The following is a 115,343-nucleotide window of genomic DNA, read 5'->3' as shown; positions in this document are numbered from 1 at the left end:
TCAAGCGAATCGGACAGTTTTAACAAGGTATTCTCGTTATGAACAGCATTTCCGTACACCGACAAGTTTAAACCACCTTTATTGCGAATAATATCATAGCGTAATGCCAGTTCATAACCTTCATTACGAGCCTCTCCCAGGTTTTCTTTGTATTGTGAAAAACCAAGTGAAGGCGCCAAGTCAATATCTACCAATAGGTTTTTTGAAATATCATTATAGTAGTTAAGTGTTCCAGACAAACGGCTATTGAACATGACCAGGTCAAGCCCTAGGTTGCGTTTAAGTGTTTGCTGCCACGACAGATTTTCGTTACCCATAGCCATTAATGTGGCTCCTGCTTCAAATCGATGAATCAAATCGGTACGATAATTATACATCATCATTGCCTGGTAAGGATTAAAATCAACACTACCTGTTGAACCATAAGATCCTCTTAGTTTAAGTTCATTGATTAATTCCGAATCTTTAAACAGATTCTCATTATGCAAATTCCAACCAGTACCTACCGCCCAGAAAGGTGCCCAGCGCTTTTCCGCACCAAAGGCTGATGAGCCGTCCATACGATATGACAGATCCATTAGGAAACGGTTATCATAGCTATAGTTAATGTTTCCTGATATTCCGACTAACCTTGACGTAAACTCGCTACCACCTGGCGATCCATCTTCTTGGTACTGAATAGCAAAGTCAATATTATCCATGTCCTCATTCGGAAAACCCTGTGCCAAAACTGTCATGTTTTCAACATGCTCTTCACTGGCATTAAATATTCCGTTGGCATTGATAACATGTTTATTAATCTGTTTGAAATAGTTTAGAACAATATTGAACTCCCACCGGGTTACTTCACCTCTTTCTGTATAGTATTCTCCTTTTTTATTAACATCTGATTGGTTGGCATAATTGGTATGTATACCCGGCTTAAAATTATCCACCGAATTGATTCTCTTATTGATTGACAACGCCCCCTTTAACCTGAAGTCATTTGTCATTCGCCAATCAATGTCAAAATTATTGATCAGGTCATCATATTTATTTTCATCAATCGTATTAAGCGTGCTATTAAATAAAGGATTATACACATTGCTATACCCAATTCTTTCAAGTACATACTCATACTCGCCAATATCGTTTTTGTACCTGTAGTATGGATTTAATCGGGCATAAGTACTAAAGCTTCCATAGGGTGAATTAACAGCTTTTACATTGTCATAGGTTAGCTTATTTCTTAAAATCAAATTTTTATAAGTATACTGAAGCTTTAAACCAATCCCCATTCGGTCACGACCAGATTCTTTCATAATACCATTCTGGTCATTATAATTGAGGTCGATACCATAGCGGATTTCATCGTTACCACCTTCAAGCAATAAGGAATGTTTATGGCTTACAGAAGTCGTTTCAACAGGTTTATTCAACCAGTAAGTATTATACCCCTGTGTTACCAATTTTAGTTTTTCATTATAACGCTCCTGGGCATCTTCAAAATGCGTAACCATACCAGCAGCTTCATATAAGCCAGCTGCCACTTCCAGGTCTAATTTCTCTGTTGCATTAAGCAGGTCGTAATCGGATAAATCAGCGCCTGAGAAGGTAAAATCACCTTTGTAACTAACTGCCATCTTGCCTCCCTCTGGAGCCAGTGTTTCGATAACCACCACGCCATTAGCTGCACGAGAACCATAAATAGCAGTTGCTGCAGCATCCTTAAGAATTGTTACTGAACGAACTCTGTATGGATCAAGGTCATAAATCTTCTCAACAGTCACTTCAAAACCATCAAGGATGAAAGTCGGCATATTGGGTTTACCTTCATACTCATCGCGCATATCCACACTAGCAGAACCTCTAATTTGGAAATCAGGCATCGCATTTGGGTTAGAACCTTCCAGGGTGTTTTCCAACTGCATAAAAGAAGGATCAACCAATTGAATTGATTGAAGAATATTCTGGTTACTGGCCTGAATTAACTTATCGGCTGAAATGGTAACCGCGGAACCTGTAAAACTCTCCTTTGTCTGGTTAAAATAACCTGTTACAACCACATCACCAATCTCGCTCACTTCGGTCTGAAGCTGCACATTAAGTTCTGCTTGTCCTTCAAGTGCGATGGTTTGTTTTTCAAAACCAATAAAGGTAAAAGACAAATTGACATTTGCTTCAGGTACATGTAACTCATAATAACCATCTGCATCGGTGATGGTACCATTGTTGTATTCCACTATAACAATGTTAACACCGGGTATAGGCAGGCCTTTATCATCTGTTACTCTACCTTTTACAATCATATCGTCCTGCTGAAGGTATTTATTATCGGGCTTAATAATGATCACTTCATCTATCACTTGCCAAGTTAATCCTGAGTTTCTTAGACAGAGACTTAGAACAGATTCTATGGACTCATTATCAACCGTCAACGATACATCCTCAACCTGTGATATATCCTCTTCATTAAAGATAAATGTAAACTCACTCTGTGACTTGATGGCCTTAAAAACTTCTTTCACAGAAGCATTCCAAAGGTCAAGCTTCACTTTTGTTTCCTGGCTATATGAATTAGCCGAAATCTGCCAGAGAACAACGAACATCATGATAAGGGTTAGTTTCATAATCCTTAAAATTTTGGGTGTACCTCTCCCGTCCGGGTACAATAATTCCCGATTTTTTTTCATAGATTTGTAATTGAATGATTAAACATTTAGCCTAATTCTTAAGCTTTTAGGCTCAAACAGGAGGTGTTGCACCACTTCCTGTTTTTTTATTTATGTTTTGATACTAAAATATTGGATCCGTTGATCTCAAAGTAGACTTTTTCAGTTATTTGGAGCATCGATAGAATTTCATTTAGGTCACTATAACGCCTTACATCCACACTAAAGTGTAAGTCTTTAATAACTTCTTCCTGATAGTCAACCTCAACACCATACCAGCGACATAAAGACTGCATAATATTTTCCAGAGTTTCACCTTCATATACAAAATAACCTTCTTTCCAGGCAATATGAGGATACACATCAACTGTATTAACATTGATCTGATTAGTAGAATTGTCAGCCTGTAATAACTGACCCGGTTCAATTATTCGTTCCTTGCCATTATTTGACCTCCACAAAATACTTCCTTCAACTAAAACTGTTTGTTGAATATTTTCATCAGGGTATGCTTTAATATTGAACTGTGTTCCCAAAACCTCAATGGCATTGGAAGTGGGTAAAGTAACTAAGAATGGACGCAGCTTATCTTTTTCTACATCAAGAAATACTTCACCTTCGGCATATATTTCTCTTTTATCACCATTAAAGGGATGCATAAAATTCACCTTACTACCTGCATTCATCCATACCTTTGTTCCATCAGATAACACAAACTGAAACTCTGAACGCAAAGGCACCTCTACTGTCATTTGAACAGGGTCAACATTATCACCATACGATAATTGACCGGCCTCTACTTTGGCAATTAGTCCTTTGTTATTCTTAACTTCTGTTGTAACTGAATCTGTCAATTCAATGACATCTTGATCATCGACATGTAATATAGCACCTGATACACCTGGTGTAATAGAATGAGAAAGCTTAGGATTCGTCACAGAAACATCTGTTAATATATATACTGCCAGTCCAATTGATATAAATAATATTGCAACAGCTGCTACTTTCAGTAATGGCAGAAGTAAATTTCTTTTCTTTACTTCCAACTTACTGTTGCCTTCAAACCGATTCCATGCTCTCGAAACATCATATCGATTGTACTCAATTAAGTCGCGAATAAGGCTACTTTCATCTTTTAACCCCTTAAGAAATTCCTGTTTTTTGGAATCATCCTGAACCCATTTCTTTAAAACCGACTCCTCATCATCAGAAGCTTGGCTTCTTAGATGTTTCGTAATTATTTGTGATAGTTTAAACAGATTCATTCGGTGCATTTTTTAGTATGACAACCGTAAAATCAAATTAGGTGAAACGATAATGAAAAAAATTGTTCTTTTTTCTACAATTTTAAAATCAACAATAATCCGAACAAGTGTTTCAACTCATTCTTTAAGATTGAACGTGCCCGTTTTTTATGAGTTTTAACCGAGTTGACCGATATATTTAATCGCTCAGCTATTTCATGTTCTCTTAATTGTGTCAGATAGCTTAATTTGAAAACTTCACGTGCCCGTTCTGGTAAGTTCTCAATATTAGCCATTATTTCACGGTATACTTCAGATTTAATCAATCGCAACGATTCATCATCTTCCCAAGTTTCATAATTTATCTCGTGCTGCTGATACTTTTGAAGGTGATCATTGGTTCTTAGAACGTTTAAACTTTTGTTTCGAACCATTGCATATAAATAGCCCTGAAGTTTAGATTCATGCTCAAGTTTTGGTGGCTTCTCCCAAATTTGCGAGAAAACATCCTGTACTATATCCTCAACATGATTATCATCTTTCAAATACTCCCGGGCAAAAAAGCACAAGCTCCTATAATAATGATGGTACATCATTTTAAAGGAATCAAGATCATGTCTTAATAGAAAGTTTTTTACTGCTTTTATAATTTCCTCACTTTCCAACTCAGAATATGGTATTTTATCCCAAATTATTATTGAGATCAGGTTATGATGCGCCTAAAATAGAAACAATTTTAGGTGAAACAAAATCCTGAATTTCTGATGAGTGAGAATTTACCAACAAAAAAGGGAACCTAAAGGCTCCCTTCTCATATATCTGTTTGTTATGATTCTTACATCATACCAGGCATGCCGCCGCCCATTCCTGGAGCGCCACCCATTGGAGGCATTGCTGGAGCCTCTTCTTTTTCTTCTACCAAAACACACTCAGTAGTTAAGAACATACCAGCAATTGAAGCAGCATTTTCAAGAGCAATACGAGTTACTTTAGCTGGATCGATTACTCCGCTTTCCAATAAGTTTTCGTAACGGTCGAAACGAGCATTGTATCCAAAGTCAGCTTCTCCTTCAGTTACTTTCTGAACTACAACTGCACCTTCTTTACCTGCATTAAGTACAATCTGACGCAATGGCTCTTCAATAGCGCGCTTGATGATTTCAACACCAGTTTGCTCATCCTCTGTCTCACCATTTACATTTGCAAGAGCATCAATAGAACGGATATAAGCTACACCACCACCAGGAACGATACCTTCTTCTACTGCAGCACGTGTTGCACTTAATGCATCATCAACACGGTCTTTCTTCTCTTTCATTTCAACTTCTGAGGCAGCACCTACATAAAGTACGGCCACACCACCTGCAATCTTAGCTAAACGCTCTTGTAATTTCTCACGATCGTAATCAGAAGTTGTATTAGCAATCTGTGATTTAATCTGGTTAGCTCGAGCTTCGATAGCTTCTTTCTCACCAGAACCATTTACAACAGTTGTATTTTCTTTGTCGATGGTTACTTTCTCAGCCTGACCAAGCATTTCGATAGTTGCGCTTTCCAGCTTTAAACCTGTTTCTTCTGAAATTACAGTTCCACCAGTTAATACAGCAATATCCTGCAACATTTCTTTACGACGATCACCAAAACCAGGTGCTTTAACAGCAGCTACTTTTAAACGACCTTGTAAACGGTTAACAACTAATGTTGCCAATGCTTCACCATCTACATCTTCGGCAATAATCATCAATGGACGACCACTCTGAGCTGTTTGCTCAAGTACAGGAAGAAGATCTTTCATTGTTGAAATCTTCTTATCGTGAATTAAAATGAAAGGATTTTCAAGATCAGCTTCCATCTTTTCTGTGTTGGTCACAAAATAAGGTGAAATATAACCACGATCGAACTGCATACCTTCAACAACCTCTACAGTTGTTTCAGTTCCTTTTGCTTCTTCTACAGTAATAACACCTTCTTTGCTTACGCGTTCCATTGCTTCAGCAATCAGCTTACCAATCTCGCTATCATTGTTAGCTGAGATAGTTGCTACCTGCTCAATTTTTTCACTGTGCTCACCAACAACCTGAGCCTGAGATTCGATATTAGCAACAATTGCAGCAACAGCCTTGTCGATACCCTTTTTTAATTCCATTGGGTTAGCACCAGCAGTTACGTTTTTCAAACCAACATTGATAATTGACTGAGCCAATACGGTTGCAGTAGTTGTTCCGTCACCAGCATCATCACCAGTTTTAGAAGCTACTTCCTTCACCATTTGGGCACCCATGTTTGCATATGGATCAGATAACTCAACTTCTTTAGCAACTGAAACACCGTCTTTTGTAATTGATGGTGCACCAAATTTACGATCAATCACCACGTTACGACCTTTTGGTCCTAATGTTACTTTTACAGCATCAGCCAACGCGTCAACACCTTCTTTTAATAAGTCACGCGCTTCAATATTGAATTTTATTTCTTTAGCCATTTTATGTCTATTTTATTATTCAGGATTAATAATTAAAGGATATAAAGAACGTCAGACTGTGAAATCAACAAATAGTCCTCGCCTTCAATTGATAATTCAGTACCTCCGTACTTTCCGTATAATACTACATCACCAACTTTAACTTCCATTGCTTCGTCTTTTTTGGCTTCACCAACTAGTACGACTTCACCTTGCAATGGCTTTTCTTTGGCTGAATCAGGAATGATAATTCCGCTTGCTGTTGTTGTTTCAGCTGCCTGAGGCTTAACCAAGATTTTTCCGGCTAAGATTCTTCCTTTTAATTCTGACATATCTATTACTTTTTTAAGATGTTTTTATTTTAACGATTGCTTTTTTCTCACAAAGTATGCCAAAGCAATTTATGACATATTTTTATAAGATTCACTGACTTTTTTGCAGATAACTGACAAGCTCACGGTGTCACAAAGTCAAAATTGCAGATAAAAAAAGTGTCAGACCAAACAGCCTGACACTTTTTATATTTTCTGAATTATTTATTAATTCCCATCTTCAGCAGGAACTTCATCTGTTGTTGCTGCCTCATCACCTTGAGCAGGTGTTGGGAAAGCAGGAACTTCTTGCTGCTGCGAAGGTAATGTATTAATTTTCTCATCAATTTCAGCACCACCCATTTGTCCCTTAGGAAGTACCATTACTGCTACAAATGAAAGAACCAATAAGGCTATAGCCAATGTCCAGGTAGCTTTTTCAAGGAAATCGGTTGTCTTGCGCACACCCATCACCTGGTTTTGAGATGAGAAGTTTGACGCCAAACCACCACCCTTAGAGTTTTGTACCAAAACAATAAGGATTAAAAGAATACTTACTAAGATTACAAGTATAGAAACAAAAGAATACATATCTCGCTCAATTATTTAATTTGTTAATTTTTCTAAGTCGCTAATTCGACGTGCAAAGTAAACATTTTTTTCGGGATATTTCAAACGCAGCTTTTCATATATCCCTATTGCTTTGTCATAGTGCTTTTGCCTTATATATATATTAGCTAAGGTTTCTGACATTAAATCATCACCATCTTCGATCTCATGCTGCTCAGACACCGGTTTTGGTTCTGTTAATTTTATTTCCGGCTTAAACGAAGGAGCAATTTTAGGTGATTCAATCTGAAGAAAGTTATCTATGATTTGCTGTGATTTTTTCTTAACAGGTTCCTCTTCTGCTTTAACTGGTGCATGGCGTAACATAGTAAGCCAGTCTGAAAAAGAATGACTTTCGTCTACTTTTTCTTCTGGATTTACGCTTTCTTTCAGCTCATAGCCAACAATTTCTGATGATTCGTAGCCAAGAAAATCGGCACTTGGCATCACCATTGAAGCTTTTTCATCAACCGTTTTTTTGTTGGAAAGTACTGAAAAATCTATCTGACTGCCATCATCCGTCTCAAATGTATCGTCTGTTTGAAAGTAATCTGTAATAGAAGAAACTTTGGTCGTAATTCCAACAGTTGGTTTCTTGCGATCTTGTTTTTGATCCTCAGTTCGTTGCTCAGTAACAACTTTTTCCTTCTCAACTTCCTGTTCAGCCTTTTCAACAGGTTGAACATTGTTTTGATGAATTAAATCATAAAGGCGTTTTCGATCGGCAATATAAGCTGCTGATTGTTTCAGTTCGCCATTAAATCGCATATGCTCGATGGCGTGAAGATTTTTAACCAGTAGCATACGCGCCGTCTGAAACCATGGAAATTCTGCCACAATTTCGTTGAGTGCGGGCAATGATTCTTCACTCAACAATTCCGGTTGCGCCACTAAATCAAAAAACTCCGTTTTCTTCATAAAGTTGATACACTTACAATTTTACCAATCAGCAAAAGTTTTGTTGAAGATATTCTCAGTTAATTCTTCAATCATTTCGTTGGTCAAATCCGTTTCAACGGCATTAATATTCTGATCCGAAGGAAAATCACGAAATGCTGAAAAACTACTCTCCCAATTTAATTTGGGATCTTTGTAGTTCTTATAACGCACTTTAATGGTCATTGAAAGACGGGTTTCAGCCGATACAGCATCTGACTGAATAGCCATCGGACGCACGCTATAGCCTGTTATCTCACCTGAGAAATCCACATCGCCGGTTCCGTTTACAAGATTCAAACGTGATTCGTTAGATATTCTGTCTTTTAATCCTTCTGTAAAGTTCTGACTTAGTACAGGGTTAATTAGAGGTGCCCTGTTATCAAAGTACTGTACTGAAAAAGTGTTTAGATTCTCTGGTATAGATGCTCCACTCATTGTCATCCTCACCGAACAAGCGCTTACTACAAGTGTAAGTAATACGATCGCTATAATATTTATTGTCTTCATCTTTCTATCTGGTATTCTTTAATTTTACGGTATAATGTGCGCTCTGATATACCCAGCTCTGTTGCAGCCTGTTTACGTCGGCCATTATATTTATCAAGAGCCTTCTTAATTAGTTCAATCTCCTTATCAGCAAGTGATAACGATTCCTCAACAAACTCCTCTGTATCCTGAATCGTATTATGATGTTCTTCTTTTATAGGCGCAGAATACGTCATTGGCTGAACATTGTTATCAGGAGCTACAAAATCTCCATCCTCACTTTGATACAGTTTTTGTATGATCTGTGCATGCTCACCTTGTTCATTCACCCGACCATTCTCCATCATATCCAATACGAGCTTTTTTAAATCATTCATGTCATTCTTCATATCGAATAACACTTTGTAAAGAATCTCCCTCTCATTGCTGAAGTCAGATTCTTTTTTACTTTGATCAGTTATTATTGCAGGCAGATTATCTCCCGAATGATAAGGCAGGTATTTTGATATGGCTTCCCCATTAATCTCACGTTGTTGTTCAATTACTGATATCTGTTCAGTAATATTCTTTAACTGACGAATATTTCCCGGCCAACGGTATCGAAGCAATAAATCCTTAGCATCCTCAGATAATCGAATGGCTGGCATCCTGTAGCGCGTTGCAAAATCATTGGCAAACTTTCTGAAAAGTAAATAAATATCATCCGAGCGATCGCGCAACGGTGGAATATTTATAGGCACGCTATTTAAGCGATAATACAAATCCTCACGGAATTTACCTTCTTTAATGGCATTTTCCATATTGACATTGGTTGCCGCAACAACGCGCACATCAGTTTTTAAAACTTTTGACGAACCTACTTTAATAAATTCACCCGCTTCAAGCACACGTAACAAACGAACTTGCGTATTCAATGGCAATTCTCCTATTTCATCCAAAAAAATGGTTCCTCCATTCGCTTCTTCAAAGTATCCCTTTCGATCAGATAATGCGCCAGTAAAAGCACCTTTCTCATGCCCAAACAATTCCGAATCAATTGTTCCTTCTGGAATAGCTCCGCAGTTAACTGCAATATATGAACCATGCTTGCGAGCACTTGACTGGTGAATTATTTGCGGAAATACTTCCTTACCTGTTCCACTCTCTCCGGTTATCAACACTGATAAATCGGTTGGAGCAACCTGAACCGCCACATCAATGGCTCTGTTAAGTCCAAACGAATTACCGATAATACCAAAACGTTGCTTAATCTGCTGTATATCCATTCTGACTAATCTAATCTTATTGTTTGCTACCAATATGTAATAGTCAATCTAATACATCAATTGGAATAAAAAACCTGCAATTATTGCAGGATTACCTGACAAAGTTACAATTCATACGCGATTTTAAATGTTTATTAAATAAGTTTTATCCAAAAATTATTTAATATTTGCCATATATAGTAAATGACCAATAACAATGAATAGTATTTTAGGAATTATTCCAGCCCGATATGGCTCTACTCGCTTTCCAGGAAAACCTTTAGCCAATATTGGAGGTATGTCAATGATTCAACGTGTATACGAACAGGCAAAAAAAGAGCTTGAATATGTGTATGTGGCAACAGATGATGAACGAATAGAAGAAGCGGTTAAATCATTTGGAGGATGTGTGGTTATGACTTCAGTCGACCATAAGAGTGGTACGGATCGCTGCGCAGAAGCTTTCACCAAAATTCGCTCAATCAAGAAAATAGATTTTGACGCCGTAATTAACATACAGGGAGATGAACCATTCATCAGCCCAAAGCAAATTTCATCAGTCGCCAAATGTTTTATAGATTCTTCAACACAACTGGCAACACTCATTAAACCCATCACAGCTACAGAAGATTTATTCAATCCTAACAAGCCCAAAGTTGTAGTAAGTGAAGATCAACATGCTCTGTACTTTAGCCGCTCTCCAATCCCCTATTTCAGAGGTGAGGATGAAGAACAATGGGTAAAAAAACATTGCTATTATAACCACATCGGGCTTTATGGTTATCGATCTGATATCTTATTTGAAATCACAAAACTTGCTATAGGAAAGCTGGAACAAGCAGAGTCGCTGGAACAGTTGCGCTGGCTTGAAAATGGTTATTCGATACGTGTTGAAGAAACGTTTGAAGAATCACATGGTATAGATACACCTGAAGATCTGGAACGATTAACGGATTTGGGCTTACTTTAATTCCCAACAACTTCTTAAAATAAAAAATGGTCACTCAATCAAGCGACCATTTTCTTTATGCGTTATTGGATTCTACAGTTTTCGACTTACCTCTACTTCTTCGTAAGCTTCAACAATATCTCCAACTTTAATATCATTATACTTGTCGATGTTCAATCCACACTCGTAACCTGATGCTACCTCTTTCACATCATCTTTAAATCGTTTCAACGATCCAAGCTCTCCGGTATAAACCACAATTCCTTCACGGATTAATCGAACCTTATTGGCACGCTTGATCTTACCTTCTTTTACCATACAACCGGCAATTGTACCAACTTTTGATATCTTAAATGTTTCGCGAATTTCGATTGTGGCTGTAATTTCTTCCTTAATCTCAGGTGATAACATACCTTCCATCGCTGCTTTCAATTCTTCGATCGCATCGTAAATAATTGAATAAAGACGAACGTCAATCTCTTCTTTTTCAGCTAAGCGACGCGCCGCCATCGATGGACGAACCTGGAATCCGATTACAATTGCATTCGAAGCAGTTGCTAACATGATATCTGATTCGGAAATCTGACCAACAGCTTTGTGAATCACATTTACCTGAATTTCTTCAGTTGAAAGCTTAATTAACGAGTCAGATAATGCTTCGATAGAACCATCCACATCACCTTTCACGATAACATTCAACTCCTGGAAGTTTCCAATTGCGATACGACGGCCAATCTCATCAAGTGTGATGTGCTTTTTGGTACGCATCCCCTGCTCACGCTGCAATTGCTCACGTTTAGTAGCAATATCTTTTGCTTCGCGCTCATCTTCCATAATATTGAAACGCTCACCTGCCTGCGGTGCACCATTCAAACCTAATACCAATGCCGGTTCAGATGGACCAACTTCTTCAACCTTCTGGTTACGCTCATTGAACATCGCTTTTACGTGACCGTAGTGAGAACCTGATAAAATCATGTCACCAACTCGCATAGTACCACTTTGTACCAAAAGAGTAGTTACATACCCACGACCTTTATCAAGTGATGATTCAATAACTGAACCAACGGCACGTTTGTCAGGATTAGCTTTCAACTCAAGCAGATCTGCTTCGAGTAATACTTTCTCCAACAACTCATCGATGTTAACACCGTTCTTAGCAGAAATCTCCTGGCACTGATACTTACCACCCCAATCTTCAACCAAGTAGTTCATATTGGCCAGTTCTTCTTTTATCTTATCAGGATTTGCTCCCGGTTTATCAATTTTGTTAATGGCAAATACCATTGGAACACCGGCTGCCGCAGCGTGGTTGATGGCTTCGATTGTTTGCGGCATCACATTATCATCAGCCGCCACAATAATAATGGCTATATCAGTTACCTGAGCACCCCTTGCACGCATCGCTGTAAAGGCCTCGTGACCTGGTGTATCCAGAAATGTTATCTGACGACCATCTTCACGCGTTACATTGTAAGCTCCAATATGCTGAGTAATTCCTCCCGCTTCACCGGCAATTACGTTTGCTTTACGAATGTGGTCAAGTAAGGATGTTTTACCATGGTCAACGTGTCCCATTACAGTAACAATCGGTGGACGATCTTGCATATCTTCCTCTTTGTCCTCCTCTTCCTGAATAGACTCAACCACTTCAGCACTCACAAACTCGATGGTATATCCAAATTCTTCAGCAACAAGTGCTAATGTTTCAGCATCCAATCGCTGGTTAATCGAAACGAACATACCAAGACTCATACAGGTGGCAATAATCTGATTCACCTGTACTTCCATCATGTTTGCCAATTCGTTAGCAGTTACGAATTCTGTAACTTTCAATATTGACTTTTCCTGATCTGCCTTTTCCATCTCAGCCTGTTGACGCTGAGACTGCATTTCACGTTTTTCACGACGGTGTTTAGCTCCTTTACTCTTGCCTTTCGAGGTTAAGCGAGCTAAAGTATCTTTAATTTGCTTTTGTACATCTTCCTCATTAACCTCTGCTTTAACAGGACGCTTTTTTGCTTTTGCAGGACGCTGACGCTGGCGATTATCTTTTCTGTCACCACCTTGTCCTTGCTGACCTCCTTGTCCGCCTTGTTGCTGCTTCTGGTTAATATCAACCTTCTCTTTATCCTTCTTAATACGCTTACGCTTACGTTTTTTATTGGCGTTCTTGTTAGCGTCTTTGTTTTCTGTTGATTTTGTAGGTGTTTTAGGTAGTTCTATTTTACCTACAACCGTTGGTCCAGATAATTTCTTTACCTGCGTTGGACGGAATGCATCTTCCTGTGCTTCTGTCTTAGCTTCATTTTGAGCTTTTACAGGAGCTTCTTCAACAGGTTTGGTAGCCTTAGGTTGTGCTTTTTCAGTCTTTTCTACCTTTTCAACCTTCTCTACTTTTTTAACTTTTTCCTGTTTTGGTGCTTCTGATTTCTTTGGCTTTGATGTTGGCTTGCTATCCAAATCAATTTTACCTACAACCTTTGTCTCATCCACCTTATCAATTTTGGTTGGAATATGCTCAGGTTTCTTTACAGGCTTTTTAGCAACCGGCTTTTCTTCCGTCTTAACTGTTTTTTCAACAGGCTTAGCTGGTGTAGGCTCCTTAGGCTCTTCTTTCTTTGGTTCCTTTTTTTCAACAGGCTTAGGTGCTTCTTCCTTTTTCTTAGGTTTAAAAGCTTTTAAATCAACCTTACCAACAACTTTCGGTCCTGAGTCTTTTGGGGCAGCTGGTTCTTCGGCTGTTTTTTCGATTTCTTTAACCGGCTCAACATCTCCACGGATATCTGATAGTGAAATCGATTCTTTTTTCGACTTCTCCTTCATTTTAGCCAGCTTCTCCGATTCCTTTTTTACATGTGAATCGCCACGATATTCCTGTGCCAGAAGCGAATACATTTCCTCAGAAATCTTTGTATTCGGGTTAGTTTCAACTTTGAAACCTTTTTTCTGCAAGAACTCCACAATGGTGTGGTGTCCAACATTGAACTCTCGTGCTACTTTACTAAGTCTTTTTCCAACTGCCATATAACAGGACTCTTCTTATCGTTTTATTTTGTTCGGATTCAATTCTTTGCGGGCAAATATAGCGATTTATTCAAATTCGGCGCTTAATATACCTCTTACTTCCTTAATTGTTTCCTCTTCTAAATCTGTTCTCTTAACCAGGTCTTCAACTGAAAGGTCTAACACTGATTTGGCTGTATCACATCCAACTGCTTTCAATTCATCCAATACCCAGCTTTCAATTTCATCTGAGAATTCATCCAAATTCACATCTTCATCATCCTCGTCTGTCTCGCGATAAACATCTAACTCATAACCAGTCAACTGACCAGCTAAGCGAATATTTAAACCACCTTTACCAATAGCAAGCGACACCTCTTCAGGACGTAAATAAACCTCTGCTCTTCCCTGATCTTCAAGAATTTTAATATTGGTGATCTTCGCAGGATTTAGTGCGCGCTGAATAAATAATTGTGTATTCGCTGTATAATTGATAACATCAATATTCTCATTACGTAATTCCCTTACGATACCATGAATACGTGATCCCTTCATACCTACACAAGCCCCTACAGGATCAATACGCTCATCATATGATTCTACAGCTACTTTTGCTCTTTCTCCCGGAACACGTACTATTTTCTTAATGGTAATTAATCCATCAAAGATCTCTGGTACTTCCAATTCGAATAATCTTTCAAGGAAAACCGGTGATGTACGTGATAAGATAATAAGTGGATTGTTATTACGAATTTCAACCTTTACCACCACTGCACGAACATTATCTCCTTTACGGAAAAAATCTGAAGGAATCTGTTCTGCTTTCGGTAAAATTAACTCGTTGCCTTCATCGTCAATGATAAGAATCTCACGCTTCCAAATCTGGTAAACTTCTCCAGTAACGATATCACCAACGCGATCTTTATAACTGTGGTAAATGTTATCTTTTTCCAATTCAAGAATACGAGCCGATAAGTTTTGACGCAAACTCAAAATAGCGCGTCGTCCAAAATCAAGGAATTTCACCTCATCAGTTACTTCCTCGCCTAACTCATAATCTTCATCAATTTTTTTGGCTTCCGACAGAGAAATTTGAAGGTTTTCATCTTCTAAGTCTTCATCTTTCACCACTTCCCGGTTACGCCAGATTTCAAAGTCTCCTTTATCATCGTTAATGATAACATCAAAGTTCTCATCCGTTCCAAATCGTTTAATAAGGACACTGCGGAATGAGTCTTCTAATACACTGATCATGGTTGCACGATCAATATTTTTGAGTTCTTTAAACTCCGAAAACGTATCTATCAGATTAATATTTTCCATACTCAAAAGGAATATTTAAAAAGATATAATGTCTTTTACCTGTTTTACTTCGTCAAATTTACAATTTACCTGATTCACCTGCAATTGCTTGCGTTTCTTGCCTTCGACCTTAACCATTTCTTCAACTTCGATACTAAAGTCACTCTCTCCAACTTCAAGCAATTTACCCGTGATTTTTTTTCCATCAGCCTTCAACACTTCCACTTCCCGGCCAATGTTTTTCTGATATTGTCGCTTCACTTTAAATGGCTGACCTATTCCCGCCGATGCTACTTCTAACTCAAAGTCTTCTTCATCGCGATTAAGACCTGCTTCAATCATCTTACTCAATTCGATACAATAACTGATGGGCACACCATCATCGTGATCAATCATCACATATATTTTATTACCCGGTTTAACGACAAGTTCAACAAGAAACATTTCGTCTTCCTGTAACTTATCATTAATAATTCCTTGTATCTGAGACTCCTTAATCATCTTTTTAATTAATAAAATAGGGGACTTTCTTGTCCCCTAAGTCATCCACTCGGTAAATCAAGCGCAAAGATAGTAATAAGGGGTCATTTATCCAAATACTTAAAATTTAAGTTAAAAAGAGACGTGATGAATTCTTTTTAACTACGGTTTTCGCTCTTTAATGATCGTTTTTTCATGTTTCGAAAGTATGTACAGCTATGAATAAACCGTTTTTCGTATCTTGTTCGCTTATCGATAATTTGTGAATGAATAAACGAAAAATAATTAATGATCCGGTTCATGGCTTCATAAAGGTACCTTATGACCTATTATATGACTTAACCGAACACCGATACTTTCAACGACTAAGACGGATTAAGCAACTTGGTTTAACCCATTTGGTATATCCTGGTGCCATGCATACCCGATTTCAACACGCTTTAGGTGCCATGCACCTGATGAGTTCTGCAGTTGAAACACTCCTTTCTAAAGGCATGGATATTACTGAAGAGGAAGCAGTATCCGTTCATGCTGCCATTTTGTTACATGATATAGGTCACGGACCTTTTAGTCATGTACTGGAACACTCTCTTGTTGAGGTGTCGCATGAGGCTATATCGCAAATTATCATGCAAAAGCTAAATGAAGAGTTTAATGGCCGCCTAACAACGGCAATTGCGATATTCAATGACAGTTACCACAAAAAGTTTTTACATCAGTTGGTATCGAGTCAGCTTGATATGGATCGCTTAGATTACCTGAAAAGAGATAGTTTTTTCTCTGGTGTTTCTGAAGGTGTTATTGGCTCTGACCGTATTATAAAAATGCTCAATGTCGTTGATGATAAACTGGTGATTGAGTCAAAAGGAATTTATTCAATTGAGAAATTTCTTGTGGCCCGTCGATTGATGTATTGGCAAGTTTATCTGCATAAGACTGCCCTGGCAGCAGAGCAAATGTTAGTTCATTTACTCCAACGCGCCAAATCTATCATTAAGAAAGGTGGTGAACTTTTTACACCATCACATCTGTGTTACTTTATGGGACAAAAGCGAACTATTGAAGATTTCTACCTTGATGACGAGGTGCTTGAAAAATTCGCTTTGTTGGATGATGATGACATTATGTGTTCAATAAAAGTATGGACAAAGCATCCGGATACTATTCTTTCAACTTTAGCGAAAGGGTTCGTAAACCGCCAATTATGGAGTATTAAAATCAGCAATCAGCCATTTAAGCCTGAAATTATTAAAACTATTAGAGAGGAAGTACGTAAAGAGTTTAATTTAAAATCATTAAAAGAGACAAACTACTTTGTGTATGCTGATACTATAACTAACAATGCCTATAGTATTAAAGATGATAAAATTGAGATATTATACAATAATAATGAATTAAAAGATATAGCCTCTGCATCAGATATGCTTAACCTTTCGGTATTAGGAAAAACAGTTAGGAAACATTACGTCTGTTTTCCTAAGGCTATTAAACAAAAATTACAAACCAATGGTGTACTTTTCTAAAGTAAATATATTTACTAGATTTGCACCAAATTTTTTGACGTATAGCTCGTTAAATATCTATTTTCGCGACAATTTACTAGTTCGCAAAGTTGTTAATAAGGAGCTGACTAACAAAGTATTGTTATAAATGAAATTTACAGCCGGTCAAATTGCCGAACTATTAAACGGCAAAGTAGAAGGAAACGAGGATGCTATCGTTAGAAATGTATCAAAGATTGAAGAAGGAAAGCCTGAAACATTAACATTTTTAGCTAACCCCAAATACAGCCAATACATTTACACTACCAATGCTGAGGTGGTTATAGTTAATGACTCATTTGAAGCTGAACAAGAAATTAAAGCGACATTAATCAGAGTACCTAATGCATATGAAGCGTTAGCGCAGCTCTTACAGATGTACGAAGAGAGTCAACCGAAAAAGACAGGCATAGAACAACCTTCGTTTATAGATGATTCAGCAAAAGTTGGTGATTTCGCTTATATTGGTGCATTTGCATACATTGGCGAAAACGTGCAGATTGGAAACAATGTAAAAATTTACCCCCACTCGTATATCGGAGATAATGTTAAGATAGGTGATAACACAACTATCTATGCGGGTGTAAAAGTTTATAAGAATTGTAGCATTGGTAAAGAATGTACTATTCATGCCGGAGCGGTTATAGGAAGCGACGGTTTTGGATTTGCTCCAAATTCAGAAAACGAGTATAAAAAAGTGGCGCAAATTGGTAATGTGATACTTAACGATCATGTTGAAATTGGCGCTAACACAACTATTGACCGTGCTACAATGGGCTCAACTGTAATACAAAAAGGAGTTAAGCTCGATAATCTGATTCAGATTGCACACAATGTTGAAGTAGGTGAGAATACTGTAATTGCTGCTCAAACTGGTATAGCAGGTTCTTCCAAAATAGGTAGAGATTGTATGTTTGGAGGCCAGGTTGGAATTGGTGGCCATATTAATATTGCCAAAAATACCAAAATAGGAGCGCAGGCCGGAGCTGCCGGGAATATTAAAAAAGAAGGTGAGATACTGATGGGATCACCTGTAATGGATGTTAAGCAATTTTACAAGAGTTCCGCCGTATTTAGAAGATTACCAGAAATAAAAATGCAACTCGACAAACTACAGAGAAAAGTTGATGAATTGGATAATTAAAGCTGTATAATCAACTGCATTAATTTTAGACAGAATATGACTGAAAAGCAAAGAACCATAAAAGCGCCTGTAACATTGAAAGGTACAGGCTTACATACGGGAGTTGATGTCAATTTCACACTAATGCCAGCCCCTGTTAACCATGGATATAAGTTTAAAAGAATTGACCTTGAAGATCAGCCTGTAATTGATGCTCTTGCTGACAATGTAGCATTTACCCAAAGAGGCACTGTACTTCAGAAAGGCGATGCAAAAGTAAGTACTATTGAGCATTGTTTAGCAGCACTTACAGCTTTAAAAATTGACAACTGTCTGATTGAAGTAGATGGTCCTGAAGCACCAATTCTTGACGGAAGCTCAAAGTTTTTTGTTGAAGCGATCAAAAGCGTTGGCATAGAAGAGCAGGAAGAAGAACGACAATACTTTGTCGTTAAAGAAAAAATGGTGTTCGAAGATAAAGAACGCGGGATTAAAATCATGGCTTTGCCTGATGACGAGTTTAGTGCCGACGTGAAAATATCATTCGACCAGTCATTACTTCTTTCTAATCAGTTTGCTACGCTTGACAACCTTGATGATTTTGAAAACGAGATTTCAGCTTGTCGCACTTTTGTATTCTTGCATGAACTGGAACCTTTATTAAAGAACAATCTCATTAAAGGTGGTGATTTAGATAATGCCATCATCATTATCGATAAAGAAATCAGTCAGGAAGAGTTAAATAAGCTGGCCGATTTATTTAATAAACCTCATGTGGAAGTGCAGCCAACAGGTATATTGAATAATGTAGAATTAGTGTATCCGAATGAACCGGCTCGTCATAAGCTATTAGATGTCATTGGTGATTTAGCCCTTTGCGGTATGCCAATTAAGGGGCGGATTATGGCAACACGTCCCGGTCATATGGCAAATGTTGAGTTCGCCAAGCTTATTCGTAAGGAAATTAAAAAGAGAGCACTTAAGCCTGAGGTTCCTCAATACGATCCAAACAAAGAGCCTGTTTGTGATATCAACGAAATTAAGAAGATGTTACCTCATCGACCTCCTTTCCTTTTAATTGATAAAATCATTGAATTAAAAGAAAAGTCGATTGTCGGTATCAAGAATGTAACAATGAATGAACCATTCTTCGTTGGTCACTTTCCTGATGAGCCAGTTATGCCGGCTGTTCTTCAGATCGAAGCCATGGCACAGGCAGGTGGAATATTCATTTTAAGTCAACTGGATGATCCAGGCGCTTACAGCACCTACTTTTTGAAGATTGATAATGTGAAATTGCGCAAAAAAGTAGTCCCTGGCGATACTATCATCTTCAAACTGGAACTCGTAACTGAATTCAGAAGAGGAATGGCCAATATGAAAGGAACTGCTTTTGTTGGCGATAGCATTGTTTCGGAAGGAGAATTCATGGCCCAAGTAGTTAAAAGCAAATAAAAAAACACACCATTAAGTATATTCTAATTTGTTAGCGCAGGGAGGAGTATAGAACTAAAACAACTGTAAAAATGAAACAACCATTGGCATATATCCATCCGGAGGCGAAGATTGCTCCCAATGTTGTTATTGAACCTTTTGTAACCATTGACAAAAACGTTGTTATCGAAGAGGGAACCCGAATTGGTTCGAACGTAACAATACTAGAAGGAACACGCATTGGTAAAAACTGTAACATCTTTCCGGGTGCTGTAATCGGTGCCATTCCGCAGGATTTAAAATTCGTAGGCGAAGAAACAACGGTTGAGATTGGGAATAACACTACAATACGTGAATTTGTAACCGTTAACAGGGGAACCAAGGCGAAAGGCAAAACCATTATTGGTGATAATTGCTTGCTAATGGCATATGTGCATGTCGCACATGATGCTATTATTGGTAATAATGTAATCCTTGTAAACACTGTTCAGGTTGCCGGTGAAGTTGTGATTGATGACTATGCTATTATCGGCGGTATGTCAGCTATCCACCAGTTTGTACACATTGGTGCTCATGTGATGGTAGCCGGTGGAACCTTAATTGGTAAAGATGTGCCGCCTTATGTAAAAGCAGGTCGTGAACGTATCTCTTATGTAGGTGTTAACTCAATTGGTTTACGCCGCCGCAACTTCAGCAATGACCAGATTCGTGATATTCAAAATATCTATCGTTACCTATTCCAGATGGGGCTGAATAACTCAGAAGCTATTGAGCGTATCGAAGCTGAAATGCCGGCATCGAAGGAACGAGATGAGATTATCTTGTTTGTTCGCAATTCACAACGCGGAATTATCAAAGGATACTATCCTGATAAAGCATAACACGAAATATTCAGATTTTATAAAGAACCGGCTTCGTGCCGGTTTTTTATTTTTTACTCTGCCAAATTGACGTTTTGTGCTCTTCGGTGGCCTTTTTATAGCTCTCGGAAGCCTTTTTGTGCTTCCCGGAGGCCCTTTTATAGCTCCTGGAATGTCTTTTGCCACGTTCGGTGATCTAAAACCTTGCCATTCTGTCGCTTTGCTGCACTAAGAATTGCTCTTATATGTTTCGGAAAGCCTTTTGCCCTCGCAGGAAGTCTTTTTGTGACTCCGGGAACACCTTTTGCTATTTCCGGAGGCGAAAAAAACTACCATTCTGCTGTTTTGAGACATTAAGAAGTGCTTTTATATGTTTCGGAAGTGCTAATGCGTGGTTAGGAATGGCATTTAATTGATTAAAAACGGCTTTTGAGGCAAATTGCATGGCTTTGATTATACTCAGGGCGCTTTTGCAAGCTTGGGAAATGCTTTTGAACCTTTGGGCAACGCCTTTAGCTGTTTGGGAATTGTTTTTACAGCAAATGGATTGGCTTTGTGAGGAACAGGAGGTACTCTTGAGAGATTGTTAAAAGAGAATTCTACCTTAGAAAATTGAGATTACGCTTCAAACCTGCGTACTTCGTTCGTTTAACGGCTGACTTTCGGAATAACTCTCTGAATCGCTCTTCATCCATCTGATGCCATTCGTCTTCTGATAGGTTTAGCAGTTCAGGATGTGGGGAAAATTCTTCTTCTTGGGTTGGCCTTGCCTTCCAGTTCCACGGACAGGCTTCCTGACAGATATCGCAACCAAAAGCCCAGTTCTCAAATTGTCCTTTAAACTTCTCTGGTATCTCGTTGCGATGCTCAATGGTGAGATAGGAAATACATTTATTGGCGTCAAGTTGATAAGGGCCAACCAATGCTCCTGTGGGGCAGGCATCTATACAGCGCTGACAACCACCACATGCTTCTTTAATAGGTTCACCGGGCTCAACCTGAAGGTTGGTAATCATCTCTCCTATCAAGGTATAACTACCCAGCTTTTTATGAATCAAGTTGGTATTTTTACCAATCCATCCTAAACCGGCTTTAGCAGCCCATGCCCGATCCAAAACCGGTGCTGAATCTGTAAACATTCGGCCTTCGAGCGATGGGTATATTTCAGATTTGATAAAATCAAAAAGCAGTTGCAGCTTGTCTTTAATCACAAAATGGTAATCCTTACCATAGGCATAACGTGCCAATTTAGGTGCAGAATTATCTCTTTGCAGTTCTTTTGGTGTGTAGTTGAGCAATACAGAAATAACACTTTGTGCTCCTTCAACCAGTAAAGCCGGATCAGTACGTTTATCGAAGTGGTTATTCATGTAGTTCATCTCAGCCTGGTAGCCTTTTTGAAGCCATTGCTCAAGACGTTTTCTATCTTCATCCAATGGTTCAACTTTGGCAAAACCAACATCGGAGAATCCAAATTCAAGGGCTTTCTCTTTTATCCGCTGTTGATATGCCTGGCTGATGATGCTCATTAACCAACTTTTACATCGAGACTTTTAGCTGTTAGTGCCAATCTTGTTTTTAATTCATGAACGGTATCGGTATCCAGCATCTGGTATTCGAATTCAAAGCTGGATTTATCCTTCAACTTAACCCGGATGGCTGTGATGTTGATCTGTAATTCATCCACATTGCTCCAGGGAGTTTCTATCACTTTAGCGTAAACGGATTTTTTAACAGCAATACCTTGTCTATCCACCTTAATAAATGCTTTTCCAAATGATTTAAGCGGATTAATACCAGCTCCTAAAATGGCATAATAAACACCAGCCATAAAAAAGAGTATCAGGTGAAATAGTTTAAATCGCTGTTGATCGGAGAAAAATCCAAGATAAATGGTTGCTCCGATCATAATCAGTCCTGCAAATAAACGCAGGTAGTTGATCGGTTGTTTCTTAACCAGGTTGATATAAAGTCCTTCCATATCATTCATTAAAAAAAGCCCTCAAACGAGAGCTTCTGATTTCTTATTTTGATTGTGTCTATAACAGGCCAAGCTCTAAAAGTGCTTCCTCCGACAACATATCCTTTGTCCATGGCGGATCAAAGGTTAGATTCAGATCAACACTTTTAATACCATCGATAGCTGCTACTTTATCATGTACCTCTTCTGGTAATGATTCGGCTACAGGACAGTTGGGTGATGTCAATGTCATCACAATGCGAGCCTTCCCTTCTTCATCAACATCAATCTCATAGATCAATCCAAGGTCATAAACATTAACCGGAATTTCCGGATCAAAAATAGTTTTGATCACCTTGATTATCTCTCCTTCTAATTGTAAAAACTCGTTTCCCATTTTTGTTAAGTATTAGCTATCAGCTTTTAGCTGCCAGCTATTTAAATGATGTTTATTTTCAACGTGCCTACCGTAATTCACCTCACTATTGCAATTCTCCCTTCGGACTACGGCCTTTATACTTCGTTCTCTGTTTACCCCATCTTTGCTTTAAAAGCAACAGCGTATAAGCGCATTTGTTTCATCATGGCTAACAGCCCATTTGAGCGCGTTGGTGATAAGTGATCTTTCAATCCGATCTCCTCAACAAAATTCAATTCAGTATTCAAAATTTCATCCGGCGTGCGCTCTGATAAAACACGTATTAACAGGGCGATAATTCCCTTTGTAATGATCGCATCACTGTCGGCCGAATAAATAATTTTACCATCCTGTATCTCGGCATGTACCCACACCTTCGACTGGCAGCCTTCTATCAGGTTTTGTTCCAGACGCCATTCGTCTTTAAAACCATCCAGATCGTTACCAATCTCAATCAGGTAAGAATATTTATCCATCCACTCATCAAAGGCTGCAAATTCTTCAATGATTTCTTCTTGTATTTCGTTTATTGTCATTATCATTTATTCTAATAAATCCGTATAGCAAAATTGATAATTAATAGTGAATCAACCAAACAACTGAGCTACTCGTTCGGTGCTTTCAACCAGTTTATCAATCTCCTCTTTCTTATTATAAAAGGCAAATGAAGCCCTCATTGTTCCGGGAATGTTGAAATACTGCATCACGGGTTGTGCACAATGGTGTCCGGTTCGAATAGCAATGCCCATTTTATCGAGCATAGTACCAATATCAAATGGATGAATATCTCCAATCAGGAAAGAGATAACACTGGATTTTTCTTTGGCTGTTCCAAAAAAGCGAATATCCTGAATGTTGGCTAAACCTTCGCTCGCATAGTCGAGCAATTCTTGTTCGTATTTCGCAATTGCTTCAATGCCTATTGTATTGACATAATCGATAGCTGCACCCAAACCAACCGAACCACTGAAATCAGGTGTTCCGGCTTCAAATTTAAATGGCAATTCGTTATATGTGGTGCCTTCAAACGAAACGGTTTTTATCATTTCGCCGCCTCCCTGGTACGGATCCATTTGATTCAACCACTCTTCTTTTCCATAAATCGCTCCGATACCAGTAGGTCCGTATAGTTTATGTCCGCTAAAAACATAAAAGTCACAGTCCAGTTCCTGCACATCCACCTTAACATGTTGCACGGCTTGTGCTCCGTCAATCATAACCGGAATATTAAGGCTATGTGCTTTATCAATGATCGTCTTAACCGGATTAACTGTTCCAAGCGCATTAGAGATATGAGCTATCGACACCAACTTAGTTTTGCCATTGATTAACTGGTCAATATTGTCAAGTATCAGTTCTCCTGCTTCATTAATGGGAATGTACTTTACAACAACTCCCTTTCTTTTCTCAAGTAATTGCCAGGGTACAATATTGGAATGATGCTCCATTTGAGTAATCAGTACTTCATCACCGGCCTTCAAAAAGGTATCGGCAAATGACGAAGCCAGTAGGTTGATGGATTCTGTTGTTCCCCTCGTAAAAATAACTTCGTGCGAATGTTTGGCGTTGATAAACTTCTGTACTTTAATTCGGGCATCTTCATGCGCCTTTGTACACACATTGCTCAGGTGGTGAACTCCACGGTGAATATTACTATTGTATTTCTGGTATACTTCAGAAACTGCATCAATCACTTGTTGTGGTTTGTGTGTGGTAGCTGCATTGTCAAAGTAAACCAAAGGTTTTCCATAAACCTCTTCGTTCAAAATAGGAAAATCACTTCGTATTTTGTCAATATTAATATTCATCAGGGATATCTTTTTTATTAGCACAAAAGACACGAAGGTTACCGGCAATATTGTCCGGCTCCTCAGTGCCTCTGTTTCTATCATTAATTATGATTTATCTCTAAACCATAGAACGTTTTATTTTATAAACAACTCACGGTGGTACCTTGCTGACCGCAAACTACGCAAGAATCGCACTTATCAAATTCGCCTCTGAAACGCTTTTCAACCAGGTCGCGAATATTTTCTTTCAGCGGTTCAACTCTTATTTTTTCAATCACCTCATAAGCAAAAGCAAACATCAGCAAGATACGTCCCTCACTTTCATTGATGCCCCTGGCACGCAGGTAAAACATCGCGTCATCATCCAGCTGACCTACTGTAGCACCGTGACTACATTTTACGTCATCAGCATAAATCTCCAACTGTGGTTTACTGTTGATCTTTGCATTTTCAGTAAGCAAGAGATTATTATTGCTTTGATAAGCATTGGTTTGTTGCGCATCAGGTCGAACCAGCACCCTACCTGTAAATGCTCCTGAAGCGGAATCGTCCATCACCCCTTTGAATAATTCAAAGCTCTGGCAATTAGGTCGAGCATGATCAATAAACGAATAGTTATCCACATGCTGGTTCTTATCATTAAGGTATAAACCATAAACGTGACTTTCACAGTTCTCATCGTCCATGGTTACACGGATATTATTTCTTGTTACACCAGAATGAAGCGTCAGGCTGTTAGTTAAAACATTAGAGTGTTTCTTCTGATTGATATACATACCGGACACCTGCGTCGTCAGGTTATGCTGATTTTGCACATTGTAAATATCAAATACACTGTTTTCATCGACAAAGATCTCTGTCAGATTGTTGATCACAAACTTTTGCGGAGAAATAGTGTGATCGCATAACATTACTTTGGCTTGGGCATTTTCTTCCACCACAATCAGGTTGCGCTGAAATACCAATCGATCCTGATCACCTGTCATGATGTTTACCAACTGAATTGGTTTCTCAACTACAACTCCTTTTGGTACATAGATAAAAGCTCCATCCTGTGCAAAAGCGGTATTCATTGACGCCATGGCATCTGAACTGCCAATGGTGTGCTCACCGTAGTATTTTTCAAATACCTCTGGATATTCCGCTGCCTTTTCTTTTAAGCTGCCAACAACAACACCTTTGGGCAAATTATTGGCTTCATCCTGATTTGCGAACCATCCGTTAATCAAAAACAGGTTGTGCGTATCCAGATTGGGCACTCCGCAGTTAAATGTTGTTGCAGATCCATTAATTGCTGCCTCGGCTGATAAGGCAATATCCAGAGTTCCTTTAAAATAAGGCTGAAGATTGGTGTACTTATATTCTTCCACTTTATTGGAAGGAATCCCCTTATCCATAAACGTTTCAAAAGCTCTGTCCCTTAAAGCGTTCATTTTATGAGGGGCACCATCTTTCAAAAGAGAAATGTTCTCTTTGTATATCTGGCTATATTCTTCTTGCAGATTAACTATTCGGCAAGTTTTATTCATAATTCTATCATTTAGTATTGAGTATCAAGTACAAAGTATAAAGATGATTTGCATCGAGTCAGTATGATTGAGTACCACTTACTTTTGTACTCATTACTCTGTACTCACTACTAAAAATTAATCCTCAAACTCCTTTTTAATCCAGTCGTAACCTTTCTCTTCCAATTCATGCGCCAACTCTTTACCTGCTGACTTCACAATACGACCTCTGTAAAGCACATGCACATAATCCGGCACAATGTAATCAAGCAGGCGTTGATAGTGTGTAATAAGAATCGTTGCTCTTTCCGGTGATTTTAGTTTGTTAACTCCATTGGCTACGACACGCAAAGCATCAATGTCCAGGCCTGAATCAGTCTCATCCAGAATGGCTAATTTTGGCTCCAGCATGGCCATCTGGAATATCTCATTTTTCTTTTTCTCACCTCCTGAGAATCCTTCATTAACAGAGCGATTTGTCAGATTGGAGTCAATCTCCACCAACTTTTTCTTTTCCCTCATCAACTTCAGAAACTCACTTGCTGAATATGGGTCCTCTTCCCTGTATTTACGGTGCTCATTAACAGCTGTGCGCATAAAGTTAACCATGCTCACACCTGGTATTTCCACCGGATACTGAAAGCTCAGGAACAATCCCTCACGCGCTCTGTCTTCCGGAGCAAGGTCCAATAAATCTTTATCATTAAAGGTAACGTTACCTTCATTCACTTCGAATTTTTCGTTACCGGCCAAAACCGATGATAAGGTACTTTTACCTGAACCGTTTGGTCCCATGATGGCATGAACTTCGCCTGGTTTAACCTCCAGGTTGATACCTCTCAATATCTCTTTGTCATCTATCTTGGCGTGTAAATCTTTAATGACTAACATATGTTGTTATTGTATTATTTGTTTCGACTTGTTTTAATTAATTAGTGGATTAACCCACGCTGCCTTCAAGGCTGATTTGTAATAACTTTTGCGCTTCAACAGCAAATTCCATTGGTAATTGATTGATCACTTCCTTGACATATCCGTTAACAATCAATCCAACCGCATCTTCGGTACTCATACCACGCTGGTTACAGTAGAATATCTGATCTTCACCAATTTTTGATGTTGTAGCTTCGTGCTCTACTTTGGCTGAGTTATTGGCTATCTCCAAATATGGGAAGGTGTGCGCACCACATTTATCACCCAATAATAATGAATCACACTGACTGAAGTTACGCGCATTCTCTGCTCTTTTCGATACTTTCACCAAACCACGGTAGCTGTTCTGACTTTTTCCGGCAGAAACACCTTTTGAAACGATCAGGCTTCGTGTATTTTTTCCCAGGTGAACCATCTTCGTCCCTGTATCCGCCTGTTGGAAATTGTTAGTAACCGCCACACTGTAGAATTCACCCACTGAATGGTCGCCTTGTAATACACAGCTTGGATATTTCCATGTGATGGCCGAACCGGTTTCAACCTGAGTCCATGAAATCTTAGAGTAATCACCTTTACAAATTCCCCGCTTCGTCACAAAGTTGTAAATACCACCTTTACCTTCTTTGTCACCAGGATACCAGTTTTGTACAGTTGAATATTTAACTTCTGCCCTTTCCATCGCAACAATCTCCACAATGGCAGCATGCAGTTGATTCTCATCTCGCTGCGGAGCTGTACAACCTTCCAGGTAACTTACGTAGCTATCATCATCAGCTACAATAAGTGTACGCTCAAACTGGCCGGTATTCATGGCGTTAATTCGGAAGTAGGTTGATAATTCCATTGGGCAACGCACGCCTTTTGGAATATATACAAACGATCCATCACTAAACACGGCGGCATTTAAAGCTCCGAAATAGTTATCCTGATGTGGAACAACTGAACCAAGGTACTTCTTAACCAAGTCAGGATACTCCTGAATAGCTTCGCTGATGGAGCAAAAAATAATTCCCTTCTCAGCCAATGTTTCTTTAAATGTGGTTTTAACCGATACACTGTCAATAACCGCATCCACAGCTACTCCTGCTAAAACTTTTTGCTCATCTAACGGTATACCCAGCTTATCAAATGTTGCTTTCAATTCAGGATCAACATCATCCATGCTTTCCAGTTCCGGTTTCTTTTTGGGAACAGCATAATATATAATGTCCTGGAAGTCTATTGCCGGAATGTCCAGATGAGCCCAATTGGGTTGCTTCATCGTTTGCCAATGACGAAAAGCCTTTAAACGAAATTCAAGCATAAATTCCGGCTCATTCTTCTTTGCCGAAATCATACGAATGATATCTTCGTTTAAGCCCTTAGGAAATTCCTCCATTTCAATATCGGTATAGAACCCATATTTATATTCCCCGCCGGTTACTTCTTCTAATATTTTGTCTTGATCTTCAGCCATACTATACTTTAACTCATGTTCGTCAACCTAACAATGAAGCATATTTTAAGTTCATTGCAGAATTTCATTCAGTAAAATGCGATTTCTTTGGTTATTGGAGCGCAAAAATAAGTAATTATTAAGATTAAATAAAAATTTGAAATCGCGAAATATGTGCTTTATAACATACAGCAAATATTTAGTATTCATGTATGTTGAGCGCGTTTAAATAAACATTTTCAGACACTCGATGAATGCTGACATTAATCTGGTGTTTGTATAAACAAGTACTTCTATTGCTTAATTAGCAGTTATCCAAACTTTATTCCTGAGGCATCTCCGGGAAGTATAAATCCTCCCGGACGCTGATCTAAAACCTTTTTATACATACCTTTTGCCATATTCTGTGCTCTCATTTTTGCCTTTTCAGCCATTTCACCTTCAAACATACTATCAATTGTTTCATGCCATAAACCAACCCACCGATCAAAGTGTGCCGTAGTAATAGCCTGCTTAAACGCCTTATCAATACGATGGTGCGCTTTTGCCGGATTACCGTTAAACCCTTTTACTTCCATCAGGTTCAATTCCCAGAATGCTGTCAATAACTGATAATGTTTTTCCCATTCCTCATCCGTTTTTATTGCGTAATTAAAAAACGGCCCTAAAACTTCATCCTTTTGTACCTTACCATAAAATGAGCGTACCAATTTCTCTATATCGTCTCGTGTTTGTAAATTTGACTTTATCATTTGAGTATTATTATTACTTACTTTGAAAACAGAGCCAACCAGAATTTGTTTATGCCAATTCAATAAACAAAGGTGCTATATGAGTAATTATTTCGAAAACAGGAAAAAGCAATGACAAACGACAAGTATCCGTTTGATAAACTTGAAGAAAAAATAAAGGGTAAACTGCAACTGGACGATGCGTCCAAAATCATTTATAGCACCGATGCTTCTGCTTATTATGAAAAACCTCTTGGCATTGTTACCCCCAGAGATAATATTGATATTTTAGAAATAATCCTGTTTGCCAATCAGCACAAGATATCGCTGATCCCGCGCGCTGCGGGCACATCACTGGCCGGTCAAGTAGTAGGTGCCGGTCTCATTGTTGACATTGGCCGGTATATGAATAAAATACTGGAAGTAAATCCTAAAGAACGCTGGGTAAGAGTTCAGCCCGGAGTGGTGCTTGATGAACTTAACCAATACCTGGAGCCATACGGTCTGTTTTTTGGTCCTGAAACATCTACTTCCAACAGGTGCATGATGGGTGGAATGGTTGGTAATAATTCATGTGGTGCTCATTCATTGATATATGGAAGTACCCGCGATCACACACTGGAATTAAAAGGTTATTTGAGCAATGGCGATGAAGTTGCATTCAAAGGCTTGCAAAAATGGGAGTTTGATAAAAAGTGCCGGAAAGAATCTTTTGAAGGGGAAATATATTCAGCAATTCGTGATCTTCTGACCAACAAAGAAAATCGTAAAAACATTCTTAAGGAGTTTCCGCATCCTGATATTCACAGAAGAAATACCGGATATGCTTTAGACTATTTAATTAACAGCTATCCATTTGATGAAGAAGGAGGCACATTTAATATGTGTCAGTTAATGGCAGGTTCTGAGGGAACATTAATGTTTACAACAGAAATCAAACTAAACCTGATTGGCTTACCTCCACGCGAAAAAGGATTAGTTTGTGTACATCTTAATTCTTTAGAAGCCGCTTTAGAAGCTAATTTAATAGCTCTGAAATACCAACCGGGAGCCGTTGAACTAATGGATAAAGCGATAATGGATCTAACTAAAGACAATGTCCTTCAGAATAAGAATCGCTTTTTTGTAGAAGGAGATCCTGCTGCATTGTTGTTGGTTGAATTTGCCCGTGATAGCCTGGAGGAAGTCGAGAAGCTTTCTTTGGACATGATTGAAGAGATGAAAGCTAACAATTACGGTTACGCTTATCCTATTTTATATGGTGCTGACATTAATAAGGTATGGAATCTGAGAAAAGCAGGATTGGGTGTTTTGGCCAATATGCCGGGTGATGAACGTCCTGTTCCCGTTATTGAAGATACTGCCGTAAGGCCTGAAGATTTACCGGCTTTCATTGCTGACATAAAGGCCATGCTTAAAAGCTATGGTAAAGATTGCATCTATTATGCCCATATCGGAACAGGTGAGTTACATCTCAGACCAGTTCTCAATATGAAGAAGGAAGAGGATGTAGAAGCCTTTTACCAGATTGCTAAAGAAACAGCATTTTTTGTAAAAAAATATAAAGGCTCATTAAGTGGTGAGCATGGCGATGGTCGACTCCGAGGCCAGTTTATTCCGCTAATGGTTGGCGATTACAATTATCAACTAATCAAAGACGTTAAGAACCTTTTTGATCCGGAGGGGATATTTAATGTCAATAAAATTACTGATACACCTCCTATGAACACCTCGATGCGGTATAAACAGACACGCGAAGGGGTCGAAAATAATTTAATTTTCAATTGGTCATCTACCCTGGGCATAGCTAGAGCTGCAGAAAAATGTACCGGATCCGGTGATTGTCGCAAAAGCCATTTGATCGGTGGAACCATGTGTCCCAGCTATATGGGCTCACGTAACGAACAACAAACAACTCGTGCCCGAGCCAACATGCTTCGTGAATTTTTTGCCGGTACAATTCCTGCTACAAAACTCGGCTTTGATGAAGTAAAGGGCATTTTAGATTTATGCTTATCCTGTAAAGCATGTAAAACCGAATGTCCGAGTAACGTTGACCTGACCAAGCTGAAAGCTGAATTTCTTAATATATATCATCAACAATTTGGCATACCTTATCGCACCAGATTAGTGGCTGCATTGCCAAAACTCAATCAAATATTAATGCCGTTTTCATACCTATATAATAAAGGTATTAATACGCGTTTAGTAAAAAACTTTAACGAGAAGTACTTAGGTTTTTCAAGTAAAAGGAAACTTCCAAAACTTTCGCCGCAATCTCTTAGCAGGTGGGATAAAAAACGAAAACATCCTATCAAATCATCGAGAACTATCTACGTATTTGCCGATGAGTTCAGTAATTACAGTGAATCTGAAATTGGAATTGCAGCAGTACTCCTTTTGGAGAAACTTGGTTATAAAGTAATATTGCTCAAACAATTGATCAGTGGACGTACATATTTATCCAAGGGCTTATTGAATGAAGCGTCTAAATTAGCCAGGCAAAATGTTAACAAGATTTCAAAATTAGTGAGTGAACAGAAACCACTTGTTGGTATTGAACCGTCTGCTATCTTAACAATCAGGGATGAATACCCTGAGTTGGTGCCGGAAGAATTAAAAGAAAAGGCCGAACTATTGGCTACAAACACCTATACTTTTGAAGAATTTCTTGCAAATGAAACAGAACAGGGGCATATTACATCTGACCAGTTTATTGAAGACAAAAAGCAACTCAAATTTCATGCGCATTGTTACCAAAAGGTACTTTCAGATACGAGCCTTACAAAAAAGGTTCTTGAAATTCCAAAGAATTATGTAGCAGATGAAATTCCTTCGGGGTGTTGCGGCATGGCTGGTTCTTTTGGCTACGAAAAAGAGCACTATGATTTATCAATGAAGATCGGTGAATTGGTTTTGTTCCCTGAAGTCAGGAAAAGTAAGGACAGTTCTTTGATTGTAGCAGCAGGCACCTCATGTCGTCATCAGATTAAAGATGGAACTGATGTAACAGCACTGCATCCGGCACAAGTGTTATACCAAGCATTAAAATAAGGATGAAACTTAGCTACGGTCATACTTATCTTCAAACATTTCTTAAATAATATCACCAGATAGTAAGTAGGTGTTTAAGTCTAAAATAAAGGACTTATAAAGAGTGTAAAAACATGACAAATAACAATTGCTTACAATTTTTGACCATTAGACGACTTCCGTTTAGGTGATATATGTCATGAAGTGCTAAAAAACATGTTTGATCAAATCGCAAAATACTGTATTCGTGATACTTGAGTATTTTTTCAAAATATTCAAATTTCCTTACAAATTATAATGCGGTTATTTAAAAATATCTATTTTTGGAACCATAATTTTACAATTAACAAGATCCAACATTTAATACCTTTTCAATATGGACGCTAAGATGAAGGAATTCATGGATAGCGTTAGGGTTAAGAACCCTGGCGAAGACGAATTTTTGCAAGCAGTGCAAGAAGTAGTAGAAACAGTTTGGGATTTCTATCAGGAAAACCCACATTATAAAAAAGCAAAGATACTGGAACGTATGTGTGAGCCTGAAAGGGTAATTATGTTCCGTGTACCATGGGTTGACGACAGTGGTGAAGTACAGGTTAACCGTGGTTTCCGTGTTGAGTTTAACTCAGCTATCGGACCCTATAAAGGAGGTTTACGTTTCCACCCAAGTGTAACATTAAGTGGTCTTAAATTTTTAGGTTTTGAGCAGACTTTCAAAAACAGCTTAACTACCCTTCCAATGGGTGGTGGTAAAGGAGGTTCTGATTTCAATCCTAAAGGTAAGTCTGATAATGAAATCATGCGTTTCTGCCAGGCTTTCATGAGCGAATTATTCCGTCACATCGGTCCTAACACTGACGTACCTGCTGGTGATATTGGTGTTGGTGGTCGTGAAATCGGTTACTTATTCGGTCAATACAAAAAGCTTCGTAACGAATTTACAGGTGTACTAACAGGTAAAGGTGCTGAGTACGGAGGTTCGTTAATTCGTCCGGAAGCAACAGGTTTTGGGGCTATTTATTTCGTACGCGAAATGTTAGCAACAAAAGGAGAAAACATGGAAGGTAAAACAGTTTCTTTATCAGGCTTTGGTAATGTAGCATGGGGTGCTGCTTTAAAAGCTGTTGAGTACGGAGCTAAAGTAGTTACCATCTCTGGTCCTGATGGGTATATTTATGATCCTGAAGGTATCTCTGGTGATAAGATTGAGTACATGTTAGAGCTTCGTGCTTCTAACCAGGATATCGTTGCACCTTATGCAGAAAGATACCCTGAAGCAACATTCTTCGCTGGTAAGAAGCCATGGGAACAAAAAGCAGACATTGCAGTTCCTTGTGCTATTCAGAACGAGTTGAACGAAGAAGATTGCAAAACACTAATTGACAACGGATGTCACATAATTGCTGAAGCATCTAACATGGGATGTACTGCTGAGGCTGCTTTTATGGCAACTGAGAAAATCATGTTTGCTCCAGGTAAAGCAGTAAATGCAGGTGGTGTTGCAGTTTCTGGTTTGGAAATGACTCAGAACAGCATGCGCTTAAACTGGATTGAAAAAGAAGTGGATGAGCGCTTAGATCAGATTATGACCAGCATCCATAATGCATGTGTAAAATATGGAACAGAGCCGAATGGCAAAGTAAATTACATCAAAGGAGCTAACATTGGCGGTTTTGTGAAAGTGGCCGACGCAATGATTGCTCAAGGTGTTGTTTAAATTTTTCTGAATGCAACAAATACAGGCCGTCTCCTCCCCGGGACGGCCTTCTTGTAACTTTATCAAAAGAAGAAAATCCTTTGACCTGAAGCTGAAAACTTGATAAACATTGGTATTTTTGCTGCTCACTAAAATTGTTTATTGTGATTGATACACATTCTCACATATACCTTCCGGAATTTAACGAGGACAGAGATGACGTGATCGAACGGGCAAAAAATGCCGGACTTGAAGCTATACTTATGCCCAATGTTGATGGTGAAACCATCGAAGACATGCATCAGCTGGAAGCCAGCAATAAAGGATTTTGTCATGCGATGATGGGCGTTCACCCAACCTCTGTTAAAGCGGATTATATGAATGCACTGAGGGAGGTAAAGAAACATCTGGATGCACGTTCCTATATTGCAGTTGGTGAAATTGGAATTGATTTATATTGGGATAAAACATTTCGCCGGGAGCAGATGCTGGCTTTTGAGCAGCAGATTATTTGGGCAAAAGAATTGGGCTTGCCAATTGTTATTCATTGCAGAGATGCCTTCCCTGAAGTGTTCGAAGTTGTTGACAAATTAATAGATGAGAACCTGACAGGTGTTTTCCATAGTTTTAGCGGCGGGTTGGATGAAGCCAAACGAATTTTAGACTATAAAACGTTTATGCTTGGAATTAATGGGGTGGTCACTTTTAAAAATACTGATCTGAGGGAAACACTTAAGGAAGTGCCGCTGGAAAAGGTGATTCTTGAAACCGATGCGCCTTATTTAGCTCCTGTTCCCAAAAGAGGAAGAAGAAATGAGCCTGCCTATCTCGAACGAATAGCAGAAACAATAGCAAAAGTTCACGAAGTGTCGATTGATGATATTAAAAAGCAAACAACTATTAATGCCAGACAGTTATTTGCCTTATAGTTAAAAACAAGATGAGATGGAAGAAAGAAAGATATTAATAATATATACTGGTGGTACAATTGGAATGGTTATCGATCCTGAAACCAACTCACTAGTACCTTTTGATTTTGAAAGTATCTCCAAACAAGTACCCGAGTTGCGTAAGTTTGACTTTCAGGTTAAAAGTATTTCTTTTGAACCCCTCATCGACTCTTCTGACATGCACCCTGAGGTGTGGATCAAGCTGGTAAGCCTTATTGAGGAAAACTATTCGATGTATGATGGCTTTGTGATTTTGCATGGTACTGATACCATGGCTTATACATCCAGTGCATTGAGCTTCATGCTTCAAAATCTGAAAAAACCCGTTGTACTAACAGGAAGTCAGTTGCCACTGGGTACAATTCGCACAGATGGAAAAGAAAATCTGATTACTGCCCTGGAAATTGCTGCTGCACAAAAAAACAGGCAGGCATTAGTACCAGAAGTTTGCATCTATTTTAAAGATAAACTATTTAGAGGCAACCGAACCACAAAATATAATGCAGAGCATTTCCATGCCTTCCGCTCTGATAACTATCCTCCGTTAGCCGAGGCTGGAATCCACCTGAAGTACAACTATCCCTATATACGTTATACCACTTTGAATGGAACATTTCGGGTGGCTAAAAAAATGGACACCAATGTAGCCTTACTTAGAATATTTCCCGGCATTAATAAAGATGTGGTGAAAGCCGTCCTTAATGCTCCGAATATCAAAGCAGTGGTTTTGGAAACCTATGGATCAGGTAATGCGCCTACCAAGCAATGGTTTTTGGATGCTATTAAAGAGGCATTGGATCGTGATTTAATTATCCTGAATGTGACACAATGTTTAGCAGGTAGTGTTGAAATGTGGCGTTACGAAACCGGTGTTCACCTTCTGGAGCTGGGTGTTGTCAGTGGCTACGACATGACAACCGAAGCTGCTGTAACCAAACTCATGTATCTGCTAGCTAACTGTTCTTCCGTTGATGAGGTAAAAGCAAGTTTGAACAAATCGCTACAGGGTGAGATTCACATTTAAATAGATGCCCGTCGTGTTGATAAAGTTATATTTCATCTATTCTTCTTTTTAATTCTATTTTAGAAACTTAAGCCGAATAGATTTAATAAATTCATGACAGGTGTCATTGATTTATTGACCAGAGTTATACAATGTGTTGCCAATAACGAAAATTAACAGTTCAAAGTTTGTAATTGACTTTTTTTTTGTAATTTGCAACCCTGAAAAATTAAAGGGTTTGAACCTTTTTTGAAACTTTCATTAAGGAAAGAAAGGGGACAACATTAAACTATTTTGAGTATTAACAATACTAATACAAATCAAAATTTTTAGCAGACTATGAAAAAGCTATTTGCGTTTTTAGCAGTAATTGGAATGCTGAGCACTGGTGCCAATGCCGTTTATGCTCAGAACGACGAAAATGTAGCTGGCGAAGCTACAGAACAGGTGACAGAATCACCTAGTGAAGGAACTATGGCCGTTGAAGAAGCAGGTGCCGAAGCGCCAAAGGGAATTCACAAGCAGATTAAAGCAAAATTCATCGAAGGTGGTGCAATGTTTATGAGCTTTGTACTTTTAGCCTTGATTTTTGGTTTAGCAATCTGTATTGAAAGAATCATTTACTTGAATCTTGCTTCTACAAACACTAAGAAGTTGTTACAAAACATCGAGAATGCGTTGAATGACGGCGGTGTTGAAGCAGCTAAAGAAGTGTGTCGTAACACAAGAGGTCCTGTTGCTTCTATTTTCTACCAGGGTCTTGACCGTTTCGATGAAGGTATTGAAGTAGTTGAGAAATCAGTTATTTCTTACGGTTCAGTTCAAATGGGTCTTTTAGAAAAAGGTTTAACCTGGATTTCATTGTTTATCTCGCTTGCTCCTATGCTTGGTTTCATGGGTACTGTAATCGGTATGATCGAAGCTTTCGATAACATTCAGGCAATGGGTACTATTTCTGCAACAGCTGTAGCAGGTGGTATTAAGGTGGCGTTGATTACCACTGTATCTGGTTTGATCGTAGCTATCATCCTTCAGGTATTCTACAACTACATCGTATCTAAAATCGATGGTATTGTAAATACAATGGAAGATGCTTCAATCTCTCTACTAGATATTTTGGTAAAATATAACATGAAAAAATAATTGTCATTATGACTAAGCTTTCAAAAATTTTAAATATTGTATTATACCTGTTGTTAGCGATCACAGCGGTATTTGCCGGAATGTTCTATTTCGGTGGTGAAATACCAGGTGAGACCTACAAAACACCAGTTTATACAGAGTCATTCTTGAACTGGGGTAAATTATTAATTTACATTACAGCAGGTATTTCACTATTATTTGAAGTGTTCCACTTAGTGATGAATCCTAAAAATGCTATTCGTTCTTTGATCTCAATAGCAATTTTGGGGGTAATCGTTTTAGTGGCATATAGCTTGTCAGATGACACGCCGCTTCAACTAATAGGTTATCAAGGTGCTGATAATGTTCCTAGCATGTTGACCATGGCTGGTACAATGCTTTATGGAACCTACTTATTATTCGGAATAGTAATTTCAGCTATTCTATACACAGAGTTATCACGTCTGTTTAAATAATGGCCCGATCCTTTTAGGATCTTAAAATTAATTGTCTATGGCAAAAAGAGAAGTACAAGAAGTTAATGCAGGGTCAATGGCAGATATTGCTTTCTTGTTACTTATCTTCTTCCTGGTAACCACAACCATGGATACCGATACTGGTATAGCAACTCTTCTTCCTCCACCGGTTGAAGAAGAACCAGAAGACACACCTCCTGTAAAGGAGCGTAACGTTTTCACGGTGCTAATTAACAGCCAGAATCAATTATTGGTTGAAGGTAAACCAATGGAGATAAGGGACTTGACAGAAGCAGCTAAAGAATTCATTGTGAATCCACTGGATGATGAAAATCTACCGGAGAAAAACACGAAAGAAGTTGAATTCTTTGGAACTGTTGAAATTGGAAAGGGTATAATATCTCTGCAAAACGACCGTGATACAGAATATCAAACTTATCTAATGGTTCAGAATGAGCTTCAAAGAGCGATTAATGAACTGAGAGATGATTTGTCGAAAAAGAAATTTGGTAAACTTTACGGGGAATTAGAAAAAGAAGAGCAGAAAGCTGTTCGAACTATTTATCCGAGGAAGATATCAGAGGCAGAACCTAAAAACATAGGAGGAAAATAGTATGGCAAAGTTCAGAAAAAAGAAGAGCGGTGGCCAGCAAGCTATTAACACGGCCTCGTTACCAGATATCGTATTTATGTTGCTTTTCTTCTTTATGGTATCAACAACCATGAAAGAGGTAGACTTAAACGTAATTGTTAAGCCTGCGCAAGCAACCGAACTAGTGAAGCTTGAGAAAAAAGAATTGGTTACTTTTATTTATGTAGGTATACCTGCTAAAAAGTATCAGTCTTTATACGGTAGTGAGCCTCGCATTCAGTTAAACGATCAGTTCTCAACTGTTGCCGACATTCAGAGTTACATTGCGCAATCGCGTGATAACATGAGTGAAGCAAACCAGTCAAAAATGATTGTTTCGATTAAAGCTGATAAAGAGTGCCCAATGGGTATCATTACTGACATCAAGCAAGCATTGCGTAAAGCAGCAGCCTTGAAGTTGAATTACTCAGCTGCTGAGTTAATGCAAGACAGATAATTTTATTGTTGTCTAAATATAGAAAGGGAAGCATTTTGCTTCCCTTTTTTTGTCTTATTACTTTTGCTTAGAACCTCTCACTGCATAGTGGTAAAGCTATATTTACTTAGGCTATAGTCAGTTTTTAATTAATTAAGTATCTTTGCAATCCTTGTTAATAGATTAACAAGCTAATTGATTGAAAGTAATTGTAGATGAAGAATATACGTAATTTTTGCATTATTGCTCATATCGACCATGGGAAGAGTACCTTGGCTGACCGACTATTGGGACATACAGGAACTGTAACCGGTAAGGATGCCCAGGCCCAGGTACTTGATGATATGGATTTGGAACGCGAACGTGGTATTACCATAAAGAGTCACGCCATCCAGATGGATTATGAGTTTGAAGGTGAAAAATATGTTTTGAACCTGATTGACACACCAGGACACGTGGATTTCTCTTACGAAGTATCTCGGTCGATTGCAGCCTGCGAAGGAGCTTTGCTAATTGTTGATGCTACTCAAGGTATTCAGGCACAAACCATCTCTAATTTGTATCAGGCCATCGAAAATGATTTGACCATTATACCGGTACTAAATAAGATGGATTTGCCTAACGCAATGCCTGAGGAGGTAGAAGATCAAATTATTGATTTGATTGGTTGCGACCGAGAGGAGATTATCCGCGCCAGTGGCAAAACAGGAGAAGGTGTAGATAATATACTTGCAGCATTAATTGACCGTGTTCCTGCTCCTGAAGGTGATAAGGATGCACCATTACAATGCTTAATTTTCGACTCTGTTTTTAATTCATTCCGGGGAATCATCGCTTACTTTAAGGTTGTCAACGGCTCCATTAAGAAAGGCGATCACGTTAAGTTCTTCAATACCGAAAAGGAATACTATGCTGATGAAGTGGGTGTTCTCCGATTGGATATGGAGCCACGTAAAGAACTAAAAACTGGCGATGTAGGTTATATTATTTCTGGTATTAAAACCAGCAAGGAAGTTAAAGTTGGTGATACCATTACCCATGTAAAAGGTGGATGTAAAGAAGCCATTGGAGGATTTGAAGAAGTAAAACCAATGGTATTTGCAGGCGTTTACCCTATTGATGCAGAAGACTATGAAGACTTACGCGCTGCAATGGAAAAATTACAGCTAAATGATGCTTCGCTAACTTATGAACCTGAGTCTTCAGCTGCATTAGGTTTTGGTTTCCGATGTGGATTCCTGGGATTGTTGCATATGGAGATCATCCAGGAGCGATTGGATCGAGAGTTTGACATGGCTGTAATTACTACTGTACCAAACGTACCTTACGTAGCGCACACCAAGAAAGGAGAAACTATTGACGTTCATACACCATCAGAATTACCTGAGCCAACCATACTTGATAAAGTTGAAGAACCATATATTCGTGCTTCAGTAATAACTAAATCAGAGTACATTGGTCAGATTATGACCCTTTGCTTAGGTAAGCGTGGTACACTTATGAAACAACATTACCTGACTGCCGATCGTGTTGATTTGGAGTTTGAATTACCATTAGCTGAGATTGTATTCGATTTCTACGATAAACTAAAGAGTATTTCAAAAGGCTATGCTTCGTTTGACTATCACCCAATTGAATTCAGAGCTGCCAAACTGGTTCGTTTAGATATTCTGTTGAATGGTGAAAGTGTGGATGCATTATCATCGCTGATACACTTTGATAATGCACAGGTATTTGGACGTCGCATGTGTGAAAAACTGAAGGAGCTAATCCCAAGACAACAGTTTGATATTGCGATTCAGGCGGCTGTAGGAGCTAAAGTAATTGCACGTGAAACAGTGAAGGCTGTACGAAAAGATGTGACGGCTAAATGTTATGGTGGCGATATTTCTCGTAAACGTAAATTATTAGAGAAACAGAAGAAAGGTAAGAAGCGTATGAAACAGGTTGGTAATGTGGAAGTTCCGCAAAAAGCCTTCCTGGCCGTTCTTAAATTAGACTAGTATAAGAATTCCCTTGTTGGGAAGTGGAAATAACTCGGGCTCGTCAAACTTTGTTTGGCGGGCTTTTATTTTTATTAGGGATCGTATCTTATATCCATAATGCAAATAAAGATACGATCCTTTAAAGCTTTTATACTTAACTAATCAAATTATCACTCACATGTGCGTTTGGCTGGTCCAATCATATTCTCGGGCTTTAAAATTTCTTCTAATTCCTCTTTAGAAAGAATACCTTCTTCCAACACGATTTCATAAACACCTTTGCCAGTTTTAAGAGCTTCTTTGGCAATTCGGGTACTATTTTTATAACCGATGTGTGGATTTAAAGCTGTAACAATACCAATACTTTTCAACACCATATTTTCGCAGACATCTTCATTGGCTGTAATGCCATCAATACATTTAGTTCGCAAAGTATCCACCCCACGCATTAGGAACTGTATCGACTCTAATATACTGTGTGCCAATACCGGCTCCATCACATTCAATTGAAGTTGTCCTGCTTCGGCAGCAAAAGTGACAGTCAGGTCATTGCCAATTACTTTAAAACAAATTTGGTTCATTACCTCTGGAATCACCGGATTGACCTTACCTGGCATAATGGATGAGCCAGGTTGCATTGGTGGCAGATTAATCTCATTTAAACCGGCACGAGGACCTGAAGCCAGCAAACGTAAATCATTACAAATCTTTGAAATCTTAACTGCCATTCGTTTGAGGGCTGATGAATAAATAACGTATGATCCGGTATCAGGCGTTGCTTCGACCAAATCAGTTGCCAATACAATAGGATAACCGGTTATTTCACAAAGGTGCTTCACACAGGCATCTGAATAACCATCTACCGAATTAATACCTGTTCCAATGGCAGTAGCGCCCATATTCACTTCGCGAAATAGGTTTGCGTTTTGTGTTAAGCGTTCTATCTCTTCGGATAATGTGATAGCATAAGCACAAAATTCCTGCCCCAATGTCATTGGCACAGCATCCTGCAATTGGGTGCGCCCCATCTTTATTATATCCGCGAACTCATTGCCCTTTTTCTTAAATGAGTCAACCAATTGCTGCAGATGCTCAATTAGTATATAATTCATTCGAATCAGTGACAACTTAATAGCTGTAGGATAAGCATCGTTTGTTGATTGGGACAGATTGACAATATCATTTGGTGAGCAAAACTCGTATTGACCTTTTTCATGCCCCATTAGTTCCAAAGCTCGGTTAGCTATCACTTCATTGGCATTCATATTGGTGCTCGTTCCTGCCCCGCCCTGGATCATGTCAATTGGAAACTCCATATCAAATTTTCCTTCTATCACCTCTTTACAGGCCTGCACAACAGCATTCTTAATTTGTGTATCAACTAACCCCATGTCATAATTTGCTTTAATCGCAGCCATTTTAACTACTCCAAGCGCCCAAATAAAATGGCGATAATGACTTAATTGAGCTGTGGATATATTAAAATTTTCAACTGCACGTTGTGTTTGAACCCCATAGTAGGCATTGATCGGAACTTGTAATTTTCCAATCAAATCACTTTCTATTCGTGTTGACATAACAGATTGTTTTTAGTTTTGTCTTACAAATTTTGACCTTTTTTCAATCTCGAAATATGTCATCCGTCATCTTAAAATTCAGGGTGATTGAGCCAATAAAATAGTTTATTAGCTCAGCACCCCCTCTTTTCAAAATCTTAATATTTCATTTGCCACTTCTAATTGAAAGACGATGCTTTTCAGAGCATCTAATTACAATTTATAAGTTGATGTTTTTTAGGATTTATATGAATAAAATGAGATTAATGCCGTACAACATGGAATCTTACTTTCAATTTTCACGCACTCATTCTAAGTAAATAAAAAAGGAGCCCGAAAGCTCCTTTTTTATTTTGATATAATGGTTGGCAATTACTTGCTTATCCACATTTTAGTTGAGATGAAGTTATCACCAGCATTACCATATGCTTTTTGACGTTCCATTGCTTCATTAATGTTAGTCGTGTTGTTCATACGCTCGCGGTCAGGATAATCTAAACGACGAGGACGAACTCCACCTGTTACACCACCATTATGGTATGGTGTTGAAAAGAATGCATCTGGTGTTTGTTCAACACCTGGCATAGCATCTTTAATGTCATTCCACTTATACTCAGGCAATTCAATGTTTGTGTCATATGAAATACCAGTAGGTGTAACAGCTAATTCTGTTCTGTTCCATAAAGCAAAAGCTTCGTAACCATTTAAGAACAATGACTTCCAACGCTCTAACTGAATGGTTTCTTCAGTAGCAGCACTTAAATTAGCAATGTAGTCAGCTGCCATATCTTCATATGTACGTGTATCTCCTGTTGTTTCTTCATACTTCTTGATGTATATAGAAGGTGAGTTATTGTCGTATAAAGCTGGATATTTAGCAATACTCAACTCAACAGCTTTTGTAAGATTGCTGGCTGCATCTCCTGGTACAGACCATCCTTTTGCAGCTGCCTCAGCTAAAATAAAGTATGACTCATCAGCACCGAAAACAATGGTTGGGGCAGTGCGCGAACCTACTGTTTCAGGATTTACAGCACATAATGTGCGGTATTGCGCATATTCTGCATCATATGTGTAGGAATAAAGTACATTATCACCATCCTTCACTTCTACTTCGTTACCAAGGTTACCTCCTGTTACAAACCAATCGGTAAACACATTAACTCCTTCAACTTTCATTAACCCGCGAACAGAGAAAGACTCATCACCTCCACCTTTTTCAGGGTTGAAAACAACAGGTTTCCAGGCTTCTCCAGGACGAGCGGCTTCTTCGAATGGGTTAAAGTGTGTTTGACCTGTCCATGCTTTAAAACCATCCTGGTTAATAACCTGACATGCTGTATAGAATAAACGAGGATCTTCGTTCTGTTGAGCCAAACGTAAATACTCTTCACCTACAAAAGCGTAAGCAAATCCACCAACCTGACCGTTAATCGCTGAACCTGAACCATTCTCATGGATACCCCAAGGTCCGCCAACAGTTGAGTGATTGACCATTGCAGAGTTAGCATTTGAATAGTCAGTGATAAAACCAGCACTATGAGCAGCTGCTTCTTCAACAACTGTCTTTGCCCAAGCTTCATCAGCTGATGAAGCGCGCATACCAATACGTAATAATACAGAGTTTGCTAAACGTGCCCATGCCTCTTTTTGTCCGTCTGCATCTAGATGACCAAACATGATGTCATAACGGTCTCCAAATACTTCACCATCATCTGAAATCAAGGTATTTCTAGCCTCTTGTAATTTAACTACCATGCTTTTATAAACATCTTCCTGACTGTCGTATTTTGGATAGAAAAGTAACTCATTGTAGCCTAAACCAGCTTCAGAATAAGGAATATCACCATAAATATCAGTTAAACGCTGAAATCCTAATTGTAACATAATGTTGGTTTGAGCAATTTTAACAGCATTCACACCATCTGCATTCTCTCCTTCTAAGGTACGAAGCATGTCAAAACCATCTTTTATCACGTTGGTGTAAACAGCCGACCATTTAGCTTCAGAGAACCCATCTGACAAACCAAAAGCCTGACCGGTACGGTATCCACACTGCGTGATGCCTGACAATGGACCTGTCATAATTAAGTTACCCCGCCACTCTTCGTGTCCGTTACCTGCATACATCAATTGTATTTTACCAAATTGGAAACCAGGCTCTAACTCCTCAACCCTGTTTGGGTTGTCATTAATTGAATCGAATTCATCAGTACAGGCTGTTGTCATCAAGATACCTGCAATGAATAATAATATATTTAGCTTTTTCATGCTTATTAAAATTTCAGATTTAAGTTGAAACCAAAGCTAGCCGGTAAGGCCATGTTACCATACTCAATACCTTGTCCTCCGTTACTAATTGAGAAAGTGGACTGAGGGTCGATATTGTCTGTAGAACGGTATAAGTAACCTAAGTTCTTACCGAATAGGCCAACACTAGCGCTCTTAAAATATTTTGAATCTTTAAACAGATTACCTGGTAAGCGGTAAGCTATGCTTAATTCGCGAAGAGATACAAATGAAGCGTCGTAAACAAACATTTCATCAATACTAGCCAAAGCTCCATAATAATCTTCAGGACGTGCAGTTGTACCCTGACCTTCTAATTCAACCGGAAACCACTCCTGACCAGCTACATAATCAGCTCTTCCTAAAGTAGCTTCATGCTTACCTAATGAATAAGCCGATGCTTCGGTTGCTGAATAAACCTCTCCACCAAACTTAGAATCCAACAATAAGTTTAATGTGAAGCTTTTGTAATTGAATGTATTGCTCCAGCCTAACATGACCGGATGATAAGCACATCCTAATGCAGAATATTCATTTGTAGCCTGTGGTAAACCATTATCGCTCAACACAATTTTACCTTCATCATCACGCACCATGGTTCTTCCCATTATGGTTCCATACTCTTCTCCCACTGCAGCAATAACGTTTACACCAGCACCACTCATTAGGTTTAACTGAGTTACACCGTCGGCCAATTCTTTAACCTCATTAATGTTGTATGAAAAGTTAACCGATGTGTTCCATGAGAAGTCTGCACTGCGATAAGGTGTAGCATATAATACCACTTCCCATCCTTTGTTCTGAATCGAACCTGAGTTAACAATTGCTCTGTTATAGCCTGATGTATTTGAAATATCAATTGGCATAATCTGATCCTCGGCAGTAGAGTTATAATAAGTAACATCTAAACCTAGACGATTATTAATGAATTTCAAATCAGCACCTACTTCATATGAAGTCATGATTGATGGTTTTAAAGCCGCATTAGGCACAACATCGCCATCAATACCTCCAACAACAACATTACCACCCCAACCAGGATGAGCATTATCATCTAATTTATACTGAAGAGCCAGTTGGTAGGGGTCCGTATCAGAACCAACCTGCGCAACCGAAGCTCTCACTTTAGCAAACGTCATCCATTGTGGTAAGTCAACTACTTCAGATACAATAAATGAAGTACTTACTGATGGGTAAAAATATGAGTTGTTATCTGATGGTAAGGTTGAAGACCAGTCATTACGAGCCGATAAATCAACATACAACATGCTGGCATAACGCAATTGAGCTGTACTGTATACTGAGTTGATGCGCTTGCGGCTATACCCAATCTGCTGTGTATTGTTTGAACCGAAACCTGGGCGTTGTAAACCTGGATCTGAGAAACTATCGGAGAAAATGGCTAAGCTTTCGTACTCTCGATCCATACGAGAAGCACCCGCATTAACAGTTAAACCAAACTTATCAGTGAAGTTACGGTCGTAGTTTAAGATAAAATCGTAGTTTGATTCTACCTCGTCTGCTTTCATCATATTAGCACGACCACCTTCATAATATGGCGTACCAATTGGATAGATTGACTCATTGGCAAAGAAAGTCATATCCCCACCGGCTCTTACTTGAGCATTTAAGTGATCAGTAATGTGCAGTTTAGCATTCACCAATGACATTACACGCTTCTTGCGGTAATTATGCTTGATTTCGTTTGTTGTCCAGTAAATATTGCTGTTACCGTTAACTCCTAAACCAACAGGCATTCCTGTAACCGGATCCTTATAATCTTTTAAATGATCTAAAGACACGTTGTTAGGTACACCCAATAACTGCGAGGTTGGGTTAAAAGGTGTTGCTCCCATCATTGCATTCTGTGAATCTTCATCAGTGTAAGCAATTTTAGCATTCACCTCTAAACGATCATTAAATGCTTTAGTTCCACCAGACACATTAAATGTGTTACGGTCATATGATGTTCCCGGAACTAAACCATCATTAGTTGTGTTAGAGTACGACAGACGTAAATTTGCACGTTCAGTATTGTGATTCACGGCTACTGAGTTAGTCCATGTCATACCTGTATCGAAGAAATCACGCTCATTATCATGGAAAACATAGTCGTGCTGATCTCCACGGTAATTAACGTAACTAGCAACATCGCTATACTTAGCACCCCACATAGAAGTCTGGTCGCGCCCGGCATCGATACTTTGTGGTGCCTGACCATTAATCCCCTGTCCGTAAACCTCTTGCCAGCTAGAATAAATACGAGCGCGATCAAAAGTCATGTTTGAGTTAAAATCAACTGTTGTTCCTTGATCGCCTTTACCTGATTTAGTGGTAACCAGAACAACTCCGTTAATGGCACGAGAACCATACAAAGCGGTTGCAGCAGGACCTTTTAATACAGAAATATTTTCAATGTCATCAGCAGCAATACCTGACAACCCGTTACCAGAGTCGATACCACCGTTATTTGAGTCATCTGCATTTGAAAACTGTGTGTTTGAGATAGGTACACCATCTACTACATAAAGTGGCTCATTTGAACCTGACAAGACAGCAGCACCACGAATAATTACTGATGAAGAACCACCTGCACCCTGCGATGATGTGTTAATCTGAACACCTGCCATGCGACCTGACAGTGCCCCCATTGGGTTGGCATCTTTCATGTTTTCGAAAGCCTCTTCACCAACTTCTACAGCAGAATAACCAAGTGCTTTCTTTTCGCGCTTGATACCAAGAGCTGTCACAACAACTTCATCAACGTTCATTACATCCTCTTGCATTGTTACATCATATGATGCACCGGGAGCAATTGCGATTTCTTGAGTTGCAAAACCGATGAATGAATAAACGACAACACCATTGGCAGGTACTTCAAATGAGAATTGACCATCTAAATTGGTAATAGTACCAGTAGTCGTTCCTTTAACCGAAACATTTACACCCGGTATTCCCATTCCAAACTGGTCAACCACGGTACCAGTAATCTGAATTTTAACCTCTTGTATATTCGTAATAATTTTTGCCTCATCTGCTACAATGACAACCTGATTGTCGTATACTTTGAAATCAGCGTTTTCAAGCACTTCATTCAACACGTTTTCAACACTCTCATTGGTAGCATTAACAGAAACTAATTGATTTACATCAACCTGAGCTTCATTGTAAACAAATACCATGTTACTTTGCTCTTCAATAGCACTTAGAAGCTCTTGAAGCGTTACATCCTTAAAATTAAGGTTAACCTTTTGTTCTTTCAATCGGCTTGATGCGAAAGCATCATTCGAACCTAAAACCATGATTAGGCAGGCTAATGTTCCTGCTTTAACCATTTTTTTGGCTCTACCCGAGAAGAAGGATTTCCATTTCCCAGTGAAATTCATAAATTAGCAATTTAATTAAGTGATTAAAAAAAGTTTTAAAGGGTGTGTTTTTGACGGAGCGCACCCTTTTCTTTTATTATTCTTTATAAAACTTGACTTGATTATTCTCAATACTATAACTCAATCCGGATAAATCACACAAGGCTTGATAAACCTGTTCTGCATTGGTATCCAGCATTAGTTTTCCACTTAGTTGGGTAGGCATTTTCAATAGCTCGTTGCTTATTGCTATATCACAATTATAGTAGTGTTCTATTTGATGAATTAACGTTCGAAGGTTATTCTTTTCAAGGGTTAAAAAACCTTCTTTCCAAGAGGTATAAATAGATGTATTTACATGTTGCACATCTAATTGTCCACTATTATTGACAAACAAACTCTTTTCACCTGGCTTAAGAATAACCCTTTCCTTATTAAATACTGCGTTTTCCTCAACTTGCAAAGACCCTTCAACCAACACAGCCGAATTCACTGCACTGCCTGCATAAGAGCGTATATTAAAAGATGTCCCTAAAACTGTGTAAGTTAATTCATTTGTTAATACCCGAAAAGGTTGTCCTTCATTGTGGGTTACATCAAAAAAGCCTTCACCAAGCAACATCACGTCTCTGCTATCAGTACCGTTAAAATGATTTGGAAACACCAACTGACTTCCTGCATTTAACCAAACTTTTGTACCATCAGCAAGCGCCAATTGCGCTGTTTTGCCATAAGGCACCTGAATTTGATTAAGTTTATGTTGCTCCTTATCCTCTATTTTGTTTTCTACAATTTGATTTTTTTCGACAACAAATTGTTTCCCATCTTTATCAGCTTCTATACTAGAATGGTTTTCATTTAAGGTGATTTGCTGTCCATCAGCAAGGCGCAATACTGTATTAGTACCTTTAAGCTCATTGGTGTTTAGCATTGACAAATAATCGGTATCTGAAGAATTAAACAATTGCGATGCCACAACAAGAACAATTGAAATTGAAGCTGCTATAGATACAAATCCGATTAGTCTGCGGGACTTGTTGGTTACCTTCTTCTCTAATTCAAATTTATTGGCAAATCTGACCCATTCATCTTCAGCTTGCATTTCATCCTTCGTTTCAAGCTCAGACTTTAACTTCTTAAATAAAGATTTATTAGCATTATTTGCCTTTAACCAATCACCAAGTTCAGCAATTTCATTGACTGAAGCCATTCCTGACACATAACGCGCGATAAGTACTTTAATATGTTGATTTGTTTCTTTCATCTTCATGCCTTACACCTCTACTACAATCAACTTTTAATCCCCCCACACTTTTTTATCATCTTTTTTTACACCTATTGAATTAAGGCAAAATCGTCAGGATGAAAATGGCGGTTTTCAGATGCTTCAATTTAGCTCGTAAGGTTTTATTTGCCAGAGTAATGTGTCGCTCAACTCCTTTTGTAGAAATATCTAATTGTTGAGCTATTTCGCTGTGCGATTGTCCTTCTATTTTTGATAATTTATATACCTCTTTGCGTTTTTGAGGTAGTTCATCAATGGCTTTTGCTATTTGTGAGAACACATAAAATGAGTCAGAATCAGTTTCTTCTAAATCAAAATCCTGTCGATACACAAGATCAATCGATTCGTAATGTTTTGCAAACTCAATGAACTTCTCTTTTACCTTATCGTGCTTTATTTTGTTAAGACACTGATTTCTAATAGCTCGATATAGAAGTCCTCCTATTGATTGTTCAAGATTAATTGAACTACGGTTATTCCATAAGTTTATAAAAGCATCCTGAACAATATCTTCAGCCTCATCTGATTGATTGATAAATAGAGATGCATAATTAAACAAACGCTTATAATTCGTTTTGTAAAAACCTTGAAATATATCAAGATCTCCACCTTTGATTTTTTGGGCAATTACTCTTTCCGGCACCATACAACTTAGGATTAAAGTCGCAATTGTTAGCTGTGTGTTATCAATGGCGCCGAAAGTAAATTTTACAGGTTGCCCGCACAATGGACAAATGTTCAGCTAAGTAAACAAATGTAATGACATCACATACCTAATTGTATCACTGTCCTTTACAAAAAAGCTATTAGAGCTCTTTTATAACTTTTTAACTATTTGAATGTGACAGGCATCAGCAAAATATGGGAAAAGCCATGGTCACTCATAGCCTTTATGAATTAAAGTTGCATAAAAAAAGCCCCTCAGTGATGAAGGGCTGTATACTTTCAACTAAATCTGTTTGAATCAAATTATTCTTTTTGCTCCAGTTCATTGACATCATACGATTTCAATGGATTTTTAGCTAACTCAATATTCACCTGACGATTTCGACAAACATCTACTGCTAAATAAACAGCTTGCTTAAATGAATCGGCATTGGCCTTATCCTGCCCTGCAATTTCAAAGGCAGTACCATGATCAGGTGATGTACGTATAAATGGTAACCCAGCTGTGTAGTTCACACCTTTAGAGAAAGTTAAAGCTTTAAAAGGCGCGAGACCCTGATCGTGATACATGGCAAGTATTCCATCAAAGTTTCTGAATTGATCGCTGCCAAACAACCCGTCAGCCGGATATGGTCCCAAGGCCATAATACCTTCTTCTTTTGCTTTATTCAATGCCGGGATAATTACTTCCTGCTCCTCGCTGCCTAATACACCTCCATCACCTGCATGTGGATTTAGTCCTAAAACAGCAATCCTTGGTTTTCGAATCGAAAAATCCTGTTGTAAAGCAGTGTTTAAAGTACGAAGCTTTGATAGTATGCTTTCTTCGGTAATTTTACCAGCTACATCTTTAATTGGTACATGACCGGCAACAACACCCACTTTCATATGCTCTGAAACCATTAACATCAATGCTTCTCCCTCTCCGGCTGCCTGGTGCAGATACTCTGTATGTCCGGGAAAGTTAAAAGCATCCGATTGAATGTTTTCCTTGTTGATGGGAGCGGTTACTAAAACATCAATTTTTCTTTCCTTAAGATCTTTAACAGCACGTTCCAAAGCCTTGAAAGCAGATTCTCCCCCAATAGAGGTTGACTTGCCTAATTCAACCCGAATATTATCATCCAGGCAATTGATGATGTTAACACGCTTATGATGCGCGTCATCGACACTATTAATACTGTTTAAGCTAAAATTAGGAATATTAAGTGCTTTACGGTGATACGCTGCAACCTTTGATGAACCATAGATTACTGGAATAAATGATTCAAAAATGCGGGCATCAGAAAGGGTTTTAAAGATAACTTCATATCCAATACCATTAATATCTCCATGGGTGATTCCCACTTTTATTTTTTGCATGCTCATATTTTCAATTTTTCTGACAATAACTTTGATGTCAGCTATCGGGCACTAAAATTAATATAATTTGCCAAACTAGCACTTGCTTCTTATGAACTGATAAAGCATTCGTACACCGACTCCTGATGCACCGGATCCACGATAACTATCTTCTTTTTTAACAAATGCTGGTCCCGCAATATCAAGATGTATCCATGGACTATCCACAAAGTGTTCCAGGAATTTACCAGCTGTAATGGCTCCAGCTTCTCGTCCGCCAATATTTTTAATGTCGGCTACTTCAGACTTTATTAATTCGCCATATTCATCCCAAAATGGAAAACGAACAACACGCTCATGAACACAATCACCTGCTCTTTCTAATTCGTCGAATTCTTTATCGCTCGCTGTTCCCATACTGATAGTAGCATATTGCCCAAGTGCCATTACAGCACTTCCTGTTAAGGTTGCTAAATCAATTACTAATTCAGGATCATACTTCTTAGAATAAGACAAGGCATCAGCCATGATCAAACGTCCTTCGGCATCAGTATTCATTACCTCTACGGTTTTGCCGTTATGCATGGTCAAAATATCACCAGGTACAATGGCATTCCCACCTGGTCTGTTATCTGTTGCCGGAATAAGTCCAATCAGATGAACCGGTAGTTTGTTTGCTGCAACCGCTACAAATGTACCGACAACCGAAGCTGCTCCACCCATATCGGCCTTCATATCATCTAAACTTCCCGGAGGTGTCTTCAAGTTAATTCCACCTGTGTCAAACACAACACCTTTACCTACCAACACGATTGGTTTTTTATTTTTCGCATCTTCGGGTTTCCACTCCAGAATATGAAATAGAGGCGGATCTATACTTCCCTGATTAACACCTAACAAACCACCGAACTTAAGGGCTTCTATTTTTGATTTATTAAGAACATCAACATCAAAACCATGAACTGCTCCAAGCTCACTAATCGTATAAGATAATTCTTCAACGTTTAATGTGGATACCGGCTCATTCACAAGGTTTCGCGTTACAAATACAGAATATGTCAGACGACGCAGCTCATCCAAATCTCCTTGATTAAGTACTGATGAAGCCACAAAGATCTCAGGTTCATCCGTTGATTCTTTTTTCTCCGTTTTATATTTATTGAACTGATAGGTGGATAATGCGATTCCTTCTGTCAGTGCCAGACAAAATGCTTTATCACCTGCAACATCATAAACACAAACTTTACTTTGCTTGTCGTTTTTTAAGCTTTTGAAAATCGTTGCACCATCTTTTCGCAAGTCTTCGTATCCTTTGTTATTGGCTTCGTCATCACTAACAACCCGCACATAATAAACAATGCTGTAATTTTGAATAGTAATAAGCTTGTCTTTTGCTTCCACCTTATCCTCAACATAGGCTAAAGCATCGTTGTTAAACCCGAAATCTTTTAACACACTGGTATCTTTTACCAGAAAAACATTTCTTACACCTTCAGGGCGTTCGCCTGTATGTTTAATCGATAGTTGCATAATAAAAACCTTATTCGTTTAACTCAGCTAAATCATCATTCTGATTTTGTTGCTGCGCTTTAAAATATTCTCTTATCATTACTTTCTTCATCTCCCGATGAAGAATTAATTCGGTAAGGGCATCTTCGTATGAAACATCACCCATTTCTTTTTGATAGATCATTACTTGTTCTTCTGTAACATCTATACGATATAAAAAGTTAAGAAACTGTGAATAATATTCACCCATGATGTCAACAACATGCCCTTTCATCTGGTTAAACACCTCATCATAAAATCCTTCAACATTTCCTGAAAATTTTACTTCGAACCCAAACTCGGCAAAATCTTTTATGACCTGAGCCGCCGTTTTTCGAATTAAATCTTCCCGGCCACATGCTTGCTGCAAGGCTTTACGATTAAGTTGAGGTATCATAACTTATTTCGATTGAAGGGTGTACATAACTGCTTCCATCTGCCTGATTTTATCTCTTTTATCAGGTTTCTCAGGAGAGTACACAAAACCATCAGTTATGACAACTCGATTAGTCTTTTTATTGTGATGTGCCTGTAGGATAAACGGACCTCCCATCAGATCATTCTGCACTTTCCATAGGCCTCTCAACTCAACCACATCATTTCCATTCATTTCAGTTTTTTTGTAGATAACAGGAAAAGCATGTTCGGTGGTCATATAAGAACCATCGGATGGTCCCGGAACGTTTTTGTGCAGGATTGAATCTCTTTTATTTAAAAGATACTCTTTTGAAAAAGTGCCTTCACCAACATATGGAACTTCATACATAAACATTCCCTGAAATCCCCAATCAGCTGCCTCATTCATCCAAATAAAGGAATTGGTTGACTTTTTATTACTCAAACTGGCAGGAACGTGCATGCGCACATTAAATAAGGAATCTACTCTTTTAATTAGTTCATCACTTGGATATTTCTTGTAAGAAGCTATATAGCGATCGCGTTCGGCCTTATTAAAGAAGCTCAGTATCTTAAGTTGATGCTCTTCTACCAATGCTTTTAACGTAGCTGTATCTTTAGCCGTAATGTTAACAAATGCCTGCGGACGAGCCCACCTGTCTTTATAATATTTCACAGCATTTTCTTCAACCTCATTACCCACAGTTACTACAACCAGGTTTCGCAATGTTTTCATAAATGATGAAAATGAGCGGTGTGGGGCTACGCTCATCTTAAAATATGGTTCTTCTTGCGGTAAGCCAAGATAAACCTCTCTTAATACTTCCTGTAACTCAACACCACCAGCTGATGCTTTAATTTTATCGTCCATTACAACAAGTAACTCACCAGCCTTACCTGCCACATTTGGTTTATATCCTGTACTTTTATCTTTACATGCAAACATGCTTAAAACAAACAATGTCAACAGCAGATATCTCATGTTTTTCATAACTGAATAATTTAATTACTGATATAGTTTTTTGATTTGGTTGTCACTATAAAGTCGGTTAACTTTTAAAACAGGCTTGTTTGTTTTAAATACTTCCTCGGTAACAAAAAAGTAGCCATCTTTCTTTTTCGGCCGCCAAACAATTAACTTCTGATCGATGTACAAATTTCGATTAGGCAGCTTGTTCCAGTACATTATATCACTTATCCGACAATGATTGTCAATAGCAATTTTATGGAAAAACTCTCCTTTACTCACTTCATGAACAATTTTTTCGCGTCCGTTTTTATCACCTACAGGTAATGCTTTACTTAATGGAGGCGTTGCTTCTTCTAATAGTTTTTGTGCCCGCACAAAATGAATCACTCCTTTCTTTGGAAGAAATAAACAAACAGCCTGATTATTAACCGGAATATATCCTTTTTTATACGAAGGATTTAACCACTCAATAATTTCTCGCGAAGTTTGAGAAGCCTTTTCTATTTGGTTAAATGTAAGCGATTTGTGAATATAAACTGTATCTACCTCGTCAAACTTTAACATGGCCGGATTTGGACTGATATCATGCTTTTGATAATTGTTCATCACATAATTAACAGCAATAAAAGCAGGAACATAGCTTTGAACAGCCTTTGGAAGATATGGTTGTAATTCCCAAAAGTCTGTTTTACCTCCAGATCGTTCAATGGCTTTTTGAACCACTCCAATACCACCATTATATGCAGCAAGTGCAAGTTGCCAGTCATTTAAGTTTCGATAAAGGTATTTCAGATAACGACACGCCGCTTCGGTGCTTTTAACTGGGTCACACCGCTCGTCCACATAATTATCGACCTGAAGTTCAAACATTCGCGACGCGTGATACAGAAACTGCCACAAGCCCATTGCTCCTGAGCTTGATTTGGCCTTGGGTTCGAGTGCCGATTCTACAATTGCAAGATACTTTAATTCAATTGGCAAATCATACTTTGTCAGGTATTCCTCAAACAATGGAAAATAGTACTCTGCCCTACCAATAATATTGGCCAGATGATTGCGCCGTTTAACTGTGTACACATCAATAAAGGCCTGAACTTTGGGATTGTAGTCTAATTTTACCATAGATGTTTTACCAAGCTCATTCAACCGCTTTTCATACATCCACGCAGGATAATGCGGAAAAGAACCACGATGGATTTCCTGCGCCCCAATCTGCTTGCTTATAACCAATAAGATGGTAATGACTAACAATCGTAACATTAGTAAATAATCTTTATATGGCCAGAATATATACGAAAGGCCGACCCTCATAGAGGATTGGCCTACGTGAAATTATTAACAAAGTGACTTTTTTACTTTGAAGAATCGTCGATGGCCTCTTTTTTCGAATCACCATCTGATTTCTTATCATCTTCGTTTCGTGCTTTCTTGAATTCTTTCATTCCCTGCCCTAACCCTTTCATCAACTCAGGAATTTTACGACCTCCAAATAAAAGAACTAAAGCTAAAACAATTAAAATCCATTCCTGTGGCCCTAAGCCACCTAATAAAATAACGAAAGAAGTATTCATCTCTATAAAGTTTTATACAAATTTAATAAACTCGCCTATTTAATGAAAGCCTTAAAGATATCATTTCCATTGGCAAATATTAGCAATCCCAATAACAAAATCATTCCGGTTATTTGAGCGTACTCCATAAACTTATCTCCGGGTTTACGACCAGTTACCATCTCGTAAAGTAGGAATAATACATGACCACCATCTAAGGCAGGTATTGGTAGTATATTCATAAAGGCCAGAATCATTGATATTAGAGCTGTATTGGACCAAAACACATACCAATTCCACGTTGAAGGAAATAATTTACCCATTGCTCCAAAGCCACCTACTTGCTTAGCACCTTCTTTTGTGAAAATCAAACGTAGCTGCTTCACATAACCCACTAAAATATCTAAACCTTTTGCTATGCCTTTCGGACAGGCTTCCCAAAATCCATATTCATGGCGCTGTATATCCACATAGTTTTCGACCGACACCAAATAAAATCCAATCTTACCTGATTTAGGAACAGTCAGATTCAGTGTCATTGGAGAATTATCTCTTATAATACCTACGTCAATATCTTTTTCAATATTTTCAACCAGAGCATTTGTAAACTCATTATAAAATGCTGTGGACTGACCGTTAACAGTTACAATGCTATCTCCTGTCTGTAATCCGGCTTCATCAGCCTTGGAGCCACTCATTAAGTCCTTCACAACTACCGGAAACCTGACATCTGCAAAGAGTTTAACCTCCTCAGCTATCATTTTTTGATCATATCCTTTCGGAATTGACAATTGAATCTGATCCGATCCTCTCCGAACAGTTAATTCCTTTGCATTTTCCAAAAGTATAAAACGTGCAATGTCTCCACTTGACTCGACAATATGATCATCCACCTTAAGTACGACATCTCCATTCTGAAGCCCAAGATCCTTAGCTACTTCATGATAATATAATCCGTACTTGGCCGATTGAACTGGAATATATTGTTCTCCCCAGGTATAAAGTACCATCCAGTAAATAAAAAAGGCAGTAATGAAGTTAACTAACACCCCTCCTATCATTATCATCAAACGTTGCCAGGCAGGTTTTGACCGAAACTCCCAAGGTTTTGCAGGCTGAGCCATTGCTTCTTTATCCATGGACTCATCAATCATGCCTGATATCTTCACATATCCACCTAAAGGCAACCATCCGATACCGTATTCAGTTTCACCTTTTTTGTATTTAAATAAGGTAAACCAAGGATTGAAGAACAAATAAAATTTCTCAACTCTGGTCTTAAATAATCGTGCAAAAAAGAAATGACCAAATTCGTGCAGTATTACTAGTATAGATAAACTAAGTAATAACTGTACGGTTTTTATAAAAATTTCCATTAATGTTTAATTTTCTAATTTCAAGCAACAAATATATTCTTTTCAATCAAATAAGTAATTGAATATTTTACCATCTGACAACTTCACCACAGAACTATAACAAGTCAAGTTGGATTTTGGCTCACTATAATTACTTTTTATCTATTATCTGCTCAGCAATCGCTCTTGCTTCTGCATTACTTTGCAGATAATCATCTAACGTTGGTTGATTAATAAACGATGCCTTCATCATTGTTTTTTCAATCACATCAGACATTTCTACAAAACCAATTTTTTGTTTAAGAAACCCGTCGACAGCTACCTCGTTAGCAGCATTTAATATACAAGGTATATTTCCTTCTTTTTCCATAGCCTGATAAGCCAAATCCAGGTTACGGAAAGCTTTTACATCTGCCTTTTCAAAAGTCAACTCCGGATAATCCAGGAAACTAAACCGCGGAAAATCAGACTTAAACCTTGCCGGAAATGTCATAGCATACTGAATTGGAACACGCATATCAGGCAATCCAAGTTGCGCTTTTAAAGAGCCGTCTTCAAACTGTATTAACGAATGAACAATTGATTGAGGATGAACTACCACTTCAATATCTTGCGGCTTAACATTAAACAACCAGCGTGCCTCAATAGCTTCCAATCCTTTGTTCATCATCGATGCACTATCAATTGTAATTTTATCGCCCATTGTCCAGTTAGGGTGATTCAGTGCCTGGCATCGTGTTACTTTTCTAAGGAAATCAATTTTCTTACCACGAAAAGGTCCTCCTGAAGCTGTGAGTATTATTTTTTCTATCGGATTATGAAACTCTCCGGCCAGACATTGAAAAATGGCCGAATGCTCTGAGTCAACGGGCAAAATGCTTACTTTATTCTCCAGTGCCAAACGTGTAATAATATCACCGGCCACAACTAATGTTTCCTTGTTTGCAAGGGCAATTTGTTTACCAGCCTTAATTGCATTAACCGTAGGTAAAAGACCTGAAAAACCAACCATTGCAGTCAAAACAATATCAATGGAATCATTTTGTACAACCTGGGCTATAGCTTCTTCACCTGCATATACTTTAATATCCGTATCTGCTAATGCCTCACTTAGCTGTTTATACTTTTCTTTATTTGCTATGACTACTATATTCGGATCGTACTTAACAGCCTGTTCAATTAATAAATCAAGATTATTATTGGCTGTTAATACTTCAACTTCAAATTGGTCAGGATGTGCATCAACCACATCAAGCGCTTGTGTTCCAATTGAGCCTGTCGAGCCCAATATTGCTATTTTTTTTGACATTAAATATTCTGTTGTGTATGTATATCGTTATTCAAACGACATGTATTGTTCTGCATCTAATGGTACACCGTTATACCACAATTCGAAATGTAAATGAGGCCCTGTGGTCAATTCGCCTGAATTACCAACATTGGCTATTGCTTCTCCGGCCTGCACATTCTCCCCCATTTCCTTAAGCAAACTTTCGTTGTGCTTGTAAATAGATATTAAGTTATTGGAGTGTTGAACCTGAATTACATAACCTGTTTCAACCGTCCAGCCAGTAAAAATTACAGTACCATCCAGCACTGCACTCACCCTACTACCGGGCTTTGCTACTATATCTACACCATAATGCCCCTGCGTTTCTCCAAACTTATTCACCACAACTCCCTTTAGAGGCGTGAAAAGAAAGCTATGTTCCAACTCAAATTTCCTACTTCTGTTGTCAAATACAGCCAGATTAAATTTCTCCTCCTTTTCAACTTGTTCTCTGAAAATTGAATCTTCCTCCGACTTTTTAAAGACAACGTTGTTCTTATTTTCGTCATCCCCAGCATCTTTCACATTTTCCGGCAATGCTCCCTCAGGAACACCACCCGACATGATTGTCCGTATATCATTGAAAAAGCGATCCCGTCTCTCAACTTCCAAAATAAGACTATCCACGCGTTGAGAATTTTGTATGATCAAACGTCGTTGGTGTCCATCAGGGTAACCTGGAATATATTCTCGCAATCCGGTAAAAGCAATAAGAAAAATAACCAGAACGATAAGTACTGATAAACTTACTCCTACAATCGTAAATACGTTAAGACGAGAGAGTCGCATACCAAATACCTCTTCATAAGTCTGTTCATTAAATATTGCCAAACGATACTTATGTCTCAGTTTATCAACTAATTTCTTTCCTTTTTCCTCTTTTCTCATTAACCATTTATTCAGAACAAGCAAAGGTAAAAAATCTGTTTAGATTACATTGAAAAACGACTATTTAACTCAAATATTAAAGATGTATGTTCACCCAACTTCTATTACTTAAACAAATACAAAACAATACCAACATACCGCAAATAATCCATCATATAAATTACCGATCCGATTAAACTCAAGTCATTCGTCACAAAAATAAGCACATTCATGGAAGCTAATTTCATTCATCGTTACGAAAAAACACATTAACCTAAGAAAACATTCCCTTTATGGAATACACTTAAAATCCTTTGGTCAACTGCTATTACACACCTACTTTTATATCGGAAAACAAAACACCCGGACGGTACTAAACAAGCTAAAAGGATAGAGTTATGATTATTAAATTAATTACAGCACTTGGGGAGATTCGTATGCATCATAAAGTGGCCGGGATTGAATTTCCTCGTAAAAATGAAGTTCAGGTTATATTTAAAGACACATTTGCTGACCTGCTAATCCCAATATCTCCCGATATGGATACGCAGTTACTCGTAGGTATCTTTTATGACTATATGAGTCAGCCTGAAAGCAAATTAGCTATTGCCTAATCGCAGAATAAATCATTTTAGTTTAAACTACAGCTCCCAGTGGTTGCTGTAGTTTTTTTATATATTTAGGATTGTTAACCATCTGAAATCGGAATGAAAGTCTTATTATTAATTTGCGCATACTCAATCATGTTTACCCTTGCTCTATCACAAGATAGAATTACAGGATTAAACCACGCAACAAGAAGTGAGGTTATAGCACAAAATGGAATGGCCTGCACGAGTCACCCTTTGGCAACGCAAATTGCAATTGATATTTTAAAACAAGGCGGTAACGCAATAGACGCTGCAATCGCAGCTAATGCGGCTCTTGGATTAATGGAACCTACAGGATGCGGTATTGGAGGCGATCTGTTCGCAATAGTCTGGGATGCTGACTCAAAAGAATTATATGGATTAAATGGTAGTGGCAGATCTCCTCAAAGTCTCAATATTGACTATTTCTCTAAGCACCAAATAAACAAGATACCATCATACGGACCATTACCGGTCAGTGTTCCGGGATGTGTTGATGCTTGGTTCGAATTAAATAAGCGTTTTGGACAACTTCCAATGAAAGATATTCTTGCTCCTTCTATTCGTTATGCCAGGCAAGGTTTTCCATTAAGTGAGTTAATTGCTTACTATTGGGGGCGTTCAATTGAGTTTCACCGGAATTACCCCAATGTTATTGAGACTTATTCAATTAATGGAAAAACTCCTGCAAAGGGTGATATATTCAAAAATCCATATCTCGCTGAAACCTACGAACAAATTGCAGAACACGGTCGTGACTACTTTTATAAAGGTAAATTAGCTAAAGTGATTGCTAATTTCATTCAGGAGCAGGGAGGTTTACTAAGGATAGAAGACCTGGCCGATCACAAATCTGAATGGGTCGAACCAGTTTCTATTAATTATCGTGGTTATGACGTTTGGGAATTGCCTCCCAACGGACAGGGCATTACTGCACTTCAGATGCTAAACATACTAAAAGGATATAACTTTGATTCGAATGAGTATGGAACAGCCAGACACTTACACCTTGTAACAGAAGCTAAAAAGTTAGCTTTTGAAGACAGAGCCCAATATTATGCAGACATGCAAAAACAAAGTGTTCCTGTTAAAGTGCTTATTTCAAATGAATATGCTGACAACAGACGAAATCTGATCGATGAAAATAAGGCCGGATTATATAAGGCTGGTAAAATAAGTGATGGTGAGACAATATACCTGACTGTTGCCGACAAATTGGGCAATATGATATCGCTCATACAGAGCAATTACAGAGGTATGGGATCAGGCATGGTGCCACCTAATTTGGGTTTTATGCTACAAAACAGAGGTGAATTGTTTTCATTAAACCCAAATGATGCTAATGCTTTAGAGCCAGGAAAAAGGCCTTTTCATACAATTATACCAGCGTTTGTTACCAAAAACGGCCAGGCCTTAATGAGTTTTGGAGTGATGGGTGGTGATTTTCAACCGCAAGGACATGTTCAGATATTAATGAATATTATTGACTTTGGAATGAACCTCCAGGAAGCTGGTGACGCGCCAAGGTTCAGCCACCAAGGCTCATCGCAGCCAACAGGCACCAAAGTTAAAAATAAGGGACAAATCAATGTTGAAAGTGGCATTAGCTCCGAAACAATTCTAAATCTAATAAAGATGGGACATAAGGTCGGTTATCAACCTGGCAGTTATGGTGGATACCAGGCTATTTGGTACGATGCTAAAAGAAAAATTTATATAGGCGCTTCGGAAAGCAGAAAAGATGGAATGGCAGCTGGTTATTAACACTTGACATTTCATTCAAGTTTTAATTATTTACAGGAAATAATATGACGTCAAACCCCAAAAGTAGTCCATTAATCAAAAAAACTTTATGGCTTAGCACTTTTTAAGTATTTTAAATTCTTCGTAACGTCAGGCAATATGAATTGGAAAAACATCTTTGTCAAGAAAAATACTCTACTCCGCCGTTTTAAAAAGGTTGAGCCTATCTTATATGATCTTATCACACCGATCAATCGATATATTGGACAACAATATTTCGATACAACGGCCTTGCAACTATGCAAACTAATTGAGGCTAACTATGTTATAATAGGAAAGTATTCAGCAACTGATAACTCTGTTGAATCAATAAGCTTTACTGATGGAAAAAATAACTTACCGAATATCATTTACAGCTTAGATAACACACCTTGTGATAATGTTATAGGTAAAAACACTTGCCGAATTACATCTGGAGCCTGGGAAAAATTTCCAAGTGATAGTTTTTTAGTTGAAAAAAAGATAGAAGGGTATATTGGAATTCCGCTTTTCAACTCGGGCTATCAACCAAACGGTATATTTATTGCCTTATTTAATGACCCAATAAAACAAGCTGAAGTTATCGAATCCCTGGTTTATATTTTTACGCCTAGGATGAGTAGTGAGATAGAGCACAAGAAGGCTAAAGATGAACTTAACTTGCGTAACAATGAACTGGAGATAACTCATCTTGAGCTAAAGAAGAAAAACAATGAGTTGGATATATCTCTTCAAAAACTCAATGAAGCTCAGAAAAAATCTAAGGAGAATGATCATCTGAAATCAACATTTCTGGCCAATTTGAGTCATGAGATACGAACACCAATGAATGTGATTATAGGTTTCTCTGAATTATTACGGGCCGATTCGTTAAGCACAGAAGAACGTGATGAATATATCAGTATCATTAACCTGAATGGCCTTCAACTCCTGAAGGTGATGGACAACCTTATTGATATTTCTAAACTTCAAACCCGTTTGATACAAGAAGGCCCTAAACAGTTTAACCTTAACGAACTGCTTGAGAATATGCTCAAGCATTATATGCGCGAAGTAAAACTGATGCAAAAACCATTAAAACTATACCTTGAAAAGGGCCTGGAAGATCAGAATGACCACATAGTTACAGACCAACAGGGACTTTTAAAAGTATTAAATCACCTTTTGGATAATGCGGTTAAGTTTACAATGAAAGGTTGGATTAAATTTGGTTATACAATTAATGATGATCAACTTCTATTTTCAGTTAAAGACACCGGAATTGGTATACCTGAAGGTAAAGAGGAAGTTATTTTCGATATGTTCAGGCAAGTATCCACCAATCATACCCGCGAGTTTGGCGGCAATGGTTTAGGATTGGCTATATCAAAAAAGTATATTGATACGTTGGGTGGTAAAATATGGATAGATAAATCATACAAAGAAGGCGCTCATTTCTGTTTTACTATTCCCTTTGAAAAAACGAAACGCATCCCGAACGAAATTCCTAAAACAAGCCTGATGTAAACCTAGAAAGCAGCCATTAACAAACCAATATCTTTATAAGGAATATTGAAGTGACGCCCAATATAGCTATTGGTTAAGATACCTTTGTAAAGATACATTCCATGGCTTAGCCCAACATCTTCTTTAATCAGATGATGAACCCCTCCCGCTTCTGCAAGTCGAAGAATTATCGGAGCAAAGATATTACTTAAGGCTATTGATGACGTTCTTGATACTCTTGAGGCTACATTGGGAACACAATAATGAATAACACCGTGCCTTGTAAATACTGGTTTATCAAAGTTAGTGCAACGACTGGTTTCAAAACAGCCTCCCTGATCCATACTCAGATCAATAATTATCGATCCCTTCTTCATGTTGGAGACTTGCTCCTCCGTTACCATAAAAGAACGGCCTGTCTGCAGGTAACGTAAGCTACCCAAAACAGCATCGGCACTTTGCAGTGCTTTCTCCAACGCATGTGGATGCAATACTGAAGTAAAAATTCGTTGTCCCACATTACGCTCCAATTCACGCAGACTGTGATAAGAATTATCGAATACTTTAACTGATGCTCCAAGACCTAATGCTGCCTTAGCCGCATACTCTCCAGCTGTTCCTGCTCCTAAAATCACTAAATCAGACGGAGATATTCCGGTTACACCACCTAATAATACACCTTTACCGTTATGCGCTTTACTAAGGTATTCACTGGCTATCATTACAGAAGCTGTTCCCTCTATCTCACTCATACTCCTTATAACAGGATAACAGCCATTATCGTCTTTCAAAAGCTCAAAAGCAATGGCATTTAAACGCCTGTCAAGCATTCTTTGTATTGACTCACGCGACTGATTATATAGATTCAATAAGGATATAACTAACTGGTTCGCATCCAGCAAATCAACTTCTTCCTCTGTTAACGCCGACACTTTAAGGATGATATCGGCTTTTAATACCTGTTTCTTTTCTTTGATAATCTGTGCTCCCCCTTCGGCGAAGTCATGATCGAAATAATGGGCTTTGTCTCCCGCACCTGACTCAAACAAAACGGTATGGCCATTTGCTACTAAAAGCTCAACGCCCTGCGGTGTTAATGCCACCCTATTTTCAAAAGAAGAACTTTCTTTTGGTATACCAATAATTAATTTTTTCTTTCGCCGTCCCACTTCAAGCATCTCCTCCTGCGGAAGTAAATTTACCTGACCTAAGGGAAAATATGAAGTTTTACCGCCCATCATAAGCCGATTATTTTCCTGTATAACAAGGTATCAAGATAACAAAAAAAGCTCAATTAGTTCTTACTTTTTCTGTACTTCTATTTTTCTTCTCCCGTCTGGAAGTTCTTCCAATGTCAGCTCCAACCTTCCTTTGGGTAAAAGAGAAGCTATTTTTTCAGGCCATTCAATCATGCAATAGTTTCCTGAATATAAGTAATCTTCATATCCCATATCATAAGCTTCTTCTTCCTCTTTTAAACGGTAAAAATCGAAGTGAAAGACTATATTATCCTCGCGCGTATGATATTCATTAACAATAGCAAAACTCGGACTATTAACAGTATCTTCTACATTCAAATGCTCATATAAGGCTTTTATAAAAGTGGTTTTTCCAACTCCCATTGGTCCATAAAAAGCAATCACACGTTCATTACTGTATTTTGATAAGAAATCCGCTGCTACAGCATTGATTTTATCCAGAGAATCAATGTAAAAAGTATCCATTATTTAATAATTATTGCTCCGCAAAAATAAGCGAAGTGTTTGAATAAGCAATAAAAGATGACGCTGCTCCAGAATAATTACATGACAATTCTCTTAATCAATATGGAACTTTAATTTTCTATATTTGTTATAGCAACCATGAACCCTCACCTTTTAAGCATACCTTATGAGTACAAACAATTCTAAAGCTGGATTTGGCACTGCTCCTGTTTTTTTTACCGCTATTTCAACTATTCTTGGCGCCATTTTATTTCTTCGCTTTGGAATGGCAGTCGGTAACCTGGGTTTTTATGGTGCACTGGGCATCATCCTGTTAGGCCACTTAATAACCATACCAACAGCTTTGGCAATCTCAGAAATAGCAACCAATACACGTGTTGAAGGAGGTGGAGAGTATTTTATAATATCCCGTTCATTTGGTCTTAATATTGGTGCAACCATTGGAATGGCTCTGTATTTCTCCCAGGCCATCAGTGTAGCTTTTTATATTATTGCTTTTACCGAAGCCTTCGAGCCGCTGTTCAGGTGGCTAATGTCAAGTTATGAAATAATGCTTCCCAAACAGGTCATTAGTATTCCTGCCTTATTTATACTTGCATATATCGTTCTTAAGAAAGGCTCCGACATGGGAATTAAAGCGCTTTATGCTGTAGTTGCCGTACTATTCATATCACTGACCTTATTCTTTATGGGGCAAACCGAATTTTATGAAACAGGTAATTATTCAGAAAACTTTGCATTTAATAACCGAAATCAGTTCTTTATTTGGTTTGCTATTTGTTTTCCTGCTTTTACTGGCATGACAGCCGGTGTTGGACTTAGTGGTGATCTGAAAAACCCTAAAAAATCCATCCCAAGAGGAACCATGTGGGGAACAATAATCGGAATGCTCATCTATATCTTTATCATCTATAAGTTCTCGGTTTCTTTATCGCCCGATGAGATGACTCAATCACAACTGGCCATGGCCAATGTCGCAATTTTAGGGGCGGTGATCATTCCTTTAGGACTTGGTGCTTCAACAATATCTTCGGCAATCGGCTCCGTTTTGGTGGCACCAAGAACCATTCAGGCTCTTGCGACAGATAAAAGTTTTCCAAGTAAGAAAATGAATCTATGGCTTGCAAAGGGACAAGGGGAAAGTAATGAACCTTATAATGCTACATTGATAACAATGTTGATTGCACTTGTTTTTGTTTCCATAGGTGAGGTTGATTTTGTGGCTCAGATCATATCCATGTTCTTTATGATTACATATGGCTCACTTTGTCTTATTTCCTTCCTCAACCATTTTGGAGCATCACCATCGTATCGCCCCCAGTTTAAATCGCACTGGGCTATATCTCTGATCGGCTTTCTGCTATCTGTGTGGGTAATGTTTAAAATAAGTGCATTATACACCATCGTTGCATACCTTGTTATAACCTTGCTATATCTCTATTTAAACCACGTGCATAAAGAGCGCGGCGGACTTCAAAAGATATTTCTTGGTGCATTATTTCAATTGAGCAGACGCATACAACTCTATATGCAGAAAAACAGAAGCAGGCATCCTGATGAAGCTGAATGGCGACCATCTGCTATCTGCATCTCATCCAACTCATTTAGTCACAGTAAAGTTTTTGATTTAATGAAATGGATATCCTATAAACATGGATTTGGAACCTATTTCCATTTCTTAAAAGGATATTATTCAAAGAATACAACAGCTGAAGCCAACCAGATTGTTGAAAAAATGATTAATGAACATCATGATGAAGAAAGCAGCCTATATGTTGACTGTATGATCTCTCCATCATACACAACAGCCATTGCACAAGCGATTCAAAGCCCCAGCATCAGTGGTATGGAAAACAATATGATTGTATTCGAATACAGGCGCAATGAGCCTGATGCCATAGAAGCCATATTAGACAACATCAGTTTAACAAGAGCCGGTAATTATGATGTTTGCGTATTTTCTGATTCCAACACCAATACTTCATTCAGAAATGGTATTCATATCTGGATCAGACCAATTGATGTTTTAAATGCTAACCTGATGATTTTATTGGGCTTTATTATTTTATCCCATCCAGATTGGAAAAAAGGCCAGGTTAAGATATTCAGTATTTGTAATAAAGAAGAGATAAACGCTACACGCAAGCAACTGCGTGAGCTGGTTCAGACAGGACGGCTTCCAATTACACTCTCAAATATTGAGATAATTCCTCAGGAAGAGGAAACCTCAGCTAAAAACCTGATCAATGAAAAATCTTCTGCAGCAGGATTAACAATTATTGGATTCAGGGAGGAGCAAATTAAACACTCGGGCGCCAAGATATTTAATGGTTTTAATAAAATGGGAGATATTTTGTTTGTAAATGCCAATCAGGAGCAAACTATTGAATAAAGTTTTCATCAAAAAAATTCATTTAATCTTCAACGATAAATCTTTACCCTAGTATAAAAAGTTGATAACTTTATCTGCACGTTTAAATAAAATTATCCATGAGACTGCTGTTTGCCTGTATTATTTCTTGCTTGATCAATCTTCTACCAATAAACGCCCAACAATCAACTATTCAAATTAATGAAGACCTTCAACTGATACATTTGCAAGACTCTGTTTTTGTGCATATTTCCTGGGCTAAATCAGAAAGATTTGGTCGATTTCCAAGTAATGGACTTGTAATTATACGAGATGGTGAAGCGGTTATGGTTGATACACCAATGAGTAATGAACAAACCAAGCAACTATGTGATTACATCAAGAAAAACTACAATGCAAGCATTAAAGCACATATAGCCGGTCATTTTCATGACGATTGCATTGGTGGCTTACCTTATTTAAAAAGCATTGGAGCCAAATCACTAGCCAACCAGTTAACTATTGATAAATGCCTGGAAGAAAACCTGCCAGTGCCGGAAATTGCCTTTGATAAAGAATATGATTGTTTGTTTAATGATGAAGCCATTGAATGCCGTTTCTTTGGCGGAGGACATTCCTTTGATAATATCACGGTATGGTTGCCCAAACAAAAAATCTTATTTGGAGGATGTCTTGTTAAATCTATCCATTCGAAGGGTTTAGGCAATTTATCGGACGCTGTGATTGATGAATGGGAAACTACAATAGAAAAGGTCCAGTTTGCCTATCCTGATGTGAAGATTGTGATTCCTGGTCATGGCAGTTTTGGAGACGCGCAATTACTGAGTCACACCATCGAATTGGTGAAACAACATAAACAGAATAAATAGACTATTGCATGATAAGATACATATCAATATTAAGAGGCATCAATGTTGGAGGAAAACGAAAAATAATCATGAAAGACCTGACTCAACTCTATCAAAATCTGGGTTTCACAAATGTAAAAACATACATTCAAAGTGGCAATGTGGTATTCAATTGCAAGGTTGATAATCACCAGGAGATTGAAGATCTGATCAGTGAAGCCATACAAAAAGAATATGGTTTTGAAGTGCCTGTTCTGGTTCGCAGTAAGGTCGAATGGCTAAATATCAAAAATGCCAATCCTTTTTTGGAAGAGGATATTAACCAACTGCACATAACAATGCTTAAGCAGATACCTGAATCTGAAAAAGTTGACTTTTTTAAGACCTTTGATTCCGGTCCTGACAGATTCTACATTGAAGACAGAAACATATACATCTGCTGCGGAGGTGCTTATCGCGACACCAAACTTTCAAATAATTTATTTGAAAAGAAACTGGGGACCAATGCAACTACTCGGAACTGGAAAACTTTTATGAAACTATTAAGCCTAAGTGAGGAAGAAAACTAGATTTCATATACATACCAACTACTTACGCCCAAAATCTGCAGGTATCTCCCCCCAGTTTTTAGTATCCCACTTAAGGATTTTTACGGTTATTGTATTATTCTTCAACCAATTTTCAGCGCGACGAACCAAATCAAATAGGGCTTTTGTTTTAGCTGTTTCCTTCAATTTTGATTTACATTCTTTCTTCATCACCCAGCCAATAGCAATTTTTGAATCTGAATATATAGGGATATCCAGATTGTTTTTTTGCAGATAGTATATGCCATGCACTAAAGCCAAAAATTCACCAATATTATTGGTTCCCAAATCAAACTTTTGGTGGAATAACTGGCGGCTATCTTTTGTATAAACTCCCTGATACTCCATGACACCCGGATTACCGCTGCAAGCTGCATCCACAGCTATACTATTGGCAATAATATTCTTCCTTGAATTTATAGTCGGTGAGGACGTCGTTTTTTTACCTTTAGCAGAAGAAGATATATAACTAGTATAGCCCTTTGTTAAAGCTAACTTAGCCTCTTCAAAAGATTCAAAACCTTTGTATTTGGCAGAAGGGAAACCTTTTATTTGTACCTGACATTCGGGCCAGCTTTTATATATACCCGGTTTAGCTCCTACCCAAACGACGTAGAATTTATTTTTTGCCATGATTGATTTTTAGACAGTCAAAGATAGCGTCAATTATTGTTTTAATTAACAATATCCATTTCATCAATCAGATTTTGCGCACCTGCCAGCTTATCAACAATAAACAGCACATACCGTATATCAACGCAAATGCATTTTTGAAGATTTTCTTCATAAGCGAGATCACTGGTCATAGCCTCCCAGTTGCCATCAAAAGCAACACCAATTAATTCCCCTTTGCCATTAATTACCGGACTACCGCTGTTTCCACCAGTAATGTCATTGTTGGTCAGAAAACAAACCGGCAACTTCCCATTTTTTAGCTGATATGGCCCATAGTCCTTTTTCTTAAATAATTCTTTTAACCTCAAAGGCACGGCAAAATCATCCTGTTCGTTGTTCTCTTTCTCCATGATGCCATTTAAGGTTGTCAAATACTTGTACCTTACACCATCTTTAGGTTCATAATCGCTCACAGTACCAAATGACAGTCGAAGCGTACTATTGGCATCAGGATAATAGTCATGATTATCATTCTTTTGCATATACCCCTTTATAAGAAGACGTTGAGCCTCCTCATACTGCAAATTAAGCTTATTGTGTATATCCATCATTTGATACATGTGCGACAATACCTGGTACGAAAACGCTATGGCAGGATCTTCAAATAAAGCATCATCATCACCATCCATCAACTCCATCACTTTATCGAAACTGCTTAAAGACGTTTCGCTATATAGCATCTCAACATATCCTTCGGGATCTTTCTCATACTTCTTTCCCAATAAGTCAATTGTTTTTGGTCTTAAGCTTTCATTCGTATTTTTCAGGTAGTAATCCAACATGGCTCCAAACACTTGCTTATCCACCCCGGCATCAAAATCTTTATACATATTTCGAATAGCCTTAATCAGATATTCTTTGTGTCCGGAATCCTTTTTCTCTTTCATTTCCATGTAAAGAGTACTGATCTCCAGTGCAAATTTAACCAGGTCAGCTCCTTCCAACATCGTCTCCTGTGTAATCGTTTCTGCCAAAGTCAATTTACGTCCTAATAAGTATGAAGCTTCTACTACAGCCAGTGTTTTTCCGTATTTGTCAGCAAGAGATGAATCCTGCTCAAGCCATTGTTGAAATTGCGATTCCTGTTCCTTTCGCTTGGCTATTACATCTATTTTTTCGAGCGCCTCATTCTGACCAATTGCATATTTCCAATAGTTGCTTGATTGGGAGTATTTTGCTGCATATTTAATATTAATGGCTTCCGACTCCTGCATAGCTCTTTCCCAAACCTGTTGTTTAATACCCCTCACTTCTGCTACTACGGGATTAATGACATCTTTAATCTCTTCAACTCCAAATGAGGATAAATATCGCTGTGTATATCCGGGATATCCCAAAGTCATGGTATAGTCGCCCTTTGAGATACCATTTAAGTTGATCTGAAAATGCTTTCGCGGTGTAAAAGGAATATTTTCTTCCGAATATTCAGCTGGTGAACCATCTGGAGCACAATAAACCCTGAAAAAGCAAAAATCACCAGTGTGTCTGGGCCACATCCAGTTATCTGTATCACCACCAAATTTACCGATGGATGAAGGAGGTGTTCCAACCAAACGAACATCATTAAAAGTCTGAGTTAAGAACAACAAGTATGTATTACCATAAAAGAAAGGCTTAACCTCAGCGTCATAATGATTATCGACTACAGCCTTTTCCTTAATGATTGTGATAAGACTATCAATCGCTATCTGCCTGCGTTCCCCTGTTAATCCACTTACCGAACCCACAATCTTTTCAGTTACATCATGAGCTTCAATAAGTATGGTTGCCGTTTTGCCCGGATTTGGTAACTCCTCGTTCAATTGTTTAGCCCAAAACCCATTATCCAGGTAATTATTCTCAATGCTGCTATGTTGCTGAATCTCATTATAACCACAATGATGATTGGTTAGTAACAGACCTTTTGCACTGATAAATTCACCTGTACAGGCTCCGTTATCCAATGAAACAACTGCATCCTTCAGTGAAGGTGCAGAATGATTATAAACAGATTCAAAAGGTATTTCAAGACCTTTATCCTGCATCTGTTCAATCTGTTTATCGCTTAATAAAAAGGGCAGCCACATACCTTCATCTGCCTTAGTATCAGGCGATATGCACAGGGCAATAATGGTGATATAAATAAATCGCATTAAAATAGTTAGCTATAATTCAAGAGGCACGAAACTACAAGTTTAAATGTGGTATTACTATGACGAGCTAAGTTTTTAAGCTATTTTAACAAAAAAGAGCCACCGAATAATCGACAGCTCTCTTTTTATATCTTTTAGGCGAAGTTTATTTAATCAATGTCATTTCATCGATTAGGTTGGTTGCTCCGGCATACTTATCAATGATAAAAAGTACGTAACGGATATCTACATTAATACACTTTTGAAGCTCTGTTTCAAAAGCAATATCACCACTCATAGCTTCCCAGTTACCATCGAATGCCAATCCGAATAAGTGTCCTTCTGCATTGATAACAGGGCTTCCACTGTTACCTCCTGTAATATCGTTATCAGAAGTGAAACAAACAGGCATATAACCTTCTGCATCAGCATACTGGCCATAGTCTTTGTTTTTCCATAATTCTTTTAGCTTGGCAGGTACTTCAAATTCAAAATTATCAGGATCTTCTTTCTCCATGATACCTTCAATAGTTGTGTAGTGCTTATAGATAACACCATCCTTTGGTTCATAGTCGCCTACTTTACCGTAAGATAAACGCATGGTGAAGTTAGCATCCGGATAGAATACATCATCTGGTTGCATCTCCATTAATCCGGCAATAAACAGGCGGTTGTTTTTATCAATAGCAATTGAACTTTCAGCCTCCATACCTTTTATCTCACGGTATTTTTCAATGGAAGAAACACCACCTATATATACCAAATCTTTCTGCAAGGCTTTCAGACTTGGTTTTTCAAGGAAGGCGTTAAAACGATCTTCATTCATGAAAATAGACTTCGCGAATGCATGGTCAGCATACCTCTGGAAGTCTCCCTTGAATTTTTTGTTAATGATGTTGTAAAATTCAGGATGATATTTTGGATCAATATCATCATTGTACATCTTCAGCAAGGCACCAATAACTTTACGATCTGTTTCAGGATAATAATCTTTGAAGAAACCTTCTCCTGCTGCTTTTAAACCAGCTACTGCTTTATCAATCTTTTCCTGATCACCTTCTTCTAAAGCTTTTTCCAAACCAGAGGCCTGATAAGCAAAATATAAGGCTTCAGCGCCACGTAACTGACATTCAGCTATAAATGAAGTTGCTTTCACATATTCGGCACGCTTAGCATAAGCCTTTTCCAGTTCTGACAATACATTTCCATACTTTCCTTTTCTACCTGAGTCAGCATTAACCCACTTGGCAAACTCAGCTTCTAACTCACGTTTCTTACCAAGAACATCTAATTTCTCAAGTCCCCGGTTCATTCCGATTGAATTCTTCCAGTAATTAGAGCTACGTGCGAATTTAGATGCATACTGGATGTTTACCTTTTCGTCGGCACGCATATCAGCTAACCAGATATCCTGTTTTACACCACGAGGCTTGATACGTGCATGGTTAATAATATCCATGCGCTCAGTAATTCCCCATGAAGTTAAATATCGCTCTGTACTGCCTGGAAATCCAAGAGTCATCGCATAATCATCCATCTGCACCCCTTTCAATGATACTGGTAGATGGTGCGCTGGCTTGTACGGCTTATTACCTTTTGAATATTTTGCCGGCTTGCCATCGGGGCCACAATAAACACGGAACATACTAAAATCACCAGTATGACGAGGCCACATCCAGTTATCGGTATCAAAACCAAATTTACCGATTGATGAAGGAGGTGCACCTACAAAACGAATGTCTTCAAATTTTTCATAAGCAATTAAGAAATACTGATTGCCCTCGAAGTAATCTTTAACACTGATCTGATATTCGTTACCCTCTTGTGCCTTTTTAACCAACTCAGCAGATACTTCCTTAATTTTAGCTGCACGATCAACTTCTGACATTTCTTCGTTAAGCTCAGCATTTATTTCGGCTGTAACATCAGTCATATACTTTAAGAAAGTCACTGTTAATCCCGGAGCAGGAAGCTCTTCTTCCAGGCTCTTTGCCCAAAAACCATCTTTTAGATAATTGTGCTCAACAGAACTTAGCTCCTGAATATTGCCATAACCGCAGTGGTGATTTGTTAAGATCAAACCCTGATCAGAAATTAATTCACCTGTACAACCACGACCAAAAATGACGATGGCATCTTTTAAACTACTGTTATTAATGCTATAAACTTCTTCTGCAGAAAGCTTAAAGCCCATTTCCTGCATTTTCTCAATGTTTAGTTTATTGATAAGTGGTAATAACCACATACCCTCATCGGCTTTTGCAAATTGCGCAAAACCCATGCATGCTACTAGCAAAATTGCTGCTATTCTTTTCATTCTATTCTCATTTATAGACCATATACTACTTACAAATTCAAATCTCCACTATTGGCTGAAAATGGGACAATTACCAACATATTTTATTGAATAAGCGCATTAAGTCTGTTAATTTATTATCTGATTTTAAGTGCCAAAGATATAATTTTCCGCGAAAAAGGTGCCGTGTTGTACAACAGACAGCTGAATAATTCTGGTACTAAACTATTGTCATCGTTATTGCTCTGTTGGTTTTACACAAAACAACGTTTTATTATTATGAATGGTTCATCTTAAATCATTAAGCCAATTACACAATATTTAGTATATCACATTTATATAAATTTGAAAGTTCTTAGGTGAAGTTAAATATGATCTGGGAATTTGATATCAAAACAACAATACGTATTGTTACTTTGGCTAAAGAAAGCTCATGATTTTTTATATTTAATGATAATATGGGTTTGTAGCTATTCTTATCATTTACTAACGGTAGATGAGTATATGTAATTACCGTACCACCAGCTTATTACATATAATTTTCCAAAGAAAAAAATGTAACATATTTTTATTAGATTAAAGTAAACAATACTTTGACCAATTAGCTCAAATACTTCAATCAACAGCTTAAAAACTTCCACCAACGTCATTTTGAGTTAAATCACGGTTATATACATTTGTCCTCGATAAAAACTAACAAACATTTTAAAACGATGAAAAAAATTTTAATGATTGTTGCCGTTATGGCATTTGTTGCAACTACTTCGTTCGCTCAAACAACATTTGGTGTAAAAGCTGGTCTTAACATCTCGAATATTAAAGTAGATGGTGATGGAGCAAGCGCAAGCTTCGATTCGAAAGCAGGACTTGCTATTGGAGGATTTGCGAAATTTAACCTTAGCGATGAATTTGCATTACAACCAGAATTATTATTCTCACAACATGGTGCAAAAATTGGAGATGCAAAGTTCAATTTAAATTACATTTCTGTTCCTGTAATGGCAAAATATTATTTTAGCGGTTTTAACATTCAAGCTGGACCGCAATTAGGTCTATTAATGTCAGCAAAAGCTGATGATGAAGATGTTAAGGATTCAATGAAAGGAATGGACTTTGGAATTAACATTGGTGCAGGTTATGATTTCGAGATGGGATTAGGAATTGATGCCAGATACAATGTTGGTTTATCAAATATTGCAGAGGATACTGACGATGATTCAAAAATGTTAAACAAAGGTTTTCAATTTACTCTAAGCTACGCATTCTAAAAAGAATAAATGTTAATAAAAGAACCGGCCTGGTGCCGGTTTTTTTGTACTTCATCGCTAAATGTTAAATTCTGTTAATACTTTACGTGCATAGCTTTTATCATCAGTCTTAAGTAGGAAACACTAACTTATACTTATGAGAAAGCTTCTGCTTGCAACAATTCTGTTGCTAAGCTGCTATGTGGCACAAGCCCAAACAAAGCAGTACACCCTCAGTGGTTACATTGCCGACGCCGGCAGTGGTGAAAAACTAATCAATGCCAACATTTACGAAACTTCACAACTTCGCGGAGCTGTCAGTAACCTGTATGGCTTCTATAGCTTAACCCTACCCGCCGGAAGCTATGAGGTTGTCTACTCTTATGTTGGCTTTAAAAGCATCACAAAGACTATTAATTTGCAATCTGACCAGACCCTGAACATTAACCTCGACTATGCTGATGCCATTGACGAAGTCACTGTTATTGGTGGTGCTGTTACACATAAACAGACAGACTCGCAAATGAGCAAAGAAACCATCACCATGGATGCCATTGAACGACTCCCAGCTTTTATGGGTGAGGCGGATGTGATGAAAACGCTCCAACTGATGCCGGGTGTACAATCAGGTAGTGAAGCTTCAAGCGGATTATATGTTCGCGGTGGTGGTCCCGATCAAAACCTGATCTTACTCGATGGTGTGCCGGTTTATAACGCCAGTCACCTTTTTGGTTTTTTCTCCGTGTTTAATACCGATGCAGTAAAAAACGTATCGTTATACAAAGGTGGATTCCCTGCCCGCTTTGGTGGTCGCTTGTCGTCTGTTGTTGACATCCGTATGAAGGAAGGTAATGAGAAAGAATTCCATGGAGGTGCGCAGATTGGTTTGATATCATCGCGTGTATTTGCCGAAGGGCCGATAAAAAAAGACAAAACGGCTTTCCATTTTTCGGCCCGTCGTACTTATATTGATTTGATTGCACGCCCCTTTATGAAAGAGGAAGAAACCAGTGGTTACTTCTTCTATGATACCAATCTAAAACTCAACCATAAGTTCTCAGAGAAAAGCCGTATTTACCTGAGTGCCTATTTAGGACGCGATAAGGCCTACAATAAATATTCAGATGATTATACCGGAAGCGATGGCTTCAACAAGAACAGCTATGATAGCAAATTATTTTGGGGAAATATCACTACTGCCCTGCGCTGGAACTACATCTTCAACAATAAGCTTTTTGCTAATACTACCCTCACCTACAGTGATTATCGATTTAATGTTAGTGATAAATCCCAATCCTATACCAACTCCCAACTGGATGAATCACTTTATTACAAATACCAATCGGGCATTGAAGATTGGAGCGCCAAAATTGAATTCGACTGGTACCCGACTCCTAAGCACGATGTAAAGTTTGGTAGTAACTTTATCTATCACACCTTTAAACCTGGTGTTGAAACCATTGAAGATAAAGCCGACAGCAATACTAACAGTAAAACTTACGGCGAAGGCAACACCTATGCCAAAGAAATGAATGTTTTTATTGAAGATGATATTGAATTAAGCGGTCGTTTAAAGGCGAATATCGGACTTCACTTTTCGGCATTTAATGTAGAGAACAACTGGTACACTTCTTTCGAACCACGTGCCAGCATGCGCTACCTCTTATCGGATAAAGTAACGCTTAAAGCAGCCTATTCAAAAATGCAGCAATACCTGCACCTGTTGAGCAATTCAACCATTGGGCTTCCAACCGACCTGTGGTTGCCGGTGACTGAACGTATCAAACCCCAGTTATCGCATCAGTATGCTATAGGTGCCGTATATGGCGGACTTAGAAATATTGATGTATCCCTCGAAGGATTCTACAAAGAGATGGATAACCTGATAGAATACAAAGAAGGTGCTTCATTCTTTGGCTCGTCGCGCGGATGGGAGGATATGGTAGAAACAGGACGCGGAAGAGCTTACGGTGTTGAATTTATGATGAAGAAAGACATTGGGAAAACAACTGGTTGGATTGGTTACACCTGGTCGAAAACCGAGCGTCAGTTTGATAACCTGAACTTTGGCGACTGGTTCCCGGCTAAATATGATCGACGACACGACGCCAGCATCGTCCTAAGCCATAAGCTTAATGATAAAATAGATTTTGGAGCTACCTGGGTATTTGGCACCGGTAACGCCTTTACCCTTTCGACTCACCGGATTGCCCGATTAAGTGTTGAAGAAAATGGTTATACCTATGAATCAACTGTACCGTATTTTGAAAGTCGTAACAATTACCGCATGCCTAATTACCACCGAATGGATCTGGGCATTAACTTTCACAAGAAAAAGAAGCGAGGTACCCGCACCTGGAACATCAGTATTTATAATGTATATAACCGAAAGAATCCCTTCTTCTTATATACCGGACATAATAACGGTGGCGATACTGTGCTAAAACAAGTATCCTTATTCCCTATCCTTCCATCCATTTCTTATTCTTATAAATTCTAGAAATCATGAGAATCATCTATATACTGATCTTTATTGCGTTTTTCAGCTATAGCTGCGAGAAAGAAATCGCCTATAACGGTGAAAAACTGGAGAATTACCTGGTGCTAAATGCTGTGCTGGAACCTGACTCATTGATAAAATGCCAGGTAACACGAAGCAACACCATGTTTCAAAATGGTACGATTGTAACAATAGAAGATGCTGTTGTTGAGCTTTACCAAAACGATCAGCTTATTGAAACATTGACTCATTCACAAAACGGCTATTATCAAACCGCAACTTTGAAAGCTTCAATAGGCGAAAAGTACTCTTTTAAAGTGTCACAAAAACAGTTTACCAACATCAACTGTAACACGATTTTACCTGGTGAAACAGCAGCTGAGCTTACATCAGTTAAATACAATGGCTCGACCGGCAACTACGACATGGAACTTTTAGTGAAAGACAAACCCGGTAAAGATTGTTATCGAATATTAATCTACACGCTAACAAATTTTAATGGTGATGATAACTATTACCAAACGTTTATTGATTCAAATGATCCTGTATTGAATTATAATATGGTTATTAATGATGAGAGTGGTTTTTCAGACTATCCGGATAACAACTTCATGATTTTTAATGACGATTTGTTTGAAGGCGAAGACTATCGACTTAAGTTCTCGATATATGGTTATGAAAATGCCCCGGTTAAAGTAGTACTGCAACACATCACTGAAGATCTTTACCAATATTACCACACGGTTCAGGCACGTGATTACTACCATGAAGATCCATTTACCGAACCTGTACGAATTTATAGCAACGTAGATGGTGGAGCAGGCATATTAGGTGGCGCAACATCAACAGTATCGCTTCATTCACTGCCTGAAAATAATTTGTAACATTTAATAGCCAAACACCTCACCTTAGTCCTCTCCTTTAAGGAGAGGATATGCACAAATCCAAGGGTTAAGGCATTTAATTCAAGACTGATATATACCCAGTTGTACTATTCCTTCTCCTCTTAGGAGAAGGTTAGGATGAGGTGATTAAATTATAGATTATCAGTACGATAGTTACCTGCTTAATTTCCTGACACCCTCCATATTATTTTAAAGCGACATTTGAAAAAGTTGCCACTTTATTAATGTCCGTTTCTAAGTAGCTTATTGGCGATACAAAAGTTGATTGCTGCTCAAAAGAAACTTCATTGCTTGGTTCTTACCTAAGTAATACCTATCTTTTTACCTAGGTAATACTTTCTTTCTACCTAAGTAAACACTTAACTTTTACCTAGGTAAAATTTCATAAAATAAATAACAAGTAATCATCAATACACAAAGCTATGGCCATAAAATACAAGGTAATTGAGCAACCACCCGGTAGGTTAAGCAAAACAGGCAAGCCCACTTATAATGCACGAGCCTGCGATCGCAATAAGGTAAACCTTAAAGACATTGCCGGCTTTATTGTACAAAGGAGCAGCTTGACAAAAGCTGAAGTATATGGGACACTGATATCACTGGTTGACATATTACCCGATCTGCTCCTGATCAATCAATCGATCCAACTCGATGGACTGGGAACGTTTAGTTTACACCTTAGCAGCGAAAGCAAAGATAGCCCCGAAGATGTTACCTGGCGTAGCATCAAAGAATTGAAGCTTCAATTCAGAGCGGACAAAGAATTAAAAGAAGCACTTCAGAAGGCGAATTTCGTACGCGTGGATAAATAAGCTGCTGGATGACTACGTTTTTACGAATCGCATCTTCTACTTGCTAAATTTTACGGATCGTATCTTTATTCCCTTAAATGCAAATAAAGATACGATCCTTCAGGGGATAACTTCTTTAGCATCTTTGAGATGCTTAAGAAGTAGTAATTCAATCTTAGGTCTTATGTCCTGATTCTTATGTCTTTTTCTAAAACAAACTCAACTGTTCATCCAACAAGCGAAAGCTTCGACGATGGATAGGTGAGATTCCATGCTCTTTGATACCTGCTCGATGGGCTTTAGTGGGATAACCTTTGTTCTTATCCCAGGCATAATGCGGGTGTTTCTCATGCATGGCTTCCATATATTCATCTCGATGAGTTTTAGCCAGGATACTGGCCGCTGCAATGGATAAATACTTACCATCACCCTTCACGACACAGGTATGATCAATACCTTCGTAGGGAATAAATCGGTTACCATCAATCAACAGATGTTCAGGCACAGTTTTTAGCTGGTCAACACTGCGGTGCATAGCAACATAGGAAGCCTTCAGAATATTGATTTCGTCAATTTCCTCATGATCAACAAAGGAAACCGCCCAGGCAATGGCCTCCTTCTCAATAATTGGACGAAGCTTCTGCCGTTGCTTTTCGGTAAGTTGTTTGGAATCATTCAGCAACTCGTGCTTAAAATCCTTGGGTAAAATTACTGCAGAAGCCACAACCGGTCCCGCCAGGCAACCACGGCCAGCCTCGTCGCAACCGGCTTCAATCAGCTTTTTATTTAAGTATGGAAGTAAGTTGGGCATTGGTTTGTCAGTAGTTTTTAGTCAGTAGAAAATAGCAGCTAGAGTCTTAATTTGTAAAATTTAATTACCAGCCTTAAGTCTTAGATCTTATGTCTTGATTCTTACCTCTAAAAGATTACTCTTCCCGATAAATAACCTCCAATACGGTTTGTCCAACGGCATTTAAGGTGCTTTTATTAATATTTTCCATAGTGTCGTCGTGGGTATGCCAGTAATCACCAAAGCCTAATCTTGAGTCGGGATTGTACTGGATAATATCAATACATGGGAAATTTCTCAGCTCGGTTACATACACATGGTCATCTGTAATCCATCCACCAGTATCCTTTTTAAAATGATAACCATAACCTAGTTCGTGGGCAATATCCCAAATATACCTTACTAAACCAGGGTCGTAATTCATTGAGTTCTGTTCGTAATAGAAGTAGGCATCCGGTGCACCAACCATATCCAATAAAATACCATATTGTGCCCGATAGTCTGGCGTGTGCGGATTCTTACCCCAATATTGTGAGCCCAAACACCACGTATGATCTTTTTGTGGCAGATTAATATGTGCAGGCTGTCCATAATCTTCTGCATCGAAGAAAATAATATCAACACCTACAGTAGGTTGACTGATATTTATCTGGCGTGCTATTTCCAACAATACTCCTACTCCACTGGCTCCATCATTGGCTCCATCAATCGGACTGTTGCGCTTATCCGGATCTCTATCATAATCAGCAAAAGGACGTGTATCCCAATGTGCACACAGCAAGATGCGTTTTTTATTATCCAAGTTGTATTGCCCTATTATGTTTTTAGCTTTTAATATGGTATTGTCAAAGGCCACAACATCAGCCTCCTGAACAATGACCTCAGCTCCAAATCGTTTTAATTCACCTGCCAGGTAATCAGCACACGCAGCATGCTCCTCTGTATTTGGTACACGAGGACCAAAGCTCACTTGTGTATCGATATAATGGTACGCCGAATCACTATTGAAAACAGGCGTTGGCACTCGTTTTTTTTCACTCTTAGTTTGTGTAGTTGAGCTGTCAGACTTTTTAAAGTCACAGCCAAAAAAAAGCAGGTTGACCGTAATAGCCAAACCTGCTGTGATATGTTTCAATGTCATCCGCATCCTAATTATTTTATGCTCCATTCGAAGCCATCTTTAGTATCTTTAATTTCAACGCCTAATGCCTGAAGCTCATTTCTGATTTTATCAGCCGTAGCCCAATCTTTATTTGCTTTAGCATCAATGCGTAAGTTCAGCAACAAGTTAATCGTTTCTGATAATAACTCATCATTTCCGCCAGTTGAACTTTCAGAATTAACCGATAAACCCAAAATATCGACCACCATATCTTTCATCAGCTTCTTAAGAAGAGCCAGATCATCAGCCGTTAAAGTGGCATTACCCGCCAATACATTATTGATACCTTTTACGGCATCAAACAAATGAGCAATTAAAATTGGCGTATTCAGGTCATCATTCAAAGCAGCGTAACATTTCTCACTCAATTCCTGCACGCTAAAGCTAGAAATGTCAGATGCTGGTAACTTCTCCATATTGGCATAAGCATCCAATAGTCGTTCCATCCCTTTTTGTGAGGCCAATAACGCCACATTTGAGAAATCGAGTGTACTGCGATAGTGTGCCTGCATAATAAAGAAACGAACGGTCATAGGGCTATAAGCCTGCTCCAATTTATCATGATCGCCGCTAAACATTTGCTCCAGTGTAATAAAATTACCCAGGGACTTACCCATTTTCTGACCATCAATGGTAATCATGTTATTGTGCATCCAGTAACGGGCTGGAGAGTTGCCGTGTGCCACCGTACTCTGCGCTATTTCACATTCGTGATGTGGGAATAATAAATCCATACCACCACCATGTATATCAAATTCAGTTCCCAGGTATTTGGCGCTCATTGCCGAACACTCAAGGTGCCATCCGGGGAAACCATCACTAAAACGCGAAGGCCAACGCATAATATGCTCTGGTGCTGCCTTTTTCCAAAGGGCAAAATCAAAGCTATTACGTTTCTCGGTCTGACCATCCAACTCGCGTGTGGTACTTAAAAGATCTTCTATATTTCGGCCAGAGAGAACTCCATAGTTTTCCTTCTCATTGTATTTTTCAACATCAAAATATATCGAACCATTGCTTTCATAAGCCAATCCTTTCGACAAAATATCTTCAACAATTTGCAGTTGCTCGATGATATGACCCGATGCACGAGGCTCAATGCTTGGTTTTTGCACATTTAACTGATCCATGTACGCATGATAACGATCGGTATAATATTGCACCACCTCCATTGGTTCCAACTCCTCTAACCGTGCCTTTTTTGCAATTTTATCTTCCCCTACATCACCATCGTTCTCAAGATGACCAACATCCGTGATATTACGTACATATCGCACTTTATAACCACTGTGCTTCAGATATCTGAATAATATATCGAAGGTTATAGCAGGACGCGTATGCCCCAAATGCGGATCGCCATATACGGTTGGTCCACACACATACAAGCCAACGTGCTTGGGATTAATAGGTTGAAACTCCTCCTTCTTGCGCGATAATGTATTGTATATAAACAACTTATTCTCCATATTCACCAAAACGTCAATTATCAGTTTTTTAACAAGCTGCTAAATTACAAAATTATGCAGCTCATTAGCACCAATAATTCGTTAGTTTTTTAGGCAGTAGATATTTGCGGCCTGGATATTCTTTTGATTTGTTGAATAATGGAGCTACTTCTATTGTAGCGCGAATTGGGAATCGACAGAGTCAATGCTTTTGTGTACAAACTTACTTCTGTTCTGTTCTGATCACATTACCATTTTGATAATGAACAATTTTACTCAAGGATTTATCAGCATTATAAAAGCAATGCTTCCCGGTAAACATCTTACCATTTACAAAAAACCCTTGCTTCTCAACCTGCCCGTTCATGTTGTAAACGGTGTGATTACCTGTTCCTTTAAAGGTAGAATTTGGTTTTGCCTGAGCCAACATTTGCTTAGGTGCCATTTCGTTGGTCGTGATACCATCGGTAACAGCAACATTTTCCTGAAATTCACCATCATTGTATACTCGTTCTGTAATCAGCTTGCCCTGATCATCAAATATTTTTAATGTTCCGGTTGCTTTGCCTTTGTCCCACACACCGGTATACTTCAAGGTTCCGTTCTTGTGATAATATTTCTGAGTTCCTGTTCGCTTTCCGGCTTCATCATAATTCCAATCATAGGCCATGCTGCCATTCTTATGATAAAACTTATAATTACCTTGCCAATGATCGACATGCCACACCCCTTCTTCAGATATCAATCCATTTTCGTAGTAAAAAATAGCCGGACCAATTGCTTTACCTTTCTTATAAGTAATCTTGTGCTTTACATTTCCATTGGGGTAATAAGTTACCCACCATCCATCTTTTTTATTTTCAACGTAAACTCCCTGCTCTACAATTTCTTCTCCGTTATTATCAAATGTCAACCATAAACCATGTTTTAGCTTATTTGCATCGGAATAATTAATGGTATCTCCATTATAAAGCTCGTAGGATTGAGCCATGGTTGCGGAGCTTATTATCAGGCCTATTATTATAACAGCGTTTCGCATCTTATAAGTTTTGGGTGTTTAGCGCATCAACATGCTTGACTCATTTATACTGACTAAACCGCTAAAAGGTTATCATAAATCCTATCAAAAAGTAAATCGAATTATTTTTTACCTTTGAAAATCGGTTGTTGTTTCCAGTATCGATTATATTAATCGTTCCCACACCACGTCATACCAGCCGATTAATCTAAGAAACCCTTAACCTTAAATTATAAGAACATGGTCAAGAAGAAAAAGAAAAAAATATCCAGAAAGGATGAACTAAGAAAATTAATACAAGGATTATTCTTTAATAATCCCAAACGTACTTTTAATTATAAACAAGTATCAAGCCTGTTAGAAGTTAAAAAGAAAACAGGTAGACAACAGGTTCAAATCATTTTGAATGAATTGTTTGAATCGGGATATCTTACGGAAGTTGCCGCAGGTAAATACAAACTGTTGAGTCGCGGTTCCACTCTTACCGGCATCATTGATATGACGGCTACAGGGTCGGCTTATGTCATCCCTGACGAAGAAAATGAAGGTGGTGATATCTTCATTCCCCGCAACAATATGAACCAGGCTCTTCATGGCGATCACGTGAAAGTGTTTATGCATGCCCGTCGTCGAAATCGCCAACCTGAAGGTGAAGTCATCGAGATATTAAAACGAAAACGAGACAGCTTTGTCGGTGTAATGCAGATATCGCGTGGGCTAGGATTTTTAGTAGTTGATGACCGGGTTATGCCACATGATATATTTATTCCGGCAAAAGGTCTTAAAGGTGTCAAAGACGGACAAAAGGCCATTGCACGTATTGTTGAATGGCCCGAACGTGCCAAAAATCCGATTGGTGAAATCATTGATATATTAGGTGATGCAGGCGATAACCAGGCTGAGATGCACGCCATACTTGCCGAATTCAACTTACCGTATCGTTATCCTCAGGAAGTTATTGACGAAGCTGAAACCATTGATGCGACCATATCAGAAGATGAAATAAAGAAGCGTCGTGACTTCAGACAAGTAACTACGTTCACCATCGACCCGGCCGATGCCAAAGATTTCGATGATGCCTTATCGCTACAGAAACTTGATAATGGCAATTGGGAAGTGGGTGTTCACATTGCGGATGTGACCCACTACGTACAACCCAAAACCTTATTAGAGAAAGAAGCGTTTGACAGGGCAACTTCAGTTTACCTTGTAGATCGAGTGGTACCGATGTTACCCGAGCGATTAAGTAACTTTATCTGCTCCTTGCGTCCTCATGAAGAAAAACTCTGCTTCTCGGCTGTATTCGAGATGGATGATCATGCCAATATTATCAACAGCTGGTTTGGAAGAACAGTTATCTACTCCGACCGTCGATTTACCTATGAAGAGGCACAAGATATAATAGAGACCGGCAAAGGAGATTTATCAGATGAAATACTTACCCTTGATAAACTGGCCAAGAGTCTTCGTGACAAACGCTTCAAAGAAGGTTCGGTTGGATTTGAACGTGTTGAAGTTAAATTTAATATTGACGAAAAAGGTAAACCTCTTAGTGTCTTCTTTAAGGAGTCGAAAGATGCCAACAAATTAATTGAAGAGTTTATGCTTCTGGCCAACAAAAAAGTGGCGCAACTAATTGGTGGCAAAGAGCTGGATAAAAGTCGACGAAGTAAGGCAAAGACCTTTGTATATCGTATCCACGATGTTCCAAATCCAGATAAATTCGAGAATTTTGCCTCTTTTGTTCGACGCTTTGGTTACGAAGCCATGCCAAAGGGAACCGAAACAGTCAGTGCATCGCTCAACCGCCTGTTAACTGAGGTGCAAGGCAAAGGCGAGCAGAATATGATTGAAACATTAGCTATTCGAACAATGGCTAAAGCTATTTACTCAACTCATAACATAGGTCATTACGGCTTATCATTTAAATATTATTCTCATTTCACATCTCCTATACGTCGTTATCCTGATATGATGGTACATAGATTATTGCAGCGTTATCTTGATGGTGGCAGGTCAGTTAATGAGGATAAGTATGAGGAAATGTGCGAGCACAGTTCAGATATGGAACAACGCGCTGCCGATGCTGAAAGGGCATCAATCAAATACAAGCAGGTTGAATTTATGAAAGATCATATCGGGCAAAGCTTTGATGGTGTGATATCGGGCGTGACTGAATGGGGACTGTATGTTGAAATCATTGAAAACAAATGTGAAGGTATGATTCCAATTCGCGACCTCGACGATGATTTTTACCATTTCGATGAAGACAATTATTGTTTGGTTGGACGTAAGTACAATCGTACCTACCAGTTAGGGCAACCATTAAAGATTATAATTGCCAATGCCAATATGGAGAAAAAACAATTGGATTTTACACTGGCTGAAGAAGAAATCCATTCGACCAAATAATTCAATAAGACACACATAGCTATCAATCTGCTCATTACAGGCGTCCATTTTAGAATCTTTAATTTCCGATTTTTTAATGGACAAAACTATTGCTACTTTTGCAGGTAGTTAATTAATAAACTTTTCGGGATGAATATAGGTGTCGGCTATCCATCAGAAACAACCAGTGATGGCATGAGGGTTGCAATCATTGAAGCAGCCAGAGAATTATTTGCAAGATTTGGATATAAAAAGACAACAATGGAAGATATTGCCCATGCTTTACGCAAGGGTAAAAGCTCGTTATATTACTACTTCAAAAACAAGGAAGAGATTTTTCAGGCAGTGATTGAACTGGAAAAAGATATACTTTTTACAGAGCTTAATAAGGTTGTTCAGTCAGATTTAAATCCAAAAGATAAGTTCAGAGAGTATGTGATTACCCGCATGAAAACCATACACATGCTCGAAAACTACATGAAAGTTCTTAAAGATGATGCACATGGTGTATATGATTTCTTTGACAAGTTGCGCGGGAAAGGGGAAGCTGAAGAAGCTTTGTTCCTGACTAAAATGCTGGAAGAAGGATTGGAGGAAGATTGCTTTCAGATTAAGAATGTAAACATGGCGGCTGTTGCCATTGCAATTGCTTTAAAAGGACTTGAAGGACCTCTTTTTCAAGCGCACAGCAACTTCGAAGACTTTAAAGTACAAATAGAAAACATCTTAAACATTTTATTTTTTGGAATTGTAAAAAGATAGCTAAGCAAAACATTAACCACCACACAACAAAAACCACCATATGCCAATTAAAATTCCGGATACATTACCAGCTCGACATGTGCTGGAGAATGAAAACGTGTTCGTCATTGGCGAAACACGTGCCTTACATCAGGATATCAGACCACTAAAAATACTGATACTTAACCTGATGCCTTTAAAAATAGCAACCGAAACACATCTGCTAAGGGCACTTTCAAACAGCCCCTTGCAAGTAGAGGTTGATTTTTTAATGACATCAAGTCATGTTTCTAAAAATACACCACGGGAACACCTCTTTGCATTCTACAAGGTTTTTGAGGAAGTTAGAAACAACAAATATGATGGAATGATCATTACCGGTGCTCCGGTTGAATTGCTGGATTTTGAAGAAGTTAATTACTGGCCAGAGCTGACTGAGATAATGGATTGGAGTAAAACTAATGTGACCTGTACTTTTCATATTTGCTGGGGTGCACAAGCTGGCCTTTTTCATCATTATGGTATAAAAAAATATAAGCTTGATAAAAAGATGTTTGGCATTTTTAAGCACACTGTCGAACATCCTGAAGAGCCATTAATGAGAGGTTTCAACGATCTTTATCATGCTCCTCATTCTCGTTATACGGAGGTAAAAGAATCGGAGATAGCAAATCATCCTGACTTGATCTTATTATCAAAATCGGAGAAAGCCGGAATCTACATGGTCATGTCGAAGGACAGGCGCCAGATTTTTGTGACTGGACATTCTGAGTATGATGCCTCTACACTGCGCGAAGAGTATGACCGCGATGTGGCAAAAGGTCTTGATATTGATGTACCGGTAAATTATTTCCCTGATGATGACCCTGCAAATGATCCAATGGTACTATGGCGAAGTCATGCAAGTTTGCTATATTCAAACTGGCTAAATTATTACGTCTATCAGGCAACTCCGTTTCAACTGGATCAAATTTAATTGTATGACAAAGCTATTGGCAACCGATTTAGATGGCACCATTCTGGCCAGAAATGCATCCTTTAATAAAGCTGACCTGGAGGTTCTGGAATCACTGGGTAAGAAAGGTATCATCCGGATTGTTGCAACCGGACGAACCTTACAATCAGCATTCAAGGTTTTACCTAATGATTTTCCAATTGATTATCTTGTGTTTTCATCAGGTGCCGGTATCTATTGTTGGAAAGAAAAGAAGTTGTTATTGACCCAACATCTTGGTTTCGAAAAAACAAAAGTGTTGGTTGAGATATTCAACAGGCATCATATAGAATACACATTACATCATCCAATACCAGATAATCATCAGTTCTTCCATCCGGAGGGCAATGATCCTCATCCAGACTTTGAACGCTATCTGGAATTTAACAATGCCGATGCCGAACTAATTAACAGCCATGTTCCGGAACTGGAATACACTCAAACATTGGCATTCATGCCAAATATGGAGGTATTTGAAACAATCCGTAGTCAGATTAAGGACATAAAGGTGGTGCGAGCTACATCCCCAATCGACGGCCAAAGCATTTGGATGGAGTGCTTTGATATAAATGTATCCAAGGCCAATGGTATTCTGAAAATTTGTCAAATTGAAAGCATAAACACAGAAGCTGTCACAGTAATTGGTAATGATTATAACGATCTGGATATGCTAACAACATTTCAAAATGCTTTTGTTGTTGATAATGCACCTGATGAGCTGAAACAACAATTCGAGAATCTGAGAGATGTCCGGGAAGCACCGCTTCAAGATTGGCAAAACAGATTTACTTCTTAACTTCAGCTGTTATTGGGTATCGTGTATTTATGGCATCAACAAAAACAGCCTTGACTGATCCAATCAGAATTTTAGCCTCAACAATAATTGGGATACGATTGTCATCATCGGTAACCCAAACGGTCATATCCTCACCACTTTTAAATATTGTTCCTTCCACTAACAAAGGTGAGAACTTCAGGCAGTTAAAACGCCTGCCATCTCGGTTCTTAATAGTTTCCTTCCCCAGATATCTGATGTAAATATCATGGATCTCACCATCGACTACCATGCTTATCGGGATCTTTTCATTGATCGCATATTTTGAATAATCTATATTGCGTGCTTTATAGACCATTGTAAGCAGATCGAAAGAACAATCATTCCATTGTAAAACTGTATCTCTTTGTGGTTCCTTCTTTTTTTGTATTTGTGCTTTGATCAGCCTGTTTTCTCTATCAAACTGGTACAAATAATTAGCATGGTAACTACCTTCATTGGTGATCCGCTTAAACTCAAAAGGCTCGAGATGAAGTGTATCTACCTTCGTTTCAAAAGTATCGCGTACTTTGAAAAGAAAATCGTACGATGAATAGGTTGCACCATGAGCTTTCAAGTGATAAGCTGGTTCCTCATCAACTGTTATATCATCAACACTAAAAGATACTTGTCCGGCGTTAAGCCAGATAAAGCCCCAATTGTAGTATGCATGATACTTAACTAATTCACCAGCTTTAAAGGCTGTATTCCTATCATTACACTGTGCATTAAGCTGCAAAGTTAACAGCGCCAAAAGCGTTGCTGAAAGTAATTTCTGCATAAAGTAAAATTAAAGACAGCCTGATATCAAAAACAGTGCCTCGTTTATCTTGAAGCTATTTACTGACCTCTCCTATTTTTGCTTCAACAGACGCAATTTTACTAACGATACGCTGCCCTTTGTTTTTTTGTGCATCAATGTTCATTGAGCAATAAATCCGGTCTGAAACAGGCTCAAGAATATCGTAACTCTCCTGAACTATTTTTAGCGCTTCTGCCATTGTATCAGTTTCAATGGTCGTTCCCATTGGATTTAATTTATATGGAACACCACTTTCTTTGATATTCTTAATAACCTGACTAACATATTGGCTTACACTATCCCCTTTATCTGTGGGGAACATCGCAAAATTAAGCAGTACTGACATTATTCTTCTTTTTTCTTTGGTTTACGGAATTTTCTTGAGAACTCATCTAAGTTGAATTGCAGAGGGTCCCATGTCTCCTGATCAATCTCCCAATTCTTACGAATATTAATTTTATTCGGGTAATAAATCAATTCTTCTGGCTGAATACGTTCGTAATAGTTACCACTATCCCACTTGCCGTTCTTGTTCTCGTCCACTACAATACGCAACATATACTCACCCGGATTTAAGTAACGGAAACCTATTTTACCCGACTTATTGGTAATATAAGTTTGCTGCACAACAACTTCTTTTCGATTCAGTATTTGCACTAGCCAATTTTCATGGGGCTCGTGAATCTGGATAAACACTTTACCATAGCTATCAAGCGACTTGACGCTAAACTGCACATTAATTGAATCGTTCATTAATCCATAAATATCTGCTATAGCTGCAGAGTCAATGATCATTTCATACTTTACACCCGGCTCCCATTTATTTTTGATCGAATAATTCAATATGGATTTATCATCGTGAATAAACTCAAAATCCGTTTCTTCTTCAGGAATGGTATCTTTATGGTTATATAGCTTCAACGCATTTATATCAAAACTAACTGCGGGCGCCGGTAAAGAAAAACGAAACTGTCCAAAAACATCTACATTGGATTTAACGCTGCGGAGTTTGATGGTTGGGATTGGTTCCGGTTCATCATCTTTTTTACGCCTTTTCTTCTTTTTTTCCTTCACTTCGAAAAAATACATGGCAATTGTATCTGTTTTTGTGTAAGGGTTATCTAAAGAATCCCGCATTATATAACTCAATGAAACGGCTAAAGAGTCCTGATTATAGAAGGTGCTGTCGGCAACCCAAAAAGTCACGGTATCATTTTTTGCAGACCGATCCATAATAAAAGCATCCTTCACAGACTCGTGACCGGTCAATTCCAGTTTAGCATCCTCTTCTAAGGGACGGTTAAAATAGTAAGTTAACTTAGCACGTTCCTTTCGTTCTTCACTCATTAAATACTGCTCTTTATAATCGTGCTGAAACTTAAAAAGCTGCACACTATCAGGAGTATATACCAACTCTTCATAGTAATGAATCGAGTCTGTTTCCAGAGAATCGATACGGATTGTATCAGCAAACTGACGATATTCAAAACCAGGTTCTACAAAGATATCAGACCATGCCATCGCCTCGCCAGGCTGATCAAATTTGTAATTACGATTGGCATCTTCCAAAGCATATATTCGGTATTTACCCGGACTCACATTACGGATATTAAATCTTCCTTTTGAGTTGGTTTTTGCCATCCGAATCGGCACCAACTTCTGTATAGCTGTATCATTCACATTATTGTGAAGAAATATCAATACTCCTTCTGACGGAGACAAATCATCAGCATCATAGAGATTTCCTGACACTTGCAACGAATCGATATATTCTCCTGTTGAAAAAGAAAATGAGTAATTCTCCAATACGTTACCTTCATTATTATCCACAATGGCATCTGCAAAATCAAGGGTATAAGTCGTATTAGGCTGAAGGTCTTCCTCAAAGGTTATCATTAACCTGTTACCACGAGCTTCCACAATCGGCTGTTCATTAACCGGCGGCGAAACAATAAATTTGGTTCGGTAATCCTTAAGTTGGATTAGTTCATCAAATTCGATATAAATCTCATTCTTCTGGTAGTTAAGTGAACTGGCCTCAGGTATCGATCTGACAACGACTGGTGGAGTTTCATCTTTTGGTCCGCCAGTTGGCATTCCTACATTGGCGCAATACCAAAATAACTGAGTAGCTGCTAAGATTATGGCAAGTTGAATTATTTTCTTCTTCAAAATGAGTGCTTTTTAATTCTTCACAAATTTATATAAAGATTATGCAATAATTCGATATAAATTCATTTTTGAATTTCAAGAATATTTCTATCCGGCTTTACTCACAGGCTGCTCATTGCATGCCAGTTAAAAAATAATAACTTTGTCGTTGCACTCAAAAGCACTTTGATTATTATGAATAAAAATACTGCTAAACCATCGTCAAAGCTGGTATATATAATTGGTGGAGTTTCAATTGTTGTTATTTCGGTTTTATTGATCTTATTTTTCTCAAACCGACAAGAATACAAAGCAATGGTTGAAGAAATGACGGAAGAGAAAACCATACTGACTGAGGAATTTCAAGCATTAGCGTTGAATTACGATTCGCTTCATAGTAACAATGACACTTTAAACCTGATGCTTGAGCAGGAACGCGAAAAAATCACCCATTTAATTGAGGAAATAAAAACCATCAAAGCTACTAATGCCAGAAAAATAAGAGAATACAAGAAAGAACTGTCGACCCTAAGAGGTGTCATGAAGAATTTTGTTGTCCAGATTGATTCGCTCAACCGCCGCAATGAAGAATTGACACAAGAAAACATTCAGTACAGAAAACAACATGATGCCATAAAAGAATCTTATAAGGAACTTGAAAAGGAAAAGGAAACCCTGGACAAAAAGGTAGAGATCGCCTCTCAGCTCGAAACCCGGAATATTGAAACCACCGGGCTTAACAGCAAAGGCAAAGAGACAAAAAAAACAAAAAGTGTTGTTAAAATCAGAACTTGCTGCACAGTTCTTAAAAACGTAACTGCTCCGGTAGGCATTAAAACGGTTTTTATCCGCATCCAAAGACCTGATGATGTACTCCTTATCACATCAAAGGATAATTTATTCGAATATGAAGAGCAGGAAATTAATTATTCTGCTAAGCGTGAATTTGAGTACGGCGGAGAAGATGTTGACGTTTGTGTATACTATACCGCTGCTGATGGAGAACTTTTAAAAGGTGTATATACAGTTGATGTATTCGTCGATGGCTTTAACATTGGCACCGGCAATTTCGAATTAAAATAATCGTAAACAAAAACATACGAAAAACGGGAGGCAAATACTTCCCGTTTTTCTTCCTGACAAAGTCGATTAATAATCCACTTGCCCTCTTGGTATATCGTCGGCTATGCCAACTGCTTCTTTTTAAGGAAGCCACTATTCGATTCGGATGTGATATAATTGCTCTCTTCTGTTTCTGATTGGATAATACTTTCCGAAGCATGCGGATAATTGAGAAACGACTCATAAAACTTAACCTGCTCGAAATAATTAAGCTTTAGCTTGGTCGGACTCATTAAAAATTTCCGGGTCCAAAAACTAACCGGGTCGTACATGTTTACCACCTGCAGACCTTTGATCTTTAAAAAATAATCCAACAAAAGCTCTGTGGAATATTTATCCTTAGTAATCTGATTCAATGTTGCCAGTATATTTACTTTATCCTCCTCTCCCTGAGGAAACAATAACTTTTCAAGTTCTTTAGCAGCATTTTTTTCTGCTAAAAGAAACATGCCTTTCTTCCAGAACCATAGTCCGAATAGAGAAAGTGCGAATAGTGTTATCAGTAGCGTTGTCATCACAAAAATGATTATACTAATTATTTACTTCCGATATTATTGGGTTTAGATGAAATGGCTAACATATTCAGAAAGAAGACTTAATTGACCTTCCTTTTTATGCGCCAATTATCGATTATTAATACTTACTGAAGCGATAAAGGTTACATTTTTCTTGACGAGATGACATTTTTGGATGACAAAAACAGCTTATTCAAGGTTGAAGCGGATATTAAAAAGGGGGCAATGTAAAACTATTAAAATCCTTGCCACATTTAGCAAAGCTTAACTCTTCATACCACCGGAAAACAGATTGCACTCCCAGCTCTTTTTGACAAATCATACGAAACCCAAAACTCTCGTACATTCTTTTAGCTAAATACTCTTGCTCGAATTGCCCAGGAGTTGGAATCAATAAGGCTCTTCGTCGGCAGTAAAGCAAATCCATTAATGTTGAATAACCCGAACGACAAATGATAAACCGACTATTTTCTATCAGAGCTTTTTGATCTGCCGGACCGACGTGTGGTAAAACAATGATATTCCCCTCTTCCCGAATTGATTTTCCGGGACAAGCACCTAAAATAACCGTTCGTAATCCACTCTTCTTTAGTTGTGATAATAAGGTTGACTCCAGTTCTTCTCTTTGTGGTTCTGGCCCAGATAAAATTATTAGAACATCAGCCTTTTCCTTAAACGAAACTGTATTGTCTGCAATCATCAATCGCGAACTTATTCCCAAATAAGTTGACTTGATTCCTTTTACCGGTCTTGCCAATGAGCCTGCCAGACGCAGTGAAGCATCATCAGGAATCCAACATTCGTTAAACCGGCTCAACCATCTACGGCTTATGTAGTTGGTTATTGGTCTTAGAAAGGAAAAAGTGCGCCCAATATAAGGATGTGTTTGGTGTGTTATTATGATTGAATACACATTCTCGGAATAGAAACCATAACGATGATCAGATATAATCAAATCAATGTTTTTTTCCTTTATTATTCGGCTAACATGTTTCTTATCTGAACGAATACTTCGGATTAATGCGGGCAATTGTAGCATCAATTTCAGCCACTGATGCTGACCTTTCGACAAGCTTACATTAAAACCTTGCATCTCAATCCACTCCAGCAAAGAAAACTCTTCTCTTAAAACATGCAACGAGGAACCTTCACCAGCCAACAATACATAATGACCTTCATTGAGCAAACTCTTCACAACAGGAACTAGTCGGGTGGCATGACCTAACCCCCAATTCAGAGGGCTGATCAATATCCTTTTTTTATTTGCTCTTGATGTGGTCACATTGCAAATATAACATCATCTGTTTCTTTAGCCCGATACAGAAACAACAAAGCCTTTTGCTCTTGCTTTTTCTGCAATGCTTTCCAAAACACTAAGCGATACTTTCTTTAAAGAGTTATAAGGAGTATCTCTTTCGATGGTATATATCATGATTTTCTCAGGCTTGATTCTCTCTAAGGCCATTAACCACGAATTAATATCTTCTTCTGTTGTATTGTCTACAATATCACCTTCAAGCTCACCTGTTACAAACATTGTTTGAATAATCAACTTCCCTTTAAAGTCGCAAAGTTCCTGTATTGTCTTTTCCAGATCAAAAGGATAGTTGGGTTGATCAAGCTTTAAAATAGTTTCTTTCAGTCCAGAGTCCAACTTCTGGATATTATCTTCAATCTTCAGAAGTGCATTAACAACTTCAGGTTTGTTTATACGCGATGCATTTGAAAGAACCGCTATTCTGGCTTCAGGACAATATTCATCTCTTAATTCAATTGTATCATCAATCACTCCACTAAATTCAGGATGCAAAGTGGGTTCTCCATTACCTGCAAACGTTATCACATCAGGCTTTAAACCGTCTTTTAACATCTCTTTTAGTTTAACATACAATGCATGCCTCACCTCATCGCGAGTTGGCATTTGTCCCGTTTTATCCCCTAACTGGCCATTTAAACCACACTCGCAATAAATGCAATCAAACGAACATATCTTTCGATTAACCGGTAAGAGATTCATTCCTAAGGAAACACCTAAGCGACGACTCTTAACCGGACCAAATACTATATCATCAAACAAAAACGTGGACATACTTTCTTTTTTTGCAAATGTAAGAGTTTAGTGACAAGATTCAGGCGATACCTATATGATATGTTTCAGTAAAACTTCAACGAGCATTCGCATAAACTTCCATGACAAAAATTTAAAAACATTGGAGAGTTTTTCAAAAACTTCGGAAGTTTCTTGAAAAACCTCGGAAGATTTTTAAAAATCTTCCGACCTTTTTTAGATCATGCTTTGGTGCTTATCCGATGAATATGATCAATGTGCTAATATTCATCGGATAAGCCTCCTAAACCCCCTTTGTGGTCTATGGTCATGAGCCATTTTACACAACGAACTAAATTGCTATCTTTGGTGACTTGAATTTTAGGCAACTTCATGAAGTTTAAAGAGGTAATAGGGCACCATAAAATAAAGCAGCATTTGATTAATATGGTAAAAGAAAACCGTGTCAGTCATGCTCAATTATTCTGTGGACCTGAAGGGATTGGAAAAATTAACCTAGCATTAGCCTTTGCTCAATATCTTAATTGTCACAACAGGCAAGATGATGATTCGTGTGGAGAATGTCCTTCTTGTATCAAGTACAAAAAACTTATTCATCCAGACCTACATTTTGTTTTTCCTGTTGCAAAAAGCACGAAACACAAAAATCCGGTAAGCGATTCTTACATTAATGAATGGCGGCAATTTGTTTTAGGTAATACTTATTTTAATATCCACCAATGGTTTAACTTTCTTGATTCTGACAAACAAGGATTAATTTACAGCCAGGAAAGTCAGGAGATTATTAAAAAGCTTAGCCTTAAAACCTTTGAGGCTAAGTACAAAGTGATGATTATCTGGTTGCCTGAAAAGATGCATGTTGCAGCGGCCAATAAGTTGCTCAAATTACTGGAGGAACCACCCGAAGGAACAGTATTTCTATTAGTATCTGATAATCCTAACGAGATATTGGGAACGATATTAAGCAGGGCGCAACGACTAAATATTCCTGCACTGGAAATAAATGACATTGCTGAGGCCTTAAAAAAAGAATTTGACTTTGACGATAATGAATGTGAAAGGTTTGCAAAGTTATCGGTTGGCAATTATGTCAATGCCAGAGAAATAATCAACCAGGGAGAAGAACGCTCTTATTATTTCGACAAGTTCGTTTCTGTAATGCGTTTAGCTTATGGACGGAAACTATTTGATTTGATTGACTGGTGTGATGAAATGAACCGACAATCTAAAGAACGGCAAAAAAACTTCCTTGAATTTGCCCTCAGGTTGATTCGGGAAAACTTCATGATGAATATTCAGGAGAAAGATTTATTGTATCTTACACCTGAAGAAGAGAATTTCTCGTTGCGATTCGCTCCGTTTATTAACGATGGTAATATTCTTCAGTTGAGTGAAGAGTTTAGTTTAGCACATTCCCACCTTGAACAAAATGGGAATGCACGTATTATATTAATGGATCTGTGTTTAAAAGTAATTATGCTTTTAAAATAATAAGAAGCACAGATTCTCAAGGCCAAAGAGCCTTTTATATTTTATTTTATGGAAGAAGTTATTCAAGATACAAGTAAAAAAGGATGTTCGGGTTGTAACAGTCGGTGCGGTAAACTTAATGTGTACGACTGGCTTGATGACTTACCCGATAGCATCAATAGCACTGACATTGTTGAAATACAATTTAAGAATACCAGAAAAGGTTATTTCAAGAATAGCAATGCTCTTCGGATCTCAAAAGGCGATATTGTAGCTGTTGAAGCGTCGCCAGGTCATGATATTGGTACAGTAACCCTGACGGGCGAGTTGGTATTGTTGCAAATGAAAAAGCACAATATCAACCTGGAAACATTTGAATTTAAACGAGTATACAGAAAAGCTAAACAAGCCGACATTGAGAAATGGGAAGAAGCACGGAATCTGGAGCATGAAACCATGTTAGAATCACGTCGGATAGCTGAGCGTTTAAACCTCAATATGAAAATTGGTGATGTTGAATACCAGGGTGATAAAACAAAAGCCATTTTCTATTACATCGCCGATGAACGTGTTGATTTTCGTCAGTTAATAAAGGTTTTAGCCGAAACATTTCGTGTAAGAATTGAAATGCGCCAGATTGGAGCTCGACAGGAAGCGGGGCGTATCGGCGGGATTGGCCCTTGCGGCCGTGAACTCTGCTGCTCAACCTGGATGACCAATTTTGTTTCTGTAACAACCAATGCTGCGCGCTATCAGGAAATTTCTCTCAATCCGCAAAAGCTGGCCGGACAGTGTGGCAAACTAAAATGCTGCCTTAACTACGAACTGGATGTTTATATCGATGCTCAGCAGGATTTCCCTAAAACCAGCATTGTATTAGAAACTGTTGATGGCAGCTATTACCATTTCAAAACAGATATTTTCTCTCGTACCATGTGGTATAGTACCAGTAAAGAAGTACCTGCAGGAATAGTATCTGTTTCAGTTGATCGTGTTAAAGAAGTCATCCGACAAAACCGTAAAGGGAAGAAAGTTGACCAACTGGCCAATGAAGCTCCAAAAATGATGATTTCGGAGCCAACATATGACAATGTGATCGGTCAGGAAAGCTTGACGCGTTTTGATGAGCAAAAGAAGAAAAAGAGGCGTCCGAGCAGGCGCAAAAATGGAGGAGGTCAACAAAGCGAGGTAAAAAATAATGGCTCGAAGAATAACGAAAGAAAAGCAAAAAGTAACGAAAGAAGACAAGGTGGCAATACCCAGTCTGGTTCCGGAAAACCTTATAATAAATCAAAACGTCGATACCGACCTAATAACCAACGCAAACAACAAGGAGGTGATGGGCAAAATAAAGAACAATAAACTTTTATGGGCCATTTTATTTGGCATTATTACATTAACCAGCTGTGACCACAATGTTGTATTTGATCAATATGTTACCATTCCTGATGGCGGGTGGAATATGGACTCAATGGCAGTTTTCAAACTAGATATTGAAAATCCCGATAAAGCTTATAATGTTATTATCAATATTCGTAATCGCTCCAATTATCCCAATAGTAACCTTTGGTTATTTGTGGATGTAACCAGTCCTTCCGGTCAGAATGTTCAGGACAAGATTGATTGTATCCTAGCTGATGATACTGGTCGCTGGTTGGGATCTGGTTGGGGAAACTTGTATCATGTAAAAATACCTTATCAACAAAACGTAAAATTCGCCGAAACCGGAGAATACACCTTTCGTATTGTACAAGGTATGCGTGAAGAAGACCTGAAAGGCATTCACAATATTGGACTACGATTAGAAGAAGCTGCTGGATTAAAAGAATAAAAAGGTGGGAAAAAACAAGTTGAAAAAGTTTGCCGAAATGGCAAATTACGACCATGTATTTGAAGCTGACTTTAGCGATTTGAAAGGGGAAGACTTTCACCAAAAAGGAAAATGGCATCAGAGTTTTTTTAAGAATAATAATCCAATCGTACTGGAACTGGGGTGCGGCAAAGGTGAGTATACAGTTGGATTAGCCGAACTATTTCCTGATAAGAATTTTATTGGCATCGATATCAAAGGAGCCCGCATGCACCGCGGAGCTACTGATGCTCTGAATAAAGGGTTGAAGAATGTTGCCTTTGTACGAACGCGTATTGAGTTTATTACCGCTTTTTTCCAACAAAATGAAGTGGACGAGATTTGGCTGACATTTCCCGACCCACAAATGAAAAAGGTTAACAAACGCCTGGCTTCAACACGCTTCCTGAAGTTATATAAGGAGTTCCTAAAACCTAATGGACTTATTCACCTCAAAACTGATTCTAACTTTTTATACACTTACACCTGTGAAATGGTAAAAGAGAATAAGTTTCAGATCGAAGTGAACGAATCGGATTTATATAACTCCAACTACCAAAATGAAATACTCTCAATCCAGACGCACTATGAGTCAAAGTGGATTGCACATGGCTTATCCATTAAATATCTGCAATTTCATTTGGAAGATCGGGATCAGTGGATCGAACCGGAAATTGAAATCGATTTTGACAGCTACCACAGTGCCGGCAGAGGAGTTGTAAAAGAACGAGAAACGTTTTCAAAGCATGTTGATGCCAGACGAAAAGGAAGATAAACTAATGAATATTCGCAATGGCAGACAATGATTTTTTCAGTCGGGTTTTTCAGGTTGCTGAATTGATACCAAAAGGCAGAGTAACCAGCTACGGTGCTATTGCCAACTACATTGGCAGCTACAGAGGTGCCCGCATGGTTGGATGGGCTATGAATAAATGCAGTAGCTGGCACCGTTATATTCCTGCACATCGTGTTGTAAACAGTAAAGGCTTGCTAACCGGAAAACACCACTTCCCCGGGGGCGAAACCATGAAAGAGTTACTTGAAAACGAGGGAATTATTGTAGAAGACAATCAAATTATTAATTTCAAAGATGTTTTTTGGGACCCTTCTAAAGAGTTGCTGTAAAGCAGTCTTTTTACCCGATTGAAGAGAAAGTGAATTTCTCTTTTTTTTATACCTTTGAGTCTAATTTTTACAAGGTTTAAATAAAGATAAGCATGGAATACTATCCAAATCTCATATTAGATGCATTAAAACATGTTGAGCATCCCGGCAAAGGCAAAGACATTGTGTCGCTTGGAATGGTTGAGGATGATATACGTATTGATGGAAAACGAATCAGTTTTAGTTTGTTGTTTGATAGAGCAAACGATCCTTTGGTTGGATCTTTAAAAAAGGCCTGTGTACAGGCTATCAAAACATATATTGACGAAGCTGCTGAGATTGAAGGTAATATCTATGTTAAAATAAAGCCAAAAGAAAAACCTATTGTACAGAAGGCACTACCAGAAGTTAAAAACATCATTGCCGTAGCATCCGGTAAAGGTGGAGTTGGTAAATCAACAGTTACCTCAAACCTGGCTGTAGCCTTGGCTAAAGCAGGTTATTCTGTCGGATTGCTGGATGCAGATATTTTTGGCCCATCGGTTCCGATCATGTTTCAAACCGAAGATGCTAAACCTGTGCTTGAAAAGATTGATGGTAAAGATAAAATCATCCCTGTTGAAAAATATGGCGTTAAAATGCTTAGCATCGGCTACTTTGTAAACCCTGATGATGCATTAATATGGCGGGGTGCCATGGCGACCAATGCCATTCGTCAGTTAATTAACGATGGAAACTGGGGGGAACTGGATTACCTATTAATTGATCTGCCTCCGGGAACAAGCGATATTCATTTAACCATCGTACAAACCATTAGTATCACAGGAGCTGTAATTGTATCAACCCCACAAAATGTGGCGCTAGCGGATGCTGTTAAAGGTGTAAGCATGTTCCAAAGTAAGAATATCCAGGTACCGGTATTAGGTTTGGTTGAAAATATGGCTTGGTTTACCCCTGCTGAATTACCCGATAACAAGTACTATATCTTTGGAAAAGACGGAGGTTCAAAACTGGCAAATAAAATGGGTATACCATTATTGGGACAAATTCCGCTTGTACAAAGTATTCGCGAAGGAGGAGATAGCGGAGAACCAGCCGCACTTAATGAAGGCTCTGTAACTGGTTTAGCATTTGCCGAATTAGCTCAGAAGGTTGTTGAGCGAGTGGAAATACGAAATGCCACTATGCCGGAGACGAAAATTGTAGAAATGAAGAAATAATTTGGTCATGGGAGAGAATAAAACGCAAATTACGCAGCAAGTAGAAGCTGCTTTGGAGGAAATTCGTCCTTACCTTAAGGGAGATGGAGGTGACATCAGCCTGATTGAAATAACAGAAGATTACATTGTTAAAGTAAGACTTGAAGGCTCTTGTGATGGATGTCCGTTAAGCATGCAAACGCTTAAAGGTGGTGTGGAAATGGTTGTTAAAAAATCAGTTCCTCAGATTACAGAAGTTATTGCAGTAGAATAAAATATTAATGCAGAAGGTAAAGATCAATTGCCTTCTGCAATATATTTTGTATTAGCCGGGATTTACTCAGGCATTTTTAATATTAGGCGACTTTCAGGAAACTAATTAAGTGTCATATATGGTACCTTAAACACTACTCTGGTACCTTGCTTGCCATACATTGAGAGATCTTCAATTTTTAATGTTACTGAATTTGAGTTTTCTTTTCCATTTAGAAGGCTTAATCGCTCACGGGTTAAACCTACTGCCACAGATTTATGTTTTTTATTTTTACCCTTTCCTGCCTTGATTGAGTTTTTAATGCCTATTCCGTTATCTTCGATTGAGAACTCCAATACATCCTCATTTTTTCTTAAACTCACATTAATATAGCTTCCACTTTTAGTTAGCTGGCCGTGTTCAATCGCATTTTCTATAAACGGTTGTGTCAACATGGGTGGTACCAACACTTCATCAAGTTTAATTTTTTCATCAAACTCAATACTATAATTGATCTGGTTTTCAAACCGTTTATTTTGCAGACTCATGTATTTGTCCAGAATTTCCTTCTCCTTTTTTAAAGTAATATACTCTTCTTTAGCATATTGAAGAACCAATCGCATTAACCCAGAAAAGTCAGCCACAAAATCTATAGCATCCTCCTTATTGTTCTCCATTATAATACATTGCAATGCCGATAAAGAATTAAAAATAAAATGAGGATTCATCTGAGATCGAAGTACCTTTTGCTCCATGGCTGTCTGGCGCTGTCTTTCTTTTATTTTTAGCACGTACACCCAAATCAAAACAATGACAGTCAACATCAAAAACACGATGGTGACACCCCACATATACAGTCGGTTACGTTCTTCTTTTGATCGTAACAAAAGAAGTTCCTTCTGACTTTTTTCAGCATGGTATTTTTTCTCCAGTTCGAGCACCTTATCAAATTGCTCTTCATTATAAATGGAATCTTTTAATAAATAGGAAGCCTCTAAGGCCTCATTAGCCTGCTTATATTGTCCCATTTTCTTATAGGCCTCATACAATTCTTCTAAGTTTCCTTGTTGAACTTCTCTCAATCCAACTTTTTTATTGTAGTCATTGGCTTTATTGTACGCCTTCAATGCCTCTGGCAGATTATTGCTATTAAGATACATCTCCCCTATCATACTATACGTATGAACCAGTCCCACCTTATCCTCTGTTCGATGAAATATTTCAAGAGCAACATTAAAATAATGCCTTGCTCTTTCTATTTGTACCTCTATTGAAAACAGGCGACCCAGGTTTGATGCTACAGATGCAATCCCTTTATCATGCCCAATTTTTGTATATAAATCATATGCTTCTTTGTAATGAGCTAAAGCTTTTTTATAATCCTGCTGCCTCGCTCTTATGACGGCCAGGTTATTATAAATATCAGCGACTGCTCTAGTATCATCCAGCTCCTTATATATGTCCATAGCTAGATTATAATATTCCTCAACTAACACATAGCGTTCCCATTTGCCATATATAATTCCAAGATTTTGATACGACTGTGCTATTCCCTCCTTGTTATCTGCAAGTTTCTCAAGTTCTAACGAATGTGTATATGCCACCAAAGCACTGTCAAAGTTGGCCTTTAAATAATACAATAAACCAATGTTATTATATAAAACTGCATGCCTGGATTTATCCTCAACCTGGTCAAATGCTTCTAATGATTTTTTGTAAGCCTTCAGCGAAAAATCCAATTCCTGCCTGTAATAGTAAACTTCAGCCATTAAGGAGTGATAGTACGCTTCTTTTTTCTTCTTCCCAAAGGGACATGAATCCAGGTGCTCTTTCCCCAATGTAAGAACACTATCAATATTATCAGGCACAATTTGGGTCAAATGGTTCATTCGATTGAGCCATTGCGATTTCTCTTTTGAATCAATTCCCTGACTGAATCCACTATGTGGAAGGGAATAAATAAAAACAATCGTAAAGAAGTAACGGAGAATATGCATTGTAGATATTATGAGTCATCAAATTTAACACATTTTTTTAATAGATTGATATTCAACTTCAACACTCATAAAACCATAAATCCAATCATACACATTGATTTAATGACTTTTTACAAATGCTTGAAAAAACTGATATTTGCTCAATAAATAATTTGATCACTGTTAGAATGGAGTGTTTCATTCCCTTACCAAATATTAACATCAGGAATTTACCTTCTGAGTTCACTAATCCTTTTGATTACGAACCTCATCAACTATGTATTGAAGCACTGGAGCATTTGAAGGATAACTTACCTGTCTCGGTTAAAATGCCTAAGGGTAAAATGTACGGCGTTCTGATTGTCAAAAACCAACAAGGGACAATTGGTATGCTCGTTGCCTATTCCGGCAATGAAAAAGAAGCAAATTCAGCACTGCCATTCGTCCCTCAGGTTTACGAGATTACTAACCCCAATGGTTTTTTTCGGAAGGCAGAAGTGGAACTAAATCAAATTAATGCGAAGATAAAAACACTGGTTGACTCTAAGGTTTTGGATAAAATTCGAAAGCAATTAGATGATAAGAAAAAAGAATCGCAACGTTTGATCGACAATGCAAAATCAGAACTTAAAAAAAACAAGCTGATACGCGATGAAAAGCGTAAACAGCTAAGCAATGAGGATGAGCTTGCCAAGCTTATTAAACAAAGCCAGCGAGAGAAAAGTGAGTTTAATAAATTAAAGAAACAATTAAAAGATGAGCTTAATTCTTTAGAAATTGAAGAAAAGAAATTTATTACTGATATAAAGTCACTTAAACAAGAAAGAAAAAGAAAATCCGCAGCTGTTCAAAAAAGAATCTTCGACAACTATCGTTTTCTAAATAGCCTGGGTGAGCAGGAAAGTGCCAGTTCAATTTTTGGTAATACCAAAAGTAAAGTGCCTCCGGCCGGTGCGGGTGATTGCTCAGCACCCAAATTATTGCAATATGCTTATCTACATCAATTAACGCCAGTTACGATGTCCGAATTTTGGTGGGGACCTTCACCAATCACAGAAATTCGTAAACATGGTTATTTTTACCCGGCCTGTAAAAGTAAGTGTGAGCCCATATTGGCTTTTATGCTTAAGGGCTTATCTATTGAAAAACAACCTGCAAAAGAAAACCTAAAAATAAAGATCATCTATGAGGATGAGGCCATTATGGTTGTCAACAAACCACCTGGTTTACTGTCCGTTCCAGGCAAAGAACAAAGTGATTCGGTTTATACGCAGATCAAGAATATGTATCCATCAATTGAAGGTCCAATAATTATACATCGTCTGGATATGTCAACTTCAGGTATTCTTCTGCTTGCTAAGAGTAAAATCATTCATGAACACCTACAAAAACAATTCCTGGAACAAACCATAAAAAAGCGCTACGTCGCCCTACTTGATGGGGTTATAAGTGAAAAGAATGGGGAAATTAATTTACCATTACGCGTTGATCTTAATGATCGTCCCCGGCAAATGGTTTGTTATGAATATGGTAAAGAAGCTATCACTCATTGGCAGGTTATCGAACAAAGAAAAAATCAAACATTGATCCATTTTCACCCACTTACAGGAAGAACACATCAGTTGAGAGTGCATTCGGCTCACAAGCTTGGCCTAAATACTCCAATTGTTGGTGATCCACTTTATGGTAAGAAATCAAATCGTTTAATGCTTCATGCTGAGCATATTGATTTTTTTCATCCAATCAAAAAAAGAAGATTATCATTCACCCAACCCATTGATTTCTAACAAACAACCAACACTCTCAATCACATATTAATTCCTCCGCCCTCCTGAATTTAATAGATTCAACTATTCATGTTCAAATATAATTTACGATCAATAGTGTAATGTGCTTGGAAAAGTGCATACTCTTAATTATTTTGTAAAAAAATAACCTATTCGCCTTTTTATTATAACATTTGACATCGATTTACTATCGGTATATAAATTTGGAGGACCAGATAACGTGAAAAAAAAACCTACACTAGTTAGCATTGTGCTAATGCTGACATTCATAAATCTTCTTGTGCTGGCATTACGTAATATTATTGTTGGCAATGATTTTTATTCATTCTTAAGATCCAATCTTTTTATAGGATCACTACCTGTAATAGTTATATCCTATTTACTATATCGGTTTAACGATAAGTTAAGCACAGTTGTTTTTTGGGCGGGTACCCTCTTATGGGTTTTGTTTTATCCCAATGCTCCTTATATGATTAGTGACCTGATTCATGATAGTCAGGATCCAGTTTCGAAGCTTAATCCTGAAATGATTAAATACGACACTTTAATTATTTTCTCTTTGGCAATGCTATCCGTTTTCTATGGCTTTTTATCTCTTAAATTGATGTTTACCCTTTTTAAGGAGCGATACAGCAAGCGGTTTGCACATATTGCCATTCATGCAACATTGATACTTAGTTGCCTCGGTTTCTATATGGGGCGCGAATTATTGTCAGCCATTAAGCTGGGTAATGGCTATCTGTATTCATGGGAAATATTCCTGGAACCTATACAAATCATTAAAATAGTATGGAAAGCTATTTGGCCTATTCAGGATAATTGGCCAGCTTACGCCATGATGGCATTATTCGGGTTAGTACAGTATTTACTTTTGGTCATTTTCTACTATGTCAATAATATTGAAGCAGCACCTGAAACAAAGTCAATTAAAGCCTGATACAACACAATTATACAAATCAACCTGAAACCAGGAATTAAAAATCAACACTTTATGAATATCAGAAGAAAAATGATCTACTTGCTCCTTTCCATGGGAGCTATGCTTTTTTTACCATGGCTTGGAGGTTATTTCTACTACGACGGTAATTTTCCTGCCGATTTTTTCGCCTACCCTGCACTTAAACCTATTGATAAGCCTGGTTTCAACTTATTAATTTTTTGCGCCATTGCAGTTGCATGTCTTGCCATGTCGGCCATTTACATAAAGCCTAAGTGGTTTGGGTTTAAAAAAACATTTCAAGAAAGCACCCCTCCATCAAAAAAAGTTAAATTACCATATTGGTTCTGGTTTGGTTTGATTTGCTGGGGAACTTCGCTAACTCTTTTAAGCCTTCACTTGAAGGAGCCAGCCTGGTTTATCCATTGGAGCGATGTACCATTATTTTGGGGAGCTGTTCTTATACTGGATGGTATTGTTTATAAGCGTTCCGGAGGGAAGTCTCTGGTTGCTCAAATTCCCCAAGAGTTAATCGGAATTGGTGTTGCTTCCATGACTGGTTGGATGATTTTTGAGTTTATGAATTTTTTCGTAGATGATAATTGGTATTATCCATGGGGTAATATTCTTGATCGAGAAGAGTTTCTTTTATATGCTTTTATTGTATCATCCGGTCTGCTACCATTAGCATTTGAGTGGTATTTATTATTTCTTACCATTCCTAAATTAGCCAATCGGTTCAAAAATGGTATTAAGATCAAATTAAACAATTCAATAAAAACGACTTTATTAGTTCTGTCGTTGATTGGAATGTTTGCTGCAGGCCTTTTTCCAAACCAGCTATTCTTTGTTTTATGGGTATCTCCACCTGTTATTTTAGCGGTTATTCTTGATAAAATTGGGGTGTGGACACCGTTCAACCCGATTTCTAAAGGTAACTGGGGACCTGTTTTACTTTCTGCCTTGACATATTTTGTAACCGGTTTTACATTAGAAGGACAAAACTATTTAAGTGCCATTCACGATGGTCAAACAGCATTGTTTACCAATGACCCGGCCTATTGGCAATACAGTCTCCCATACGTTAATGTGGCCCATGTATTTGAAATGCCAATACTTGGTTATTTTGGTTATTTGCCTTTTGGCGTTTATTGTTGGTTATGGTGGATCGCATGTGCTACGTTACTTAACATCCCTGCTAAGTTTCTTAAAGAAAACCCATTGGATTTTTAATTGATCTATGAAAAAACTGTTGTTGTGCCTGCTTCTGCTTCCTGTAATGGCGAATAGCCAGAGTATTTTATGGGATGGTAGTGTCGATCAATTATCGATTTGCGATAAAGCTGAGATATATGAGGATGCAAACGGAACACTTTCATTTGATGATATCATCTCAAATGAATATCAAAATAAATTTGAATTATCCGATAACTTAATTCTCAGCTTAGGGTACACCGATTCGTTTTTCTGGTTAAGATTTCATGTTCAAAATCAAACTAATAGTAACATTATATTGGAGCTTGCCCAGGCAGGATTACCTGTCTCTGATCTGTATTATTTGAATAAGGATTCTAAAATAAATCATATTAAGGCCGGTTATTCGGTATCGATGAATGAAAAGTTAATTAACACCTCTTTTCAGGCTTTTGAGCTACCACCCGGTGAAACAATTTGTTATATCAGACTAAATTCAAATTCTGAACCCGTACCTATTTTTCTATATGGACAGAAAGCTTTCGAAAGTCGAACCACAATGCAGAAATTGAGCTATGGGTTTTACTTAGGATTAATGATTTTTGTGATCCTGAACAATATCTTTCTCTTTATTTCTCTTCGAAAACGACTCTATCTGTTTTATGCCTTAATTGTTTTAATGTACATCTGTTACTCTGCAGCTGTAATAGATGGTTTCCTGGTTTATTTTATATCAAAACCGAACCTTAAATTCTTATACACTACTATTCCGGCCATAGGTATCGTATTGCAAACAATTTACTGTCTTGTGTTTCTGGAGGCAAAAAAATATGCTCCAAGATTATATAAGATTATACTGGGTTTCGTTGCCTACTTTGGCATTTGGATGCTTATTAAATTCTTCTTGACATTCCCAATTGTTCAACCAATAAATACGGTTAACGCTCTTATTTCGTTTTTAATAATGGGATTTGTTGGAGTCCGGGTTGGAACAAATGGCAACAAAATGGGCTATTATTTTGCGATTGCCTATTTTATATATTTTACACTCGTTGCTGTGCAAGCAATATATATCAACATAGGAAGTCCGAAATACATTGGAGGCTTAAGCTTTGTAGCCTATGCAACATTGGTAGAGGCATTTTTACTTTCATTTCTTCTTACAAAAAGATTTGAATGGGAAAAAGAAGAAATTGAAAAAGAAAAATATGCGGCTCAACTAAAGGTTATTGAAAAAACATTGGAAAATGAGAAAATAATTGAAGGACAGAAAAACGAACTGGAAAATCAGGTGGCTGCCAGAACCACTCAGTTACAAGAAATGAATCTGGAGCTTAAGGCGACAAATAGAAGAATGTTGGAGTTGAATGACTACAAAGAGTCTATGACTGCAATGATTGTGCATGATTTCAAGAACCTGTTGAATACCGTTATTTCATTTTCTGAAACGCCTCCAACAGAAAGACGCTTACAAAGTATCCATAATTCAGGAAGGTACATGCACAACCTGGTTATGAATATACTTGATGTGCAAAAATTCGAATCAGTTGAGATTAAACTTGCTCAAAGCAACCATACAATCAGCGAAGTTGTGCACGAAGCCATTGAACAAATGAGCTTTATGATAGAGCAAAAAGCGATCAACTTAAGATATCTACCCAATGAAGAATTACTCTCGCGTTATGATTATGGATTGATTTTAAGGGTTATTGTGAATATCCTATCTAATGCTGTTAAGTATGTACCTGTTAATGGCAATATTGATATAATAGCTGAAAGAAAGGATGAATTCCTTATGCTGTCAATCTCTGATGATGGAGCAGGTATTCCGCCTGATAAGATAGATCTGGTATTTAATAAGTTCACTCAAATAAATGCGCGTAAATCCGGAGCAGTTCGTTCTACCGGTATTGGATTAGCTTTTTGTAAAATGGCGATTGAAGCGCATGGTGGAAAAATTGGAGTTAACTCAAAACTTAACGAAGGTTCTACCTTCTTTTTCACCTTACCTATTTTAAAAGGAAATAGTGATAACTTGTCAATTGCTAAACAGATTAGCTTTAAAGAGGAAAAAGCCGTTGACCTGTCAAATGACGAAAAAGAAATACTGAAACCGTTCATCGAGGAATTAAGCAAATGGGAGGTATATGATTTTAGCGAAGTAATTTCAATAGCAGATAAAATTGCCCTGATAAACAATAAAAACATCAATTTATGGAACAATAACTTGCTTAAGGTTTTATATAGTGGTAATGCTAAATCCTATAAGAATATCATAAGTCAATAAAATCATGTCGAAAAGTTCAACTTCTACAATATTAATTGTTGATGATCAACCAGATATTATTGATTCTGTAACTGGCTATCTTAACGGACAGAATAACTATAGATTTCTGCAAGCGGTAAATGGTCAGATGGCATGTGAAGTGGCTGAAAAAAGAAGACCTGATTTAATAATTATGGATTGGGAAATGCCACTTATGAATGGATACCAGGCATTGTTAAAAATTAAAAATAATCCTGAGATAAGCCATATTCCTGTTATCATGGCCACTGGCCGATCATCTTCGGATGACTTGGATCAGGCCCTTAATGCCGGAGCTGCCGATTACATTCGCAAACCAATTGAAAAACAAGAACTACTTGCAAGGGTAAGAACATGCCTTAGTATATCCATGTATATTAAAGAGATCAAATCCAAAAATGATAAACTAATTGATTTAAACCGGGAAAAAGATGGGTTGATAAATATCGTGGCTCATGATTTAAAATCACCACTATGCACCATAGCAGGCTTTATTGACTTAATCAAACGTGACGGAACTATTAATAAAAAACAAAGTGAATATTTATCTATCATCGATAATGCAACTAAAGATGGTATGTGTTTAATTGAAGATCTTTTAGATGTACATTCTTTTGAATACGATGATTCAAAAATTCAATTATCCGCAGTACATATTAAAGAATACATTGGTGACTGGCTTAAAACCTTTGATCGTGAACTGGAACGAAAAAAACAAAAACTAAAGCTTAATATTCAGGTTTCTAATTCACATATTAATACCGACCCATTACTTCTACAAAGGATTCTTAATAACCTCTTGTCAAATGCCATTAAATTTTCAGAAATTAAAAAGCGTATATTCATAAGTGTAAAAGAGAATCAATCTACATTTGATTTCTCAGTAAAAGATGAAGGACCTGGAATAAGTAAAGATGACCAGGAGAAAATGTTTAAACGATTTCAAAAATTAACGGCTAGACCAACGCAAGGTGAAAGTTCAAATGGATTAGGGCTGTCCATCATTAAAGCACTCACTTATAAACTAGGCGGGGAAATTATTGTTAATAGTCAACTTGGACAGGGAACTGAGTTTATTATTAGACTAAAGAAATAAGCTGGAGGCACTCTATTTTTAAATCCCAACAAATTCTCCGTTCTGTTAAAAAAATAAAGACTTCTTCCGGATTGGTGCGAAATTTGGTGATTGCCTGACCCAAAACTATTTTATTAACTACTGTGTTGAATATGCAAATAGTCATTGTTACAATTTTAACTCTTTAAGAATGCGCGCTCAGATATTTATATTATTCCTCTTTATTATACCATCCTTTTATTCAGCCAGTTCTCAAGAATTTGATCGGGGAATCATTAATCCAACTTTCATGCCCAAAGGACAATGGATGATCGGCGGTACACTATCGTATAAAACGAATAACCAGGATAATTATAAATTCCTATTTATAGAGAATTGGGATGGTAATGGCTATAACTTTAAGGTGACTCCATATTTTTTATACACTTTCAAAGAAAATACTGGTATTGGTGGTAAATTCTCATACAAAAGATCCTACACCGATATTTCTTCATTCAATATCAAAATTGACGAAAACACGGACATATCGTTAAATGACTACGAATCGATAAACCACATGTTCTACACAACAGGTTTTTTGAGGAATTATTTGGCACTTGGTGAAAACAGACGCTTTGGCCTTTATGTTGATACAGAAATTTCTTACGGATTCGGGCAAAGCAAAATTGTATCGGGTGCAGATGATAATATCAACGGCACATTTGAAACAATTAATGAACTTCAGATTGGCGTTGTTCCAGGCTTATGTGCTTTTATCAACAATAATGCTGCTTTAGAAGTATCGGTTGATGTTTTGGGTATTTCATTCCGCAACGTACAACAAGAATTTAATCGCGTTGAAACAGGATCATTAACTACATCCGGTGCTGATTTTAAAATCAACCTTTTTACAGTAAAATTTGGAGTATCCATATATTTATAAATGAGTACCCTGCTATATGAAAATATTTAAAGCTTTAAAATATCTATATCTGCTGCCAATGATAATTTTTGGTGGGTGCATCGAAAACGACATACCTTACCCGATTGTGTTTGGAGAGTTTATAACATTTGAAGTTGAACATCAGGTGGGAGAATCCATTATTAACACAGATGATAGAATTGTACAAATTAAGTTGGGAGAATTAGCCGATCCTTCAAAGGTAGAAGTTATTAATTATAGCATTACCGAAGATGCAACCATCGATCCGGAAGTAGAGGATATTATTAACCTAAGCGATAGCTTGTTGTATACTATTACAACCTATCAGGATTATTTATGGACTGTAAAAGCATCCCAATCAATAGAACGGCATTTTAGAATAGACCAACAAGTTGGCAATCAGATAATCGATCCTGAAAACTATACTGCTAAAGCGTTTATTGCTCATGGCAATGACCTCACACAGGTAAATATTATTGATCTTAAACTTGGTCCACCTGATGCAAGCTATGAACCTGATCCTTCAACCATCAATGATTTTACGAGCGATGTAGCTATTACAGTTAGTTACAGAGATATAGAGGAGCAATGGACTTTAAGCGTAGAGCATGGCGATGGAATTCCTGGCCAGGACGATGCAGATATTCTGGAACTTACTTTGAATGAGCAGGTATCGGGAAGCGAAACCATTATTACCTCCTACACAATTGATAATATTGAAGGCTTTATTGATATTAATGTCACCAAAGAAGACCTCTCTGTCTTGACCATACAGGACATTCAAATTAGTGAAGGGGCAACGTGCGAACTCAATGCTAATGATCCAATTGACCTGAGCAGTCCTAAAGAAATCGTTGTTACTGCCGGATCTGGAAGAACCAAAACCTGGAGCATAAGAGCCCATCCCGCTATTGATTTGAAAAATAAGATTTTTTCAGAATGGCATCAGGCAGGTAAAGTATGGAATCCATATTTATCTTCTGATCCAAGATACTGGTGCACAGGAAATGAAGGTGTGGTTACTCTTTCTGACAGTAACACGATTCCAATTGGTGAAAGTGGTGCACGTCTCGAAACCATCACATTGGGTGCTTTGGGAGCAATAGCCGGCACTCCTATTGCCGCAGGTAATATCTTTATTGGTGATTTTGTAACTAATATTTCCAACCCGGCTCAAAGCGTCAAATTTGGCCGACCTTTCGATGGGCGTCCCAAACAATTGAGTTGTTCTTATGAATACACTCCTGAAATTAATGAACTGGAAGCTGACGGAGTACCTATGGAAAAAGGAGATCCTGACATCGGACATATCTGGATTAAGGTACTGTATGTAGATGAGGACACCGGAGAATTTGACCCTGACACTCATTTACCTGAAGGTGCGGTCGTTATTGGAGAAGGGGAAATTATAATTGAGGGTGAACATGCCGCAGGGAGTCAGCAAACAATTGACATCAACTATCCGGTTGAATTCCTTGACAAAACGCCAACTCACCTGGCTATTGTAGCAACTTCAAGTTATTATGGCGAATTTTTCGTAGGTGGAGTTGGTTCATTACTGTTGGTGAATGAAATCGATCTGGTTTATTAGGATGTATAGTAATACACCATAATCCTTTCTACAATTGTAGGTTTGCGTAATCATCTTTTCCAAAGTTTCAAAACTTTGGAAAAGGTTAACGGTGATGGTGATAAGAGGCTAGTACCTGAATTACTTTGTCCAATCTTACCCGTGTTGAATCAGGAAGTTATCGCTTTCCAATATTCGACTTTCGATATAATTGACCACTTGCTGACATGATGAGTAGCGACTATTCAGGTGGTTCTTAACCTCAATATCAGGATTCTCCGGTGCTTCAAAATCAGAACTGATACCTGTAAAGTTTGGAATTTCACCAGCTCTTGCCTTTTTGTATAAACCCTTAGGATCGCGCTGCTCACACACTTCAATAGGTGTATTAACAAAAACCTCAACAAAATTATCCTTCCCTATAATTGACCTGGCCTTCTCCCTGTCTGATTTAAAAGGCGAAATAAAGGCAGAGATAACCACCATGCCTGCATCACTCATTAATGCAGCTACTTCACCAATTCTGCGAATATTCTCCTGCCTCCCTCTGTCACTAAAGTCAAGGTCACTATTTAGTCCCGACCGGATATTATCTCCATCCAAAATGTAAGTCCGAATGCCTTTATCCCATAAAGCCTGCTCAACATCGCCCGCCAATGTTGACTTTCCAGATCCGCTTAATCCTGACATCCATATGACCAGGCTCTTATGCTTATTCAGTTGATTACGATCTTCCTTTGTTACTTTGTGATTGTGAAATGTTATATGTCGATTCATATCTTTAAGTTTTAATTGTTAATAATTAGACCTTTAGATTTTAGTTGCAAGACACCAAACTGATTAACAGAGTGCTTACCTCTTATTTATAAGATCTCATACTTCCATTGCTCCAGAGCGAATTTCCAGTGTTCGTTGACCTTTTTGATGGTGTCTTCTGCATAGGCATATCTGTTTTTCTTATGCCCTTTTTTCTTTTGGATGTATTTCTTGATTGAATCTGATGCCTCGTTAAAGCCACTAAGGCCAAGCCTGCTATAAATATCATGTGTCAATGTATAAGGGGTTTGTTCAAAATCTTCAAATCTCATTTCGTATAGATTTCCTTCAGGAATCAGATGCTTGTCTCGTTCATAAGCTTCTGCCATTAACTGATAAACCTTAAGGATATTTTGCTCCAGTTCCTGGTCGCTGAAATCTTGCAACATTAAGGGTTTAATTACATTGCTAAAGTAATCCCTGGTTGATTCAAAAACGGTATATGGATTTCGTACCAGGTAAATGAATTTCGCATTTGGAAAGATTTCCAGCAAATGCTTAACCCTAGCTGTATGTGGTGGATTTTTTGATAAGAATCGTTTTCCTCCTGTATTGTATAAAGATGTTTTTATCAAACGGATAAATTCTTCCTTAAACAATTCTTTTTCTTCGGAAGTAATACCATTAAATAATAAATACTTATCACAATAATCCATTGTTTGCTTCGGGAAAAACCAGAAGTTATAGAAACTAACCGGCATTACGTTGCTAAAGGCAAACTCCTCTTCCTGAGGTTGATCAGGAACCAACTCAAGGTTATCTGTTGGCCGTTTATCAGGCATTATCTTACTCATAATACCCTTAAAAAAAGGCTGACCCCACACCATTGCATTTGTAAAAATGGTTTGATAAGTGGTGTTGTATCCAAACTGCTGATCTTTGGATAGTACATTATGAAGATAGGTGGTACCGCTTCGCCAATGTCCCAGAATAAATACGGGATCATCTGTCATTTCCAATGACTTAACCTTTCGATTGTAAACGCCATTTTCCAATGGTTGCGTCACACTTAAAAGTGCCGAGATTGACTTGCTCATCAGGTATTTTAGTCGAAACCCTTCGTCTACTTCCTGATTTTTGCAGATTGTTTTGAAATTACTATACCTGCTGCCGAACAACGGCGTGACAGGTAATTTGTTGAAATCCAGTTTAAGCATTGATGATTTTTTAAAAGTTCAATCACCTTAAGGCAAATTACATACCAATGCTTAAGCCTGATTATTAGGAAATGTTAATCAATCATAAAGAAGCTGAATATTGTCAATCCAGAAACGACTATCGGCAGAACCTATAAACTCTCCACCCTGATAACTTGCTGAAAATACCATAATTATATGAGTAATTGATTCTACATCGTCCGTCCATCCCTCCTCAGTATATGCAATTTTTTCACCTTTACTGTTCAATGCATAGTAAGGGTCGTCTTCTGAAATCAATCCCATGTAAGGTTCAAAACCAGTTTGCTTACTGGCATCACCATAAGTAACAGGTATTTTATAACCATTATTCCATTCATCGCTTGATGTATCGAAGCGCGTCCATGCAGTCCCAACTCTCTTCACTTTCAAATTTCCGTCACTGTCTTCAGTCCGGCTTTGTAATAACATGTATACTTCAGCTTTATCCGTTCCTTTAATATCCTGAACCCGAAAACCTC

97 protein-coding genes (1 of these 97 running past the window's edge) are annotated in these 115,343 nt (G+C 38.1%); 43 read left to right on the top strand and 54 right to left on the bottom strand.

What is annotated here, in order from left to right:
* From AC4MRQ_RS00485 to AC4MRQ_RS00445, 9 genes are all read right to left on the bottom strand, one after another.
* On the bottom strand, positions 1–2,609 hold the 5' portion of the coding sequence (locus tag AC4MRQ_RS00485; RefSeq protein ID WP_491195664.1) for a SusC/RagA family TonB-linked outer membrane protein. The gene continues 658 nt to the left of window position 1, outside the view; only the first 2,609 of its 3,267 coding nucleotides appear in the window; the start codon lies at positions 2,607–2,609; the stop codon falls past the left edge of the window.
* Between the two features lie 149 nt (positions 2,610–2,758).
* Positions 2,759–3,916: a FecR family protein gene (locus tag AC4MRQ_RS00480; RefSeq protein ID WP_491195663.1), complete on the bottom strand. Its 1,158-nt coding sequence runs from the start codon at positions 3,914–3,916 to the stop codon at positions 2,759–2,761.
* 74 nt (positions 3,917–3,990) lie between these two features.
* Positions 3,991–4,491 (bottom strand): RNA polymerase sigma-70 factor, encoded by a 501-nt coding sequence (locus AC4MRQ_RS00475; protein WP_491195662.1) that lies wholly within the window; start codon positions 4,489–4,491, stop codon positions 3,991–3,993.
* Positions 4,492–4,730: 239 nt separating this feature from the next.
* Positions 4,731–6,377 (bottom strand): chaperonin GroEL, encoded by a 1,647-nt coding sequence (groL, locus tag AC4MRQ_RS00470; protein WP_491195661.1) that lies wholly within the window; start codon positions 6,375–6,377, stop codon positions 4,731–4,733.
* A gap of 32 nt (positions 6,378–6,409) precedes the next feature.
* Positions 6,410–6,688 (bottom strand): co-chaperone GroES, encoded by a 279-nt coding sequence (locus AC4MRQ_RS00465; RefSeq protein ID WP_491195660.1) that lies wholly within the window; start codon positions 6,686–6,688, stop codon positions 6,410–6,412.
* Positions 6,689–6,895: 207 nt separating this feature from the next.
* Positions 6,896–7,258 (bottom strand): preprotein translocase subunit SecG, encoded by a 363-nt coding sequence (secG, locus tag AC4MRQ_RS00460; RefSeq protein ID WP_491195659.1) that lies wholly within the window; start codon positions 7,256–7,258, stop codon positions 6,896–6,898.
* A gap of 15 nt (positions 7,259–7,273) precedes the next feature.
* Complete coding sequence (locus AC4MRQ_RS00455; protein WP_491195658.1) at positions 7,274–8,194, bottom strand: tetratricopeptide repeat protein; 921 nt, start codon at positions 8,192–8,194, stop codon at positions 7,274–7,276.
* A 21-nt stretch (positions 8,195–8,215) separates the two neighbouring features.
* A complete protein-coding gene (locus tag AC4MRQ_RS00450; protein ID WP_491195657.1) occupies positions 8,216–8,722 on the bottom strand; it encodes an LptE family protein in 507 nt (168 codons plus the stop codon).
* Positions 8,719–9,966 carry a sigma-54 interaction domain-containing protein gene (locus AC4MRQ_RS00445; RefSeq protein ID WP_491195656.1) on the bottom strand — a complete coding sequence of 416 codons (1,248 nt, stop codon included), beginning with the start codon at positions 9,964–9,966 and terminating at the stop codon, positions 8,719–8,721. Before AC4MRQ_RS00445 ends, AC4MRQ_RS00450 begins: the two co-directional genes overlap by 4 nt.
* 196 nt (positions 9,967–10,162) lie before the next feature.
* Here AC4MRQ_RS00445 and kdsB point away from each other — a divergent pair, with 196 nt between their 5' ends.
* Entirely contained in the window at positions 10,163–10,915 is a 753-nt protein-coding gene (gene kdsB / locus AC4MRQ_RS00440) for a 3-deoxy-manno-octulosonate cytidylyltransferase (RefSeq protein WP_491195655.1), read from the top strand.
* A gap of 72 nt (positions 10,916–10,987) precedes the next feature.
* Here the strand turns inward: kdsB and infB are convergent, their stop codons facing one another.
* From infB to rimP, 3 genes are all read right to left on the bottom strand, one after another.
* A complete protein-coding gene (gene infB / locus AC4MRQ_RS00435; RefSeq protein WP_491195654.1) occupies positions 10,988–13,921 on the bottom strand; it encodes a translation initiation factor IF-2 in 2,934 nt (977 codons plus the stop codon).
* Positions 13,922–13,987: 66 nt separating this feature from the next.
* Positions 13,988–15,223, bottom strand: a complete 1,236-nt coding sequence (gene nusA / locus AC4MRQ_RS00430) for a transcription termination factor NusA (protein WP_491195653.1) — start codon at positions 15,221–15,223, stop codon at positions 13,988–13,990.
* Between the two features lie 15 nt (positions 15,224–15,238).
* Entirely contained in the window at positions 15,239–15,703 is a 465-nt protein-coding gene (gene rimP / locus AC4MRQ_RS00425) for a ribosome assembly cofactor RimP (protein ID WP_491195652.1), read from the bottom strand.
* A gap of 245 nt (positions 15,704–15,948) precedes the next feature.
* Here rimP and AC4MRQ_RS00420 point away from each other — a divergent pair, with 245 nt between their 5' ends.
* From AC4MRQ_RS00420 to lpxA, 4 genes are all read left to right on the top strand, one after another.
* Complete coding sequence (locus AC4MRQ_RS00420; RefSeq protein WP_491195651.1) at positions 15,949–17,205, top strand: HD domain-containing protein; 1,257 nt, start codon at positions 15,949–15,951, stop codon at positions 17,203–17,205.
* A 127-nt stretch (positions 17,206–17,332) separates the two neighbouring features.
* On the top strand, positions 17,333–18,367 hold the full coding sequence (gene lpxD, locus AC4MRQ_RS00415; protein WP_491195650.1) for a UDP-3-O-(3-hydroxymyristoyl)glucosamine N-acyltransferase: 1,035 nt from the start codon (positions 17,333–17,335) through the stop codon (positions 18,365–18,367).
* Positions 18,368–18,403: 36 nt separating this feature from the next.
* Positions 18,404–19,801, top strand: a complete 1,398-nt coding sequence (locus AC4MRQ_RS00410; RefSeq protein WP_491195649.1) for a bifunctional UDP-3-O-[3-hydroxymyristoyl] N-acetylglucosamine deacetylase/3-hydroxyacyl-ACP dehydratase — start codon at positions 18,404–18,406, stop codon at positions 19,799–19,801.
* A gap of 71 nt (positions 19,802–19,872) precedes the next feature.
* Positions 19,873–20,661: an acyl-ACP--UDP-N-acetylglucosamine O-acyltransferase gene (gene lpxA / locus AC4MRQ_RS00405; protein WP_491195648.1), complete on the top strand. Its 789-nt coding sequence runs from the start codon at positions 19,873–19,875 to the stop codon at positions 20,659–20,661.
* A 578-nt stretch (positions 20,662–21,239) separates the two neighbouring features.
* Here the strand turns inward: lpxA and queG are convergent.
* The 9 genes from queG to AC4MRQ_RS00360 form a co-directional block, all read right to left on the bottom strand.
* Positions 21,240–22,169 (bottom strand): tRNA epoxyqueuosine(34) reductase QueG, encoded by a 930-nt coding sequence (queG, locus tag AC4MRQ_RS00400; RefSeq protein ID WP_491195647.1) that lies wholly within the window; start codon positions 22,167–22,169, stop codon positions 21,240–21,242.
* Positions 22,169–22,621, bottom strand: coding sequence for a hypothetical protein (locus AC4MRQ_RS00395; RefSeq protein ID WP_491195646.1), 453 nt, complete (start codon positions 22,619–22,621; stop codon positions 22,169–22,171). Before AC4MRQ_RS00395 ends, queG begins: the two co-directional genes overlap by 1 nt.
* 58 nt (positions 22,622–22,679) lie before the next feature.
* Positions 22,680–22,997, bottom strand: coding sequence for an iron-sulfur cluster assembly protein (locus AC4MRQ_RS00390; protein ID WP_491195645.1), 318 nt, complete (start codon positions 22,995–22,997; stop codon positions 22,680–22,682).
* A 134-nt stretch (positions 22,998–23,131) separates the two neighbouring features.
* Positions 23,132–23,554, bottom strand: coding sequence for a SufE family protein (locus tag AC4MRQ_RS00385; RefSeq protein WP_491195644.1), 423 nt, complete (start codon positions 23,552–23,554; stop codon positions 23,132–23,134).
* 51 nt (positions 23,555–23,605) lie between these two features.
* Positions 23,606–24,826, bottom strand: coding sequence for an aminotransferase class V-fold PLP-dependent enzyme (locus AC4MRQ_RS00380; protein ID WP_491195643.1), 1,221 nt, complete (start codon positions 24,824–24,826; stop codon positions 23,606–23,608).
* Positions 24,827–24,948: 122 nt separating this feature from the next.
* Positions 24,949–26,337 carry a Fe-S cluster assembly protein SufD gene (sufD, locus tag AC4MRQ_RS00375; protein ID WP_491195642.1) on the bottom strand — a complete coding sequence of 463 codons (1,389 nt, stop codon included), beginning with the start codon at positions 26,335–26,337 and terminating at the stop codon, positions 24,949–24,951.
* A gap of 117 nt (positions 26,338–26,454) precedes the next feature.
* Complete coding sequence (gene sufC / locus AC4MRQ_RS00370) at positions 26,455–27,207, bottom strand: Fe-S cluster assembly ATPase SufC (protein WP_491195641.1); 753 nt, start codon at positions 27,205–27,207, stop codon at positions 26,455–26,457.
* Between the two features lie 49 nt (positions 27,208–27,256).
* Complete coding sequence (sufB, locus tag AC4MRQ_RS00365; RefSeq protein ID WP_491195640.1) at positions 27,257–28,705, bottom strand: Fe-S cluster assembly protein SufB; 1,449 nt, start codon at positions 28,703–28,705, stop codon at positions 27,257–27,259.
* Positions 28,706–28,995: 290 nt separating this feature from the next.
* Positions 28,996–29,436, bottom strand: a complete 441-nt coding sequence (locus AC4MRQ_RS00360) for a group III truncated hemoglobin (RefSeq protein ID WP_491195639.1) — start codon at positions 29,434–29,436, stop codon at positions 28,996–28,998.
* Positions 29,437–29,547: 111 nt separating this feature from the next.
* On the opposite strand from AC4MRQ_RS00360, the gene AC4MRQ_RS00355 reads away from it, so the two are divergent.
* From AC4MRQ_RS00355 to lepA, 9 genes are all read left to right on the top strand, one after another.
* Positions 29,548–32,469, top strand: coding sequence for an FAD-binding and (Fe-S)-binding domain-containing protein (locus AC4MRQ_RS00355; protein ID WP_491195638.1), 2,922 nt, complete (start codon positions 29,548–29,550; stop codon positions 32,467–32,469).
* A gap of 355 nt (positions 32,470–32,824) precedes the next feature.
* On the top strand, positions 32,825–34,165 hold the full coding sequence (gene gdhA / locus AC4MRQ_RS00350) for an NADP-specific glutamate dehydrogenase (protein ID WP_491195637.1): 1,341 nt from the start codon (positions 32,825–32,827) through the stop codon (positions 34,163–34,165).
* Positions 34,166–34,308: 143 nt separating this feature from the next.
* On the top strand, positions 34,309–35,073 hold the full coding sequence (locus AC4MRQ_RS00345; protein ID WP_491195636.1) for a TatD family hydrolase: 765 nt from the start codon (positions 34,309–34,311) through the stop codon (positions 35,071–35,073).
* A gap of 16 nt (positions 35,074–35,089) precedes the next feature.
* Complete coding sequence (locus AC4MRQ_RS00340; protein WP_491195635.1) at positions 35,090–36,118, top strand: asparaginase; 1,029 nt, start codon at positions 35,090–35,092, stop codon at positions 36,116–36,118.
* A gap of 318 nt (positions 36,119–36,436) precedes the next feature.
* Complete coding sequence (locus AC4MRQ_RS00335; RefSeq protein ID WP_491195634.1) at positions 36,437–37,240, top strand: MotA/TolQ/ExbB proton channel family protein; 804 nt, start codon at positions 36,437–36,439, stop codon at positions 37,238–37,240.
* 8 nt (positions 37,241–37,248) lie between these two features.
* Positions 37,249–37,695 (top strand): hypothetical protein, encoded by a 447-nt coding sequence (locus AC4MRQ_RS00330; protein WP_491195633.1) that lies wholly within the window; start codon positions 37,249–37,251, stop codon positions 37,693–37,695.
* 37 nt (positions 37,696–37,732) lie between these two features.
* Positions 37,733–38,308 (top strand): ExbD/TolR family protein, encoded by a 576-nt coding sequence (locus AC4MRQ_RS00325; RefSeq protein WP_491195632.1) that lies wholly within the window; start codon positions 37,733–37,735, stop codon positions 38,306–38,308.
* Between the two features lies 1 nt (position 38,309).
* Entirely contained in the window at positions 38,310–38,783 is a 474-nt protein-coding gene (locus AC4MRQ_RS00320; protein ID WP_491195631.1) for an ExbD/TolR family protein, read from the top strand.
* 194 nt (positions 38,784–38,977) lie between these two features.
* Positions 38,978–40,765 carry a translation elongation factor 4 gene (lepA, locus tag AC4MRQ_RS00315; RefSeq protein WP_491195630.1) on the top strand — a complete coding sequence of 596 codons (1,788 nt, stop codon included), beginning with the start codon at positions 38,978–38,980 and terminating at the stop codon, positions 40,763–40,765.
* Between the two features lie 152 nt (positions 40,766–40,917).
* Here the strand turns inward: lepA and aspA are convergent, their stop codons facing one another.
* The 14 genes from aspA to AC4MRQ_RS00245 all read right to left on the bottom strand — a co-directional run bounded on the left by aspA (position 40,918) and on the right by AC4MRQ_RS00245 (position 59,286).
* Positions 40,918–42,324, bottom strand: a complete 1,407-nt coding sequence (aspA, locus tag AC4MRQ_RS00310) for an aspartate ammonia-lyase (RefSeq protein WP_491195629.1) — start codon at positions 42,322–42,324, stop codon at positions 40,918–40,920.
* 351 nt (positions 42,325–42,675) lie between these two features.
* Complete coding sequence (locus AC4MRQ_RS00305) at positions 42,676–44,574, bottom strand: SusD/RagB family nutrient-binding outer membrane lipoprotein (protein ID WP_491195628.1); 1,899 nt, start codon at positions 44,572–44,574, stop codon at positions 42,676–42,678.
* Between the two features lie 5 nt (positions 44,575–44,579).
* The gene (locus AC4MRQ_RS00300; protein WP_491195627.1) at positions 44,580–47,978 is read right to left on the bottom strand and encodes a SusC/RagA family TonB-linked outer membrane protein; all 3,399 of its coding nucleotides are present in this window, start codon (positions 47,976–47,978) and stop codon (positions 44,580–44,582) included.
* Positions 47,979–48,054: 76 nt separating this feature from the next.
* On the bottom strand, positions 48,055–49,227 hold the full coding sequence (locus AC4MRQ_RS00295) for a FecR family protein (protein WP_491195626.1): 1,173 nt from the start codon (positions 49,225–49,227) through the stop codon (positions 48,055–48,057).
* Between the two features lie 73 nt (positions 49,228–49,300).
* Positions 49,301–49,888, bottom strand: coding sequence for an RNA polymerase sigma-70 factor (locus AC4MRQ_RS00290; RefSeq protein WP_491195625.1), 588 nt, complete (start codon positions 49,886–49,888; stop codon positions 49,301–49,303).
* Between the two features lie 323 nt (positions 49,889–50,211).
* Positions 50,212–51,270: a 4-hydroxythreonine-4-phosphate dehydrogenase PdxA gene (pdxA, locus tag AC4MRQ_RS00285; protein ID WP_491195624.1), complete on the bottom strand. Its 1,059-nt coding sequence runs from the start codon at positions 51,268–51,270 to the stop codon at positions 50,212–50,214.
* 75 nt (positions 51,271–51,345) lie between these two features.
* The gene (locus AC4MRQ_RS00280) at positions 51,346–52,779 is read right to left on the bottom strand and encodes a leucyl aminopeptidase family protein (RefSeq protein WP_491195623.1); all 1,434 of its coding nucleotides are present in this window, start codon (positions 52,777–52,779) and stop codon (positions 51,346–51,348) included.
* A 10-nt stretch (positions 52,780–52,789) separates the two neighbouring features.
* On the bottom strand, positions 52,790–53,194 hold the full coding sequence (locus AC4MRQ_RS00275) for a hypothetical protein (RefSeq protein WP_491195622.1): 405 nt from the start codon (positions 53,192–53,194) through the stop codon (positions 52,790–52,792).
* Between the two features lie 3 nt (positions 53,195–53,197).
* Entirely contained in the window at positions 53,198–54,184 is a 987-nt protein-coding gene (locus AC4MRQ_RS00270; RefSeq protein WP_491195621.1) for a DUF4837 family protein, read from the bottom strand.
* A gap of 15 nt (positions 54,185–54,199) precedes the next feature.
* A complete protein-coding gene (locus AC4MRQ_RS00265; RefSeq protein WP_491195620.1) occupies positions 54,200–55,423 on the bottom strand; it encodes a lytic transglycosylase domain-containing protein in 1,224 nt (407 codons plus the stop codon).
* Between the two features lie 92 nt (positions 55,424–55,515).
* A complete protein-coding gene (gene tatA / locus AC4MRQ_RS00260; protein WP_491195619.1) occupies positions 55,516–55,734 on the bottom strand; it encodes a twin-arginine translocase TatA/TatE family subunit in 219 nt (72 codons plus the stop codon).
* 35 nt (positions 55,735–55,769) lie between these two features.
* Positions 55,770–57,089, bottom strand: a complete 1,320-nt coding sequence (gene rseP / locus AC4MRQ_RS00255) for an RIP metalloprotease RseP (protein ID WP_491195618.1) — start codon at positions 57,087–57,089, stop codon at positions 55,770–55,772.
* A 130-nt stretch (positions 57,090–57,219) separates the two neighbouring features.
* Complete coding sequence (locus AC4MRQ_RS00250) at positions 57,220–58,377, bottom strand: 1-deoxy-D-xylulose-5-phosphate reductoisomerase (RefSeq protein WP_491195617.1); 1,158 nt, start codon at positions 58,375–58,377, stop codon at positions 57,220–57,222.
* A gap of 27 nt (positions 58,378–58,404) precedes the next feature.
* Entirely contained in the window at positions 58,405–59,286 is an 882-nt protein-coding gene (locus tag AC4MRQ_RS00245) for a M23 family metallopeptidase (protein WP_491195616.1), read from the bottom strand.
* Between the two features lie 377 nt (positions 59,287–59,663).
* On the opposite strand from AC4MRQ_RS00245, the gene AC4MRQ_RS00240 reads away from it, so the two are divergent.
* The 3 genes from AC4MRQ_RS00240 (at position 59,664) to AC4MRQ_RS00230 (ending at position 63,182) form a co-directional block, all read left to right on the top strand.
* Positions 59,664–59,879: a hypothetical protein gene (locus AC4MRQ_RS00240; RefSeq protein WP_491195615.1), complete on the top strand. Its 216-nt coding sequence runs from the start codon at positions 59,664–59,666 to the stop codon at positions 59,877–59,879.
* 93 nt (positions 59,880–59,972) lie between these two features.
* Positions 59,973–61,658: a gamma-glutamyltransferase gene (ggt, locus tag AC4MRQ_RS00235; RefSeq protein WP_491195614.1), complete on the top strand. Its 1,686-nt coding sequence runs from the start codon at positions 59,973–59,975 to the stop codon at positions 61,656–61,658.
* 138 nt (positions 61,659–61,796) lie between these two features.
* Positions 61,797–63,182, top strand: a complete 1,386-nt coding sequence (locus tag AC4MRQ_RS00230; RefSeq protein WP_491195613.1) for a sensor histidine kinase — start codon at positions 61,797–61,799, stop codon at positions 63,180–63,182.
* A 2-nt stretch (positions 63,183–63,184) separates the two neighbouring features.
* Here the strand turns inward: AC4MRQ_RS00230 and AC4MRQ_RS00225 are convergent, their stop codons facing one another.
* A complete protein-coding gene (locus AC4MRQ_RS00225; protein WP_491195612.1) occupies positions 63,185–64,402 on the bottom strand; it encodes an alanine dehydrogenase in 1,218 nt (405 codons plus the stop codon).
* A 60-nt stretch (positions 64,403–64,462) separates the two neighbouring features.
* The gene (gene tsaE, locus AC4MRQ_RS00220; RefSeq protein WP_491195611.1) at positions 64,463–64,885 is read right to left on the bottom strand and encodes a tRNA (adenosine(37)-N6)-threonylcarbamoyltransferase complex ATPase subunit type 1 TsaE; all 423 of its coding nucleotides are present in this window, start codon (positions 64,883–64,885) and stop codon (positions 64,463–64,465) included.
* A gap of 166 nt (positions 64,886–65,051) precedes the next feature.
* Between tsaE and AC4MRQ_RS00215 the strand changes: the two genes are divergently transcribed.
* The 3 genes from AC4MRQ_RS00215 (at position 65,052) to AC4MRQ_RS00205 (ending at position 68,673) form a co-directional block, all read left to right on the top strand.
* Positions 65,052–67,277 (top strand): amino acid permease, encoded by a 2,226-nt coding sequence (locus AC4MRQ_RS00215; protein WP_491195610.1) that lies wholly within the window; start codon positions 65,052–65,054, stop codon positions 67,275–67,277.
* Between the two features lie 98 nt (positions 67,278–67,375).
* A complete protein-coding gene (bla, locus tag AC4MRQ_RS00210; protein ID WP_491195609.1) occupies positions 67,376–68,125 on the top strand; it encodes a subclass B1 metallo-beta-lactamase in 750 nt (249 codons plus the stop codon).
* Between the two features lie 8 nt (positions 68,126–68,133).
* On the top strand, positions 68,134–68,673 hold the full coding sequence (locus tag AC4MRQ_RS00205; RefSeq protein ID WP_491195608.1) for a DUF1697 domain-containing protein: 540 nt from the start codon (positions 68,134–68,136) through the stop codon (positions 68,671–68,673).
* 18 nt (positions 68,674–68,691) lie between these two features.
* Here AC4MRQ_RS00205 and AC4MRQ_RS00200 read toward each other — a convergent pair whose 3' ends face one another.
* The 3 genes from AC4MRQ_RS00200 to AC4MRQ_RS00190 form a co-directional block, all read right to left on the bottom strand.
* Positions 68,692–69,324 carry a ribonuclease H1 domain-containing protein gene (locus AC4MRQ_RS00200; RefSeq protein WP_491195607.1) on the bottom strand — a complete coding sequence of 211 codons (633 nt, stop codon included), beginning with the start codon at positions 69,322–69,324 and terminating at the stop codon, positions 68,692–68,694.
* Positions 69,325–69,365: 41 nt separating this feature from the next.
* Positions 69,366–71,498: a S46 family peptidase gene (locus AC4MRQ_RS00195; protein ID WP_491195606.1), complete on the bottom strand. Its 2,133-nt coding sequence runs from the start codon at positions 71,496–71,498 to the stop codon at positions 69,366–69,368.
* Between the two features lie 145 nt (positions 71,499–71,643).
* On the bottom strand, positions 71,644–73,794 hold the full coding sequence (locus AC4MRQ_RS00190) for a S46 family peptidase (protein ID WP_491195605.1): 2,151 nt from the start codon (positions 73,792–73,794) through the stop codon (positions 71,644–71,646).
* A gap of 692 nt (positions 73,795–74,486) precedes the next feature.
* On the opposite strand from AC4MRQ_RS00190, the gene AC4MRQ_RS00185 reads away from it, so the two are divergent.
* The 4 genes from AC4MRQ_RS00185 (at position 74,487) to AC4MRQ_RS00170 (ending at position 79,237) form a co-directional block, all read left to right on the top strand.
* Entirely contained in the window at positions 74,487–75,041 is a 555-nt protein-coding gene (locus tag AC4MRQ_RS00185) for a porin family protein (RefSeq protein ID WP_491195604.1), read from the top strand.
* 136 nt (positions 75,042–75,177) lie between these two features.
* Entirely contained in the window at positions 75,178–77,520 is a 2,343-nt protein-coding gene (locus AC4MRQ_RS00180) for a TonB-dependent receptor (protein WP_491195603.1), read from the top strand.
* A gap of 5 nt (positions 77,521–77,525) precedes the next feature.
* Positions 77,526–78,404: a DUF4249 domain-containing protein gene (locus AC4MRQ_RS00175; protein WP_491195602.1), complete on the top strand. Its 879-nt coding sequence runs from the start codon at positions 77,526–77,528 to the stop codon at positions 78,402–78,404.
* Between the two features lie 443 nt (positions 78,405–78,847).
* Positions 78,848–79,237: an HU family DNA-binding protein gene (locus AC4MRQ_RS00170; RefSeq protein WP_491195601.1), complete on the top strand. Its 390-nt coding sequence runs from the start codon at positions 78,848–78,850 to the stop codon at positions 79,235–79,237.
* Between the two features lie 187 nt (positions 79,238–79,424).
* On the opposite strand, the gene rnhB is transcribed toward AC4MRQ_RS00170, so the two are convergent.
* The 4 genes from rnhB to AC4MRQ_RS00150 all read right to left on the bottom strand — a co-directional run bounded on the left by rnhB (position 79,425) and on the right by AC4MRQ_RS00150 (position 83,652).
* Positions 79,425–80,027 carry a ribonuclease HII gene (gene rnhB / locus AC4MRQ_RS00165; protein WP_491195600.1) on the bottom strand — a complete coding sequence of 201 codons (603 nt, stop codon included), beginning with the start codon at positions 80,025–80,027 and terminating at the stop codon, positions 79,425–79,427.
* Between the two features lie 115 nt (positions 80,028–80,142).
* Positions 80,143–81,147 (bottom strand): M28 family peptidase, encoded by a 1,005-nt coding sequence (locus AC4MRQ_RS00160; protein WP_491195599.1) that lies wholly within the window; start codon positions 81,145–81,147, stop codon positions 80,143–80,145.
* Between the two features lie 11 nt (positions 81,148–81,158).
* Positions 81,159–82,634, bottom strand: a complete 1,476-nt coding sequence (gene cysS / locus AC4MRQ_RS00155; RefSeq protein WP_491195598.1) for a cysteine--tRNA ligase — start codon at positions 82,632–82,634, stop codon at positions 81,159–81,161.
* A gap of 202 nt (positions 82,635–82,836) precedes the next feature.
* Positions 82,837–83,652, bottom strand: coding sequence for a toxin-antitoxin system YwqK family antitoxin (locus AC4MRQ_RS00150; RefSeq protein WP_491195597.1), 816 nt, complete (start codon positions 83,650–83,652; stop codon positions 82,837–82,839).
* 219 nt (positions 83,653–83,871) lie between these two features.
* Between AC4MRQ_RS00150 and rnr the strand changes: the two genes are divergently transcribed.
* The 4 genes from rnr (at position 83,872) to AC4MRQ_RS00130 (ending at position 88,553) form a co-directional block, all read left to right on the top strand.
* Positions 83,872–86,043, top strand: coding sequence for a ribonuclease R (gene rnr / locus AC4MRQ_RS00145; protein ID WP_491195596.1), 2,172 nt, complete (start codon positions 83,872–83,874; stop codon positions 86,041–86,043).
* 129 nt (positions 86,044–86,172) lie between these two features.
* Positions 86,173–86,784 (top strand): TetR/AcrR family transcriptional regulator, encoded by a 612-nt coding sequence (locus AC4MRQ_RS00140; RefSeq protein ID WP_491195595.1) that lies wholly within the window; start codon positions 86,173–86,175, stop codon positions 86,782–86,784.
* Between the two features lie 40 nt (positions 86,785–86,824).
* Positions 86,825–87,739, top strand: coding sequence for a homoserine O-acetyltransferase MetA (gene metA, locus AC4MRQ_RS00135; RefSeq protein ID WP_491195594.1), 915 nt, complete (start codon positions 86,825–86,827; stop codon positions 87,737–87,739).
* A gap of 4 nt (positions 87,740–87,743) precedes the next feature.
* Complete coding sequence (locus AC4MRQ_RS00130) at positions 87,744–88,553, top strand: HAD family hydrolase (RefSeq protein WP_491195593.1); 810 nt, start codon at positions 87,744–87,746, stop codon at positions 88,551–88,553.
* On the opposite strand, the gene AC4MRQ_RS00125 is transcribed toward AC4MRQ_RS00130, so the two are convergent.
* The 3 genes from AC4MRQ_RS00125 to AC4MRQ_RS00115 are packed head-to-tail and all read right to left on the bottom strand — an operon-like array spanning position 88,543 to position 91,545.
* Entirely contained in the window at positions 88,543–89,352 is an 810-nt protein-coding gene (locus AC4MRQ_RS00125) for a DUF3108 domain-containing protein (protein ID WP_491195592.1), read from the bottom strand. The genes AC4MRQ_RS00130 and AC4MRQ_RS00125 overlap by 11 nt on opposite strands.
* Before the next feature lie 55 nt (positions 89,353–89,407).
* Positions 89,408–89,719: an MTH1187 family thiamine-binding protein gene (locus AC4MRQ_RS00120; protein ID WP_491195591.1), complete on the bottom strand. Its 312-nt coding sequence runs from the start codon at positions 89,717–89,719 to the stop codon at positions 89,408–89,410.
* A complete protein-coding gene (locus AC4MRQ_RS00115) occupies positions 89,719–91,545 on the bottom strand; it encodes an Ig-like domain-containing protein (protein ID WP_491195590.1) in 1,827 nt (608 codons plus the stop codon). The genes AC4MRQ_RS00120 and AC4MRQ_RS00115 overlap by 1 nt, the downstream gene beginning before the upstream one ends.
* Before the next feature lie 174 nt (positions 91,546–91,719).
* Between AC4MRQ_RS00115 and AC4MRQ_RS00110 the strand changes: the two genes are divergently transcribed.
* Entirely contained in the window at positions 91,720–92,607 is an 888-nt protein-coding gene (locus AC4MRQ_RS00110) for a DUF8429 coiled-coil domain-containing protein (protein ID WP_491195589.1), read from the top strand.
* Between the two features lie 101 nt (positions 92,608–92,708).
* Here AC4MRQ_RS00110 and AC4MRQ_RS00105 read toward each other — a convergent pair whose 3' ends face one another.
* The 3 genes from AC4MRQ_RS00105 to AC4MRQ_RS00095 all read right to left on the bottom strand — a co-directional run bounded on the left by AC4MRQ_RS00105 (position 92,709) and on the right by AC4MRQ_RS00095 (position 95,250).
* A complete protein-coding gene (locus AC4MRQ_RS00105) occupies positions 92,709–93,161 on the bottom strand; it encodes a hypothetical protein (protein ID WP_491195588.1) in 453 nt (150 codons plus the stop codon).
* Between the two features lie 211 nt (positions 93,162–93,372).
* Entirely contained in the window at positions 93,373–94,410 is a 1,038-nt protein-coding gene (locus AC4MRQ_RS00100) for a glycosyltransferase (protein WP_491195587.1), read from the bottom strand.
* Between the two features lie 60 nt (positions 94,411–94,470).
* The gene (locus AC4MRQ_RS00095) at positions 94,471–95,250 is read right to left on the bottom strand and encodes a radical SAM protein (protein ID WP_491195586.1); all 780 of its coding nucleotides are present in this window, start codon (positions 95,248–95,250) and stop codon (positions 94,471–94,473) included.
* A 351-nt stretch (positions 95,251–95,601) separates the two neighbouring features.
* Here AC4MRQ_RS00095 and holB point away from each other — a divergent pair, with 351 nt between their 5' ends.
* The 7 genes from holB to AC4MRQ_RS00060 all read left to right on the top strand — a co-directional run bounded on the left by holB (position 95,602) and on the right by AC4MRQ_RS00060 (position 101,125).
* Entirely contained in the window at positions 95,602–96,720 is a 1,119-nt protein-coding gene (holB, locus tag AC4MRQ_RS00090) for a DNA polymerase III subunit delta' (RefSeq protein ID WP_491195585.1), read from the top strand.
* Between the two features lie 48 nt (positions 96,721–96,768).
* Positions 96,769–98,061: a PSP1 domain-containing protein gene (locus AC4MRQ_RS00085; protein WP_491195584.1), complete on the top strand. Its 1,293-nt coding sequence runs from the start codon at positions 96,769–96,771 to the stop codon at positions 98,059–98,061.
* The gene (locus AC4MRQ_RS00080) at positions 98,039–98,530 is read left to right on the top strand and encodes a gliding motility lipoprotein GldH (protein ID WP_491195583.1); all 492 of its coding nucleotides are present in this window, start codon (positions 98,039–98,041) and stop codon (positions 98,528–98,530) included. Before AC4MRQ_RS00085 ends, AC4MRQ_RS00080 begins: the two co-directional genes overlap by 23 nt.
* A gap of 4 nt (positions 98,531–98,534) precedes the next feature.
* Complete coding sequence (gene trmB / locus AC4MRQ_RS00075) at positions 98,535–99,323, top strand: tRNA (guanosine(46)-N7)-methyltransferase TrmB (RefSeq protein ID WP_491195582.1); 789 nt, start codon at positions 98,535–98,537, stop codon at positions 99,321–99,323.
* Positions 99,324–99,340: 17 nt separating this feature from the next.
* On the top strand, positions 99,341–99,673 hold the full coding sequence (locus AC4MRQ_RS00070; protein ID WP_491195581.1) for an MGMT family protein: 333 nt from the start codon (positions 99,341–99,343) through the stop codon (positions 99,671–99,673).
* Between the two features lie 92 nt (positions 99,674–99,765).
* On the top strand, positions 99,766–100,872 hold the full coding sequence (locus AC4MRQ_RS00065; RefSeq protein ID WP_491195580.1) for an Mrp/NBP35 family ATP-binding protein: 1,107 nt from the start codon (positions 99,766–99,768) through the stop codon (positions 100,870–100,872).
* Positions 100,873–100,879: 7 nt separating this feature from the next.
* Positions 100,880–101,125, top strand: a complete 246-nt coding sequence (locus AC4MRQ_RS00060; protein ID WP_491195579.1) for a NifU family protein — start codon at positions 100,880–100,882, stop codon at positions 101,123–101,125.
* A 101-nt stretch (positions 101,126–101,226) separates the two neighbouring features.
* Here AC4MRQ_RS00060 and AC4MRQ_RS00055 read toward each other — a convergent pair whose 3' ends face one another.
* Entirely contained in the window at positions 101,227–103,101 is a 1,875-nt protein-coding gene (locus AC4MRQ_RS00055; RefSeq protein ID WP_491195578.1) for a tetratricopeptide repeat-containing sensor histidine kinase, read from the bottom strand.
* A 167-nt stretch (positions 103,102–103,268) separates the two neighbouring features.
* Between AC4MRQ_RS00055 and AC4MRQ_RS00050 the strand changes: the two genes are divergently transcribed.
* The 7 genes from AC4MRQ_RS00050 (at position 103,269) to AC4MRQ_RS00020 (ending at position 112,891) form a co-directional block, all read left to right on the top strand.
* On the top strand, positions 103,269–104,867 hold the full coding sequence (locus AC4MRQ_RS00050; RefSeq protein ID WP_491195577.1) for an RluA family pseudouridine synthase: 1,599 nt from the start codon (positions 103,269–103,271) through the stop codon (positions 104,865–104,867).
* Positions 104,868–105,123: 256 nt separating this feature from the next.
* On the top strand, positions 105,124–105,804 hold the full coding sequence (locus tag AC4MRQ_RS00045) for a DUF1361 domain-containing protein (protein WP_491195576.1): 681 nt from the start codon (positions 105,124–105,126) through the stop codon (positions 105,802–105,804).
* A gap of 54 nt (positions 105,805–105,858) precedes the next feature.
* Entirely contained in the window at positions 105,859–107,037 is a 1,179-nt protein-coding gene (locus tag AC4MRQ_RS00040; RefSeq protein WP_491195575.1) for a hypothetical protein, read from the top strand.
* Between the two features lie 7 nt (positions 107,038–107,044).
* Positions 107,045–109,285: a sensor histidine kinase gene (locus AC4MRQ_RS00035; protein WP_491195574.1), complete on the top strand. Its 2,241-nt coding sequence runs from the start codon at positions 107,045–107,047 to the stop codon at positions 109,283–109,285.
* A gap of 4 nt (positions 109,286–109,289) precedes the next feature.
* Entirely contained in the window at positions 109,290–110,399 is a 1,110-nt protein-coding gene (locus tag AC4MRQ_RS00030) for a hybrid sensor histidine kinase/response regulator (protein WP_491195573.1), read from the top strand.
* Between the two features lie 169 nt (positions 110,400–110,568).
* The gene (locus tag AC4MRQ_RS00025) at positions 110,569–111,300 is read left to right on the top strand and encodes a hypothetical protein (RefSeq protein ID WP_491195572.1); all 732 of its coding nucleotides are present in this window, start codon (positions 110,569–110,571) and stop codon (positions 111,298–111,300) included.
* Positions 111,301–111,316: 16 nt separating this feature from the next.
* Positions 111,317–112,891 carry a PCMD domain-containing protein gene (locus AC4MRQ_RS00020; protein ID WP_491195571.1) on the top strand — a complete coding sequence of 525 codons (1,575 nt, stop codon included), beginning with the start codon at positions 111,317–111,319 and terminating at the stop codon, positions 112,889–112,891.
* Positions 112,892–113,026: 135 nt separating this feature from the next.
* Here the strand turns inward: AC4MRQ_RS00020 and cysC are convergent, their stop codons facing one another.
* From cysC to AC4MRQ_RS00005, 3 genes are all read right to left on the bottom strand, one after another.
* Positions 113,027–113,647 (bottom strand): adenylyl-sulfate kinase, encoded by a 621-nt coding sequence (cysC, locus tag AC4MRQ_RS00015; protein ID WP_491195570.1) that lies wholly within the window; start codon positions 113,645–113,647, stop codon positions 113,027–113,029.
* Positions 113,648–113,733: 86 nt separating this feature from the next.
* Positions 113,734–114,843 carry a sulfotransferase family protein gene (locus AC4MRQ_RS00010; RefSeq protein ID WP_491195569.1) on the bottom strand — a complete coding sequence of 370 codons (1,110 nt, stop codon included), beginning with the start codon at positions 114,841–114,843 and terminating at the stop codon, positions 113,734–113,736.
* Positions 114,844–114,921: 78 nt separating this feature from the next.
* A partial coding sequence (locus AC4MRQ_RS00005; RefSeq protein WP_491195568.1) for a hypothetical protein occupies positions 114,922–115,343 on the bottom strand: 422 nt, incomplete at its 5' end.

This window comes from Carboxylicivirga sp., from assembly GCF_982718395.1.
Note: the sequence above shows the minus strand (reverse complement) of the source record. Positions and strands in the feature narration are given on the sequence as shown.

What these genes read in the sequence shown, in the direction of transcription:
- AC4MRQ_RS00230 (WP_491195613.1), top strand. Translation starts at nt 61,797, where the DNA reads ATGAATTGGAAAAACATCTTTGTCAAGAAAAATACTCTACTCCGCCGT.
- infB (WP_491195654.1), bottom strand. Translation starts at nt 13,921, where the DNA reads ATGGCAGTTGGAAAAAGACTTAGTAAAGTAGCACGAGAGTTCAATGTT.
- metA (WP_491195594.1), top strand. Translation starts at nt 86,825, where the DNA reads ATGCCAATTAAAATTCCGGATACATTACCAGCTCGACATGTGCTGGAG.
- AC4MRQ_RS00040 (WP_491195575.1), top strand. Translation starts at nt 105,859, where the DNA reads ATGAATATCAGAAGAAAAATGATCTACTTGCTCCTTTCCATGGGAGCT.
- AC4MRQ_RS00275 (WP_491195622.1), bottom strand. Translation starts at nt 53,194, where the DNA reads ATGATACCTCAACTTAATCGTAAAGCCTTGCAGCAAGCATGTGGCCGG.
- AC4MRQ_RS00245 (WP_491195616.1), bottom strand. Translation starts at nt 59,286, where the DNA reads ATGAGAAAAGAGGAAAAAGGAAAGAAATTAGTTGATAAACTGAGACAT.
- AC4MRQ_RS00050 (WP_491195577.1), top strand. Translation starts at nt 103,269, where the DNA reads ATGGAGTGTTTCATTCCCTTACCAAATATTAACATCAGGAATTTACCT.
- AC4MRQ_RS00190 (WP_491195605.1), bottom strand. Translation starts at nt 73,794, where the DNA reads ATGAAAAGAATAGCAGCAATTTTGCTAGTAGCATGCATGGGTTTTGCG.
- AC4MRQ_RS00340 (WP_491195635.1), top strand. Translation starts at nt 35,090, where the DNA reads ATGGAAGAAAGAAAGATATTAATAATATATACTGGTGGTACAATTGGA.
- groL (WP_491195661.1), bottom strand. Translation starts at nt 6,377, where the DNA reads ATGGCTAAAGAAATAAAATTCAATATTGAAGCGCGTGACTTATTAAAA.
- AC4MRQ_RS00215 (WP_491195610.1), top strand. Translation starts at nt 65,052, where the DNA reads ATGAGTACAAACAATTCTAAAGCTGGATTTGGCACTGCTCCTGTTTTT.
- sufB (WP_491195640.1), bottom strand. Translation starts at nt 28,705, where the DNA reads ATGGCTGAAGATCAAGACAAAATATTAGAAGAAGTAACCGGCGGGGAA.
- AC4MRQ_RS00360 (WP_491195639.1), bottom strand. Translation starts at nt 29,436, where the DNA reads ATGATAAAGTCAAATTTACAAACACGAGACGATATAGAGAAATTGGTA.
- AC4MRQ_RS00380 (WP_491195643.1), bottom strand. Translation starts at nt 24,826, where the DNA reads ATGAATATTAATATTGACAAAATACGAAGTGATTTTCCTATTTTGAAC.
- AC4MRQ_RS00200 (WP_491195607.1), bottom strand. Translation starts at nt 69,324, where the DNA reads ATGGCAAAAAATAAATTCTACGTCGTTTGGGTAGGAGCTAAACCGGGT.
- sufD (WP_491195642.1), bottom strand. Translation starts at nt 26,337, where the DNA reads ATGAATAAAACTTGCCGAATAGTTAATCTGCAAGAAGAATATAGCCAG.
- AC4MRQ_RS00130 (WP_491195593.1), top strand. Translation starts at nt 87,744, where the DNA reads ATGACAAAGCTATTGGCAACCGATTTAGATGGCACCATTCTGGCCAGA.
- holB (WP_491195585.1), top strand. Translation starts at nt 95,602, where the DNA reads ATGAAGTTTAAAGAGGTAATAGGGCACCATAAAATAAAGCAGCATTTG.
- AC4MRQ_RS00445 (WP_491195656.1), bottom strand. Translation starts at nt 9,966, where the DNA reads ATGGATATACAGCAGATTAAGCAACGTTTTGGTATTATCGGTAATTCG.
- cysC (WP_491195570.1), bottom strand. Translation starts at nt 113,647, where the DNA reads ATGAATCGACATATAACATTTCACAATCACAAAGTAACAAAGGAAGAT.
- rnr (WP_491195596.1), top strand. Translation starts at nt 83,872, where the DNA reads ATGGTCAAGAAGAAAAAGAAAAAAATATCCAGAAAGGATGAACTAAGA.
- AC4MRQ_RS00070 (WP_491195581.1), top strand. Translation starts at nt 99,341, where the DNA reads ATGGCAGACAATGATTTTTTCAGTCGGGTTTTTCAGGTTGCTGAATTG.
- AC4MRQ_RS00080 (WP_491195583.1), top strand. Translation starts at nt 98,039, where the DNA reads ATGGGCAAAATAAAGAACAATAAACTTTTATGGGCCATTTTATTTGGC.
- AC4MRQ_RS00265 (WP_491195620.1), bottom strand. Translation starts at nt 55,423, where the DNA reads ATGTTACGATTGTTAGTCATTACCATCTTATTGGTTATAAGCAAGCAG.
- AC4MRQ_RS00320 (WP_491195631.1), top strand. Translation starts at nt 38,310, where the DNA reads ATGGCAAAGTTCAGAAAAAAGAAGAGCGGTGGCCAGCAAGCTATTAAC.
- AC4MRQ_RS00030 (WP_491195573.1), top strand. Translation starts at nt 109,290, where the DNA reads ATGTCGAAAAGTTCAACTTCTACAATATTAATTGTTGATGATCAACCA.
- AC4MRQ_RS00035 (WP_491195574.1), top strand. Translation starts at nt 107,045, where the DNA reads ATGAAAAAACTGTTGTTGTGCCTGCTTCTGCTTCCTGTAATGGCGAAT.
- AC4MRQ_RS00055 (WP_491195578.1), bottom strand. Translation starts at nt 103,101, where the DNA reads ATGCATATTCTCCGTTACTTCTTTACGATTGTTTTTATTTATTCCCTT.
- AC4MRQ_RS00385 (WP_491195644.1), bottom strand. Translation starts at nt 23,554, where the DNA reads ATGACAATAAACGAAATACAAGAAGAAATCATTGAAGAATTTGCAGCC.
- AC4MRQ_RS00330 (WP_491195633.1), top strand. Translation starts at nt 37,249, where the DNA reads ATGACTAAGCTTTCAAAAATTTTAAATATTGTATTATACCTGTTGTTA.
- AC4MRQ_RS00205 (WP_491195608.1), top strand. Translation starts at nt 68,134, where the DNA reads ATGATAAGATACATATCAATATTAAGAGGCATCAATGTTGGAGGAAAA.
- ggt (WP_491195614.1), top strand. Translation starts at nt 59,973, where the DNA reads ATGAAAGTCTTATTATTAATTTGCGCATACTCAATCATGTTTACCCTT.
- AC4MRQ_RS00270 (WP_491195621.1), bottom strand. Translation starts at nt 54,184, where the DNA reads ATGAAAAACATGAGATATCTGCTGTTGACATTGTTTGTTTTAAGCATG.
- AC4MRQ_RS00410 (WP_491195649.1), top strand. Translation starts at nt 18,404, where the DNA reads ATGACTGAAAAGCAAAGAACCATAAAAGCGCCTGTAACATTGAAAGGT.
- AC4MRQ_RS00085 (WP_491195584.1), top strand. Translation starts at nt 96,769, where the DNA reads ATGGAAGAAGTTATTCAAGATACAAGTAAAAAAGGATGTTCGGGTTGT.
- AC4MRQ_RS00225 (WP_491195612.1), bottom strand. Translation starts at nt 64,402, where the DNA reads ATGATGGGCGGTAAAACTTCATATTTTCCCTTAGGTCAGGTAAATTTA.
- AC4MRQ_RS00175 (WP_491195602.1), top strand. Translation starts at nt 77,526, where the DNA reads ATGAGAATCATCTATATACTGATCTTTATTGCGTTTTTCAGCTATAGC.
- AC4MRQ_RS00160 (WP_491195599.1), bottom strand. Translation starts at nt 81,147, where the DNA reads ATGACATTGAAACATATCACAGCAGGTTTGGCTATTACGGTCAACCTG.
- AC4MRQ_RS00180 (WP_491195603.1), top strand. Translation starts at nt 75,178, where the DNA reads ATGAGAAAGCTTCTGCTTGCAACAATTCTGTTGCTAAGCTGCTATGTG.
- AC4MRQ_RS00290 (WP_491195625.1), bottom strand. Translation starts at nt 49,888, where the DNA reads ATGGTGCCGGAAAGAGTAATTGCCCAAAAAATCAAAGGTGGAGATCTT.
- rnhB (WP_491195600.1), bottom strand. Translation starts at nt 80,027, where the DNA reads ATGCCCAACTTACTTCCATACTTAAATAAAAAGCTGATTGAAGCCGGT.
- lpxA (WP_491195648.1), top strand. Translation starts at nt 19,873, where the DNA reads ATGAAACAACCATTGGCATATATCCATCCGGAGGCGAAGATTGCTCCC.
- aspA (WP_491195629.1), bottom strand. Translation starts at nt 42,324, where the DNA reads ATGTCAACACGAATAGAAAGTGATTTGATTGGAAAATTACAAGTTCCG.
- AC4MRQ_RS00110 (WP_491195589.1), top strand. Translation starts at nt 91,720, where the DNA reads ATGAATAAAAATACTGCTAAACCATCGTCAAAGCTGGTATATATAATT.
- AC4MRQ_RS00465 (WP_491195660.1), bottom strand. Translation starts at nt 6,688, where the DNA reads ATGTCAGAATTAAAAGGAAGAATCTTAGCCGGAAAAATCTTGGTTAAG.
- tsaE (WP_491195611.1), bottom strand. Translation starts at nt 64,885, where the DNA reads ATGGATACTTTTTACATTGATTCTCTGGATAAAATCAATGCTGTAGCA.
- AC4MRQ_RS00240 (WP_491195615.1), top strand. Translation starts at nt 59,664, where the DNA reads ATGATTATTAAATTAATTACAGCACTTGGGGAGATTCGTATGCATCAT.
- AC4MRQ_RS00140 (WP_491195595.1), top strand. Translation starts at nt 86,173, where the DNA reads ATGAATATAGGTGTCGGCTATCCATCAGAAACAACCAGTGATGGCATG.
- AC4MRQ_RS00020 (WP_491195571.1), top strand. Translation starts at nt 111,317, where the DNA reads ATGAAAATATTTAAAGCTTTAAAATATCTATATCTGCTGCCAATGATA.
- AC4MRQ_RS00025 (WP_491195572.1), top strand. Translation starts at nt 110,569, where the DNA reads ATGCGCGCTCAGATATTTATATTATTCCTCTTTATTATACCATCCTTT.
- AC4MRQ_RS00185 (WP_491195604.1), top strand. Translation starts at nt 74,487, where the DNA reads ATGAAAAAAATTTTAATGATTGTTGCCGTTATGGCATTTGTTGCAACT.
- rimP (WP_491195652.1), bottom strand. Translation starts at nt 15,703, where the DNA reads ATGATTAAGGAGTCTCAGATACAAGGAATTATTAATGATAAGTTACAG.
- rseP (WP_491195618.1), bottom strand. Translation starts at nt 57,089, where the DNA reads ATGGAAATTTTTATAAAAACCGTACAGTTATTACTTAGTTTATCTATA.
- AC4MRQ_RS00150 (WP_491195597.1), bottom strand. Translation starts at nt 83,652, where the DNA reads ATGCGAAACGCTGTTATAATAATAGGCCTGATAATAAGCTCCGCAACC.
- gdhA (WP_491195637.1), top strand. Translation starts at nt 32,825, where the DNA reads ATGGACGCTAAGATGAAGGAATTCATGGATAGCGTTAGGGTTAAGAAC.
- AC4MRQ_RS00390 (WP_491195645.1), bottom strand. Translation starts at nt 22,997, where the DNA reads ATGGGAAACGAGTTTTTACAATTAGAAGGAGAGATAATCAAGGTGATC.
- AC4MRQ_RS00170 (WP_491195601.1), top strand. Translation starts at nt 78,848, where the DNA reads ATGGCCATAAAATACAAGGTAATTGAGCAACCACCCGGTAGGTTAAGC.
- AC4MRQ_RS00120 (WP_491195591.1), bottom strand. Translation starts at nt 89,719, where the DNA reads ATGTCAGTACTGCTTAATTTTGCGATGTTCCCCACAGATAAAGGGGAT.
- bla (WP_491195609.1), top strand. Translation starts at nt 67,376, where the DNA reads ATGAGACTGCTGTTTGCCTGTATTATTTCTTGCTTGATCAATCTTCTA.
- pdxA (WP_491195624.1), bottom strand. Translation starts at nt 51,270, where the DNA reads ATGCAAAAAATAAAAGTGGGAATCACCCATGGAGATATTAATGGTATT.
- AC4MRQ_RS00060 (WP_491195579.1), top strand. Translation starts at nt 100,880, where the DNA reads ATGGGAGAGAATAAAACGCAAATTACGCAGCAAGTAGAAGCTGCTTTG.
- AC4MRQ_RS00335 (WP_491195634.1), top strand. Translation starts at nt 36,437, where the DNA reads ATGAAAAAGCTATTTGCGTTTTTAGCAGTAATTGGAATGCTGAGCACT.
- tatA (WP_491195619.1), bottom strand. Translation starts at nt 55,734, where the DNA reads ATGAATACTTCTTTCGTTATTTTATTAGGTGGCTTAGGGCCACAGGAA.
- AC4MRQ_RS00475 (WP_491195662.1), bottom strand. Translation starts at nt 4,491, where the DNA reads ATGATGTACCATCATTATTATAGGAGCTTGTGCTTTTTTGCCCGGGAG.
- AC4MRQ_RS00250 (WP_491195617.1), bottom strand. Translation starts at nt 58,377, where the DNA reads ATGTCAAAAAAAATAGCAATATTGGGCTCGACAGGCTCAATTGGAACA.
- AC4MRQ_RS00300 (WP_491195627.1), bottom strand. Translation starts at nt 47,978, where the DNA reads ATGAATTTCACTGGGAAATGGAAATCCTTCTTCTCGGGTAGAGCCAAA.
- AC4MRQ_RS00395 (WP_491195646.1), bottom strand. Translation starts at nt 22,621, where the DNA reads ATGGAAGGACTTTATATCAACCTGGTTAAGAAACAACCGATCAACTAC.
- AC4MRQ_RS00325 (WP_491195632.1), top strand. Translation starts at nt 37,733, where the DNA reads ATGGCAAAAAGAGAAGTACAAGAAGTTAATGCAGGGTCAATGGCAGAT.
- AC4MRQ_RS00105 (WP_491195588.1), bottom strand. Translation starts at nt 93,161, where the DNA reads ATGACAACGCTACTGATAACACTATTCGCACTTTCTCTATTCGGACTA.
- AC4MRQ_RS00125 (WP_491195592.1), bottom strand. Translation starts at nt 89,352, where the DNA reads ATGCAGAAATTACTTTCAGCAACGCTTTTGGCGCTGTTAACTTTGCAG.
- AC4MRQ_RS00455 (WP_491195658.1), bottom strand. Translation starts at nt 8,194, where the DNA reads ATGAAGAAAACGGAGTTTTTTGATTTAGTGGCGCAACCGGAATTGTTG.
- AC4MRQ_RS00295 (WP_491195626.1), bottom strand. Translation starts at nt 49,227, where the DNA reads ATGAAGATGAAAGAAACAAATCAACATATTAAAGTACTTATCGCGCGT.
- AC4MRQ_RS00045 (WP_491195576.1), top strand. Translation starts at nt 105,124, where the DNA reads ATGCTGACATTCATAAATCTTCTTGTGCTGGCATTACGTAATATTATT.
- queG (WP_491195647.1), bottom strand. Translation starts at nt 22,169, where the DNA reads ATGAGCATCATCAGCCAGGCATATCAACAGCGGATAAAAGAGAAAGCC.
- AC4MRQ_RS00095 (WP_491195586.1), bottom strand. Translation starts at nt 95,250, where the DNA reads ATGTCCACGTTTTTGTTTGATGATATAGTATTTGGTCCGGTTAAGAGT.
- AC4MRQ_RS00420 (WP_491195651.1), top strand. Translation starts at nt 15,949, where the DNA reads ATGAATAAACGAAAAATAATTAATGATCCGGTTCATGGCTTCATAAAG.
- AC4MRQ_RS00010 (WP_491195569.1), bottom strand. Translation starts at nt 114,843, where the DNA reads ATGCTTAAACTGGATTTCAACAAATTACCTGTCACGCCGTTGTTCGGC.
- cysS (WP_491195598.1), bottom strand. Translation starts at nt 82,634, where the DNA reads ATGGAGAATAAGTTGTTTATATACAATACATTATCGCGCAAGAAGGAG.
- nusA (WP_491195653.1), bottom strand. Translation starts at nt 15,223, where the DNA reads ATGGAAAATATTAATCTGATAGATACGTTTTCGGAGTTTAAAGAACTC.
- sufC (WP_491195641.1), bottom strand. Translation starts at nt 27,207, where the DNA reads ATGTTAGTCATTAAAGATTTACACGCCAAGATAGATGACAAAGAGATA.
- AC4MRQ_RS00355 (WP_491195638.1), top strand. Translation starts at nt 29,548, where the DNA reads ATGACAAACGACAAGTATCCGTTTGATAAACTTGAAGAAAAAATAAAG.
- lepA (WP_491195630.1), top strand. Translation starts at nt 38,978, where the DNA reads ATGAAGAATATACGTAATTTTTGCATTATTGCTCATATCGACCATGGG.
- secG (WP_491195659.1), bottom strand. Translation starts at nt 7,258, where the DNA reads ATGTATTCTTTTGTTTCTATACTTGTAATCTTAGTAAGTATTCTTTTA.
- AC4MRQ_RS00450 (WP_491195657.1), bottom strand. Translation starts at nt 8,722, where the DNA reads ATGAAGACAATAAATATTATAGCGATCGTATTACTTACACTTGTAGTA.
- AC4MRQ_RS00480 (WP_491195663.1), bottom strand. Translation starts at nt 3,916, where the DNA reads ATGAATCTGTTTAAACTATCACAAATAATTACGAAACATCTAAGAAGC.
- lpxD (WP_491195650.1), top strand. Translation starts at nt 17,333, where the DNA reads ATGAAATTTACAGCCGGTCAAATTGCCGAACTATTAAACGGCAAAGTA.
- AC4MRQ_RS00305 (WP_491195628.1), bottom strand. Translation starts at nt 44,574, where the DNA reads ATGAAAAAGCTAAATATATTATTATTCATTGCAGGTATCTTGATGACA.
- AC4MRQ_RS00065 (WP_491195580.1), top strand. Translation starts at nt 99,766, where the DNA reads ATGGAATACTATCCAAATCTCATATTAGATGCATTAAAACATGTTGAG.
- AC4MRQ_RS00195 (WP_491195606.1), bottom strand. Translation starts at nt 71,498, where the DNA reads ATGCGATTTATTTATATCACCATTATTGCCCTGTGCATATCGCCTGAT.
- kdsB (WP_491195655.1), top strand. Translation starts at nt 10,163, where the DNA reads ATGAATAGTATTTTAGGAATTATTCCAGCCCGATATGGCTCTACTCGC.
- AC4MRQ_RS00280 (WP_491195623.1), bottom strand. Translation starts at nt 52,779, where the DNA reads ATGCAACTATCGATTAAACATACAGGCGAACGCCCTGAAGGTGTAAGA.